The following is a 115,343-nucleotide window of genomic DNA, read 5'->3' as shown; positions in this document are numbered from 1 at the left end:
TTGGAAAAATACAGGCGTTAAAGACGTTGCAGATTGTAATGAAACAAGGGGAATTCACTACACTTTTAGGACCTTCGGGGTGTGGGAAAACGACTTTACTTAGAATGATAGCAGGGCTTGAAGAACCAGATAAGGGAGAAATATATTTTGGAGACCAGTGCATGTATTCTGCTGCAAAAAAGATAAAGACATCTCCTCATGAACGGAATATCGGTATGGTATTTCAAGATTTTGCTTTATGGCCGCACATGACTGTTTTTGAAAATGTTGCATTTGGTTTAAGAGCTACAAAGCAAACGAATCAATTGCGAGAAAAAGTAGAAGATGCGATAAAGCGAGTTCGCCTGCAAGGTATGGAGAAAAGGTATCCACACGAACTTTCTGGTGGACAGCAACAACGTGTCGCATTCGCTAGAGCAATTGTAACAAAACCTCATTTTATTTTGTTTGATGAACCGCTAAGTGCACTCGATGCAATTTTGCGAGAAGAAATGAGAATAGAGCTTATGGATATCGTTCATTCCATTGGTTTAACTGCACTGTATGTCACTCATGACCAAACAGAAGCAATGTCAATGTCAGACCAAATTATTGTCATGAAACAAGGAGAAGTATTACAAAAAGGAACACCGGAAGATATTTATGTGAAACCGTCTCATGAATTTGTTGCCAAATTTGTTGGTAAGGCGAATTGGCTTGTAGAGGGTAAAAAAATGGTTCGTCCAGAGCATGTGAGCTGGACGAAAAATGAAGTGTGCGAAATGTATACAGGTGAAATTAAGCACGTTACATATGTAGGAGAACGTTATGAAGTGAAAGTAAATATGGGGACTTTAGGCATCTGGACAGCCTATCACAATAGTAAGCTAGGCATCGGTAAACCAGTATCGTTATATGTGCCAAAAAAATGTATTCATCATATAGGGGGAGAATCGTATGAAGAAATTCAGTTCGCTTAAGTCTTTATTTGTATGTACTTTATTATTTTCGGCTGTAGTAACAGGGTGTAGTTCAAAGACAGGCAATGCAGATGCGAAAAGTAAAAATACGACTGAAAAGAAAATTGTTGTATATAGTGCAGGGCCAAAAGGGTTAGCAGAAAAAATTCAAAAAGACTTTGAAAAGAAAACTGGTATAAAGGTGGAAATGTTTCAAGGGACAACTGGTAAAATTTTAGCGAGAATGGAAGCTGAAAAGAAAAATCCAGTCGTTGATGTAGTCGTACTTGCATCATTACCAGCGATGGAAGGATTAAAGAAAGAGGGTCAAACGTTAGCTTATAAAGAAGCGAAACAAGCTGATAAGCTGCGTTCTGAATGGTCAGATGATAAAGGACATTATTTCGGGTATAGTGCTTCAGCATTAGGGATTGTGTACAATACAAAAAATGTGAAGACAGCGCCTGAAGATTGGAGCGATATAACGAAAGGAGAATGGAAAGGGAAAGTGAATCTTCCAGATCCAGCACTTTCAGGTTCAGCTTTAGACTTTGTAACAGGATACGTGAAAAAGAATGGACAAGATGGATGGAATTTATTTGAGCAGCTTAAGAAAAATGAAGTTACAGTAGCAGGAGCAAATCAGGAAGCGTTAGACCCAGTTGTAACAGGTGCGAAAGATATGGTCATTGCGGGTGTTGATTATATGACGTATAGCGCAAAAGCAAAGGGTGAACCTGTTGATATCGTATATCCAAAAAGCGGAACAGTTATTAGCCCACGTGCAGCTGGGATTATGAAGGATAGTAAAAATGTTGAAGGTGCAAAAGAGTTTATTGATTATTTATTATCCGATGATGTACAAAAACAAGTTTCTAAAGCGTATTTATTGCCTGGTAGAACAGATATAAAAGCTGAAAATAGACCAAATGTAGAAGAGATTCCAGTATTAAATATTGATTGGAAAACAGTTGAGAAAGAGCAAGATGAAATAGGAAAACAATTTAAGAAAGTATTTCAATAAGATGGTGATTCCATGGTAAATCGATTCGTATCAGTAAGACAAGTTGGAATGACGGTAGCATTATTACTTGTGGCGATGTTAATCGTCATTCCACTTTTTCTTATTTTATTTTCTAGTGTATATGAAAATAGCAGTTGGAATTTTTTAAAGCCTTTTGAAGTGATACAGAGTGGTGGATTAGCTGGGATTTTTCTAAATTCGATGCTTCTAGGTGTACTCGTTGTAATAGGAGCTACAATATTTGCATTTCCATTGGCATTTATTATGAGCAAAACAGATGTAGGAAAGTATAGTAAGTTAGATATTGTTTTTATGATTCCATTTATGACACCGCCGTATATTGGATCGATGGGCTGGATTTTGTTCATGCAACCTAACGGCTATTTTGAACAATTTTTTCCGATGCTAAAGACAGTTTCATCATCGTTTTTTAGTTTAGGAGGTATGGTCTTAATTATGAGTCTGCATTTATTCCCATTTCTTTATTTCATGCTGAAAAACACGTTACTTCAGATTGGGAGTAGTAAAGAAGAAGCTGCAGCAGTTCATGGCGGAAGTTTTTTCTATCGTTTAAGAAAAATAATATTGCCGTTATTAGTATCAAGTTATGTAATGGGTGCTTTACTCATTTTCGTAAAGACGATTGCTGAATTTGGAACACCGGCTACATTCGGACGTAGAATAGGATTCCACGTGTTAACATCAGAAATCCATAAATTTATTTCGAGTTGGCCAATTGATTTTAGTAGTGCAACAGCATTATCTTCTTTATTACTTAGTGCTTGTATGCTTATTTGGTATATGCAAAATGTATTGAATCGAAAGTATTCATATGCAATGGTTAGTGGAAAAGGTGTGAAATCTAAAAGATATACTTTGTCTATATTTACGCGCGTTGTAGCATGGATGTATGTAATTGGTTTATTAATCGTATCAATTGGAATTCCATACTTTTCTATACTTATTGCTTCTTTGTCAAAATTAAGAGGCGGCGGTTTACATGTAAATAACTTTACAACAAGCCATTATGAGGCATTGTTTACAATAGGATCTCCGGGATTAGAGGCTTTATGGAATAGTTTTCTTTTTTCACTCGTAACAGCAATTATCGCGGTAATGATTGGAGTCTTTTTGGCACTTATGATTCGAAAGGGGAAAAAAACCTCTGAAAAATGGCTTGATATGTGCGGTATGTTACCGAATATGGTACCAGGAATCGTTATGGTTGTAGGTCTTATTCTATTTTGGAATTCACCATATATGCCTATGTCAATTTACAATACACCAATCATGGTTATCGTAACGTATGTTGTTCTGTTTTTACCTTACACGGTGCAATATGTAAAATCATCACTCGGACAAATTGATGATTCTCTCATGCAGGCAGGAAGTGTTTTTTCTGGAAATTATATTTATATTTTTAGAAAAATAATAATGCCTCTTATTATCCCAGGCATTATTGCTGGATGGGCGATGACATTTACAATTTCGATAAGAGAGTTAGTAGCATCGCTTCTCGTATTACCTCCATCAGTAGAAACGTCAGCAACGTTTATTTTTGCCCAATTTGAACAGGGTGAAGTATCTATAGGCATGGCGATGGCTGTCGTTTCTGTTGGACTTACAACAATGTGCTTATTATTGCTGCAACATATGGAGCAAAAGCGAAAAGGGGTAGCATGATGAGGGTAGAAGTATGGGGAGGAGCAGGAGAGTACGGTCGCTCCTGCTATTTTGTAAAAAATAAAGAGACGAAAATAGTATTTGATTGTGGTATTAATCGATCTTATGAGGATGGTTATCCAAAAATAGAGAGAGAAGCTGCTCCATTTTTAGATGCGATATTTTTATCACATATTCATGAAGATCATACGATGGGTTTACCTTTATTAGCGAAGTATGGATATAAGAAAAAAATTTGGACGACTCGTTATACGAAGGAGAAACTGCCGTTATATTATGAAAAATGGAGAAACTATAATGTGATGCAAGGGTGGAATTTACCTTATAGCGACCAACACATAAAAGATTTAAATTATGTATGTATTGATGAGATTAGCAATCCAAATGAATGGGTACAAATTACTCCTACATTGCGGTTTCAATGGGGATATAGTGGGCATGTATTAGGAGCTGTTTGGTTTTTAGTTGATATGTGTAATACATACGTATTTTATTCAGGCGACTATTCAGCAGAGTCTAATATACTACGAGCTAATTTACCTGAGAAATTGGGCCACAATATAAAAGTTGCAATTGTAGATGCCGCTTATCACACAGAGGATGTTTCGCAAAATGAAAGATTAGACAATCTATGTGCAGAAATTGAACGAGTTATGCAAAATAAAGGAATAGCATTATTACCGCTGCCACAACTTGGTAGGGCACAAGATATAGTATTGTATTTATATGAACGATATAAAGAATTTCCGCTTATAGTAGATAAAGAAATTTTGGCTGGATTCCAAGAGATGTTCGTATATAAAGATTGGATAAAAAATAATGAAGAATTTAAATGGGTTATGGAGAGTTTAAAAAGAAACATAATAGTGATGGATAATGACATTAGTATGCAAAATAGTTACGGAATAGTTGTAATGAGTGATGCGAATATGCAAACGAAACGAGCGCAGTTATATTATGAACAACTTCGGAATGAAAAGCGAAATGCCGTTATTTTTACTGGGCATATTGCGAAAGGGAGTTTTGCAGAAAAAGTTATGAAAGAGCATGTAGGTAAAGAATGTAGGGTGAAGCGAGTTCCATATAAAGTTCACCAAAGTATAAGAGACGTTAAAGAGATGTTAAATACATTATTACCAGAACATACGGTGCTAGTGCACGCTTTGAAAGAGGATACGGATCGATTACAACAAAAGCTAAGTTCAGCAGGATATGAAAATGTATATTCACTTGCAATGGAACGTATAGAAGTCATTTGAAATGTAAAGGGGATAGGTATATGAAAAAAGTATTTGTATTCGTCAGCATTTTCTTTTGTTGTTTCCTTTATAACGTTAAGGAAGGGTTTGCAGCTAGTCCAATGAAACCTAGTTTTGAAGTGAAGTTATTATTAAAGCCAGAACAAGTATTAGGTTATAACAAAGAGATGAAGCAAGAGGTGCTAGAACATTTCCAGGCTGGTACAAAATATGAAAGAATACAAGTGCAATTTTTAGATACTGCAAATAAAAGTTTAAGTGATGAAGGTTGGTTTGCTAGAATTCGAAAGAAAGAATTTAGTAAAGATTTTGAACTAACATATAAAAAAAGATATCCTATTCAAAATGGTGTAATTCAAGATGCACTAGAAGTAGCTAAAAAAGAAGGATTCGATAGTAATACGGATAGTTATGAGGCGGAAATAGATTGGGGATTTGAGAAGAAAACATTAAGCATTTCAAATAAGAAAAGTTACAGCGCTAAAGGATATGGAATACTTGATTTACCAAATAAACAAGCTGCTCAAAACATGTTAATAGAAAAATTACCAGGGAAAATGAACAAATGGTTGTATACAAATTGGGGAGAAGAGATGTTAAAGAATTCCCGTATTTACGGTCCTGTATTAATGAAGCGATATACAGGAGAGTTTGAAAACATAAAAGCAAATATTGAAATTTGGCCATTAAGTAATACTGGGAAATTAGAAGATGACTTCGTAATAGAAGTGTCATTTAAAACAAATGAAGAAAGTATTGCGACAAAACAAAGGGAATTATTAATGGCGAGTTTAGAGAAAAAAGGCTGGTTGTTACCGAAAGATAGTTTGAAGACAGAGCTTATTTTTCAGTAAATAGTAAAAAGGAATCCATATGCCATGGATCCCTTTTTATATATGAGTATTAAGCTAAATCAGCTGACACGAACATATCACTGTTTTGAAGATTTTTAGAGCGTAAACTATAAGCAACTACCTTCTTTTTATATTGTTTTACAACATCAACATGCTCTTCATGACTGTAAATATAAAATGTGAAATCTTTTTTACCACGTTTTGCATTGATAATTAAAGGAGTGCCTTCATTATGGGGTGGTGCATAATAGCGATCTAAAAATAAACCTTCGTTAAAATCATGAATAATTTTTGATTTCTTTTCGCCTTCTACGTTATTTCCGTGAATTGTAATAGTCACATTCTCTTCGTCAAGTTGTGGATGTGTTTCGTACTTGCTAATAATGGATTCAATAACAGTGTTAGGAAGGCTAGAAACGATAATTTTAAATGCTCCAAATACAACTAACATCACAATAAACCAAGTCGTCATAGTATATCATCCCCTTTATTCTATTTAATAATATAACTCATATGGTAATAGTACATATGGTGAAGTTTTGTATAATTTGTGAAAAATATGCCATTTTTACGAACAAAATGTTAGAAAAATCAATTTTGTTACAAAAAGTTGAAATCGAAGTATTTTAAAAGAAAAAGGTTTATAATAAAAATATAACTAATAACCACATTACTAATTATAAGGAAGTGTAACTATGAGTACTGTAGCAATCGTATATGGTATTATTCTTTCCACAATTATTGTTTTGTTTTTCGTTGGGGTTTCACGTTATATTCATAAATGGAAAGAAGGCGTTGCGAAATTAAATCACATTGAAGAAGAACTTAGTGATTTAATGTTACATCATGGTAAGTAAACATTTATTTTTTAACTAAACAATGTGAAGGATATCACAAAACATGCTTTCCTAATGAAGGCATGTTTTTTTGTTGTTTAAGAAAAGAAGTATTTTTGTATAAATAATCTAATTATTACTTAAAAAGGGAAATTTATTTAGTATAATATATAATATGTTTATTTTAGGGGGAGTATCATGAGAGGATTAAAAGTTGTTGGAATTATAGCTGGAATTACTATAGTAGGCTGTATAGCTTTCTTTTCAGTGAAGGAATATGTCAATTCCAAAGAAGACTCTAATTATGTGCTAAATTACATAAAAGAACATAAGGATGATAAAACAACTTCTTTAATTGTTAAAAGAAATGGTGAAACATTGACATCAATAAATGAAAAAGAAAAACTACCGCTAGCAAGTATGTCGAAAATCGTTATAGCAATTGAATATGCTAAGCAAGTAGCTGAAGGGAAAATAAGAAAAGACGAGCAAATTTCATTGAAAGAATTAGAAAAATACTATGTGAAAAATACTGATGGTGGTGCACACCCTGCATGGCTAGATGATGTAAAAGTTAAAGAGTTAGTGAAGGGTGGTCAAACTTCTTTAGAAGAAGTAGTGAAAGGAATGATCCATTATAGTTCGAATGCGAATGCATCATATTTATTAGACAAGCTTGGAGCAGCGCGGATAAATGAAAGTTTGAAAGAGTTAGGCTTAAATAGTCACGATGAATTTTATCCAACGTATACAGGGGCATTATATATGAGGGGCTATGTTGAAAAAGAACTGCATATTCCTCAAAATAAAGCATTGGACAAGCTGCGTAATATGTCTAATGATGAATATGTTAAGCATGTATGGCAAATACATGAATGGATGAAAGACGAGAAAGAATGGACAAAACGCGAGATATCTTTAAAAGCCGATATGGACTTTCAGCGTATTTGGTCAGATCGGTTTATAGGTGCAAATGCGAAGGATTACATGAGTTTACTGGAAAAGATAAATAGCAGAAATTATTTTACACCACAAATGCAAGGTGAGATTGAGAATATATTTAAAGGAACCGTAGGAGAGGGTATGTTCGAATTTGCTGGACAGAAAGGTGGTTCTACTGCATTTGTATTAACAAATAGTTTCTATGGTACTGATAAAAAAGGGAATAAGATTGAGATTGTCTTTATGATGAACAATTTGAGTGAAAAAGCATTTGAAAAGCTTCTAAGTAATATGGATTACTTTATTCGAGATATTGTCATAAGTGAGGAATTCAGAAATAAATTATAATGAAATAATTTTATTATGTAAACAAAGGGGCACTTAGGAAAAGTGCTCTTTTGTAATACAGGATTTTCCAATCTTATTATTGAATATAAATTGAAAATAAGAAAGGAGGTTGAAAAATGACAACAATCTATTTCGTTCGCCATGCCCATTCTACATATACAAAAGAAGAACGGGAACGACCTTTATCTGAAAAAGGGCACTGTGATGCAGAGAATGTAACACATTTATTAAAAGATAAACATATTGATGTTGTTATTTCTAGTCCGTACAAAAGAGCAATCCAAACTGTACAAGGAATTGCGAATACATATAAATTATCAATACAAACAGAAGAAGATTTGCGTGAAAGATTATTGAGCACAGAGCCGGTATCAAATTTTAATGATGCTATGCAGAATGTGTGGGAAGATTGGAGTTTTGCATACGAAGGCGGAGAATCGAATGATATCGCACAAAGGCGCGCTGTAATATGTATGCAAAATATATTAAAACAATATGAAGGTAAGAATATTGTAATAGGTACGCATGGAAATATTATGGTATTACTCATGAATTATTTTAATTCGAAATATGATTTTGAGTTTTGGAAAACACTTCATATGCCTGATGTGTATAAATTAAATTTTGATAAAAATCGTTTCATTTCTGCTGAAAGAATAGAGAAAACAGGTCATCGGTTAAATATTTTGTAAAAGTTTATCAAAAAAAGAGGAAAGAGAGAAGTTATTGTAGAAGTATGACTTTGTAACATAAAAAATATATGTTAAAGGAGGCTGTTTACATGTTTGAGAAAGAGAAAGAAGGGCTTATTGAAGTTCAAAACGTATATGAAATTGCACCAGAAGATGGAACAATCATTGGTATGGCAACGGAAGAAGAAATGGAAATTGCTGCTGAACTAGAGTTACAGTACTATGCCCATTCTCGTTTGTTAGAAGCAAATATTCAGTTAGACGGTTCCTCCTACAAAGAGTTACTTCAGGAGTTCCAGGAGTACGAAAGAAAATCAATGAGCTTTTGGCGAGCAATACATAAACGTTTAGCTGTGCCATGGGCGTGGGTACTACGTATTGATGTTGCGAATGGCCCTATATATGTAAGTAATGGGAGTTCATATTACGAAGAAATCGATGATGAAGAAGATTATGAATAGATAAGTAAGGAAGCAGCTTTAGTTGCTTCCTTTTTTGATATGTAAGAAATGAATCGCTTCAATAATAATATCTGGTCGATCATTTTCTATACCGTGACTAGCATGTTCGGCAAGAATATATTGGTTATTAGTTGAGAGGTGTAATTGTTCGTGAATTAGTTCTTGCCACATTGCTTCAAGTTGTGTTGCCTGCTCTTTTGGCATGCCGCCATTAGTCAATTGAGTAATAGAATATTGAGGATCTCTACCGATAACGATTAATGGTATTTCTAATGTTTTACATAGCTCTTTTAGTGAGAGAGCACAGTTTTTCCACTCCGATAGTTCAGAAGCTGCCGCTTTATATAATGAAGGCGAGGTAGAGAATTCAATTTGCTGTTTTGATTGATCGTTGAGCATAGGTTTTAGTTCATTATAAAGTGTGTCTACATCCATTTTGGAATACATATTATATTTTTGAAACCAAACATCATCAGAATCAGTTTGATCAGAAATTGGTAAATGAAGTTCATCTAAACGGTGTAAGTTCATCGAAGTAGAATCAACTAAAATAAGTGCTTGCAGCTTATCTTCATGTAACATCGCAAAATGTTGTGCACATAATCCCCCATACGAATGACCGATTAGAATGAATGGCTCTTGAATAGCTAGTTTGTTTAGTAACATATGTAGCTCTTTTGTAACTTGCCTTATTGTACGCGGCTGATTGCCTAAATCACTTTTTCCGTAACCTGGGCGATGGTATGAAACAACTGTAAAGTGCTCTGAAAGCTTTTCTATAATAGGAAACCAATCATAAAATGAGCAACTCATTCCGGTTTGAATGACTACAGTTTGTTTACCACTTCCTTTTATATGTACTTCTATATTTTGCCCCATTATTTCTACATATTTATGAATGGTAATTCCTCCTAAGCTTGAAATAATTTTTGACAAGCAAAAACGATACACCAAACACCTATACCAAGTAGGACAGATGTACTAAGTGTAAATGAATTTTTTAAACCAATATAGACAATAAATAATAGTAGTGCTGATGCGGGGAATCCATATAATACCCCTAAAGCAAATTGACTTAATTCTTGTTTATTTCCGCCTTCGAATGAAATCCAAAATAAACTAAGTAAACTCACGAGAGGAAGGGCAGCAATAAAGCCACCTATCGTACTGTAATGTTTAGCGACTTCAGTGATAACGCCGATAATAAGTGCCGAAACGATTATTTTAACGAGGAAATGCATATTTTGCCTCCTTCGCTAATAAGGAAAATGCTTTTTCAATTAATTGTTGTTCTTCTGTTGATAACTGTGATTCTAATATTTTTATCTTTTCTTTATCTAGTAAAGTATGTTTTTCTAATACTTCAATTCCTTCAATTGTTAATGTAAGGTTTACCACTCTTTCATCTTTTTTATTTCTCTCTTTAACGATGAAACCCTTTTGAATAAGGCGTTTTATATGTTCAGATGCTGTGTTATGGGAAAGACTAAGCTCAGTAGCGACTTTTCCAATTGTTATATCTTTCTCACGAGAAACGATTTGTAAAATACGAATTGCTTGGTGGGAAAGGTTGTCCTCGTATTCGTATCGTAAGTGATAATAAATGCTCTCCCAATGTTGATTAATGTTGTTCATAATAATAAATCTCCTTTTTATATCGTATAATAAGATATATTCGTTGTTTTAGAAATAAAACCCTTTTATTTGGATAAAAAATGTTGAAAAAGTTTATTTTTATTGAAATATAAGGTAATCTATGTGTAAAGGTATACATTTAGCAAGAGAGAGGATGATAGCTGTGAATACATTCAAATGGATGAGTCATGAACAGATGTATGTAGATGAAATACATGTTGAAAAATGTGGTCCTCTTTCAGTCGGCGTATATGGGGGAAATCAAGAGAGTGATGCATATGAACGAGGAGATGCAGTGCTTGCTTGGTGGGATCCTGAATTACAATTTGAATTTGTTATGATTTTTGATACACACCACAAAACAAAAAATATTGATTATATAATAGAAGCGATTTCGGAAAGAAAAGAAAAACTAAAAGAGTTATTCTCATATCCAATACATTTAGCTTTCCATCATACACATATGTACTTATTAGCGTTATTTACAGATGAGTTATTTATTAAACAGTGTGATCAAGATGATGAGGAACTCGCTTGCTTAATTTGTTTACGAAAAGGCGAATTTTTATATTGGTTATCAGTTGGTGATTGTTTCGCGTATTTATTCCATTCTGAGAAAACGAAAAATGGAAAAGGACGATTAAATAAACGGAAAAATTACGAATATATTGGCAGGAAAAATGTTTTTGCAGCAAATACACCTTGCTTTACGTCAGGTGTAAGAGGATTAGAAAAAGGAATGAATCACATTGTAATGGCAACGGACGGTATTTTAGAGTGTGATAAACAAAGGTTTGATGATGATCAATCTTTAGTAGAAATATTACATGACGGGAATAGCTTGCAGATTGAGCCAGTATTAACAAATGTACTGCAGTGGAAAGGTAGAGATTGTGCCACGATTATTGGGTGGTCTATTGATACTGATAATAAACAATGTGCTAATTAATATAAAAGGAGTTCAAGGCTTTTATCCTTGAACTCCTTTTTGTTAAGCAATATGAATATGATATGTTTTTAACCATTCATTTACTTGTAGCATATACTCCATGGCACTTCTTGCCTCAAAATTGTTAATCTCTTTATTACTTTGATCAGCAATTGAAAGTAAGATGGAATGGTTAATAAGTGAGAAAATAGGATTGTTTTTATTGCTACACATATCAAGTGTTAAATTACGGATTGTTTGTAAGTAGTGTGGATCTTGTGAAGTTGGATAAGCGCTTTTTCTTCTATTACGTACATCGTCAGGTAAAGCTGGTTGTAGTGCTCTACGTAAAATGCCTTTTTCAATATTATCAATACTTTTTATGTTGAAAGGAACATTCCATAAATATTCAACTAATCTATAATCGCAAAACGGTACACGAACTTCAAATCCAACAGCCATACTCATACGATCTTTACGGTCAAGTAAGAAAGGAAGGAATCTTGTTAAAAATAAATAAAACATTTGGCGTTGTTTCGCGGATTTTTTACTTTCCCCTTCAAGAGTAGGTACTTCAAGTATCGCTTCTTGGAATCGTGTATCAATATAGTTTTCTAGATTACATTGGTTACTTACTTCATTTAGTAGAAGAGGAGATGTATTTTTCCAATTTGTTAGCCAAGGAAACTTATCTACATATAGTAATTCTTCTTGATGAAACCAAGGGTATCCACCGAATACTTCATCAGCCGATTCACCGGATAAAGCTACGGTCGCATCTTTTTTCATTTCGCAAAATAGTAAATATAGTGAAGTTTCCATTTCACCAGCACTCGGTAAATCTTTCGCATGAAGGGGAACGAATAAGTGATTTGCTAATTCTTCAGCATTCACAATAATATCATGATGCGCTGTCCCGACATGTTCAGAAACGCGTTTTACCCAAGGAGCGTCTAAACCAGTGCGAGCAAATGTTAGCTCGAAATCTTTTGCGCTATTTACAAAATCAACGGAATACGTATGAAGTGTTTTATTTTCAGCAGCAAATTCTTTACCCGCAAGTGCAGTAATACCGCTAGAGTCTAATCCGCCTGATAACATACAGACGAGAGGGACATCGGCAATTAATTGTCTTTTTACTGTATCTTGTAAAATAGATAAAATATGCGAAGATGTATCTTCTATAGAGTCTGTATGGAACTTACTTTCTAAATTCCAATACTTCGTAACTACTTTTTTATGACGTGTAAACGTTATACAATGTCCAGCACGCACTTCTTGAATATGTTTAAAGACGCCACATCCAGGAGTTCGAAATAAGCCTAATCCAAATATTTCATTTATGCCATCCGCATCAATTTCAGCAGGAACAGATGGATGCGCTAATAATGCTTTTATTTCAGATCCGAAAATAATGCTGTCATTTCTTTCTGTGTAAAAGAGTGGCTTTACGCCTAAATGATCACGCGCTAAAAATAATTGTTGCTTCTGATCATCCCATAAGGCAAAAGCGAAAATTCCATTCAAATGTTGTACGCAATCTTCTTTCCATTCTAAATAAGCATGTAGTAACACTTCTGTATCTGAATGCGTTTCAAATGCATGACCACATTTTCGAAGTTGTTCTCTCAGTTCACGGAAATTATAAATTTCTCCATTATAAGTAAGAGCATACGTATAATCACCAGTACGAAATGTCTTCGGCTGCGTCCCGCCTTCTGGATCAATAACAATTAAACGCCGGTGTGCAAAGGCCGCACGAGGTGAAAACCAGAATCCTTCAGCATCAGGACCACGATGCTGAATACTATTTGCCATCTTTTTTAAAATAACATGTTGATTTGAAAGGTCTTCCTTCCAATCTACCCAACCTGTAATTCCACACATACACATCTCATCTCCTAAATTAAAATAGTAGATTAACGAAATAAAATGTACACCAAGTTAAAAAATGACTATATAAATAGTGTACTACATGAATTAAATTACAGACTTGAGAAAATTTTCTTTGAACGCATAGTTATATGAGACAATGGCTAAGGGAAAGTATTCCAAAAAATAAAAAAGATGAGAGAAAAAATTTTCTCAGACGTTATATAGGATGTAAAAGCTTTTACAAAACAATAAGGGGAATCGCTACATGAAATCAAATGAGAAAAATTTTATAAAAAGATTACAGCGGCAAAAAGAAGACGCGTTAGAATTTGTTGTCGATACATACTTACCACTCATAAAGGGAATCACGCATAAAGTTCTACTCCCAATTCAAAATGATGGACTCATAGAGGAATGTATAAACGATATATTTCTTTCCATTTGGAATAACGCAAATAAATTTCATGGAGAGCCGAGTGATTTTAAAAAGTGGATTGCAGCGATTGCGAAGTTTAAAGCAATTGATTATTACCGGAAATCGACTAAAACAGTAGAAATCATTTCAGATGAGTTTCATATCAGTACAGAAAAATCAGCAGAAGACGAATTAATCGTTATGGAAGATAGGGAAGAATTATTAAAGCTCATTAATCAATTAGAACCGCTAGATCAAAAGGTGTTCATTATGAAATATTTACTTGGTATGAAGACAGAGGAAATAGGTGGCAAGTTAGGATTAACTCGGGCAGCAATTGATAATCGAGTGTACCGGGGGAAAAAGAAACTACAACAAAATGCTACGAATATTAGTTTTGGAGGTAGTGCAATATGAAAGACATTTATGAACTATTAAATGATATTGATATAGACGAAAAAGAACTAGAAGAAATTGAGGCTTCTGAAATTGAAAAGGAAAAAGTAAAACGAAATGTAAAACAATCGATACGTACGAAGAAAAAGATGAAAAGTTGGAAAAAAGGTGTCGCTGCTGCATCTATTTTAGTAGGATTATCAGTTGCAACTCTTGGTATCGGTTTTCCTACATATGCCGGGGGATTGCCAATTGTAGGGGACATATTCCGATTTTTAGATAATGGTAGAACAGGGTTATATGAAAATTATAAAGAGTTTTCGACTGAATTGAATATGACGAGAGAGAGTAATGGGGTTAAGGTTACCATTAATGATGTAATTTCTGATGGCAGAACATTATCTATAACGTATTCACTGGAAAGTGAGCAGGACTTAGGGGAGGATCCTATCATATTAGGTGGATTGGATATAATGGACGCTCATGGTAGTTCAGGCAGTGGTAAAATGACTAAAGTTACTGAAAAAAAGTATGTAGGTATGGTAACAACGACGCATCATGATAGCAATAAAAAGGACAAAGTAAACTTTAGATGGAATATAGAGAGAATAGAGATGCCAGATAGGAAAAAATCAATACAAGGTAATTGGAATTTCGCGTTAACTGTAAAATCAGTGGATAGTAAAGAGAGAACAATTGGTGGGAATTCGGAAAAAGAAGGTATAAAAGCAAATATGGAAAAGGTCGCAATATCGCCAGTTTCATTTATTCTTTATTACAATCAAGAGGTTTCTAAGGGCGCGAGGAAAGAATGGGATAGTGTAGATGTTGAATTGACGGTTAAGGATGATTTAGGGAATATTTATTCGGGTGAAGGAAATGGGGGAAGTGGCAACGATCCTTACAATATCCATTGGAGTGCTACATTCCAAAAACTAAACGAAAATGCAACAAAGCTTATCGTTACACCTCGTGTACACTTGCGAGTTCATACACCTGAAAATCATGGTGGAGTGGAGTATGTGAATGGAAAAGAGAAGAAAATAGAAGTGCCGAAAAAAGAAGCGAAGAGTAAAGATATTGTATTAGATGATATTGTCATTGATTTAAAGAAATAAAAGAGAGACTGCCTAAAATCATTTAGGCAGTCTTTTTTCGTTAAGAACTAGTAACGAGCAATGCATGCGGATGCTGCGTTTTATATTCATCTTTCCACGAAATATTTAGTTGTTCCCACGATTCGCCGCTATCATTGGATTGAAAGACGCCATTGTTATTTAACGTGTAGAACGTATGTGGTTCGGCTTCGTTTGTCGCAAACATCGAAATGACTGTACCGATTGCAGATGGTAATCCTTGTTGTACTTGCTGGAACGGAGTATCTTTCGTTTTTCGATAAATATAAGATTCATAAGGGATACGATGATGAGCGAGATCAGCACTTGGCGCAGCAGAAACGAGAATCGTATCACAATCAGCTGGATCGATAGCCATGCTGTATAAATAATGATGTTCAAGTCCTGCACTACATGAGATCCAACTGTTTCCATTGTTATAACTCTCAAGATAAGCACGATCAGGTCCGCCCATAAATCCGTCACCACATGATGCATAAAGGCGATTTGGTGCTTCAGGGTGCATAAGTAATTGATGAGCATCGATAGGAGCACCGAACTTTTTATCAATCCATGTATGCCCTTTATCGTTACTTTGAATAACAGCACCAGCTTCGATTGAAACGTGTATTGTATTAGGGTTATTTGGGTCAACTGTAATCCAGCGTACGTGATGGGTAAAAGGTCTAGGCGGAAATGCCCACGTATAAGAAGATAATAATGATTTCATATTTTTAAGTTCAGTCCACGTTTCACCACCATTTTCAGAGCGAAATAAAGCGCTCGGTTCTGTGCCGACATAAACGACACCATATCCGTTAACTTGTTCATTTGAGCTTATTGTTATGGAAGTGATAGAGGAGTGCAAAATACCATCTTCTTTAGGGAAATCAAAGTAACGATAGGAATCCCCAATTGGTCTCCAAGAATCCCCACTATCGTCACTTAACCAGAGACCTCGTCCAAATGTTCCACAATATACACGATTCTTTTGAAATGGATCAACAGCGATACAGGTAGGTTGCATATTTTGTAAGTGATAAGTCGTTTCATAGTTATCATTGTGTTCTTTCACTACAACAAGTTCACGTTCCATACAGAGAAATAAACGTTTCATTTAAGTAACCTCCTTCAAAATTCTTTCATTAGTAAACAATATGAAAATAAAAAAGAAGTAGTCTTGTTTTATTTGAGAAAAAGGGATTGTTTAAAAAATAGCGAAGTGTGTATACAGAGGAAGCGGGCGTTTACAATCAGTCAATTCGGGATAAAGATGGGGAGTTTGTTTCATACTAACATACAGATATTGTACTTAAAGGAGTATAAGTATGGGACATTCGCATGATCATGGTCATTCAAAAAATAAAAAGGCGTTACTAATTGCCTTCCTACTAACAACAAGTTTTATGATTGCAGAAGTTGTTGGGGGATTTGTAACAAATAGCTTAGCACTACTATCTGACGCGGGGCATATGCTAAGTGATGCAGTATCTTTAGTTTTAAGTTTACTTGCGTTTAAACTCGGAGAAAAAACAGCAACAACTGCGAAAACATACGGGTATAAGCGAGTCGAAATGTTAGCAGCATTATGTAACGGTGTCGTTCTTATTGTCATTTCGGTATACATTTTTATTGAAGCAATCCGTCGTTTTAAAGAACCAGTTGAGATTGCTAGTAATGGGATGCTCATTATTGCAGTCCTTGGTCTGCTTATTAATATTTTATCAGCTTGGATATTAATGAGAGGCGGAGATGTGAAAGGTAATTTGAATTTAAGAAGTGCTTTCCTGCACGTACTAGGCGATCTATTGGGTTCCGTTGGAGCGATTATTGCTGCGTTACTTATTAAATTTTTCGGATGGACTGCTGCAGATGCGATTGCTAGTATTCTTGTGTCTATTTTAGTCATTATTAGTGGATGGCGTGTAACACGTGATACGGTTCATATATTAATGGAAGGGGCACCACAGCACATAAATGTTGAAGAGGTAAAAAGTACGTTATTAAATATTCCGATTGTCAAAGAAGTTCATGATTTGCACATATGGTCTGTCACATCAGATTTTCAAGTATTAACATGTCATCTTATTATTAAAGGGAATGAAACGCAAAGTGTATTAAAAGAGGCTACGTATGTATTAAAGGAGAAATTTCATGTAGAACATGTCACCATTCAAGTAGAAATAGATGGTGAATTTCATCACGATGAGACAACTTGCAAAGTATGAAAGAAAAAGGATAAGAAAAAGTGTCATAACATTTTTCGCACGGCATACATATATATAATGTGGCCACAAATACTTTGCAAGGTAAATATTTCATGAAATTACTTTACTTATAAAGAGTCATCTTTTATAATCAAAAGTGGTAATTGATAAAGATTATCATTTTCAATGATTGTAGAAAGGAGTTTTTTAAAAGATGAGTAGTCAACTCCGTTTTGCTGTTGAAAATCGTAAGAGGCATTTAATTGATGAGTTAATTGGGGCAGGTGTGTTTAAGATTCGCGACCGACAATTATACGAGCTGTCTTTAGAGGAATTGGAAAAAGAGTACGAAGATATGGAAGATTATGCAAATGTTCAGGCATAGCTATATAGATTAGTCAAAGGAGAGCTGGTTACGATTTTGTGTAACCAGCTCTCCTTTTATTTCGTAGAAATTATTTTTTGTATTTCTTTCATGGGACGGAGCCAGTTTTGGGTCATTATTTGTTCCATTTGTTTTTCGTCCTGCTTCTGTAATGCTTGAATGATAGAGTGATGTTCTTCAATAGATTGACTTGCTGGAACAAAGTTTTGGAAAAACAAATATTCAAGACGTAAAACGTGAAGTTGCATATTTTCTAAAAAGGGTTCAATATATTGGTTTTTAGCAATAGAAGAAATTGTATTGTGGAATTGTATATCTAATTCTAAAGCTTGTTTTGCGTTTTTTTTCTCTATAGAGTGCTGAAAATGATCATTTATTTCAGAAAGTAGTTGAATATCAGCGTCTGTAATGTTTTGAAGAGCTTGCTTTCCTATAATAGAGTGAAGACCAGCCATCGTTTCATAAATGATAGATACGTCGTCTAACTTAATAGGAGCAATTTTTGTTTTTTGCCCTGGTACCATTTCCACTAATCCAGAAAGCTCTAATATTTGAAGTGCTTCTCTTACAGGTGTTCTGCTTACTCCTAGTGCCTCAGCCAATTCCCCATCATTAATTTTTTCATTGGGCTTCAGTACACCTTCAATAATCCAATTTTGTAGTTGATTTAAAACGAGTGATTTTGCTGAAATTCTTCCTGGTTTTTTATAATTTTGAGGGACAGGCATAGTGAATTCAATCCTTTCATTGTATATTTTCCTTTTTTGCATGAACAAGCTTTAATTTTTGTTTCCCTTCATCCGGCTTTTGGCTTAAGATGAGCACCATTACAATGACACAAAAAGCGCCTAATAACTGAAAAGATTGAAATGGCACGTGCAATATAAGTACAGAAGAAATAATAGCTGCGAGTGGTTCTGTGCAACCAAATAATGTTGTTTCTTTCGGAGTCAGGTATCGTATGCTGTCTAAGTATAAATAAAAGGCAATAAGTGTCCCGAAAATGACGACAAATGTGATGAGCGGTAGGGTACTTAGTTTTACATATTTCATAGTTGATAATAAAATGAATTCGTTTGTAGAAATAAAGTGTACAATCGTTACACCAATACCCCCAATAATCATGCCCCATCCAACGATAACGGAGGAAGACCATTTTTCTAACAATTCCTTTGAATATAAACTATAAAAAGCGAGAGATAATCCAGATAAAATACCCCAAATAATAGCTGGTGTAGAAACAGCCAAGTTATGAACAGACCCGTTTGTTAGTAAGAGAAAAGTGCCTACTAATGAAAGGGTAATTGAAATGAAATCAATTTTTGATGGACGAACGTTCCATTTGAAAAGTAAGTATACAGTGATGAATATAGGAGCTAAATATTGTAATAATGTTGCGACGGCAGCATTTCCTTCTTTAATTGAAGCGAAATACGTATACTGTACAGCAAGCATACCGAATAGACCAAACAAAATCATTTTAATAGCATCAGATTTTTGTTTCCAAATGCCAAATATCTCTTTTTTTCTCGTTCCGAATGAGGAAATAATGAGCAAAATAATTCCAGATATAAGTAAACGGATCGTAACTAACCATTCGGTTGAAACATTGTCATATTGAAAAAGTTGTTGTGCAGCTGTACCAGACAAGCCCCATAAACAAGCACCGATTATGACCATTATAATTCCTTTTAATCGATTTGAATCCATATGATCTAAAATTCTCCTTTCTAAAAATACAAATTGAATACAATATGCAATATATCACAGAATGACTCGTTAATAAACTGAAATTTCTAATTTTATTTTTTTATGTATAGTAAAATATTGTAGAGGAGGGGGAGGATATGTTAGCTGGATTTTTAGTTTGTTTATTTGTTGGGTTACTTATCATTTTTTTAGGGTATCAAATACATGTGAAAAAGAGGTTGTTTTTGTTAGCAGGATATCAAGAAGAAACGTTTGTTGGAGATAAAAATAAATTAGCGAAGCTTTCAGGAGCATTTTCTTATATAGTTGGAGTTGCTACTATAATATTACCGCTTGGCTTAGAAAAAATAGGGGGGGGTAGTTGGTATCGTATATGCTATATTAATTGTTTTAGGTACAATTGTATTTATAATTAAAGCAAACCTATTAAATAAGAGTGCTATAAAGTAAAAAGGCTTCATTCTACTGAAGCCTTTTATTAATTATTATGAAGTATAAGTAAAAGCCGGGATAGGATCAATAAATGTATTCCAGTTTTGTTTCATTTCTTTCTCTGTTAATAGACAACTATCTAATGATTGTTCAATTAAAGAACGGTTCATATCAATTCCGATAAATACGAGTTCGGTTATTCGATCTCCATATTGTTTATCCCAGTTTTTCAATACTTCTGGTTCTTCTGTAATCATTTGATTTCTTTCAGTTTCAGGTAATGCCGCTATCCACTCACCGGCTCCTTGAATTGTAATAGAGGAACCTGCTTGAGATAGAAGCCCTATCATATTATTACGAGATGCCAGCCAGAAGAATCCTTTCGCTCTTACAACATCTAAAGGCCATTTTTCTAGCCAATTCATAAGGCGCTTGGGATGGAAAGGATATTTGCGGCGGTAAACAAAGGAATTGATACCGTATTCTTCCGTTTCCGGTGTATGATGGTCACTATTTAATTCTTGTATCCAGCCGGCCGATTGACTGGCTTCTTCATAATTAAATAGATTTGTGTTTAAAATTTCTTGTAATGGTACTTTGCTAAACGAAGATTCAAGAACTTTTGCATTAGGATTTAATTTTTTTAGTAAATGATGAAGCTCTATCACATCTTCTTTTTCTAGCAAATCTATCTTATTAAGAATAATTACGTTTGCAAACTCAATTTGATCTATTAATAAATCAATAACTTCCCGGGTATCATTCTCATCGATTGCTTGTTTTCGGTCTAATAAACTTTCTCCATCTGCAAAATCATCCCAAAATCTATTTGCATCTACAACTGTAACCATCGTATCGAGGCGACAATTTTTCGTTAAATCAATGTTAAGAACTTCGTCTGTATAAGTAAACGTTTGAGCAACTGGAATAGGCTCACTTATACCAGAAGATTCAATAATAATATAGTCAATATCACCATTTTCCACAAGACGATTCACTTCTATCATTAAATCTTCTCGTAGTGTACAACAAATACAGCCATTTTGAATTTCTACTAGTTTTTCCTCCGTACGTGAAAAACCACCCTTTTTTATAAGAGATGCATCAATGTTTACTTCGCTCATATCATTAACGATAACAGCTACTTTTAAGTTATTCTTATTAGTCAAAATGTGATGTAGTAAGGTAGTTTTTCCAGATCCTAAAAAACCACTTAATACAGTGATAGGTACTTTTTTCATGAAATGATCTCTCCTTTAAATCGTAATGATTACGTTTTATATTAAACGATGGGAAAAGAAAAATCAATAATAAATCATAATGATTACGATTTAAGAATAGAAATAGACTATAAAATTTGTGCTGTAGTATGAAGCATTTGGACAAGCACATGTTTACATATAAATAAAATGGAGGCGAGAAGCTTGGTCTTTAATAGAGTTTCAAAAGAAGTAGTAGGCATAGCTCTTATCGCTATGTTTCTCTTTTTATTATTTTTTGTAGATTTTACAAGTCTAGTAAATTTGCATAAAAATATGCCGCAGGAATGGTTGAATGTGAATACGGTATTTTTAAGTATCATTTTTGAAGCAATACCTTTTATTTTATTAGGGGTCATTGTTTCTTCATGTATTCAAGTGTTTGTGACGGAAGATATGATTCAAAAAGTAATGCCGAAATCTCCAATTGTTGCAATGATTCCAGCAGTATTTGTGGGAGTTCTTTTTCCAATGTGTGAATGTGTCATTATACCAATTGTAAGAAGGCTCATTCAAAAGGGGTTACCACTTCATGTAGGCATTGTTATTTTAATGAGTGCACCCATTATGAATCCAGTCGTTCTTTTATCTACTGTATATGCGTTTCCAAAAAATGATTACGTTGTATATGCACGCTTTGGGATAACAATTCTAGTTGCTCTATTCATAGGTCTAATTGTGTATTATTGCTATCGCGAAAGAAATGTTTTAAAAGACGTAGAGGTTTCAGTTCAAACAAGCAAAAAAAAGAGTTGGAAAGATGTTATGAATCACACTGTAGATGAGTTTTTTGATACTGGTAAGTATTTATTGATAGGTGCTTTTTTAGCAAGTGTATTTCAAACGTTTTTTGATCGGAATGTACTGGATGTAGTAGCACATAACGAAGTAATTGCTCCCGTTATTATGATGGGATTTGGTTATGTTTTATCAATTTGTTCTGCAGCCGATGCTTTTATAGCCGCATCTTTTGGACATGTTTTCTCGGTAAAGGCACTTCTCGCATTTCTTGTGTTTGGGCCTATGCTTGATATGAAAAATACGTTAATGCTATTTGCGTATTTTCAAAAGAGATTTGTATTCTTTTTGATAGGAATTGTCATTGTATCTGTGTATACCATTCTGCAAATCATAATGTTATAGGAGGTGAGAAAGAATGGAGAAAGAGGAGCAGAAGGCGTATCATCGCTATATACGTGGCATTATTTTAATTGGTTTAGCAATGCTCTTATTTAAACTACTTGTAACAGGGAATATTTATAATTTTATCGCTCCAAAAATGATTAAATTTACGTATATAGCTTTTGTAGTAATTTTAATTTTTGGTATTGTACAAGTTTGGGGAGATGGAAGAGAAAAACAGCATGATTGTAATTGTTGTAAACATCATACAACATCAAAATCAGGGATAAAAAGTTTCTTTGTATATGTTTTATTTGTTGTTCCGATAGTTAGTGCTTTTCTCTTTGGAAGTGTAACAATTGATGGAAGTTTAGCAGGAAAAAGGGGTATGAATCAAAGTGTACAGTCGAGAAGTCTGGAAAGGAATGAAAAAGAGGGGGAACAGGTTAATTTTGATGGGCGAGAAGTATCCGTTGATCCAGAAGAAACATCAAATTTATCAACGACTTATAAAACGGAAGAGCAAGTAGTAAAAAGTATGTTAGGACAGCGTAAACTACAAGTAAAGGATAAGGACTATGTTCAAACAATGAATGTAATTGGTCAAAATGTTAATTGGTTTAAAGGGAAAGAAATTACATTCTTAGGGTTTATATATAAGGATAAAGATGTGACGGGTAATAAAGTAGTAGTGGCTCGATATGGCATAACTTGTTGTATTGCGGATGCATCAGTCTGGGGGATGATTGTTACCGGGAAAAATATTGAAAAAATTCCAGAAGAAACATGGGTGAAAATAACAGGATTATTAGATGAAACGATATATAAAGGAACAGTCTTTCCACTTGTAAAAGTAAACAAAATCGAGAAAATTAATAAGCCAACTGATCCATATGTATATGATGCTTTACCTCAATAGAAAAGAATAAATTCTTCATATTTTCATGAAATAGAATCATAATCATGGCGATAAAAAAATAAAGATAAGAGTAATTTGGTTTGTTAAAAATATGTGCAGAAGGAGTTATGCGATGAACTGGGTTACTCATAAACCATCATTTGAATTTGAAACATTTAGTCCTATTATTCGGTCACAATCTGCTTGGAGTGGACATTTAGATTTTGCATATGACTTAGTACGATTTGAAAAACCAGAAACTTTAGTTGAGTTAGGTACACATTTAGGAGCCTCCTTTTTTAGTTTTTGCCAGGGAGTAAAAGATGGAGGGTTATCGACTAAATGCTTTGCAGTAGATACTTGGGCTGGAGATGGGCATACAGGTCCATATGGAGAAGGGGTTTTTCAAATAGTAGAGAAAGTAGTGAGCGATAACTACCTTAATATAGGAAATTTAATTCGATCTACTTTTGATGATGCTGTAGACCGGTTTCAAGATGAAACGATAAATCTTTTGCATATTGATGGCTATCATACGTATGAAGCTGTTTCTCACGATTATAATACATGGATACCGAAAGTCGCGAAAAACGGTATTGTATTATTTCATGATATTGAAGTTAGAAGTAGTGATTTCGGCGTGTATAAGTTTTGGGATGAGGTAAAAGCGAAGTACCCTCATTTTCAATTTGCGCATTCATATGGACTGGGAGTGTTATTTCCGAAGGGTTGTAGTGATAAGTTTGAGGAAATACTTAAAAATAAAGAAGAAATACAAAATATGTATAAATAAAGGTAGGGCATGCATCATTTTAATGATGTGTGCCCTATTTTTGTGTGGGAAATTATGGTGTTAATTAAAAAGTTAAGATAGTTGTAAAAAGTTTTGTTGCAGCAAATATTAAAAAAGTTAGTATGGGATTGTTCTTTGTAAATAAAGTGAAGCTTTAATACGTTCATGTCAATCCGGGATTTTACAGTAGTTAATTTCTTAACTAATTGCTTTGCACTTACTGAATTTTAAGGCGTAGGTCTTATTGGCCGGAAATATCGGGATAAATAAAAATACAACATTTTTTATATTTTTCATTGCGAAAAACGTAATCTACTTTTACAATAGAAAGGGTTGTGAATATATTATACTGGAAAAATAAATCGAAATAATATGAAAATTTTGTTTTGTCTTCGCTAATTGTATATTACATACATGTAAGACGACATACGTCATGTTATCGACTTGTAAGGAGAGAAAAAAATGAAAAGTGTAAGATTACCATCGATGCTAGAAATCATAGTTCTTTTATTACTATTTCTTGCTGTTGTCTTTTCCTTCCAAACGATTTTTGATCTCCCAATTCAATTAGCGCTATTTATTTCATGGTTTTTAGTAATTGCGCTTGGATTAAGATTAGGATTTCGTTATCAAGAATTGCAAGATGCAATTACGAAAGGGATTTCTAACGGATTAGAAGCAATACTGATTTTAGTTGCAGTAGGTGCTTTAATTGGAACATGGATTGCTGGTGGGGTAGTACCAACATTAATCTATTATGGATTAGAATTTATTCACCCTAGCATATTCCTATTAGCAACATTAATTATTTGTTCTATAACTTCTATCGCAACAGGAACGTCTTGGGGAACAGTGGGAACAGCAGGTATTGCTATGATGGCGATTGGTGAAGGACTTGGTTTACCACTTCCGCTTGTTGCTGGTGCAGTTCTTTCAGGAGCTTATTTCGGCGACAAATTATCACCACTTTCTGATAGCACAGTTCTTGCAGCTTCTATGGCGAAAGTAGATGTTATTGCTCACGTTCGAGCTATGCTCGTATTAGATGTTCCGGCTTATATTATTACTAGTATTATGTTTACTGTAGCTGGTTGGATGTATGGCGGCGATAATGTAGATTTGAATCGAGTGGAATTTTTAAAAGAAGCTTTATTAAAGCAATTTGATATTAAAATATGGATGCTTGTTCCGGCGGTCATTGTTATCGTTCTATTAGCGATGAAGAAACCGTCTATGCCAACAATTGCAATGGGAGCTTTAATTGGTGCAATTTGGGCAACTCTTTTCCAAGGGATGAACTTTGGAGAGGCGATTGGAACAGCTTATAACGGATTCTCAATTCAATCTGGTGTTGAGTTTGTTGACAAGTTATTAAACCGTGGTGGAATTAACGGCATGCTTGGCTCAGTAGCCGTTATTATTTTCGGTTTAGGATTTGGTGGATTACTTGAAAAATTAGGTGTTTTAAAAGTAATCGTATCAAAATTCGAGAAGAAATTAAATTCTGCAGGTAATGTAACATTGTCTACCTTAATCGTGGCATTCTTAGCTAATATATTTGGTTGTGCGATGTATGTATCACTAATTTTAACACCAAAAATTATGGAAGATAGCTATGATAAATTAAAAATAGACCGTCGTGTATTAGCGCGTAACTCAGAAGTAGGTGGAACGTTAACTTCAGGTATGGTTCCATGGTCTGATAATGGTATTTTTATGGCTGGTATTTTAGGTGTAGCAACGTTCTCATACGTTCCGTTTATGTGGTTAAGCTTCGTATCGTTAATTTTAGCAGTTATTTACGGATATACAGGCAAATTCATCTGGTATGTAGATGATGCAGATAAAGGAAAGCAAGCATCATAAAATAAAAATCACCTTCTACAATATGTAGAAGGTGATTTTTTTATTTTTTAATAGCATTTGCTAAAGTAATTTCATTCTCATATTTAGCAATTTTTTGTTGTATCTTTTTTAAGTTTTTTTCAGTGTCTTGCATGAGCTGTAAGACATTGGTCTCCTGTTGTTTCATTAATTCTAACCTTTGAAGGATGGTAGATTCTCCTTCCATAGACCAGTCGATAAATTGTTTTATTTTTTGAATTGGCATACTGGTGTTTTTTAAACACAAAATCATTTCTAAATATTTCAGTGCTTCTTCATCAAAAACTCGATCTCCTTTTTCGTTTCTTTGCAGAAAAGGAAACAGTCCTTGTTTATCGTAATAACGTATTTGAGAAATAGTTAAATGTTGCATTTTGGCGACTTGCCCAATTGTATAATACATATCATTCATCCTTTTATTACCAAGGTATAATGCCATCTTTGTTAAGTATTTTACCATTATAGTTTGTTTCACTTAATGCATATTTAATAATAATTTTAGCACTTTCAGTGGTTGTATGGCCACCGGGGGAATTTCCATTAAGATCCGTAGTTGTAAAACCAGGAGTTACCCCAAATACTTCTGGACCGTTAGTGGCAAATTCTTTACTAAAAGCTAATGTTAAAGCATTAATAGCTGTTTTGGAAGAATTATATCCTAGTGTATTAATTGGATGTGTTTCACCATTAGCAAACATTGTTAGTGAGGCCATGTCAGTTGTTACATTTAGTATTTTACTGTTGCTCGAATTCTTTAATAATGGTAAAAAGGCTTGCATCATTTGGAAAGTTCCAAAAAAATTAACTTCAAATCCTTGGCGTAAAGTTTCAATATTTAATTCACTAGGTAGTATATTGAAGTCTAGCGCTATGCCTGCGTTATTAATTAATAAATATAAGTGGTCAGTCGTTTCGTAAATTTTCTTTGTTGCTTCTTGAATGGATTGTGAATTTGAAATATCTACTTGAATATAGGAAACGTTTGAAACATTTAAAGATTCTACGGCTTGTTGTCCAAGTTGTTCATTGCGAGCACCTAAAAATACGTGATAATCTTTTTCTGCTAATTGACGAACAAGTTCATATCCAATTCCTTTATTTGCACCTGTTATAAAAGCATATTTTTTCATATTGAATTCCTCCAGTAGTGTTATAGTAGGTTACAATGGAAAGGATACAGCCTAAACTTAAGTTTAGGTCAAGAGGAATTTTTTAAAATAAATATAGAATATCTATATATAAGAGTGAGAATTCTTATCATTTAAGAGAAAGTCTGTTATTATAAGAGATGTAGGTATTATATTTTCAAGGGGATGAAAACATGGAGTACAGAATTGAAAGAGATACATTAGGAGAAATAAAAGTTCCAGCTGATAAATTATGGGCAGCACAAACACAACGTAGTAAAGAAAACTTTCCAATTGGAACAGAGCAAATGCCGCTTGAAATTGTAAAAGCATTTGCAATTTTAAAGAAGAGTGCAGCACTTACCAATCAAAAATTAGGAAAGCTATCAGAAGAAAAAGCAGAAGCAATTGTTGCAGCAGCTGACGAAGTCATTGCAGGGAAATGGAATGAACATTTTCCGCTTGTCGTATGGCAAACAGGTAGTGGTACACAGTCAAACATGAATGTGAATGAAGTAATTGCAAATCGTGGGAATCAAATTTTGAAAGAGAAGGGATCTGAGGTACATATTCATCCGAATGATGATGTGAACATGTCACAAAGTTCAAATGATACATTTCCAACGGCGCTTCATGTAGCTTGTGTAATCGCAGTAGAAAATCACGTATTACCAGCAATTACGAAATTAAAAGAAACTTTAGCAGAAAAAGTAACTGCATTTGAACATATTATAAAAATTGGTCGTACACATTTACAAGATGCAACGCCGTTAACTTTAGGGCAAGAAATTAGCGGATGGCACCGTATGCTTGAAAAAACAGAGCGTATGATTGCAGAGAGTAATACATATATGAAAGAGTTAGCAATTGGTGGAACTGCGGTTGGAACAGGTATCAATGCTCATCCTAAATTTGGTGAGATGGTATCAGAGGAAATTAGTCAATTTACAGGTAAACAATTCGTTTCTGCACCAAATAAGTTCCATGCATTAACGAGCCATGATGAAGTTGTATATACTCACGGTGCATTAAAAGCATTAGCTGCAGATTTAATGAAGATCGCTAACGATGTACGTTGGCTTGCAAGTGGTCCACGTAGTGGTCTTGGAGAAATTATTATTCCAGCAAATGAACCGGGAAGCTCTATTATGCCAGGGAAAGTAAATCCAACGCAAAGTGAAGCATTAACGATGGTTGTAGCGCAAGTGATGGGGAATGATGCAACAATCGGATTTGCTGCGAGCCAAGGTAACTTTGAGTTAAATGTATTTAAACCTGTTATTGCCTATAACTTCTTACAATCAGCTCACTTATTAGCGGATGCAATTGTTTCGTTTAATGACAATTGTGCAGTTGGTATTGAAGCAGATGAAGAAGTAATTAATGAAAATGTGAATCGTTCACTAATGCTTGTAACAGCGCTAAACCCACATATCGGATATGAAAATGCAGCGAAAATTGCGAAGCATGCTCATAAAGAAGGGTTAACTTTAAAAGAAGCAGCATTGCAATCTGGGCTACTAACAGAAGAGCAATTTGATGAAATTGTAGATCCAAAGAAAATGATTGCTCCAAAAGAGTAATAGAGAAAGCCAAGGTTCTTAGTATAGAATCTTGGCTTTTTTGATGTTCATTTTTATGTTTCATCTACTTGCAATACTACAAGCTTCAAAATATATTATTTGTTAGCAGGCGTATTCATTACTTTCATCTGTGGGCAGTTCTCTTTTAAGAGTGAAATGAATTTTTCTTCTTCTAGTGGTACGAAAGTGGTCACTGAGTCAAATAAATTGTAATGGATTTCTAATTGTTGTCTAGTCCATTTTTTTGAATGAAGTTTTTTACCAGAGTATTTAACGTGACGAATATCTTCAAATGGAATTTCAGTATGAAAAATGAAACCGTGTTTTACAACAAGAGATGATTCCGTTATGTTGTAGTGAGAGAAATAGAATGAAGAAAGATTCACGATGTTTAATAGCATCATGAGGGTGAAAAAAATAGAATTTTCATTTTGGAAGAATAGCGAAATGAAAAAAATAATTATAAATAATGTAATGAAAATGACGTGGAATGGATTTTTTTTCGCTTTAAACTTCAAGTTAGTCACCTCAGTATACTTGTCCTTTAACTAAATTAAATCATAACATTGTGATAAAACGTATGAATATGCAGAATTGCATATTCATACGTTTTATTATTCATGTAAAATTTCTTGATGGGATAAATTCAAAAGAAGTTTTGTAATAGTGGAGTGGCATAAAGTGACTTACAAGAATAGAAAGATAGCGTTAGTCATAATTAGTTGTATGATCATTATGAGTAGTTGTGCTAATAAATTTGTTGAAGATAGAAATCGAAAGCATACATTTGTACAAGCAAGTAAGGTTTTAGTAGAAACTGTAAATAAAATATATAAAAAGTAAAGGATGTTTTCTTATACGAAAACATCTTTTTTGTAGTTAAAATTGAATACTGAAGTTTTGGAATGAGTGAATACCGGTTTCATATTCACTAATCGCATATGTATTCTGTGCAATTTACTTAACGGTAAACCATAGGTCTTGAAGAATATTCATGTTCTATTTTACATCCTATAAAATGAATTTGTATAAACATATTCGCTTTTCGTTGTATTAAATCCTTTCGATAGATGTTTTTATAAAAGTTTATAAAATGGGCAAACGAAACGTTGAAATGTTTGTTTGTGTTGTGATAAGATGATGAAGTGATAATAAACGATATAGTGATTTGTTTGGTTTTTAAATAAACATTTTGAAGGAGTGTTTAGTATGAGCGATATTTCAGAGAAGTTTTGGGATGCGTCAATAGAGGAATTAAAGAAAGGGTATGTGTTTGATGAAGAAAAAGAGGGGTACATTTGCTTAGCTTGTGGTGAAACATTTATTAAAGGTGTTATTTATCAAGATAATCAAGTTTTGTATGAAGCAGAGAAGTTCGTCCAATTGCATATTCAAAATGAGCATACGTCTATGTTTGATTATTTGTTAAATATGGATAAGAAATTTACTGGTTTAACGGATTTACAAAAGAAAATGGTTCAGTTTTTCCATATGGGACTGAATGATAAAGAAATTGTAAAAGAGATGGATGGCGGAAGTACATCAACAATTCGTAATCATCGATTTACACTGCGAGAGAAAATGAAGCAAGCAAAAGTATTTTTAGCGCTAATGGAATTATCAGAAGAAAAATCAAAAGTACAAACGAAATTTGTGCCAATTCATAGAACAGCAACGATGGTGGATGATCGATACAATATTACGGAAGAAGAAAATGATGAAGTATTAAAAGCTCATTTTACAGAAGGATTAGATGGACCTCTCTCTAAATTTCCGAAGAAACAAAAGCGTAAATTAATTATATTGCGCCATTTAGTGAAGAAGTTTGATAGTAATAAAAAGTATACTGAAAAAGAAGTAAATACAGTGATAGAAAATGTATACCCTGATTTTGTAACTTTAAGAAGATATTTAATCGAATATGGATTTTTAGATCGAACAGCCGATGGAAGTCAATATTGGGTGAAGTTATAATCATACGAAAAGAAAATGAATAGAAGCACAGTATTATAACAACTATACAAAGAGATAGAGATTGAAAATAGATGTTTAATAAAAGGAGAAATGAAATTTGAAACCACCTGCAGATAACAATAAAGAAGGTGCGGAGTCACATAAGTTGGAAAGTGAGAGTAAACCGATTTGGAAATCGATGTCGATGTTTTTAGTACCGTTATTATTAAGTAATGTACTACAATCAGTTGGACAATTATTTGGTATGGTAGTAGTAGGAAGATGGCTTGGAGTTAATGATTTAGCGGCTATATCAGCATTCTTCCCATTATTTTTCTTGCTCGTTTCATTTGTAATTGGTATCGGTTCAGGAAGCTCTATTTTAATTGGTCAGGCGTTTGGTGCTAAAAACGAAGATCGTTTAAAAGCTATCGTTGGTACGACGTTGACGTTTACCTTTATTATTGGAGTTGTGTTGGCGATAATAGGCAGTATTTTTGCGATGGATATTATGCGTCTAATGGGAACGCCAGAAAATATTATTGAAATAAGTGTACATTATGCACGGATTTTATTTATATCGATGCCAGTATTATTTTTATATTTCGCATATACAACATTTATGAGAGGTACAGGAGATTCTAAAACGCCATTTTACTTTTTAATTGTAAGTACAGCGCTAAATATGATCTTATTACCGATTCTTATTTTTGGATGGTTAGGAGCTCCGAAATTAGATGTGTATGGAGCGGCCTATGCATCTGTTATATCTACAGTTATTACGTTTATTGTCATGCTTGTGTATTTAAAGAAGAAAAATCACCCATTACAACTAGATGGAACGGTTAGAAAATACCTTCGAATGGATGGGGAGTTATTAAAGCTATTACTAAGGCTCGGTATTCCAGCGAGTATTAATATGATATTAGTTTCATTATCTGAAATTGCCGTAATCGCATTTGTAAATCGTTACGGTTCGGATGCAACAGCTGCTTACGGCGTTGTGAATCAAGTTGCAAGTTATGTACAAATGCCAGCAGTTAGCCTTGGTATTACAGTTTCCATTTTTGCGGCACAATCGATTGGTGCGAATCAATTTGATCGATTACAGAAAGTTGTGAAGGCCGGAATTATTATGAACTACGTCATCGGTGGTGTGTTAATATCTCTTATTTACGTATTCTCAAGAGACATTTTATCACTATTTTTAACGAGTCAAACTACAATTGAAATTGCTCATAGCTTAGTTATGATTACATTATGGAGTTATTTAATTTTCGGTCATGCACAAATTATTAGTGCGACAATGCGAGCGAGCGGTACAGTACTTTGGCCAACTGTTATTGGAGTTGTTTCAATTTGGCTTGTAGAAGTACCCGTAGCATATTATCTTTCTTACCATACAAGTCTTGGAATAGAAGGCATTTGGATCGGGTATCCAGCAGCATTTATTGTCAGCTTAATATTACAGTATGCATATTATAAGCTTTCATGGCAAAAGAAACGAATTACACGATTAGTTAGTTAAATAGAAAAATGTCCCTAAGTTATTAGACTTAGGGACATTTTTTCGTAAGTTCAGGTTTATAAATAGCTTTTTAAAGTTATATCAAAATGTTGTCTAATGAGTGTTTTATCACTCATATAAAACTCCCATGCTTTTTCCGATTCACCGATAATCTCAAAGGATTCCTCTGTAATATATAAAGCGCAATTATCCTCCAGTGCAATTCCTTCTATATTCCCTTGATGATTTTGTAAAAAGGAATGGAAGGCGTTCATTCTGTTTAATTGATTATAATGTGGACAGAATCTTTTATTAACAATTCCCCAACCGTTACTCTCTATATAACCAGAACCCTCATAATCTGATCGGATACTAGACGTGAACCAACACATAGCACCAGCGCTATAACCAGCAATAAGTGTTCCTTGTTGCAGAGCCAATAATAATTTTTCATCGAGTCTATGTTCTTTCCATTGCGTAAGCATGTGAATATAGTTCCCGCCACCTAGATAAATTAAATCGGCTGAATGAATCATCTCGTCTATTTCATACTTAGAAGGTGAATCTGTTGTAATGCGTAAAATTTGTACTTCACAATGTAATTGTTTTTCAAACGTGTCTAAAAATAATTTTATATAGCTTTCATCATCATGACTAGCCGTTGGAATAAACAATATTTTTGGGTACTGTTTATTTGTTAATTCTATAAGGCGTTCATTAATAGGCAAGTGATTTGAATCTTGTAAATCACCGCCACCAATGACAGCTAATTTCATAGTAAAGCACCACCTAATTATTTTTGTTATATAAAAATTCGATAGAAGAGAGTTACATTCCTTCCGTAATGTAATCAATAATTAGAAAATGTAGCTTAAGTATATCGGAATAGTAAAGAAACTACTGACTATATATACCAATGCATTAGAAACCATACATTGATATATAATATTTCATACTAATGTTTCAAAATATGGGAAAAATATGTTTAAATAGATATAATGACGCATTGATTCATATTGAATTTATACTTATATTTTAAAAGGGTATCGGAAATAATAGCGATTTTTTAAAACAGTTTTTACTTTTAATAGGAAGTTGTATTACAATATGTTAAAATTATTTCAATATATTTATTTAATATGAAATACAAAGAAGGAGCGTGAAAAAAGTGGATTTTCGATTTGAATTTACAACGAAGCTGAAAGAATACTTAGACGATGAGAAGGATGAAAAAATAATAAAAGATGGACACAGAGATGTAATTTTTCACTATTTATATGCGTTAGAGACTGAAATTGGCGTTGTTAAAAATCCTAATTTTACTTTTTTTGCATCAGGAAGACGTTCACATATAGTGTTAGAAAACGTTGAATTTAAAACAGAAGTAAATGTAAAAAGTAATATAATTGAAATTACAAAAATAGTGGATAATGTAGCTATTCCGTTAGATACTATCGTAGCGAAAGATCGGGAATTATTTGCACTTGGACGTAATGAGAAGTTTAGTGTACAAATATTAGAGCAGTATCTTTTTGATACATTTGGAGAAAAATTAGGTTTAAAATGAATGGAATAGCCTATGTATTTATGGGTAGTTAATTTTCATATATATCATTTACGTTTGACCTTTCATTTAATTTATACTACAATTCGTAGTGTGAAAGGAGTTGTACAATGTTTACTCAAAACTATAAGTTAAATGAGCGCGGGTTAAATCATTTCTTTGGACCGCTTGAAGCGAAAATTATGGAGATTGTTTGGTCTAGCGATGGTATTACTATTAAAGAAGTGCAGCAGAAATTAAGTGAAGAATCACCTGTGAATTTTAACACTGTTATGACAGTTATGAACAGGTTAGTAGAGAAATTACACTTAGAAAAACAGACTGTGAAAAGAAGTGGTATATATCGTGCTGTACAAACAAAAGAAGAATTCTTATCCAATCAAACGAAGAAAATGACACAGGAATTGATGGGGGAATTTGGAGATTTAGTTGTAAATCATATGTTAGATGAGTTAGAGCAGGCTGATCCGACTTTAATAAAAAAGTTAGAAGACAAATTGAGTCAGTTAAAAAGAGAGGATTAATGAAATGAAATGGCAAATGCGTAAAATCGTATTGTTAGCAGTAATTGTTAGTACCCTCTTTTTCAGTATGTTAGTGTATTACGTTACATATCCATTTCTGTTTCAAAATAAGATGTTCCTTCTTTCAAATTTTTGCTTGTTCCAGTTAGAAAAACATATGAAAGAATTATCGCTGATTCGTATTATAATCGCTGGATTATTATTACTTACTGTATTAATCGTGTGCAAAAGAATTTGGCGACAATTTTTCTATAGTAAAAAATTACAAAAAGTACTTATCCCTTTTAATCGAAAAGGAAAGCAAATATATATATTGCCGACCGAGGAAGTTGCGGCATTTACAATTGGGTTATTTCGTCCGAAAGTTGTCATGTCAGAAGGGATGCTGCAAACATTCTCAGATGAAGAAATGGATGCGATTATTTTTCATGAAGAATATCATCAAACGAATAGAGATCCATTAAAATTATTTTGTTTTACATTATTAGCAGAGGGAATGATATACATCCCGATATTAAAAGGGCTATTGCAGCGTTATCATGTGTATCAGGAGTTAGCTGCCGATAAGTATGCAATGCGAAAAATGGAATCTAAATTCGAGTTAGGCAGTGCATTATTAAAATTAATTAAAATAAAGACGATGGAAAATCGATGTGTTACAGCTTCATTTGCAAAAACAGCAATAAATTTACGAATCGAGCAAGTGTTACATGAAAAAGTTGTTAAGCTTACGATTCCGTTACATACGAATTCGGTATATGTAACAGTAGGTTTATTCTGTATGTCGGTTGTACTTATTGTCGGAGAGTGCATATAGCCTCTTTTTTTAAGAATAAACACTACTCATTGTAGTGTTTTAGGGGGAATAAAATGAATGCAGCAGATTTAACAATTTGGCTTGTGGCTGGGGCGGGAGTATTGTCATTTATATCACCGTGCTCTTTACCGCTATATCCATCTTATTTATCTTATATTACAGGTGTGTCTATTCAAGATTTAAAAGAAAATCGTGGGATTATGCAAAAATCAGCGATTATACATACAGTATTTTTTATGATCGGATTTTCGGTTATATTTTACGCGTTAGGTTTATCGGTAAGTTGGATTGGAATAACATTTTCATCTAACCAAAAATTGATTCAACAAATTGGTGGGATTTTTATTGTTTTAATGGGGCTATTTATGACGGGCTTGTTTCAGCCTAAGTGGCTTATGGCAGAGAAAAAGGTGCAGTATAGAAGTAAATCGACTGGATATATTCGCTCGATTTTAGTCGGTATGACATATGCAGCCGGTTGGACGCCATGTGTTGGACCGATATTTTCAGCTGTACTCATGCTTGGCGCGACGAATCCTGAAGGGGCGCTTCTTTATATTACAGCGTATACTCTTGGGTTTGCGGTTCCATTTTTCGTGATGGCATTCTTTATTGGGAAGGTAAAATGGATTGTTACATATGCCAATGTCATGATGAAAATTGGCGGTGGAATGATGATTGTAACAGGTATTTTATTGTATACAAATCAAATGACGAAAATTACAGCATTCTTTATTCGTCTATTCGGTGGATTTACAGGTTTTTAAAAATGAGGAGGAAGAAAAGTGAAGAAACTAATTGCTATTATATTAGTAGGTGCTCTCGTTTGGGCGGGGGTTAACTTTTATAATTCAAAGAAAGAAGAAAAGGAAAGAAAAGCAAAGCAAGCAGAGTTACAGGAGAAAGAAGTATTACCACAAGTCGGTTTTAAAGCACCTAGCATCACATTAAAAGGATTAGACGGAAAGTTGCAGTCGTTAAATGATGCTAAGGGAAAACCATATATTATTAATTTTTGGGCATCATGGTGTGGGCCGTGTGAAATGGAGGCACCTGATTTAGTTCATATGTATGATAAATATAAAAAGGATGTTGAAATTTTTGCGGTGAATGCAACTGTTAGTGACCCAGTACAAGAAGCAAGCGCATTTGCTAATCGCTATGGGTTTGAGTTTCCTGTTCTATTAGATATGGACGGAGTAGCTGGACTAGATTATAAAGTATTCTCTTTACCGACGACATTTTTTGTTAATAAAGATGGAATTATAGTAGATCATGTACGAGGTGTATTACCACCAGATCAATTAGAAAAGAAATTTAAGAAATTGATTGAGAATTAAAAGGAGATTTCGTGACGATGGAGTGGATCGTGAGGTTACAACCCATATCTCTTATAATTGGAAGTCTATTTGGATTTGTGTTGATGAAACGAAAGATGAGGCATCAAAATGTATCATATGAAAAAATGATGGATGCCGTAACAAATGCTTTTCTTATCATCGTATTTGTATGGAAGTTTGCACCATCAATTTTAAATCCTGTATGGGCCTTTGGGGCGCCAGTGCAAGCAATATTAGCTGTTGGAAGTATGCAATATATTGTAGTAGGATGCGTAATTGCAAGTGTATACATTGTTTGGAAAAGTAAAAAGGAACAATTTTCGCTTCGTATTTTACTTGATGTACTCCCTTTTGGATTGTGTGTGTGCATTATCTCTTATTTTCTATTTCATCATGAAGTAGGTGCACAAACGACACTAGCATGGGGAATGAAAATATATGAATCTAAACTATTATATCACCCTATTTTCGTATACGAGATCATCCTTGCTCTTTGTATAATGGGCTTGTTATGGATGAAAAATGAAAGGCTCGGAAATGGAAAGAATATAAGTGTTTTTCTAATTGTTGAGGGGTTTGCTCAAATTATTATTTCGCTTGTTAGTGAACAAAATTCGGTTCAGTTTGGTCTATCAGCACAGCAAATAATGAGCTTTTGTATTATTAGTTTAGGGATTTTGTTGGTGCCGAAAAAATAAATGATAGCCATGTACAGAGAGTATCTGTGTATGGCTATCATTTATAAGCGTATTTCTTCATCATATGCTAAATCATTATATTGTAGAAATCTAAAAACCCCTTTATTAGGGGTTTTTAGGTTTCTATAGGTCTGCATGTGTTTCTTGTTTATCTGTATCCCATTTTGGAAGTTGTTTTGCTTGTTGATTTTCAGTGAAATTATTAAAGCCAAAAGCAAGTATGCATGTAAAGGTTAAAATAGCTAAACTAATCTTTTTCATTATCTTAGTGCCTCCTTAGTTAATAATTTTTGTTTTGCTTCGTAAGTTTTGAAAAAATATTTTTGAGATTTCTCTATTTTATTCACTTTATGAAATTCTACTGCTAATAATTCGTAATATTCTTGTGCATAATCGTATAATTCTTTACTGTTAAAATATGTAGTGCCTGCAATGATTGCGTTTTCTAAGTCGTCTAGAATACCAGTGTGTTGTGTTTTTAAGATAGTGAAATGGTGTTTATATTCTTGATTATTTAATTCATTACAAATTTCTAAGCCTTTTTGAACCCAATCGTTTGCAAGTTCTTTTTCATTTAAACTAAAATGTTCTTTGGCTTGTAGAAAATTGGCTTTTAGGTGTTTAGGTAATTTGTTTGTAACTATTGTAAGATGTCTAATAGCAAGGGTTGATAGATTTTGAGAAGAGTAGAGCCAACCTAAGTTATTTCGAACTTTTAAGATTAGTGTATCGTCTTTCAGCTTTTGTAAAATATTGATTGCTGAATTATAGTTCTCTTCGGCTTGTTCGAATTGTTTTAAATAAACAGAACATGACCCTAAAATGTTTTCGCATAGAGCTATTTTAATTTCATAACGTGGATATTTTGAGAAAATCTCTTTCGCTTGATTTGCATAATTGATTGCTGTAAGTGGTTTGTTTGTATGGTGATTAAATATAGCAAATTTATATTTATATTCAGCTTCTTCTAGTTCGCCTGGTACATGTTTTAAAAGGGATTCAGCTTTTTCGTATTCTTTTTTTGCTTCATCATAATTCCCAATAATGGTAGCATGTTCAGCTTTAAAAAAGTGATAATAATAAGTAATAAAGTCTTCAGTTATTGGATTGTCTAAACGAACAATTTGACTAAAAGTATCATACTTAATGTTTGTCCAATCGGTTAGGACCTTATATTTAAAGTTTAGTAGGGAGTAGTAAAGCGATAGATTTTGATCAGCTTCAATTTTATTAATCTGTTTCTCTATTTTTTCTTTTAATTGTTTCGCTTCAATTAATTGCTCCGCTACCATTACTTGATATAAAATGTTTAATTCGTTGACAATCTGTTCATGCCCTTTTAATAACACACTCATTATATATTCCCCCATCCGATAAAAGTATTCTAATTTAATTATTTCTATAATAGCAAAATAGAAGAAGTATAAGAGTAATTTTACCATATTTTTCAACAAAATTCTGAAAAAACAATTAACTTTTACGTATTTCTTATTTTTATGTGAATATTACAAGTGCCTCTGGTTGTGGTGGGATGAATCTGACTCATGATACGTTAGCATCAATGGGAGGGATAGTTTCACTTGTAAATATGTTATTAGGAGGATTGTTCGGATTGGGTCCAACTGTTAAGTTTTTAACAAAAATTTCACTTTCTTATTTAACAAAAACAGGATAATCCTCATGAATCATCCTGTTTTTATTGATATATTAAAAAATCGGCGGAGTAACAGAAAATAAGACAATCGCGTTTTTTTCAAAATGATTCACCCATTTATGCTTTAAATAAGCAGGTATTTTTACACTGTCGCCAGTTTCTAATACGTATTCTTCCTCATTTAAATATAATGTGATTTTCCCATCTAAGACAAATGCTAATTCTTCTCCTTTATGTTCTAGCACATTTTCTGATGAAGCTGTATTAGGCGGGACGGTCATAATTGCTGTTGCTAAATTTCCAGTGAAATCAGGTGAAAGCATTTCATATGATAAATTATCAATAATCATTTTCTTTCGTTTATGGGAACGTACAATTAAATCGTCTGTATTTGTATCTTCAAGTAAAAAGCTAAATGTTGGCACATCAAGAGCTTTAGCAAGCACTTTTAATGTTTGAATAGAAGGGTTAGCGGACCCACGTTCAATTTGACTTAACATAGATGGTGTAATATTGGCCATCTTTGCTAGTTCTTTACTAGTTAAACTTTTTTCTTTTCTTTGTTTTTCAATTTTTTTACCAATATCTATATTTTCCATAATGAAAATCTCCTTAAGGATTATTAAATTATATTTAAATAAATTAAATTAAAATTAACTAAAGTGAACGATTTGTGTTAAACTATATTAAAATTAATTTAATTATAATTTATTGTATGGTGAGCTACAAGGATATAAGGAGGAAACAAAATGAAAGAAATAGGGGCATTACAAGCAGAATACCCATTAGTAAATAAACTTATTGCAACAGAAGAAGTGTTTTGGATAAACCCAAACATAGAAAAGTATGAAACAGCAATAAAAGATACACCATTGAATGAAGAGAATGTAAAAGATGCAGAAGAGAGATTAAAGCGTTTTGCACCATATATTGCGAAAGTTTTTCCTGAAACGAAAGGGGCGAACGGCATAATCGAATCACCTTTAGTGAAAATACCTTCTATGAAAGAAGCTTTAGAGACAAATTATAAGCAACCTATTTTAGGAGAATTATTATTAAAATGTGATAGTCATCTTCCAATATCAGGATCAATTAAAGCTAGGGGCGGCATTTATGAAGTGTTGAAACATGCTGAACAACTAGCTTTGCAGCACGGTATGTTAACAGGAGAAGATAATTATTCCGTTTTAGATAGTGATACATGTAGAGAGTTTTTTGCCAAATATTCAATTGCGGTCGGTTCAACAGGAAATTTAGGGCTAAGCATTGGGATTATGAGTGCGAATCTAGGTTTTAATGTAACTGTTCATATGTCAGCAGACGCAAAAGAATGGAAGAAAGATTTATTAAGAAGTAAAGGTGTAAACGTTATTGAATATGAAGATGATTATAGCAAAGCAGTAGAAGAAGGAAGAAGACAAGCGGATGCGGATTCTAGCTGTTATTTTGTAGACGATGAAAACTCACATGATTTATTTTTAGGATACGCAGTAGCCGCATCACGATTACAAAAGCAATTAGAAGAGTTAGAGGTTGTAGTAGATGAAGATCATCCTTTATTTGTTTACCTTCCGTGCGGAGTAGGAGGAGGACCGGGCGGCGTAGCATTCGGTTTAAAGTTATTGTATAAAGATAATGTTCATTGTTTCTTTGCAGAGCCAACACATTCTCCTTGTATGTTACTCGGCTTAATGACAGGCCTTCATGACAAAATTGCTGTTCAAGATATCGGGATTGATAATGTAACAGACGCGGACGGACTAGCGGTAGGAAGACCGTCTGGATTTGTCGGTAAAACGATGGAACCATTTTTGAGTGGAAATTACACAGTAAGTGATGAAGAGTTATATAGATTGTTAAAAAAACTAGCTGATACGGAGAATATTTATTTAGAGCCTTCTGCACTAGCAGGTATGATAGGGCCAGTGAAAGTATGTAAAGAAGATGAGTATTTACAAAAGCAACAGTTAACAGAGAAGGTGAAAAAAGGTACTCATATTGTGTGGGGAACCGGTGGAAGTATGGTTCCAAAAGATGTAATGAATGAATATTATAGGAAAGGTTTGGAGTTAACGGTATAAGAAAAATGAGGCTAATTGTAGCCTCATTTTTTCATGTACATAAAAATCTTTGTTATTTTCACAATAGTTCTTTATAGTATATATAAAGGATAACTAATATGGAATAAATACAACAAAAAAGCTTTATTTTACATAATAAGAGGATGTGTATACGATGTCATTACAGACTAAATATATAGCGGGTATTTCGCTTGGGGTTATGGGTGTAGGCTTTGCGGCTTCTATCCCTTTTCAAGGAACGATAGCTGGAGAGATTATACAAGGGGGATTTGAAGCTGGGTTAGTTGGCGGGCTTGCAGATTGGTTCGCAGTTACAGCATTATTCCGTCACCCGATGGGAATTCCAATTCCGCATACAGCTTTGTTACCTAAAAACCGTAAACGAGTAACGAAAGGGCTCATCAATACGTTAGAAAATGAGTGGCTAACGAAAGAAAGTATTACGAATAAAGTAAAAGAAATGCAGCTAGCACAAATGGTGCTACAAATTGCTGAGAGAGAAATGCAGTCTGATGCTGTGAAAAAAGGCATTGTAACGATTGCTGAGAAGGCGATTGTTTCAATCGATACAGAAAAATTAGCGGTTATTATTGAAAAAGAATTAAAGACGTATTTACATACAATTAATACAAGTAACATTTTACAAGTGCTTGTTGATCAATTGGTAGTGCAAGAATATGATGAGAAGACACTTGATTACATATTAGTAAAAGTGAAAGAATGGACAGCGCAAGATGAAGCTCGATACCAGCTCGGAAGCTTAGGTATGAAGGCGATGGAAAATATAAAAGTAGATGGATTCTTGCAGTTTACTTTGAAATCATTTATGAATATTGTAGATGAAGATAAAATTGGCGGCATTTTGCAGAAATTTATTATTAGCAATATTAACAGCTTACAAGATGCAGATAATAGTACGAGACAACTTATTTTATCGAAAATTCGTCAAGAAATTATAAATGTAAAAGAAAATGAAGCGTTACTACAAGAATTAGAAAATTGGAAAGAAAAATGGATTGCCAATTGGGATGCTACTGACAAAATAAAAGAGATGCTGGAGCAAGTACAACAAAGAGCAGTTGCTTTTGTAAATAATGAAGAATTTGCTGATAAATATGTTATTCCATTTTTACAAAAACAAATGAATAAAATAAAAGAAGATGAACAAACTGTTCAAAAAATAGAGGAGTGGTTACAAAAGCAAGTTGTTACACTTGTGGAAAAAAACCATTCGAAAATCGGTAAGCTTGTACAAGAAAACCTTGATAAGTTAGATGATAAAACGTTAATCGAAATGATTGAAAATAATGTCGGTAAAGATTTGCAGTGGATCCGAGTGAACGGGGCGGTTTGCGGATTTATGATTGGATTAGTGTTAGAAGGAATTAAAGCGATTATATGAGAAAAACCTTCCGCAATTGCGGAAGGTTTTTTATTTTTCGATAACGCTCATATTCAAATTATAAGTTTTCTCAATATTTAACTTGTACGTCCCATTTCCAGTTTTAATCGAATTTTTATACCAATGTTCTTGCTCGTTTAATTCTGGATGTTCTTCTGAAGAATTATTTTCTTTTTTCGTTAAATCTTCTACTTGCTCCCAAGGTGTGTTTCCGTGTATTTCTTTTTGATTCGTTACTGCTGTTAAAGATACATCACTTTCTTTTGCAAGGTGGACAGACACTCTTGAGCTTTCCTGTACAAACCAATTATTTTGCAATTGACCTGGATAAAGAGATAGTTCGTTATTTGAAGCACGGATTTCCACATTTTTATTTTGCGGAAGAACAAGCGTTGGTTTCACCTGTGGTGCTGAATTAAATAACGTATGCTGAACAGGTAATGATTTTAAAGTGATATACATCGTTTCTCCAGCCGTTTGAACTGAAAGGAAATCATCTCGTTTTAAATTGAGTTTTTCATTTGCTTTCGTTGTCATTTCATAAGTTCCCAAAAGATGAATTTGATTTGTATTATTTCCCTCTATCGTTAGAGGTTGATGTCCTGCATCTACTACGATTTTTTTGATAGATTCAGGTATATCAAATTGTCCGTCTGGAATATTACTCGTTTGCCTCGTTGTGTTAATAGAGTGACGAACTTCTTCTAGTAATCCAGTTGATAATAAACAGTAAAAAGCAATTCCGACGCTTCCTAAAACGCCGATAAAGAAAATACTAAAAATATCATATTTAATAAATGATTGTTCCTTCTTAGAAAATAGAAGGTATAGTAAAACTTCGGCTCCAAGTATGATGAGTAAAACTGGCCACCATGCAGTTAGTGTATCTAATACTTGAATTCCTTTTACGACTGAAAATAGTAAAAAGCATCCTAACGATATAATAGAAAGCCCCATTGAGAATGTTCCAACACGCCAAGTCCTCATTCGCTTGTCCCACCTTTGTTTTCTTTATTTCCAAGTAACAATTTAAAGCCGCCGCCAATTAAAAGGAGCGCAACGATAGATGTTTGGAAATAGCGATAATATAGTTCACTAAGATGAATATTAAATATAGTTACAAAATAATCATTCAAAATAGGAAGGACTGTTTGATTTAATAAATAATAACCACCGAGTGTAATTAATCCGATACCGATCCATCTTTGATGATTTATAAAATAATCGATAATGGGTTCGTCTTGAACTCGTTCTTTTCCGTATTTTGCTGTTTGCTGTAACGCATCAAAAAAGCTATAGAACCAAATGATTGGTACTAAAAATAAAAACGCAGAAAGTCTTAATAAGTCGAGTAAATAAATAGATAGTAAGAAGGCTGCCATAAGCTGAAGACCACGGCGTTGTAAGCCTAAATACATATGACCTGCTCCAGGGAACATCGCTAAAATAGAAGCAAATGTTTTACTTTTCTTTCCCTGCTCTCGATGTTCTTCAAAATCTTCGAAAATAGTACGGTCAATTAATTGCTCGCCACGTTCTTTTTTCTGTAGTTGCTGAACAACGTCAAAGAAATTATAAATCCATAAAACAGGTAACGTAATAAGGAAGATAAGAAAACTTTCTTGCGATGTTAAAAGTGCAACGAAAATGATCATACTCCCGATTCCTGTGCAAGCTACTAAAAATGTAAGTCCGCGTTGCATAAGTCCTAATTGGAAATGGCCAAGCCCAGGGATGATGGATAAGAGAATGATATAAAATCGTTCGCTCTCTTTAGAGGAATTTATCACTTCTCCAGCTTCTTGCTTTTTCGTTTGGTTTATAATGGTGATAACTAAATCTAGTAAGTTAATTACCCATAGAACAGCTAGTAAAAATAGAGAAAGAAAAGCAATATCACGTTCTCTTACTACTATGGTACAAAATACTGCAAAGGAGAATAGAAATAGTGATCCTCCGCTATATAAAATAAACCGTCCTAGCTTTTTTAAGTATAAATGTCCAAGCCCAGGAATTAGCCCTAATACAAGTGCTAAAAAGGGATTTTTATTCATGCTTTGAACCTCCGTCCTTTTTCGATGTGTCTACCGATTTGTTTACAATTTGTTGTGAAATAGAAGACTCGTTATGTTTTGAAGATTTCTCTAAATTTGATGTCGCTGTAAAAATATACTGAAATAAACCACTTACCATAAAAATAATTGTAGCCGCAGTCGCAATTATGTAATGAATGATCGTGCGCTTTAGTGAGGTTGTTTTTATATTTTCATTAGACTGTAGTGTTTCAAAATTAATTTGCGTCATAACTTCGTTCGTAAATGAATCATCATTTATCATTGGAAGGTTTTCATGTTGTTCATCAATACTTTCCATATAAAGTGCTAAACAATGATCACATTCATAAAGATGTTCTTCCATAGAGTCACGTTCATTGCTTTCTATAAAATCTAATGTATAATTGCGCCAATCTTCTTTTGAATAATGCATCATAGAAACTCTTCCTCCTTCCAATGTTTTTTAATCCATTTTCGTGCTCGATACAGTTTCATTTCGACTGTTTTTACTTCGATGTTTTCCTGTAAAGCAATTTCTTGATAGCTCTTTTCTTCTAAGTAATGTGCGAGAACAACGTCACGGTAATTTTCGGGAAGTTCTCGCAGTTTTTGAGCAATGAGTAATTTTTGCTCTTTCGTCAATAATAAATCCTCAATATTATGAGAGGACTGTATATTTTCCTCAGCTTCTTTACATAAGGAGAGTTCTTCACTTTCTCCAGCTTTCTTTCTCTTATAATCAATAGCGTGATTGGTGGCAATACGTGCCATCCACGTTTTTAATCCGCGAAATTGATAATTTGGGAGAGAGGTGTGAATTTTTACGAATACTTCTTGTGTAACATCTTTCGAATCTTCTTCATGTCTTAAAATAGAAAAGATAACTTGAAAAATATAATGACGATATGTTTGTACAAGGATACGAAAAGCATGCTCGCTTCCTTGCTGTGCTTTTTCAATTAATTGTTTTTCCTCAATCGGTCTCTCCCTCCTTTTTGACGCATTCTATTATATAGACGTAAAGAATGATAAGTCACCCTACACATTTTGTAAAAAAAGAATAATATATTTTTTGCGGGAGAGCTAGATGAAAAAAGGTGTGAAAAAATGGTAAAGAGAAGTATATAATGAGCAAGTAGGAAATGTTACACGGAGAAAGGATGTGAATGTTAGTAGGGAAAGGTCCGTACTAACAAACATGAAAATTAAAATATTAATAGCAGATGATAACTCTTTTATTAGAGAAGGCATGAAAATTATTTTAAATACATACGAAGAGTTTGAAGTAGTAGATACTGTAAATGATGGGGAAGAAGCTGTAGCATATTGTAAAAAGCATGAAGTTGATATTGCTCTTTTAGATGTTCGTATGCCAAATATGAACGGTGTAGAGGCGACGAAGTTCATTTGTGAAGAGACGAAAACAAAACCGCTTATTTTAACGACGTTTGATGATGATGAATATATTTTGGATGCAGTAAAAAACGGAGCGAAAGGTTATTTATTAAAAAATAACGATCCGGAGCGTATTCGTGATGCGATAAAAGGAGTATATAACGGTCAAACTGTTATGCAAGATGTTGTCCTCGATAAAATTAAGTCTAATTTAATGGAAAGTAAAGAGGAAGAATGTAAAATTGATAAGAGCCTTTTCACAGAAAGGGAGCTTAGTATTATCGCATTAATTGCAAAAGGTTTCTCAAATAAAGAAATTTCGAAACAGCTTTTTATATCTGAGGGAACAATTGCAAATTATATTACGTCAGTTTTAGGGAAAACTGGACTTGAACATCGCACACAAATTGCGATTTATTACTTAACAGGGAAAGTAGATTAATGATATGGAATTTTGGTTAACTGTAAGTAAATTAATTGTCTTTTTATATATTGTGTTCAGTTATATTTACGCAAATGTAGCAAATTTACCGTGGGTTATATTTACTTTACTTATTTACCTTTCTGTAAACGTAATGATTTCTATATTTAAAAAAGATACGTATAAAAAAATATTAATCTGTATATCCATTGGCGTAGTTATGTTATTTACATGGAGGGTTCATCCATTTTTTATTTTGTTTTTACCTTTGAACTTATACGAAATTACATTCTATTACATAGAAAAGAATTGGCCACGCTTTGTCGTTATGATGCTCCCAATTACGATTGCAGATGAAAGTATTCGAATGACTTATGGATTAATTGTTGCATTTTCTTTTCTCGTTTTAACTATTGCAGATCGATATATATCGCGTGTAGTAAAGCTTGAATCGCAAAATGATAAGATGCGAAAAGATATGCAACGACTTACGAAAAGCTTACATGAAAATAAAGAGTACATAAGACAATCTGAATACACATTTAAGCTAGAAGAGAGAAATCGGTTATCGCAAGAAATTCATGATAAAATTGGTCACTCGATGACGGGTGCGCTTATTCAAATGGAAGCAGCAAAAAGGTTAATGGAAATAGATAAAGAAAAATCTGCGGAGTTATTACAAAATGCAATTCACATTTCAAAAGATGGAATTGAAAGTATTCGCATTACATTAAAAAATATGAAGCCACCAACTGAGCAAATTGGTATTCATCGTATGAAATTATTCATAGAGGAATTTGCTGGTAAGAATGATGTGAATATTCCTTTTGTATATAAAGGGAACTTAGATATGATTTCTCCCATTCAGTGGAAAATTATCGGTGAGAATGTTACAGAAGCACTAACAAATGCAATGAAATATGCTGATGCGACAGTTATTTCTATAGATATTCATGTGCTTAACAAGATGGTTAAGGTGCAAGTGAAGGATAACGGAAAAGGGGCAGCTCTTGTTAAAAAAGGTCTCGGTATTATGGGGATGGAGGAGCGAACAGCTTCAGTAAACGGAAAAATTATTGTAGATGGAACAAGTGGCTTTTCAGTGACGATGTTGTTGCCGATATAAGAGAATGGGACGAAGATGAACCATCTCATATGAAAAAAGTGAATATTCTCATGTGAAAAGAATGAACTTCTGCACTGAGCAGGTTCATTCTTTTTGTTTATACTAAAAGCAGAGAAACCGAAATAGGGGTGAAAATGATGAATACATTAGAAATTAAAAATTTAACGAAAAAATTTGGTGATTTCATCGCAGTTGATAATATGTCTTTATCTATTAAAGAAGGAGAAATATTTGGCTTTTTAGGATCAAATGGTGCTGGTAAGAGTACAACGATAAATATGATTGCTGGTTTGTTAAGAAGTAATGAAGGTGAAATTAGCATACTAGGAAAAAATATAAAGAAACATAACCGATTTGCAAAGATGAATATTGGTATTGTTCCGCAAGATATTGCGATTTATGAAGAGTTAACTGCCTATGAAAATGTGAAATTCTTTGCTGGGTTGTACGGATTACGAGGAGCCGAATTAAAAGCTAGGGTAGAGGAAGCTCTTCAATTTGTAGGACTTAGCGATAAACATAAAAGTTATCCGAAAAACTTTTCTGGCGGGATGAAACGAAGACTGAATATCGCTTGTGCGATTGCTCATAGACCGAAGTTAATTATTATGGATGAGCCGACAGTTGGAATTGATCCACAGTCAAGAAACTACATTTTGCAGTCAGTACGTAAATTAAATGAAATGGGAAGTACGATTATTTACACGAGCCACTACATGGAAGAAGTAGAAGAGATTTGTACGAAAATCGCAATTGTCGACCACGGTAAAGTGATTGCAGAAGGTACGAAAGAACAGTTAAAAGCGATTATTACAGATACGAAAGATATTTGGATTGAAGTGAAGTCGGTGGAAAATTTAGACGTGGAAAAATTAAAAGAGATAAACGGTGTGAAAGCTGTTCAAATTGAAGAGAACGTAATCAAGGTAAACTCGGATGCAGGATTAAATAATTTAAATCAAATTATTCAGCATTGCATTAATCATGACATTGAAATTCGTTCATTAGAGGAGCAGGCTCCAAACTTAGAAACAGTATTTCTTACGTTAACCGGAAGAAACTTACGAGATAAATAAAAGGTAAATGAAGAAAAGGTAAAGGGAGGTTCATCAATTGAACATCTTCAATATTGCAATTATGCATATTAAAAGAGATTTCAGAGACGTAAGAACTTTAGTTTTTATGTTAGCATTTCCGATTGTGCTTATGCTTGTGTTAGGAACAGCGTTAACCAACGCATTTAATAGTGATAGTCATTCGATTAAAGATATACAAGTGCTATATAAAGATGAAGCGAGTAGCACGTTTTCTCAATCATTTGAAGCATTTACGAAAGAAGTGGATAAATCAGGTATTCATTTTAAAAAAGCTTCCGGCAGTATAGATGGGAAAGAAGAAGTGAAGAAAAATAAATATGCTGCTTATGTAGAGTTAAATAAAGATGGTGCAAAATTTTATGGGAGTGACAAAAGTAGTATTGAGGGAAGTATTGTGGAGGGAATGCTTACAACATTTGTTGATAAGTACAATGTAGCGGTCGAAGTTGCAAAAGTAGATCCTACTAAGGTTAGTACGGTTATTTCAAACGGAAATCATAATGATTATATAAAAGAAACATCTTTACAAGCTGCGAAAAAACCAGGTTCTATGGATTACTATGCGGTTGTAATGACAACGATGATTGCACTATATGCTGCGATGGGAGCGAGTTCTTTAATTCGAGGAGAACGAATACGTAAAACAGGAGATCGTCTCATTGCTGCACCTATAAGTAAAGCTGAAATATTCATTGGAAAAGTACTTGGTAGCCTAGTAGCAAATGCCCTGTGCATATTACTCGTCATGTTATTTAGTAAATTTGTTTTTCAAGCGAATTGGGGCGACCATCTTGGAATCATATTTCTTATTTTATTAACACAAGTCTTTCTAGCAATTAGCTTCGGTTTAGGAATCGGATATATCACGAAAACAGCTGAAGCGTCTAGGGCAATTATTATGGTTGTTGTGCAATTAGCTTCTATTTTTGGAGGTGCATATTTCGTAGTAGAAGAAAATTTCGTTACGAATTTATCGCCATTAACTTGGGCAAATACAGCTGTTATGAAAATTATTTATGCAAATGATGTAGGGGCAGCACTACCAGTCATTTCTTTAAACATTGGAATTTCAGCACTCTTTTTATTAATTGCAATTATTGCATTACGTAGACGGGAGGGACTATAGCATGAAGGATATTTTATGGCTCATACAAAAAACGTTATCTGTGCTTTTGAAAAATAAAAAAAGTTTACTCATTATAATTAGCTTGCCGATAATAGGGACGCTCATTTCCTTCTCGATATACGGAAATGCAGGGCAAGGAACGTTAAATATCGGGATTGTAAATAAAGAAAATGAGCCAATAGCAAATGATACGATAAAGTTTTTAGAAGGATTAAATCATGTGAATGTGAGTAAGGTTAAGGAGTCTGAAGTAGAAGATAAACTCACTTCGAAAAAACTTGATGGAGTTATTACATTAGCTTCTGATTTTTCAAAAAGTGTTCGAGAAGGAAAACCAGAGCATATTGAAATTTCATCGATTAAAGGTGATCAAGTAACAGGATTTATAAAATCATATTTATATAATTATATTGATAATATAGCAGCTATTAGTAAAGTAGCAGGAACAGATCAAAGTACATTCGACAATATGTACGCAGGGTATCAAAAAAGTTCATTTAAAATGAAAACTGAGACGCTAGAAGATACTTCGAAAAATAAAGATATGACAAATCAAACGATGGGTTACCTTATTATGTTTATGCTGTTTTCAGCAGCGAACTTATCAGGTCATATTTTAAAAGAAAAAGAGAATAGAACGTACTTTAGACTATTATCAACGCCGATAGATGGGAAGAAGTTCATATTATCTAATGTCGGGGTAAATATGATAATACTAACAGTACAAATTTTGATTACAATCCTATTCCTAACGAATGTTTTTCATACGAATATCAATATGCCTTTCATAGTGATGATGGGCGTACTAATGCTATTTGCATTAATCGCAATTGGAATATCATTAGTCCTTGTAGCTTTTTCGAAAAACTCAGCATCGGCAAATGCGATGCAAAACATGGTCATTGTACCAACATGCTTACTAGCGGGTTGTTATTTCCCATATGACATTATGCCAAGTGCAGTACAAAAAGTAGCTAATTTTCTTCCACAGCGCTGGTTGTTAGATACGATATCAAAACTTCAGCAGGGAATACCATTCTCGGAGTTGTATTTAAACATTTTAATTTTATTCGCTTTCGCAATTGCATTCTTCTTAATTGCTATTTATAAGTTTGGAAGAAATAATGATGCGAGAAATTTTGTTTAATGTGAAAAGGTGTGGCTTAATGCCATACCTTTTTTGTTTGAAATTTAGAGTATCTTTTGTAGTATAGGAATGCTTTTGTAGAGCACTTCGTTATGTGAAGCATGCAAAACATATTTATGTCCCTCTAGAAGAAAAACGCTATGTAGAACAGCGTTACCGTCATCATGTTTTGTAAGTAAATCACCGACGACTTTGCCGTCTGGCCATTTCAGTTTGGAATGTGAAGGGACGACTTGTAAATATTGAGTTGTTTCCTCTCCATCTCCGGTAATGAGTGTCGTTTCAATATTTCTTTTTTGTATAATAAATCTATTTTTATTTAATGTATCGAGGAAAGGGTTTTTCGTTTCCATCTTACTATAAGGAAGAAATGTAATAGAAGAGTTGGATTTTATAAATAAATAATTTCCGTAATCTTTACAAGGAATAACATCTTGTAATCCTGGAAAGTAAATGTGTATCGCCTCAACTTTATTCATTTTATGTAAGATGCTTAAGTCACAAATATATTGTTCCATATAAAAATGAACGATATTTATTTTAGAAGAGGCATGGATAGGGAGACTGCCTCCAGTCCAATAACTATAATTTGGTGGAGATCCAGCGTTTGGTGTGCAGAGTATTATAAGTTGATTCACATCATTTTTATATTCGTCACTTTGAACGTAAGAACGTCCAAGAAGGCCGCCCATACTATGACAAATTAAATTTAGTTTATCGCAACCTCTAATCTTTTTAGCATAAGCAATCGTTTGTAATAAATATTTTTGTGTAGAAAAAACAATACGCTGCCGCCAGTCATAAAAACAGATGAACAAGTCTTTATTTCGTTCGTACCCCATACTTTCTAGCATCATGATGAATGGTTCGTAAACAAATGCAGAAAGTCCAAAACTCCAATTACCAGTGCCGGGAATAATAATATTGCTCATTGAACCGAAAAGACCTGGGATAAAAACAATAGGAGTTTTTCCTTTTCTCATATTCGTATCTCCTTTAACTGTTTAGTATCAATAAAAATAAGAAATACATTTCGTATGAAAACATATTTAAATGAAACACTACGAAATAGTAAGGAATATGATTGGAAGGAAACCCAAATGATTAAAAAAATATTAAGAGTTACTTCTATTATTATTGCTATTTTCGTTTTTATTGTAATTTGTATGCATATCGATGTTACCTTAGGTAGGAAAATGGAAGCTGGAAAAAACATGCCGACAGAGTATGCGCCTCATTATAGTGACTTTCAATTATATGTAGAAGGGAAGTCTTTTTATAAACAATTATTTACTGATATAAGAGAAGCCAAAAGCTCCATCTACACTTATTTCTTCATTTTGTCGGATGATAAAAGTAGTCATACTTTTTTAAACTTATTAAAAGAGAAAGCAAAAGAAGGAGTAAACGTCTATTTATCAGTTGATCGCATGAATGATTTATCATTTGAAAGAAAGATGATAAATGAATTGCGGGAAAGTGGTGTGCATTTTACATATAGTAGAAAACCTGCATTGCCATTCGGATTTTATTCACTTCACCATCGTAATCATCGCCGTATTACGACGATTGATGGGGAGATTGGCTATACAGGCGGATTTAATATAGGAGATGAGTACTTAGGGAAAGATAAGCGATTTGGATATTGGCGTGATTATCATGTACGACTTAAAGGAGAAGGAGCAAAAGATTTAGAACAGCAATTCGCTTTAGACTGGAAACGAGATACGAAAGAAGAGATAAAGAGAAGTACGAATAAAGCTAGTAAAGGGAATACATTACATACTATGACTAGTTACAATGGGCATTACGTTGCTGAAAAATATATAGAGCTCATAAAACAAGCTCAGCACTCCATTGTAATTGTAACGCCGTATTTTATAGCAAAAAATAAAGAATCCATGAATGCTTTAATCGCAGCACAAAAGCGTGGTGTTACAGTAAAAATACTTTGGTCATATAAACCGGATCTACCTCTTATAAAAGAAGCGGCGTATCCATACATACGTCAAGCTGTTAATAATGGAATTACTGTATATGGTTATAAAAAAGGAATGTTCCATGGTAAATTAATGCTTATTGATAATGAATTAACCGTTATTGGTACAACAAACTTTACTTCGCGTAGCTTCAATATAAATGATGAAATGAATTTTTATATTTATGGTGGTCCTATTGTAGGACAAGTTAATAAGGCGTTAACAGAGGATTTTCATGATTCGAAAGAAATGACGAAAGAGTTTTTTGAAAAGTTATCTTTTTGGGAGCGTTGTAAGGAGAAAGTGGCGGGATTGGTTGACTTCTATTTGTGATGATGAATTAGGAAAGGGTGCCTATAAAAGGCACCCTTTTTTGGTGGGAAATCATTATTTTTCATGCACCAGCATCGTAACATCATCATTGATCAACGTCCCCACATGTTCGCCTAAACATATTTTCTTCATGACACCAGGCTCATCAAAGTTAAAGACGTGTGCTGGTAAATTGTAGTCCCGGGCAAGCAGTAATGCCGCTTGATCCATGACTTGTATATTTTGTCTAACGACATCATTATAGTTTAGTTTGCTGTACATTTTTGCTGATTTATTATGCTTTGGATCACTTGTAAAGACGCCATCTACCCCTTGTTTTGCGACTAATATGGCATCACTATTCATCTCGATGGCTCTTTGTACACTTGGATAATCTGTTGTCACGAACGGTTGGCCGTTTCCGCCTCCAAAGATAACGATATAGCCGTTATCTAAATGGTGGACTGCACGCAAGCGAATGTATGGTTCAGCTACTGCATTAAATGGAATGGAAGTCATAACGCGTACTTCTCTATTTGTTTTACTTGTTAAAACACCGCGAAGCATTAAGCTGTTAATGATTGTACCTAACGTACCGATATTATCAGCTTCCACGCGATCGATTCCCCATTCTTCAGCTAGATGCCCCCTAAAAATGTTACCGCCACCGATGACGATGGATACTTCGATACCTAAATCAACAATAGATAAAATTTCGTTTGCGATATGTTCTAATCGTTTGGAGTTAAAGCTATTTCCAGTTTGATCGGCAAGTGCACCGCCGCTTAATTTAATTAAGACACGTTTATATGGTCTCATAACAATTCCCCCTATATAGATCGCAATAAAAAAGGAACAAAGGCGAATGCCTTTGTTCCTTTTTAAGAAAATGAAAAAGAAAAGAAGAAGATAGGACGAATTGCTTTGTATAGTTTTTCATAACATCCACTCCTTTTCATTTTGATTTGTTTTAAGTATATATCTTTTTGATTATACGAAACAATCTGATTACTTATCAAGTTTATTTTATCGTTTTTTAACAAAATGGTGTCAATGAAAAAAAGAAGAAAAATATTTGAATTTTTTGTGACGAACTTGTAGGTTTTTGTATGATTTTGTAGGTTCGCTTATAAGATGTGTGAGTAGCTTTTATAAATTCAAATTGAAAGCGTTCGCATGAAGGGGATGAACATAAATGAAAAAATTCGGATTGGCAACACAAATTTTTGTCGCGCTTGTTTTAGGGATTGTAGTAGGGGCAGTCTTTTATGGCAATAAAACGGCGATTTCTTATATCACACCAATTGGGGATATATTTATTCACTTAATTAAGATGATTGTAGTACCAATTGTTATTTCAGCATTAATTGTTGCGGTAGCTGGTGTAGGAGATATGAAAAAGCTTGGGAAACTGGGCGGTAAGACAATTCTTTATTTCGAAATTATTACGACGATTGCTATTTTAATGGGATTACTTGCAGCGAATATATTCCAACCAGGTACTGGTGTTGATATGAGTAATTTACAGCAAAGTGATATTTCTTCTTATAAACAAACAGCAGATGCAACGGAGAAGAAAGGTTTTGCTGAGACAATTGTTCACATTGTACCGAAAAACGTATTTGAATCGATTGCACAAGGTGACCTATTACCGATTATATTCTTCTCAGTATTATTCGGCTTAGGAGTTGCGGCAATTGGGGAAAAAGGAAAGCCTGTTTTTAACTTCTTTGAAGGCGTACTCGAAGCAATGTTTTGGGTTACAAATCAAGTTATGAAATTTGCACCATTTGGTGTATTCGCATTAATTGCCGTTACAGTTGCAAAATTTGGTGTAGCAACATTACTTCCGCTAGGAAAACTAGTGCTAGCTGTATACGTAACTGTTATACTATTCGTTGTGATTGTATTAGGTATTAATGCACGAATGGTTGGAGTAAACATTTTTACATTAATAAAAATTTTAAAAGAAGAACTGATTCTTTCGTTTACGACAGCAAGTTCAGAAGCTGTTTTACCTAATATAATGAGAAAAATGGAAGAGTTCGGTTGTCCAAAGGCAGTTGCCTCTTTCGTAATTCCGACAGGTTATACATTTAACTTGACTGGATCAGCTATTTATCAAGCGTTAGCGGCATTGTTTGTTGCACAAATGTACGGTGTGCACATGTCACTAACGGAGCAAATAACGTTATTATTCGTTCTCATGTTAACATCCAAAGGTATGGCGGGAGTTCCAGGTGCATCGTTCGTTGTTGTATTAGCAACGTTAGGTTCAATGGGGTTACCACTAGAAGGTATCGCATTAATTGCGGGAATTGACCGCATTTTAGATATGATTCGCTCATCTGTCAATGTATTAGGAAATGCATTAGCGGCCATTGTTATGTCGAAGTGGGAAGGCGAATTCGATAATGAGAAAGCAAAACAATATGTAGAAACAGTCAAAGAAACAAAAGCAGCATAAGAAATCGTTAAGGAGTGAATAATCATGGCAACATTAACTGAAGTTAAAAATGGTGTTCGAATTGAAAAAGATTTTTTAGGTGAAAAAGAAGTACCAAACTATGCATACTACGGCGTACAAACAATGCGTGCAGTTGAAAACTTCCCAATTACAGGATACAAAATCCATGAAGGTTTAATTAAAGCGTTCGCAGTTGTAAAAAAAGCTGCAGCGCTTGCGAATACAGATGTAGGAAGATTGGAATTAAACAAGGGCGGTGCGATCGCAGAAGCTGCTCAAGAAATTCTTGATGGAAAATGGCATGATCATTTCATCGTAGATCCAATCCAAGGCGGAGCGGGTACTTCAATGAACATGAATGCAAATGAAGTCATTGCCAATCGTGCTCTTGAATTATTAGGAATGGAAAAGGGAGACTATCATTATATTAGTCCAAATAGTCATGTAAATATGGCCCAATCAACAAATGATGCATTCCCAACGGCGATTCATATCGCAACGTTAAATGCATTAGAAGGCTTATTACAAACGATGGGTTATATGCATGATGTATTTGAATTAAAAGCCGAACAGTTCGATCATGTGATTAAAATGGGACGTACACATTTACAAGACGCTGTGCCAATTCGTCTTGGACAAGAGTTTAAAGCATACTCACGTGTACTTGAACGTGATATGAAACGCATTCAGCAATCACGTCAACATTTATATGAAGTAAATATGGGAGCAACTGCAGTTGGTACAGGCTTAAATGCAGATCCAGAATATATTGAAGCAGTTGTAAAACATTTAGCTGCAATTAGTGAACTACCGCTTATTGGTGCAGAAGATTTAGTAGATGCGACGCAAAATACGGATGCTTATACTGAAGTATCTGCAGCGCTTAAAGTATGTATGATGAATATGTCTAAAATTGCGAATGACCTTCGCTTAATGGCATCAGGTCCGCGTGTTGGTTTAGCGGAAATTATGTTACCAGCTCGTCAACCAGGTTCTTCTATTATGCCAGGGAAAGTAAACCCTGTTATGCCAGAAGTTATTAACCAAATTGCGTTCCAAGTAATTGGTAATGACCATACAATTTGCCTTGCTTCAGAAGCAGGACAATTAGAATTAAACGTTATGGAACCAGTACTTGTTTTCAACTTACTGCAATCAATTAGCATTATGAATAACGGTTTCCGTGCCTTTACAGATAATTGCTTAAAAGGAATTGAAGCGAATGAAGATCGCTTAAAAGAGTATGTTGAGAAGAGTGTAGGAATTATTACAGCCGTGAACCCTCATATCGGTTATGAAGCAGCAGCTCGCGTTGCGAAAGAAGCAATTGCAACAGGCCAATCCGTTCGAGAACTTTGTGTGAAAAATGGTGTATTGTCACAAGAAGACTTAGAGTTAATTCTAGATCCATTCGAAATGACACACCCAGGGATTGCAGGAGCAACTCTTTTAAAGAAAAATTAAAAGAAGAGGGGGACAATCCCCTCTTTTTTGTTTACAATATAGAAATGCTATATATGAATAGAGGTAGGGATGTTATGAGCAAGTTTACAGTAGCTTCTAATGGTGCATTAGAAACAACATTAAGAGGAGCAGAAGTATTATCAACACCACTTTTAAATAAAGGGGTAGCTTTCACACAAAATGAAAGAGAAGAGTTAGGTTTAAAAGGGTTATTACCGCCAGCGGTTTTAACGTTAGAAGAACAGGCACGCCGAGCATACGAACAATTTAGTTCTCAGCCGGATGATTTATTAAAGAATGTATACTTAACTGCGTTACATGATCGAAATGAAGTATTATTTTATCGTATATTAACAGATCATTTACGTGAAATGTTACCAATTGTATATACACCAACTGTCGGTGTAGCAATTCAAAGATATAGTCATGAATATCGTAAACCACGTGGTGTTTATTTATCAATTAACGATCCATCAGGTATCGAAGAAGCATTTGCCAATATCGGTGCAACAGCTGAGAACATTGATTTAGTCGTTGTAACAGATGGAGAAGGCATATTAGGAATTGGTGACTGGGGCGTTGGTGGTATTAACATCGCAATCGGAAAATTAGCTGTTTACACTGCTGCAGTTGGAATCGATCCTAGTCGTGTATTACCGGTAATTTTAGATGTAGGTACAAACCGTGAGGAGCTATTAAACAATCCATTTTATATTGGAAATCGTCACCCTCGTATAACAGGTGAAGCTTACGATGAATTTATTGATACGTTTGTACAAGCGGTAAACAAACAATTCCCGAAAGCACTTTTACATTGGGAAGACTTTAGCTCTCGTAACGCACGAAAAATTTTAGATAAATATCGTCATGATGTTTGTACGTTTAATGATGATATTCAAGGTACAGGTGCAGTTTCACTTGCGGCAGTATTATCGGCAGTGAAAGCTTCTGGTGTACCGCTAAGTGAACACCGCGTTGTTGTATTTGGTGCTGGTACGGCTGGAATCGGTATCGCAGATCAAGTTAGAGATGCGATGGTCCGCGTAGGCGTATCTGAAGAAGAATCATATAAGCGTTTCTGGTGTATTGATCGTAACGGGTTAGTTACAGATAATATGGAAGATCTTCTTGATTTCCAAATTCCGTACGCAAGAAAAGAAGCAGAAGTAAGTGAGTGGAAAGAAAATGATGTGATCGGACTTGCTGAAGTTGTGAAACATGTAAAACCGACAATTTTAATTGGTACATCTACTGTTGCAGGTGCATTTAAAGAAGAGATTATTAAAGAAATGGCTTCTCACGTAGAAAGACCAATCATTTTACCAATGTCGAATCCGACGCCACTTGCTGAAGCAAAACCAGCAGATTTAATCGAGTGGACAGAAGGAAGAGCGTTAGTTGCAACAGGAAGTCCATTTGAACCAGTTACATATAACGGTGTAACGTATGTGATTGGACAATCAAATAATGCACTTATTTTCCCAGGGCTTGGTCTTGGAACAATTGTAGTACGAGCAAGCGTCATGACGGATGGAATGTTCGCAGCGGCTGCTGAAGCAGTTGCAAGTATGGTAGATACAAGTCAGCCAGGAGCACCTATTTTACCAGAGGTCGAAGAATTACGTAATATCTCAGAAATGGTTGCAATTGAAGTAGCGAAAGTTGCAGTTGCAGAAGGTGTTGCAAGAGTGAACTTAAGTGATAACGATATCAAGATGGCAGTGAAAGAAGCAATGTGGAAGCCAGAGTATCGCCAAATAAAAGCGGTAGAAAAGGTTAGAATATAGAAAAAAGCCCGTTTATAACAATAAGCGGGCTTTCGCTTTTACTACTGAAAAAAAGTATAGGAAGTGTCACCTTTGAATTGGAATCAATTATGGAAGAAAGATATGTCCCTTTTAATTATATTAATGGTCGTTGTTCCGATTGCTGGGGAGCTGAACTTTCATCCCTTTAATGATACGTTTCGAGTTAGCTTCGGTACACCGCTATTCTTCTTTTTATTATTATTTTTAAGAAGAGTACCAGCAGGAGTTGCAGGTATTCTTGTTGGTATATCTGTAGTCTTATTCCGAGTATGTCTTGACTGGATCATGCAAGGTTCATTTCATATGACAGAATCATTTTATTTGCGTTATCCTGTGTTCTTCTATTATTTTATTTATGGCAGTTTTTTTTCGCTTTGTAGGGTAAATAAGTTCCATCAGAAACCAATCATTATTGGATGCCTTGGAATTTCAATTGAAATTGTTGCAAGTATGTCAGAACTTGCGTTTTATCACATGTTAGTACTAGGTACAACAATAACGATTTCTGAAGTGAATAAACTTATTATTATTGCTATTTTTCGTAGTTTCTTTGCACTTGGTTTTTTAAATATGATGAATTTATATGAAACGAAATTAAAAGAATCGCAAGTTCGAAAAGAAAATGAAAATATGTTAATGCATCTTTCTAATTTATATGTGGAATCTGTTCATTTGAAAAAGACGTTACAAAATGCGGAGTTAATTACACAAGAAGCATATCAACTATATCGAAATTTACAAGTAAGCGCTGATTCAAGTAGTAAAACAGCATTGAAAATAGCGGGGGAAGTGCATGAAATAAAAAAGGATAATCAAAGGATATTTGCAGGATTATCTAAACTGTTATTAGATAAAAATGTGGCTGAATATGTAGAAGGACATGAGTTAGCAGAGATGATTGTTAGAATAAACGAGAAGTATGCTGAAATGCTAGAAAAGGATATACGTTTTTCTAAACATATAGAAGGTGAGCATGCTGCATACCACGTGTATACAGTGCTATCAATTTTTAATAACTTAGTTGCAAATGCAGTTGAAGCAATTGAAGATAAAGGTTTCGTTATTATTAAGCTATATAAAAGAAATCAGCATATATTTTTTGAAGTAATTGACGATGGGCCTGGTATTACACAAAAGTATAAGAAATTAGTATTTAAGCCAGGATTTACTTCCAAGTATGATCAAACGGGAACACCGTCAACTGGTATTGGGCTTTCTTACATAAATGAAATGGTAACAGAGCTAGGCGGAGAAGTGAAATTAGAAGACCGAGAAAATAAAAGAGGATGTAAGTTTATCGTTTGTTTACCAGAGGATAGTTTAAAGCAGGAAGGGGAATAGATTTGTTTTATTATATCGTAGACGATGATGAAGTTTTCCGTTCGATGCTTTCGCAAATTATTGAAGATGGAGATCTTGGAGAAGTAATTGGTGAGGCGGATGACGGAGCTTTTATTGAAGCGGATCAACTAAATTTTAAAAAAGTAGATATTTTATTTATTGATTTGTTGATGCCGATGAGGGACGGAATTGAAACAGTTCGTCACATTGCGTCAACTTTCACGGGGAAAATCATTATGATTTCTCAAGTGGAATCGAAGCAGCTTATAGGTGAGGCATATACACTTGGTGTAGAATATTATATTACAAAACCATTAAACAAAATCGAAGTTGTATCTGTTGTACGCAAAGTGATGGAGCGTATTAGATTGGAGCGTTCTATACATGATATTCAAAAATCATTGAATAACGTGTTTCAGTGGGAAAAGCCGCAATTGCGTACTGAACCAGTGCAAGAAGGAAAAAAGATAGGGGATTTAGGGCGCTTTTTACTATCAGAACTCGGTATTGCCGGAGAGAATGGAAGTAAAGATTTACTTAGTATGCTGGAATATTTATATGGTCAAGAAAAGGCACAGACATTTGAGTTTGGCTTTCCTGCGTTAAAAGAAATTTTTCATCATATTACGATAAGGAAATTAGGGGATCTAGCTTTAGAGGCGGATATTGATAAAGAGAAAAAAGCGTCTGAACAAAGAGTACGTCGAGCTATTTATCAGTCGTTAAATCATTTGGCTTCTTTAGGATTAACAGACTTTTCAAATCCAAAATTTGAAAGCTATGCTCCAAAATTTTTCGATTTTACCGTAGTTAGAAAACGGATGACAGAAATGACGAAAGATGAACTCGCATCTTCTGGTCATACGCGAATTAATACGAAGAAGTTTATTCAAGTGTTGTATTTTGAGGCGAAGAGGTTGATGGAGATAGAGTGAAGAAGATGCTTATAAATAAGCATCTTCTTTTGTTAAATCAACATTTTATATTTTCTCGTGGAGCATGTAAAATGTTAAGTAAGAGAAAATGGTTTTATATTAAGGAAGTGTCAAAGCGATGAGTTTCACATTGAATAAATTGATTATTAAAGAGGTGTGCGGAGAGACCTCATATAAAAGAGGTGAAGCCTATTATAAATCAAATAAAGTGATAATAGATCATTACGATGAAAATAAAGAAATTTGTGAGGCGACAGTAAAAGGGAACGAGGATTTCCATGTTACAGTAGCAAAAGCCAAAAAGGGTGATGTTGTTGCAAAATGTAGTTGTCCTTCATTAGCGTCTTTTCAAACGTACTGTCAACATGTTGCAGCAGTATTAATACAAATAAACTATAATCAACAAACAGGTGGAATGAGCTCCACTAGTAGCAGAAATGATCAATTGACAAGTGGTATGTTTCAGCTGTTTGCAGACAAACCACTGAGGCCAAAAAGTAAACAACACCGTTTTGATACACGTGAAATATTAGATATTGAGTTTATATGTACACCAGTTGCTACGAGAAGTGGTGGGGCTCTTCTTGGGATTCAATTGAAACTTGCCAAAGTGTATTTCATAAATCATATTAGAGAATTTCTTTCTAAGGTGGAGAAAAGAGAGTCTTTTCATTGTTCAAATGAATTTACATATACACCAGATGTACATAGTTTTAAACAAGAAACGGATGCAATTATTCAGCAGCTCATTAAAATGTATCATAACGAAAAAATGTATGAAGATACGCTAGAAGTACATGCGAAACAAGATGAAAGTATGATATTTATACCACCAGCTTCATGGAAAGATATGCTCTTTTCACTTTCTAAAGCTGAATATGTACAGCTGAAACAAAATGAACAACTGTTTCAGGGATTACAAGTTTCAAAAGGTTTGTTGCCGTTACACTTTGAATTTACGAAGGGAAATAATGGCGGATTTACACTTCATATAGATGGTTTAAATCGTGTACAAGTTATGGATATGTATAACAATGCACTTTACGATGGGAAATTATATCACTTACACATTGAAGATTGTATGCGACTTATTGAATTACAAAAGATGATGAGTCGCTCAAATAGTAATCAGTTTTATATTCCAGAAAGTAAGATGGAACATTTCGTCGCGAAAGTTGTACCAGGATTAATGAAGCTCGGAACTGTACACATTGATGAAGTAATATCGGATCGTGTTGAAACACCTTCGCTAAAAGCGAAATTGTATTTAGACCGCGTGAAAAATCGCTTATTAGCAGGTCTTGAATTTCACTATGGGAACGTCATGATTAATCCGCTAGAAGAGGATGGACAGCCGTCTGTTTTTAATCGTGATGAGAAAAAGGAAAAAGAGATTTTAGACATTATGAGTGAAAGTGCTTTTGCAAAAACAGAAGGCGGTTACTTTATGCATAATGAAGAAGCTGAGTATAACTTTTTATATCACGTTGTGCCAACATTAAAAGGTTTAGTTGATATTTATGCGACAACAGCAATCAAATTGCGAATTAGTAAAGGGGATGCAGTTCCTCTTATTAGAGTGAGAAGAAAAGAAAGAATTGATTGGTTGTCATTTCGTTTTGATATAAAAGGAATACCAGAAGCAGAAATTAAAGGTGTATTAGCGGCCCTTGAAGAGAAACGTAAATATTATCGATTGGCGAATGGTTCGTTTTTATCGCTAGAGAGTAAAGAGTTTAATGAAATTAATCAGTTTATAAAAGAATCAGGTATTCGGAAAGAATTTTTACATGGAGAAGAGGTAAATGTTCCGCTTATTCGGAGTGTAAAATGGATGAACGGACTTCATGAAGGCAATGTTTTAAGTTTGGATGATTCTGTTCAAGAGTTAGTAGAAAACATTCAAAACCCGAAAAAATTAAAGTTTGCTGTGCCAAATACTTTAAATGCAGAAATGAGAAAGTATCAAGTATATGGGTTCGAATGGATGAAAACACTTGCTCATTACCGTTTTGGCGGTATTTTAGCAGACGATATGGGACTTGGAAAAACGTTGCAAAGCATTGCTTTTATAGATTCTGTTTTGACTGAGATTCGAGAAAAGAAACTGCCAATATTAGTCGTTTCACCATCATCTCTTGTTTATAATTGGTTTAGTGAATTGAAAAAATTCGCCCCGCATATTAGAGCAGTTATTGCAGATGGAATTCAAGCAGAGCGCCGGAAAATTTTGAAAGATATAACGGAATTTGATGTTGTAATTACGTCATATCCATTACTGAGAAGAGATATAAGATTGTATGCAAGACCATTTCATACACTATTCCTTGATGAAGCGCAGGCGTTTAAAAACCCTACAACGCAAACGGCAAGAGCTGTGAAAACAATTCAAGCTGAATACCGTTTTGGGCTAACGGGTACACCTGTAGAAAATTCATTAGAAGAGCTATGGTCTATCTTCCATGTCGTCTTCCCAGAATTATTACCAGGAAGAAAAGAGTTCGGTGATTTAAGGCGTGAAGATATAGCGAAGCGAGTGAAACCATTCGTATTAAGACGATTAAAAGGGGACGTATTAAATGAGTTGCCAGAGAAAATAGAGCACTTACAATCATCGGAGTTATTACCCGATCAAAAGAGTCTTTATGCTGCTTATTTAGCGAAGCTAAGGGAAGAAACGTTAAAGCATTTAGACAAAGATACGTTACGTAAAAATAAAATTAGAATTTTAGCTGGTTTAACGAGATTGCGACAAATTTGTTGCCATCCTGCTTTATTTGTTGATGATTACAAAGGAAGTTCAGCTAAATTTGAACAACTGTTAGAGATTTTAGAGGAATGTAGAAGTACAGGGAAGAGAATATTAATTTTTTCTCAATTTACGAAGATGCTTTCCATTATTGGTCGTGAGTTAAATCGACAAGCAATTCCATACTTTTATTTAGACGGGAGTACACCAGCGCAGGATCGTGTAGAGCTGTGCGATCGGTTTAACGAAGGAGAAGGAGATCTATTTCTCATTTCTTTAAAAGCTGGTGGTACCGGACTTAATTTAACTGGTGCAGATACAGTAATATTATATGATTTATGGTGGAATCCAGCTGTTGAACAACAAGCGGCCGATAGGGCGTATCGAATGGGACAAAAAAATACAGTGCAAGTTATAAAGCTAGTAGCTCAGGGAACAATTGAGGAGAAAATGCATGAACTGCAAGAAAGTAAGAAAAATTTAATCGCTGAAGTGATTGAGCCGGGAGAAGAGAAATTGTCCTCAATCACAGAGGAAGAAATTCGAGATATTTTAATGATTTAATATAAAAAAGCTATGCCTTCAAATTTATGAGGGCATAGCTTTTTTGTTGTAATAATTATATTTTGTTTTGTACAAAGTAAAGAAATCAAATGTTATTTAAATTACTTCTTTGTACCTTTACTTTTGTAGGGTTTGGCAGCTGCCTTTTTCTTTGCACTTGATTGCCAACGGTTCCATCCTTTACTTCCTGTACCTTGTCCTACACCTTTTTTCGGTTTTGCTTTCGTTTTACTCATATGATCACTCCGTTATATAAAAAATCTTATTTAATAATAGCCAATGTTTTAGAAAAATATTCTGGATAAATGACTATGTTTGTTTTAAGTAAAAACAAACTGCTTGAATGCTATAGTATATCATGAAATTGCAAGTAAACTGAAAGGAATTATAAAGAAAATGAAAATAATAAGAAATACTGCGGATTCTATATTCCGAACGATCACATTAATTGTTGTGTATACGTTAGTTTCGGTCAGTGAAACATTTTTTGGATTGACGAGGCAGAAAAAGTAAAGATGTTAAATTAACAACAATCAATAAAGCCGTAAAATAAAGAATTGAAAAATATTTTAAAACTTTTTGTTGACTTTCTTTATTTTTTGTATAGAATAATCATTAATAAAATGTTTCAGAGATGTGACAACAAAACGACTATGAAAGGACGAGTAGTAGTAGGACGTAGTTTAAGCGAGTCAGGGGTGGTGTGAGCCTGATACGAAGCCTATTATGAAGAACCTCCTGGAGTTGCTAACCGAAATCCTTTATAGGAAAGTAGACTTAGCCGGGAACTTCGCCGTTACAAGAAGAACAGTATCGAGATATTTCATCTCCGTATTGTATAAGTGAGCAACCTCTGTTGCTAATTTGGGTGGTACCGCGGAACCAAAGCCTTTCGTCCCAGTTTTTTGGGAAAGAAGGGCTTTTTTTGTTGGCTTCTTTTCACAACATCCAAACATTTTAGGAGGAAACCACCATGTATCAATCATTAATGACAGTAAGAGAGACTCAAATCGCAATTAAGGAAGTTAAAACATTTTTCGAGGATCAATTAGCAAAACGCCTTGAACTATTCCGCGTATCTGCACCATTATTCGTAACGAAAAAATCAGGATTAAACGATCACCTAAACGGTGTAGAACGTCCAATTGAATTTGATATGTTACATTCAGGAGAAGAATTAGAAATTGTTCATTCACTAGCGAAATGGAAACGATTTGCATTACATGAATACGGATATGAAGCTGGTGAAGGTTTATATACAAACATGAACGCGATTCGTCGTGATGAAGAACTTGATGCAACGCATTCCATTTATGTTGACCAATGGGATTGGGAAAAAATCGTTCAAAAAGAATGGCGTACTGTTGAATACTTACAAAAAACAGTACAAACAATTTATGGAATATTCAAAGATTTAGAAGATCACTTATTTGAAAAATATCCGTTCCTTGGAAAGTATTTACCGGAAGAAATTGTTTTCGTTACTTCTCAAGAATTAGAAGATAAATATCCAGAATTAACACCGAAAGATCGTGAACATGCAATTGCAAAAGAACACGGTGCAGTCTTCATTATCGGAATTGGTGATGCACTTCGTTCAGGTGAAAAGCATGACGGACGCGCAGCTGATTATGACGATTGGAAATTAAACGGTGACATTTTATTCTGGCACCCAGTACTACAATCTTCATTTGAGTTATCATCAATGGGAATTCGTGTTGATAGTAAATCACTTGATGAGCAGTTAACGAAAACTGGTGAAGACTTCAAACGTGAGTATGATTTCCATAAAGGTATACTAGAAGACGTACTACCATTAACAATCGGCGGTGGCATTGGACAATCAAGAATGTGCATGTACTTCTTACGTAAAGCACATATCGGTGAAGTTCAATCTTCTGTATGGCCTGACGATTTACGTGAAGCTTGCAAGAAAGAAAACATTCATCTGTTTTAATAGAAGTAAGAGAGGGTAGCTCAAAGAGTTATCCTCTCTTTTTATTGTGTAAACGAATGGTTTACAGTGAATTTTACTAATGGTTTCTTTCTTTTACATCTCTTTTTATGTAATAATTTGTTAAAGGAGGGGACGTTATGAACTTAGGAGAACAGTTAAAAAAACTACGAGAGTCAAAGGGATTTTCACAAGAGGATGTTGCTAAAAAGATTGGTGTAACGAGGCAAGCAGTATACAAATGGGAAAATGATAAAAGTTATCCTGATATTGATAATTTAATTTTGCTGAGCGAAATGTATAATGTTACGCTAGATGAGTTGATAAAAGGGAATCAAGATTTCAAAAAGAAAATACATAGTGATGCAGAAGATGAGGATTTTGAGAAAGAGAATGATTTTGGTTTTTATATTGGGTTTGGATTGCTAATTATGAGTGCATTCATTGATTATGAAGGAATACAAGTATTTGTATTAGGAGTTGCACTATTCATGATGGTTTTTTATTCGAATGTGAAGAAAGTTATTTTGAATGAATATAGATCGTTTTTTCAAGAGAAAGAGCGAAAAGATATATGTGATAAAAAGTGAGAAGAGTTAGTTATATTTCCTAGGAAAGGGTATAACGAATATTTTTATTGTATTATAATGATTTTGGGATATCGGTAATATGAAAGCTATTTGGGTAGATCCTTGAAATCTATATGTAAAATGATAATAAAGTTATTTAATTTTAAAAGCTCAAACAAGCATAACCCCGTTCTAAAGCTAGGACGGGGTTCAAAATATAATAATAAAATCGCTTAAGAGTCTACGTTTTATTCAATGATAGTGCCTTTTTATAAAACGTCACTTGCTTATTTATTACCGAGTTCTTCCGCTAAACCGATTAAAATTCCTTCGACTCCACGAATGTAGCAGAGACGATACGAGTTCTCGTACTGAACTACTTCACCAACGAGCTCTGCACCATGCTTAGTGAGTCTCGATACCATTTCGTCAATATCCTCGACGGTGAACATGACGCGTAGATAACCGAGGGCGTTTACAGGAGCTGTTCGGTGATCTGCTATAGTAGGAGGGGTGAGAAATCGCGAAAGTTCAATTCGGCTGTGGCCATCTGGAGTGACCATCATAGCGATCTCTACGCACTGAGAACCGAGTCCAGTTACGCGACCAGCCCATTCACCTTCGACATTGGCTCGACCTTCGAGATTCAAGCCAATCTCCTCAAAGAAAGAGATTGCGTTATCAAGGGATTCTACAACGATGCTGACATTGTCCATTCGTAGTAATTTGTTTTTTGCCATAGTCTTATCTCCTTATGTATAAAAGTTCATTATTTAATCATCCTCATAATTATACTACTAAGTAGTTACAAATTCCTTTCAGTCAAAAACACCTTGTCACAGTATAGGAAAAATTGACAAGGTGCTTTTAATATGTCATATAGCATCTTGTTAACGAATAGCTTTTTATTTAATAGGAAGGAAGTAGATTAATATGATTTTTTTATAAGCGTTACTAAACATATCAAATTAGCTCATTTGCACGAAAGGCTCAATTTTCGCCATAAATGATTGATGCAGCGCCTCAACGCCTGTTACTAAATGAAGGCGGTCAATAACGACAGACACTTTAATTTCTGATGTACTTACCATTTTAATATGAATATCTTCTTCTTTTAAAGTAGTGAACATATTTGCAGCGACACCTGGGTTAGATACCATGCCAGATCCTACGATTGATACTTTTGCTAAGTGGTTTTCATGTTCTACAGATTCATAGTGAAGAGTTTCTTGATTTTGTTCCAAAACTTTTAAAGTTTCTCTTAAATCATTCGAGTGAATGGAGAAGGAGAGATGTACAGTTCCTTCATTTGTAATACTTTGAATGATGATATCTACATTAATGTGTGCTGCTGCTAATGTAGAGAAAACTGTTGAAAGCGAGCCTTGTTCTAGTCCTTTAATTGTGACACGTGTAATATTATCCTCAAATGCAATACCTTTAACGATTGATTGTTGTTCCATGTTACATTCTCCTTTTACAATTGTTCCGTTTTCTTGTTCCATACTTGAGCGAACTTCTAAAACTACGTTATGATTTTTAGCAAACTCAACGGCGCGCGGGTGTAATACGCCAGCACCGAGATTAGCAAGCTCTAACATTTCGTCATAAGAAATTTCGTCTAATTTGTAAGCATCTTTTACAACTCGTGGGTCCGTCGTATATACGCCGGTCACATCCGTATAAATATCACATTTTTTTGCTTTAAGTGCAGCGGCTAATGCGACAGCAGTTGTATCAGAACCGCCTCGTCCAAGCGTTGTAATTTCAAAATCTTCACTGACTCCTTGGAAACCAGCTACAATAACAATCGTACCTTCAGCAAGATAAGATTGAATACGATCTGTATGAATGTCAGTAATCCGTGCACTACTATGTACAGATTCTGTCGTAATACCTGCTTGCCACCCTGTTAATGAAATTGCATGATAGCCTTTTGCTTGCAGTGCTATTGTTAATAATGAAATAGTTACTTGTTCTCCTGTAGATAGAAGCATATCCATTTCACGTTTACTTGGATTTTCTGTGATAGCGTTAGCGAGTGCGACAAGTTCATCTGTGCTTTTTCCCATTGCTGAAACGACAGAGACAATGCTATGACCTCGTTCATATTCTTCAATAATTAAATTTGCTACATGTTGAATGCGTTCGACGCTTCCGACAGAAGTGCCACCAAATTTTTGAACAATTGTTTCCATTACAAATTCCTTCTTTCGTCTATTTTTAAGAATAGATTAGGAAATATATCAATCCCAATACTCCTGTAGTTACCAGAAAGACAAACAAAAAACACCATCTCAAATAAGTGAGGATGGTGCTGTTACAGGAAAAGGGAAACAGAAAACGGAGCTAATAAAAAAACCGCCAAAAAAGGAATATCATAAAAAATGATATCTCTTTTTTGTAGATAGCTCTTCATACGTACACGTCTGTACATATGACAGTTCTGTTTCTATTCGAAAACAGCCCCAATTGATAAATGCAGAGAAATTTATCAATTTCGGCAATACTTCCTTTCATCTAAGTTCATAGACATCTCTGTGTCTCCATTAGAATACTCATAAGTATCGCAACCTCTATCTCACGTTTTAGGCGAGAGTGTTTGATTTATGAAGTTGTTGGTAACATTTGTTTTATAATAATTTAAATTTTTCGTGGAATCAAGTGTTTTATATATATTTTAAAAATTCTTTCTTTTTTCTGAGGAAGTTTGTGAAAAATGTAGCAAAATAAATTCATTGCATGTACATTAAACTTATAGTGCATAGGAGGTGGGGAGAATGAAAAGGAAACAGCCTATTTATGTTGCGACAAAAATGAACACGACGATGGAAAAATTATGGGAATATACGCAAGAACCACATATACATACAGAGTGGGATGCTCGCTTTACTGAAATTTCGTATTTAGAGAAAAAAGAAGGAGAACCACAGAAGTTTTTGTATAAAACAAAGATTGGATTTGGGCTTGAAATAGCTGGAGAAGGGGAATCAATAGGTGAAATAAGAAAAGAAACTGGTGAAAGAATTTCTTCTTTAAAATTTTGGACGGATAATACATTATCTCTTATTCAAATAGGACGTGGTTATTGGAAGTATACGCCAAATAAAGAATACATCCATTTTGAGACACAATATGATTATGATACAAGATTTGGTCGTGTAGGGAATGTAATAGATTGCTATATGTTTCGGCCGTTATTAGGTTGGGCGACTGCTTGGAGTTTTGATGCCTTAAAATTATGGTTAGAAAAGGGGCTTCATCCTAGGTTACTAATTAGAAGAACAATGACGTATTGGCTCGTATGTTTTTTATTTGCTTTTGTATGGATATATCAAGGGATAGTGCCAAAACTACTGTTTACTCATTTAGAAGAAGTAAAGATGCTTTCTGTATTAATCGGTTCAAATGAAAGTAGTATATGTATACTTAAAATAATTGGGATGTTAGAAATAATTTTTGGTGTCGTATGGCTGTTGCCAATAATAAAACGAAAATTATTTATACTGCATATTATTGTATTACTAGTTTTAACGTTAGCAGCAGGATTTACGAATATTGCAAGCTTTACAGGGCCGTTTAATCCGATTACATTAAATGTTCTTCTAATGGGGTTATCAATTGTCGGTTATATAAATAGTTTTGATTTACCAAGCGCGAAAAATTGCAAGAGGGCGAGAAAGGGATAAGTGTATGGCTAATATGTATGAACGATTATTAGGGGATACCTATAAAAATCTTCATCCTGAATTGCAGAAGCGTTATGCGATTACAGAAGAGAATAGTTTTACAGGGGAAGGAAAGATGGATGAAATTTACGGTGGCTCTTTTTTCGTGAAATTTATATTGAAAATTACATCGAAGTTTCGAATGTTTTTCTCGGAACGAGGAGAGGAAATTCCATTTACGATACAAAACATAGCTGAGCGAGATGAATATGGACGAGAATTAGTAAGGTGGAACCGTACTTTTTATTTCCATAATAAGAAAAGATATTTTAATGCAGTTATGCAATTGGATGAAAACGAAAATGAAATTGTAGATTATTTTGGTGAACCACATTTACTCGTTTCTACACTGCATTTTCATATCGATGAGTTAGGGGCAATGCATATTTCTTCAAAGAAACAATGGTTTTATATGTTTGGAAGAAAAATGCCGTTACCAAAATTTTTGTATGGTGAGGCAAAAATTGTTGAAAGTTATGATGAAACACTTCAGTGTTTTCGAATTCATGTACAAGTACGAAACCCGTTAATTGGTTCACTTTTTTCATACAAGGGAACATTTGTGGAAAGGGAATAAATGATATGAAAAATATAATATTTGGGCTTGCTTGTTATGTTGTTTTTCTATTACATGAATGGTCGAATATAAATCCTGTTGAAGCAATTATATTATTATCTGTTTTATTATTTATACCAATATCATTTTGTATTATTGATAAAAGAAAAAGAGATGGATCGCATTTATTATTTTATAAATTCGTATCGTTTTTATATCCAATCGCAGCAATTTGCGCAATGCTAGCTTTCGTCACAAATCACTATTTATTTGCGCTAGTTTGGTTTGTATATACAGGAATTGTTGCGTTATTTGGTGTAAGTAGATTGCTAGAAAGAGGATGGAAGCCGTTAGAAGAAATCGCCATAGATAGTGCGTTTATTTATTTGTTTTTAGGTGGTTTTTGGTTTTTTGCTTCAGTAGCAAAACTTTCAATTATGCATTTTAGCTCTGACATTGTTTTACTCACAGCAGCGCATTTTCATTATTCGGCGTTTCTATTGCCATTATCAGCTGGTTTAATAGGGAGAAAAAGAGAAAAGAGAAGTAAAGTATATGATGCTATTATGTTTATCATCATGATTTCACCTATGACAGTTGCAATAGGAATTACATACTCGAGAATATTTGAATTTTTTGCAGTGCTCCTATATTTATATGCCATTTATGGATATGGATTTTACGTTTGGAGAGCAAAATTTAATGCTATCAGTGCAAAGATTCTTTTAATCGTTTCGTCTAGTACACTCATGGTTACAATTATGTTCTCACTTATATATTCATACGGAAATTTGAAGCATGTAATGACGATTACAATTGCTCAAATGGTTTGGATTCACGGTGTTGTCAACGGAATTGGAGTAGCGTTACCGGCATTTGTCGGCTGGATGATCGAAAAGAGTGTTCCGAATTATAAATACTATGGGAAACCAATGAGTAAGTTAAGAGGAAATGTGGCAATTGGTGAGGCTTTTTTATATAGCGGCAATTTAGTAGGCAGTAAGGAATACAACGGTTTAGTTGATCAAATAACTGATTTTCATAGTGAGTCATTTGACGTGACGAAGGTTCCTTTAAGTATGATTCATTTTTATGAAAATACAGCAGAGTATGAATTGCAATCGAATATTAAATGGACTCGTTGGTTCCGTCCGTTCGCACTTTGCTATGAGAAAATGAGTAAGCGTGTAGAACAAATACATTTAGGTATGGGCGGCAATTGGGAAACGATGCATGGCTCTATCATTAGTGTAATAGATGAGAAAGACGGAAGAGAGAATGTAAGGGCTTGGATAAGGGAAAATGAAGCAGGTGAATCTATTTTTGTAGCTCTTTATTCAAAGCATACAAATAAGAATGAGACATATATGAATATCGCCTTACCTTTACCTTATTCGAATATGACTGGTATTTTGAAACTATATAATGATAATCATGATTTAATCATTACTAGTAAGTTAAGAGAAAATGGCCAGGGAGATGAGGGGATTTATTTACATACTCGGTTCTTAACAATCCGTTTACCGTTAGCAGAGACTTTCATCATTACAGAGGGTAAGGATAAAATGTTAACAGCTCATCATAGCATGTGGCTATTTGGACTTGAATTTTTACATATTCATTATAAGATTGAAAAAATTGCACAGAAGTAAGAAAGGCTTGGATGGGTTTCCAAGCTTTTTTATGTATGGGTAATTGTCATAGAAATTTGTTTATTTAGCTCATTATCCCAAACACGTTGAATTTCAAAAGTGCCTGTTTCAAAAAATAATGGGAATCTTTCTTTAAACCAAGTTTGCATAGGTAGCTTTAGTGCTGTATTGATTGGTATCCATAATAATTCACCCTCAGGAGGATTCAAAAGAAGTTCACCTTCAAATGAGTCTGTCCAATAGTTAAATACCATATATCGAACATTACCTTTCGGATTGACATATTCATCTAATCCTTTAAAAGTTAAATTGGAAACAAGTAATCCAGTTTCTTCTTTTACTTCTCTTATAGCGGCTTGAACGATACTTTCGGGGAAATCTACTTTGCCGCCAGGAGCGATGTAGCCAGGGAAACCTCGATGGCTGGGGCGTTTTATGAGTAAAATTTCATTGTTACGTTGGATCATACACATTGTATAGATCTGATGTTCGATGTTATGTGAATTTGGAGGCATAATGATGTATTCTCCTTTATATTTTTTTGATAATTTTACCATAACATAATTGTTTCTTATATAATTAGAAATGGAATGTTATAAATTTTCAGTTATATATTATAAATTCTATAGTCATTCGAAAAGAGGGGAGAGACATGCAAGGAGAAATACAAAAGGAGAAAAGTTTAGGTTATATTGGAAAATTATTATTACCAGTTAAAGTATCAACGCACTTTAAGTTTTTATGGATTGGACAATTACTCTCGGCCTTAGGTAGTTCGATAACTATGGTCATACTTCCAGTTGTTGTGTATTCATTAACTGGTTCAACAGTTGTAATGGGGATGACGATGGCAATGTACATGCTACCTAATATTCTTGCTTTACCGTTTGCGGGTTTAATTGTAGACCGAATTGATCGGGTTAGGTTAATGTTATTTACGGATATAATCCGCTGTATATTAATGCTATTACTTGCATCGCTTATATTTATGGATTTATTAACAATTACGATTTTATATATTCTCGTTGCCATATACGGACTTATGGAAGGGATATTCCAACCAGCATATTCTGCTGTAAGGGCGAAAGTATTCGTCCCTGAAATTCGTAATGCAGCTAACGCACTCACTCAAATGAGTAATCAAGGTATACGATTAATTGGGCCAGCACTTGGTGGGTTAATCGTATCGGTTGCATCTGCAGGGATAGGTTTCGGACTAGATGCAGCAACGTACTTATTATCATTTTTATGTTTATTATTTTTAAAAGAAATTAAGTTTAAAAAAGTAAAACCCATTGAAAAGAGTAAGCTTAATTACAAACAAGAGTTTATGGAAGGTGTTTTAGTTTTAAAAAGTCATCCGTGGCTGTGGATTACAATTTTAGTTTTTTCTTTTATAAATATTTGTTATGCCGGCATTATCGTCGTATTAATTCCATGGTTATTTAATGTTCATCATCATTTTGAAGCTTACGTGTATGGACTTGGCATGGCCTTTTCTGGTGGTGGGGCTGTAATTGCCGCATTAATATTTGGTGGGAAAGAGCTGTGGCATAAGAGAGGATTACTGGCTTATGGAGGTGTTTTAATGAGTGGCATTGCTTTATTAATTATGCCATTCATTTCTTGGGCACCCGCTTTAATATTCTTAATGGCAATTGAAGGGTTTGGCATGATGATATTTGGACTCATTTGGGAAACGAGTTTACAGGAGCTTGTACCAGAAGAAGCATTCGGAAGAGTGGCAAGTCTTGATATGTTGGGTTCTTTTGCTTTATTGCCATTAGGATACGTAGTTGTAGGCTGGTTAGCTACTGTCATAGGTGGCGAGATAACTATTATAACACTAGCTAGTTTAGTAATTTTAACAATTGGAATAGCATTGTCTGTACCGAGTATTCGTCGATTTAATTGATTATATGGGAAAATAGGGCTAGACCTATATAGAAAATAACTTAGCATATAATCAACTAGTATTAATAAAACATCTTTGTAATGAAAAGCCTTCCATACACATTTGGCACAAAAAAATTAGTATGGAAGCAACAAAATTAGAAATCACAAAAGAAGTGACGGAAGCGATACAAGCAGGTTTCAAAAAAGAAGACTAAGCCCTAAAGAAATTAGGAATTAGTCTTCATTAAATACAAATGTTTGTTTCATTTTTTTACCTTCATTTACCGGATGGCCGTTATAAGAGAAATTCTTTTCTTCCCAAGTGATTACAACTTTAAAATTATGACTATTAAAGTCTAATGGGAATACCATGTAGTCAAAGCTTGTATGACTTTTAGAAATATTTTCATTAGGTGTAGTAGGTTTAAAGGTAGCCTTAGAGGTAGGATTGTTATCAAGTATTTCCACAGATACGTTTGATACATCATGACCGATGTTTTTTACGAGTAAACTATACGTATCAAATACACCTTGTTTCGGCTGGATTGCTTGCTTGTTTGAGTTATGAGATTTATCAATTTCGACATACCATTGTTTAGACTTTGACGCAATCGGTAGTGACTGAAATGTGTAAGCACTAGCTTGCATTGGTAGTGCTAAACATATAAGCGTAAAGAGAGTTAATATTTTTCGTTTCATTTTTTAGAGCTCCCATTCTTTAATGGATTTACTTGTTATTATCTTCTTTTTACGAGTAAATATACCATATAATGTAAGGCGGTTGTTGTGAGTGGTGAATCAATATCTTATTCACTACTCTTATAGCTGGCATCATTACGTATGTAGTAAGAAAGAATAAATTTATTTTTTCTTTCTATACTTAGATTGCCGCTCTTTTTAAAAGGGCTATTTTTACGTTTTAATAAAAAGAATTTCCTAAGAGTTCCGTATAAATTATTTATTTTAATGTAGTTAAATGTGCTTGTATATGTGAAATTAGAGAAGGAAGCTGTGTAGAGATGTTTCTACACAGCTTTTTAGGATATGAAAAAATTGCCAAAAATATGTTAAAATAACATTGTCATACAACAAGGGGGATTTGTTTTATGGAAAATGGACATCTTGCTAAAGTAGACTTAACGAAAAAAATTGAATCAAAATCTAAGTACAACAAGAAACTCGAAAAATATCAAAGGCGCTTATTAGCATTACAGCAAATTTTGAAAGAAGAAAAAATCGCGGTTATGCTTGTTATGGAAGGATGGGATGCGGCTGGTAAAGGTGGGGCAATTAAGCGGGTGACGGAACATCTTGACCCGCGTGGGTTCCAAGTAAATCCAATTGGAGCGCCTGCACCTCATGAAAAACGTTACCATTATTTGCAACGTTTCTGGCGCAAAATTCCACAGTACGGGCAAATCACCATTTTTGATCGCTCATGGTACGGTCGTGTGTTAGTTGAGCGTGTTGAAGGATTTGCTACAAAGGAAGAGTGGATGAGAGCATATGATGAGATTAATGATTTTGAAAAACTACTAACAGATGACCATTACATAATAGGGAAGTTCTTCTACCATATAAGTAAAGAGGAACAGTTAAAGAGATTTAAAGATAGAGAGAAAAATCCTTTAAAAAGGTGGAAAATTACAGACGAAGATTGGCGTAATCGTGAAAAATGGGATGAATATGTTGAAGCAATGGAAGACATGTTTGAAAAAACAAGTAAGCCAAATGCGAAGTGGCATATTATTGAAAGTAACGATAAATTGTATGCCCGTGTGAAAACGTTAAAAATCATTATTTCATTCATTGAGGATTATTTCTTAGAACATGGTATAGAATTGCCTTCTTATTATTATGAAATGAAAGAGGATATTGAAGTTTTGCAAGATGTAGGTGTTAAAGAGTAAAAAAGAAAATGGTCCTGTGAATTGGTGAAACCAAATTATGGGGCTTTTTTATTTAGAAACATTTTACAATTAATAGAATAAGGTATATAATCAATAATCATATTAACAATGTTAATATGATTATTGATTATATACTATGTGGGGGTTTTAATTTGAAGGGAAGAGATGTTGTTTTAGGTTTATTAATGGAAAAGGAATTGTCTGGTTACGATATTAAAATTGTGTTTGAAGACGTATTTACTCATTTTTTTGATGGAAGTTTTGGAATGATTTATCCAACGTTACGACAATTGGAGAATGAAGGGAAAATAAAAAAAGAGGTTGTCATGCAAGAGGGGAAACCGAATAAGAAAATGTACTTTATTACAGATGAAGGACGTGAAGAGTTTTATCAATACATGCAGACGCCTGTAGAGAAGGATGTTTTACGTTCGGATTTTTTAATGAGAATGTATTTTGGCAACTATAGTGACGATGTGACAATAAAAAAATGGATTAAAGATGAAATTGAAAGAAAAGAAGCGTACATTGCAGATCTTCGATTGAAATATGAAAAGTGGAGAGTAGGTATTACTTTCGTCGAAGAAATTTCACTAGATGTAGGTATTGCATCGTATAGTGCACAAGTGGAGACTTTGAAGAGAAAATTAGAAGAGTTAGAGGCGAAAGAAAACAATAAAACAGAAGAATGAAAAACGCATTCACAATAAATAAAGGGGTATATAAAGATGGAGCAATCAAAGGGTATTAAGATTGTCTTTTTAATGTGTCTAGGTATCTTTCTTTGTATGATTGATACGACAATTATGAATATAGCTTTACCGGCAATACAATCGAGTGTAAATACTTCATTAGAAAAGATGTCTTGGGTATTAAATGTTTATACAATGACGATTGCAGTACTTGCCATTCCGTTAGGGCGGATAGCTGATATTTTTGGAAAAGCAAAGATGTATATTCTTGGTCTGGTGATTTTTGGTGGTGGATCGGTACTTTGCGCTTTTGCTAATACAGGTGATTTTCTTATTTTTTCTCGTTTTATACAAAGTATTGGGGCAGCGATTTTATTTCCAACAAGTATGGTAATTGGTGTATCAGCTATGCCATTAGCTAAGAGGCATGTTGCGCTTGCGATTTTAGGAGTAACACAAGGATTGTCAGCTGCTATGGGACCAGTAATAGGTGGAATTATTACGCAAAATTTAGGATGGAGATGGGTGTTCTTCGTTAATGTTCCGGTTTGTATAATAGGAATCGTGTTATGTTGCATCATGCTACAAATAAAAAATGAAGAACGTATTATCTCAAAAATAGATTGGATAGGACTACTATTAAGTAGCACAGCAATTTTTTCATTTACTCTCATATTAGTAAAAGGTAATACATGGGGATGGCAAAGTAATATTGCTTTGTCTTGTTATGCAATTAGCACTATTTCTCTTATTCTATTTGTTTTAGTAGAACGAAAGATTCATAATCCAATGGTGAATTTAAAGTTATTTCAAGATCGAATGTTTGTCGGAGCGTCTATCGTTGTTATATTAAGTAATTTATTTTTAATTGGAGTTACTGTATTGCTTCCAACGTTCTTGACGAAACTACAAGGTCGAACGGAAATTGAAGCGGCTTTTTTAGTGACACCTATTTCAGCAATGATATTTTTTGTCTCACCAGTTGCAGCAACTTTAATTAAAAAACTCGGAAAAGTAACTATTATTTTGTCAGGATTTCTTATTATGGGGCTTTCCTACTATTGGTTGCAGATGATTGATGTTCATTCAACAAATATAGAAATTATTATTCCATGTATGATATTAGGTGTTGGATATGGTTTAGTAGTGGGGCCAATTACAGTTTTAAGTGCGTCTTCGTTTGAAGGAGAATTGTTAACTGCTTCTCAAAGTGTTGTATCAATGTTACGACAAGTCGGAATTGTATTGGCAGTCGCAATATTTGTCTCTAACTTAACTCACAATTTAACTGTAAATAAAGAAAAAGTATATCGTTATGCAGAAGAAAAGGTGCGTACTATTCATGTGAATAGTACTGAGCAAACTGAAATTTTACAAATGACTAAAGAGAAAATAGAGAATCAAAGTTTAGAGTCGAATATAAATAAGAAACAAAATGCAATGACAATGGGGCTAAGTAAAGAGAAAAAGGAAGAATTGATTCGCGACAAGACGGATGAAAGATTAAGAGAAGTTCCAGTAGAATATAGAGATGTAAAAAGAGAAGAAGTTATGAGGCAAGTGACAAAAGAAGTTGAAAAACAAGAGGAAAGTATAAAGAAAGAGATACTCACATTTTCAAATGATGTGAATCATTATGCCAAGAATCAGATGGCTATGAGTTTTACAGATTTATATAAAGCAAGTGTGCCAATTATATTAATTTGTGCTTTCGTAAGTTTGTTGTTTTGGGAAGGAAGAGCTTTGAGTAAAAAGAGAAGGGGAAGGATAGTAGAAGAAGTGTAAAGGGAAACAGGCTATAGCAGCCTGTTTTTTTTCATTGTTTCCTCCTTGCCTATTGTGAATAGTAGTATTTTTAATATAGCATGGGATAAGTCGAGTATGATTAGAAAGTTTTTTAGAATGAAAGGGATGAATGGAAAATGCCATTGAATATGTAACGTTATACATAGTACATTAACAAGAGGGATTAATTTTAAAAGGAGGATGGGGAATTGCTAGATAAGGCAGGGGCTTTAATAGATAATCATGTGTACACAGAAGAAGAGCAACAAAAACTATACAAACGAACGTTAATAATCGTCAGCATTTCACAAATGTTTGGCGGTGCAGGACTAGCTGCTGGTATTACAGTGGGAGCACTTCTTGCGCAGCAAATGCTTGGAACAGATGCATTTGCAGGATTACCAACTGCTATGTTTACATTAGGATCGGCATTAGCAGCTTTCATAGTAGGGAAGCTTTCGCAACGATATGGACGCCGGATAGGTCTTGCAACAGGGTTTATAGTGGGTGGATTTGGAGCGATTGGTGTTGTAATGGCAGCTTTAACGAACAGCATTATTCTTTTACTTATTTCTTTACTCATATATGGTGCCGGTACAGCCACGAATCTACAAGCTCGTTATGCAGGTACAGATTTAGCAGATAAGAAGCAGAGAGCAACGGCTGTTAGTATTACGATGGTAATGACGACTTTCGGTGCAGTTGCAGGACCAAATTTAGTAGGGGTAATGGGAAGTTTTGCTCATTCAATTGGAGTTCCTAAACTTGCAGGTCCGTTCATACTATCGGCAGCAGCATTTATACTGGCGGGTCTAGTTCTTTTTGTTATGCTTCGTCCAGATCCGTTAATTATTGCTAACATAATAGAAAGATATAAACAGGAACATACATATAAAGGGCAACCAATAACAGAAGAAGCGAAAGAAAATAAACGAGGTATTACAGTTGGAGCAATCGTAATGATACTTACGCAAATCGTGATGGTTGCGATTATGACGATGACGCCAGTTCATATGGGACACCACGGTCACGGTTTAAGTGCAGTAGGACTTGTGATAGGTTTTCATGTAGGTGCAATGTATCTTCCATCTCTCGTTACAGGAATGTTAATTGATAAAATTGGCCGAATTACAATGAGCATAGCTGGTGGAGTGATTTTACTTGCAGCGGGTGTCATAGCTGCGATAGCGCCAAGTGATTCTTTATTATTATTAATCGTTGCTCTTTCTTTACTTGGGCTAGGATGGAACCTCGGATTGATAAGTGGTACAGCACAAATCGTTGATTCCACAACACCGTCTACACGTGCTAAAACACAAGGGAAAATAGATGTTTTTATTGCGCTAGCTGGAGCTTCTGGTGGAGCGATGTCAGGTATGGTAGTAGCGAATTCAAGTTATGCGGCATTGTCATTGGCTGGAGGCGTGTTAGCGTTGTTACTTATTCCTGTTGTGATATGGTCTCGAAAAGGGGTAAGAAATTAAATGAAGAAGAGGTTCTAGTTACTCACTAGAGCCTCTTTTTATACACTTAAATTAAATTCCATTCTACAATAAGTCCTAAATGCGTAAGTCCGCCACCGAATCCGTATAGTAAAAGTGTGTCTCCATTATTTAACTTTCCTTCTTTTATAGCTAAATCTAGAGCGAGTGGAATGGTGACTGAAGAGGTATTCCCCATATATTCCACGCTCGTTAATGTTTTTTGTATTGGAATTTGAGATTTTTCACAAATAGATTCGATCATTCGTAAGTTAGCGCTGTGGGGTATGAACCAGTCTATATCATCTACTTGCATATTTGCGGTATGTATTAAATCTTTTATGCCTTTTGGCACTGTACGTGTTGCCCATTTATATACTTCTCTTCCATTTTGAACGATTTTTTCATTTGTTTGCAGTGGTGTGCCATTCATAGTAGTAGATAAGTTTGTTCTATATAGATGAATGCCGCCATCACCGTTTGTTCCCATGTGAGCAGCGATAAAGCTTGGGGTGTCTTCATCTCTTTCTAATAAAATAGCTCCAGCACCATCACCGAATAAAATACAGGTCGTTCTATCGGTATAATCAGTAACTTTAGATAATGTCTCTGTCGCTACGACAAGTACTTTTTCATGTGATCCAGAAGTGATTAAGCTATTACCGACGTGTAGTCCATATGTAAAACCAGCACAAGTTGCATTTAAATCAAAAGCTAGTGTATGAGGTATGTTGAAGTATTGTTGTATTTGGCAAGCAACACTAGGGAAAACGTAATCAGCAGTAGTAGTAGCGACAATGATACAGTCGACATCTTCTAAGTTTTTCTTATATGTTGTACATAAATTTTTAATTGCTTTAATGGCTAAGTTTGAGGAGTATTCTTCTTCGCTAGCGATTCTTCTTTCCCTCATTCCTGTTCTTTGTACAATCCATTCATCATTCGTATGGACCATCTTTTCTAAATCGTTATTAAACAATATTTGATCTGGAACATAAGTACCAATTGCAGTAATACGAGATTTAGAATGCATAGAAACATCTCCTAATTTTTATTTTTATAACCTGATACTAATATCAGGTTATAAAAATGTCAATAAAGATTTTTGTTGTATTAAAACGATAATACTTAACTTACTATGAAGGAATTTGGCGAGTGCTGTAAAAATAATATACGAGAAGTTTCTAAAATTGATAATTGTTTTTGTTATTTTTATTGTGAGAAAAACTCGCAAAAAATGACGATTAAAGTAAAAATATAAAGATTTTCTTTTGTGTGATATAGGTTGTTAAACCTTGTGAAAGCGAATTACTTATGCTACACTTTATGTAACTTAAAATGAACGGAGGGGCTTCCTTTGATCTTAATCAGATTACGTCTCAATACTTTGTGCCAATAATTGAATAGCGCTCAAAGGCTCTGTCTGTGTACAGAGTGAACGGGATTGGTCTGCCTATTTTAAAGGAACCCTTTATTAAGCTTATATGTGAAAAGAGGGAGGGACGAATACGCCCTCTTTTTGTTTTGCCTTTATAAATAGAATGGGATTGTATAGGTGAACGCTTATTGTGGATACGTATACAATCTTGGGACTTTTTGACTATAAAATAGGATGAAAGCATAGCTTTCTTCTATTTCTTTGGTGAACCCTTATCCGTTTACGACAACACAGGCAGCAACCTGTGTTTTTTATTTTTCGTAATCGAAATGGAGGAATAAATATATGGAAGAAGTATTACAAAGAGCAGTTTTAGTTGGAGTAAATGTAGGTAATGAAGATGATTTTGCCTATTCAATGGAGGAGTTAAAAAATCTTGCGGAAGCTTGTGATGTAGAGGTAATTGGGCAAGTAACGCAAAATTTACAACGAGTGAATCCGTCGCATTATATCGGAAAAGGAAAGATTGAAGAAGTAGCAGCGTATGTACGCGAAATAGATGCGAATATGGTCATCTTTAATGATGAATTATCTCCTTCACAGATTCGAAATTTAGAAGAGGATTTAGATTGTAAGGTAATTGATCGTACCATTTTAATTTTAGATATTTTTGCGCAACGTGCGAAAACGAAAGAAGCACAGCTACAAGTAGAAGTAGCACATCTTCAGTACATGATGCCTCGTTTAATCGGTCTTCGTGAATCGTTAGGAAGACAGAGCGGCGGCGTTGGTACGAAAAATAAAGGTGTCGGTGAGAAAAAGTTAGAGTTAGATCGTCGTAAAATTGAAGAACAAATTTCAGTTTTAAATAAAGATTTAGAAGCGCTCGTTGCCCAGCGTCAAACACAGCGAAAGCAACGTAAGAAAAATGAAATACCTGTTGTAGCATTAGTAGGTTATACGAATGCAGGAAAGTCAACGACGATGAATGCAATGCTTGAAATTTATAATGGTACAGAAGAAAAGCAAGTATTTGAAAAAGATATGTTATTCGCGACGTTAGAAACATCTGTACGAAATATTGATTTACCAGATAATAAATCATTCTTATTAACAGATACAGTTGGATTTGTAAGTAAATTACCACATCATCTTGTGAAAGCGTTCCGTTCAACATTAGAAGAAGTAGCGGAAGCAGATTTACTTATTCACGTCGTAGATTACGCAAATCCAAATTATGAACAATTAATTGATATTACAAATGAAACGTTAAAGAAAATTGGAGTAGAAAATATTCCAACGATCTATGCTTACAACAAATCAGATATGGTAGATGTTGAAATTCCGAAAGTACAAGAAGACCGTGTGTATTTATCTGCGAAGAAACATGTTGGAATTGAAGAGCTTGTAGAAATGATTCGCTCACACATCTATAAAGAGTATACGAAGTGTGAAATGTTAATTCCGTATGATCAAGGACAGGTAGTTTCGTATTTCAATAATCATGCACACGTTTTATCTACGAGTTACGAAAACGAAGGTACGAAATTAGAGGTAGAATGTAAGATGAGCGATTACGAGAAGTATAAGCGTTTTGCAATTTAATGTAAGAGGCAACCCAGTATGTGATTGGGTTGCCTTTTTCTATAATGTTTTACTGCTGAAAGTTACAAGGATGCAAGTCAATGATGGGAGTTAAGTTATATTTCTGGAAAAAGAAATGAAAGCAGTATAGAATAGAAATGTTTCAAAAGTCAGAATTTATTACACCTACTGTAATAAATATATTTTTTGTACAGAAAGGAGCGATTCACATATGCAGGCAGTTTCGCAAAAAAACACAGTAGAAACACCGACAATATATCGAATATTATTTGCGATTAGCTTTGGACATTTTTTAAATGATTCGATGCAAGCAGTTGTGCCGGCGTTGTTTCCTATTTTGGAAAAAACGATGAATTTATCCTATATGCAAGTAGGGTGGATTGCGTTTGCGTTAAATATGACGTCATCGATTATGCAACCGGTGTTTGGTATGTATTCAGATAAGAAGCCGTCACCATTTTTATTACCACTCGGCATGTTTTCAAGTATGCTTGGAATGATTGGACTCGCGTTTGCACCAAACTTTATTATTGTTATTATTTCTGTTTTATTTATCGGTTTAGGTTCCGCAGTCTTTCATCCAGAAGGCGCTCGTGTTGCGTATATGGCGGCAGGTGCAAAACGAGGGTTAGCGCAAGCGATTTATCAAGTTGGGGGAAACACGGGGAATTCTTTAGCTCCTATTTTTACAGCGCTAATTTTCGTTCCACTCGGTCAAATTGGTTCATTAGGTTTTACAGCATTTGCAGCAGTAGGAATTGCATTATTAATTTTCGTATCGAATTGGTACAAAAATGAATTAGCAACCGGTGCTGTAAGAAGGAAGAAGAGGGCTGCACTTGAGGCGGAAAATGCAATTGTAAGTACACACATTAAATTCGTTATTATACTTCTTGTTTTTCTTACTTTTGTACGCTCTTGGTACGGTGCTGGTATCGGGAATTTCTATCAATTTTATTTAATAGAGCATTACGGTTTATCTATAAAAAATGCCCAGTATTTCGTATTCGCATTTATGATTGCTGGTGTGTTAGGCACTTTTTTCGGAGGACCGTTAGCAGATCGATTTGGTAAGAAAAATATCATCGTATTTTCAATGTTAGGTTCAGCGCCACTTGCACTGTTATTACCACATGTCTCACTTGTGTGGGTCGTACCGTTATTTTTATGTATCGGTTTTATTAGTTCAAGTAGTTTTAGTGTAATTGTTGTATATGCACAAGAGCTTGTGCCTGGAAAAGTGGGAATGGTGTCAGGATTAATCGTAGGTCTTGCATTTGGACTTGGAGCATTAGGTGCTGTAGTTCTTGGGAAATTAGCAGATATATATAGCCTGCAATTTATTATGCTATTATGTAGTTGTCTACCATTAATTGGACTCACTTCATGGTTACTGCCAAGTGATAAGAAAACGATAGAATAGGGGATGCGCTATGAAATTGTGTGAAAACGTTACGGAATTAATAGGAGATACACCTGTCGTCCGATTATCTAAATTTATTCCGGAAGACGCAGCAGATGTGTATGTGAAACTAGAAATGTTTAATCCATCGCGCAGTGTGAAAGACCGTGCGGCTTATAATTTACTTCACGTTGCAGAAGAAAATGGTCTCATCAAACCCGGAGATACAATTATTGAACCGACAAGCGGGAATACAGGGATTGGTTTAGCGATGAATGCAGCAGCTAAAGGGTATAAAGCGATTTTAATTATGCCAGATAATATGTCAAAAGAGCGTATTAATTTATTGAAAGCATACGGAGCAGAAGTAGTTTTAACACCAGCAGAACAAAGAATGCCAGGAGCAATTGCGAAGGCGTTAGAACTGCAAAAACAAATACCGAATAGTTTTATCCCGCAACAATTTGAAAATCCAGCTAATCCGAATATTCACCGTTATACGACTGCACTTGAAATTTACGAACAAATGGATGGAGAGCTTGATGCTTTTGTTGCAACGGCAGGAACAGGCGGAACGATTACAGGGACTGGTGAAACGTTAAAAGAGAAATTGCCAAACTTATATATTGCAGTAGTGGAACCGAAAGGATCTCCCGTTTTATCCGGTGGTGTACCAGGTCCTCATAAACTAGTAGGAACAAGCCCAGGATTTATTCCGAAAAACTTAAATACAGAAGTGTATAACGAAATTATTCAAATTGCAGATGAAGAGGCTTTAACGACAATGAGAAACTTAGCTAGACAAGAAGGATTATTAGTTGGGCCATCTTCTGGAGCATCTGTTTACGCTGCAATCATGATAGCGAAACGTCTAGGCGTTGGTAAAAAAGTTTTATGTATTGCGCCTGATACAGGTGAACGTTATTTAAGCATGGGATTATTTGAATAAAAAGGATAGAAACACCTTAATAGTGAATAGCTGCTATTAAGGTGTTTGTTTTATGGAATGAAGAGGGGGAGAAGAACAATGAAACTATTAAAACCAATCCATGAATATAGTGAGCATATTACGGCGTATAGACGAGCGTTTTTACACTCAGGGGAACAACCACATGGAAGTAGTTCTTTACAAAACTTTGATTCTCTTGATGAATGGTTTGAAAAAGTGAGTAAACAAGAACTAGGAGAAAACTTACTAGCTAATCGAGTGTCATCTAGTCAGTTTTTAAGTTTTGAAAAAGGGGAACTTATAGGTTTTGTGAATATTAGACATAGATTAAATCCAGAATTATTACGGGAAAGTGGTCATATTGGATATAGTGTCCATCCGAATAAACGTCGCCACGGTTACGCTACGAAACAACTACAACTTGCATTAGCTGAAGCGCAAAAATTAGGATTGCAGAAAGTATTAATAACTTGCGATAAATCCAATATCGGTTCTGCTAAAACGATTCAAAAGGTTGGAGGTGTGTTAGAAAATGAAGTAGTTTCTTCTCGTACTGGTGAAGTTATTCAGCGCTATTGGATAGAAATATGATTAAGTAGGAATTTGAAAAGGTAATGCAAGCTGTAATATCGAAATAGATAAATGAAATATAGGGGATTACTGCAATTTTAGGGGGAAATGAAATGGGATTAAAAGAGAAAGCGATAGAGATGTCAGAGATTTATAGGAAAAATCCGAAAGTAGAAGCTATTATTTTAGCGGGTTCAGTAGCTAGAAGGCTTGAAGATGAACATTCAGATATAGAATTACATATTTTATGGTCAACACCGCCGGAAGATGAGGATCGTAGGGCCCCTATTTATCATATTGATGGGAAAATATTATCGTATCATCCGTATGAGGAAGAAGAATGGTCGGAAACGTATTTAACGAAAGAGGGAATTAAATTAGAGATTAGTAACTTTTTAACAGAGACAGTAGAGAAAGTGATTTCGGATGTGGTGGATCAATATGATATAAGTTATGAAAAACAATGTATTGTATCATCCATTCATGATGGTGTTAGTTTGTATGGAGAAGGGAAAGTGAATGAATTAAAAGAAAAAGTAGCGGCATATCCAGATGAACTAGCAAAACGGATGATTTCAGAAAATCTATGGTTAAGTAATCGTTGGCACAATCGAAAGGCGCTTTTAAAACGGAAAGATTGGCTTATGCTTTATGACGTTATTTGCGAAGTACAAAGGAACATATTCGGTGTTTTATTTGGTTTGAATAAAATGTACGTACATCATCCAGCGTTTAAATGGATGCCTAATAATGTGGAACGAATGACTATTAAACCTGAAAAATTATATGAACGTATGGCGGACACATTAATAGGGAATCCAGAAAAAAGTGTGCAGGAGTTAGAGTTGCTAATAGAAGAAGTGTTGCAACAAGTTCATACATACGCGCCAGGAGTAAATGTGGATGAGCAAGAAAAATCTATTTTTTATTTTGTGAAATAGAAAATAGTAATAAGGGGGAAGTTATGGGGTTTTTTAATAGGTTTTTTAAAAAAGTTGAAAAAGTAAATGAGCAAGAAGCTACTCTTCATGAATTAAGTGAAGAATTGTATGTTGAATCACCGGTAGAGGAAGCGACTAGTTACTGGGTATCAATGGCACAAAATATAATTGTTAATGCTGTAAAAGCGGCTGACAATGATGTGGAACGTGCCTTCGTGTTATTGAATTTGAAGAAAGGTGAGGCTTCATTTGATATTTTTTATCAAATAAATGGGCAATTGTATTTCTGGGATCAGCTAGAAAATGAGACGATAAGAAATAGAATTCAGAACGAGTTGTTACCGCAAGCTCCAGAAGTTTCAAATGCAGTAAATGAGCAATTTCGTGGAGCTGATCACCCTATAATTTCGTTCGCACAATTGCAGTTTGAATGGGAAACGAAAGCCTGGTTCTCACATATAATTTGGGAAGATAGCCTTGCTGCTCAATTGCCCAAAACTCAAATTCTAAATGAATGGTTTCGTGTAATTAAAGAAGAAACGAAAAATAGACCACTGGATAGTGATGCGAAATTTTCTTGGTATCCATCAAACTCTTAAAAAATGAATACAGAGAGACAGGTTATGTTTCTAGATGATTTGTATTATTGAATAAGTATCAATAATACGTAATTCTTTTTCTATTGCCTGTTAGAATTCGTTATGTACTAATCCACTTGTTTTCTAAACTAAAAACTTATATTTCGAATTTTGAAATAGATTGTAATACATAAAAATTCGAAATATAAGTTGACACTATTTTTAATGTGTGATAAAAATGATAGTAATCAATTCGGAAAATAATATTTGGGCAATGAAAGGGTATAGTAGTGAATATCTCCCTATTTCAGAGAGCTGATGGTTGGTGTGAATCAGTATATAGATTATTCATGAAGTTCGTCCTGGAGCATCTTTCATAAATCTCGCATTATGAGGAAATGAAAGACGGTAGTTTATACCGTTATCAAATAAAGTGGTGAAGATTTTTTCACAACTAGGGTGGTACCGCGATATTTATCGTCCCTACGTATTTACGTAGGGACGTTTTTTATTTAGGTCCTAACTTTGGTGTGGCTTCATAACTAGGGTGGTACCGCGATATTTTATCGTCCCTACGTTTTTGCGTAGGGGCGTTTTTATTTAGGTGGTTTCTTAGTGTTCTTCACAACTAGGGTGGTACCGCGATATTTTTGTCGTCCCTACGTATTTACGTAGGGACGTTTTTTTATTAGGGAGGAAGTGAACGTATTAGAAAAGAGTATTGATAGAACAATATAAATACCGAATTGTAACAAAGAAAAAGAGATAGAGAGGAGATTAACAAATGAATTCACAGCAATGGACATCGAAATTAGGTTTCGTATTAGCTGCAGCAGGTTCGGCAATTGGTCTTGGAGCGATTTGGAAATTCCCATATATGGCCGGCATTGGAGGAGGCGGAGCGTTCTTCCTAATTTTCATCGGTTTCACATTATTAATTGGTTTACCGCTATTATTAGCTGAATTTGTTATTGGAAGAAGTACACAAAAAGAGGCTGTCGATGCATATAGAGAGATTGCTCCTAAAACGTTATGGCCTTGGTTAGGTAAATTAGGAATTGTAACATGTTTCATATTACTTTCTTTCTACAGTGTTGTAGGAGGCTGGATTTTATTATATTTATGGAATGCAATTACAGGTAGACTATGGGAAGGAAATGGAGCATACGAAGCTACGTTTGGTGAAATCATTTCCAATCCATATTTAGCAGTTGGATCACAGCTATTATTCATCCTTATTACTATTTTCATCGTAAGTAAAGGTGTACAAAATGGTGTTGAAAAAGTAAATAAATATTTCATGCCAGCATTATTCGTTTTATTCTTTGTATTAATCGTTCGTGCACTTACATTAGATGGTGCTGGAGAAGGCGTTCGTTTCTTCTTACAACCTGATTTCTCACATGTAACATCAGAAGTTATATTATACGCAATGGGGCAATCGTTCTTCTCATTATCTGTCGGGGTAGCCGTTATGGTAACGTATAGCTCATACTTACCGAAAGAAGAAAGCTTACCACGTTCAGCATTTTCTATCGTAGCCTTAACTCTTGTTATTACATTACTTGCAGGACTTGCAATTTTCCCAGTTGTGTTCGCATTTGGAATGGAACCATCTCAAGGGCCGGGACTATTATTTATCGTGTTGCCAGCTATTTTCAGTAAAATGGCGTTCGGAAAATTATTCTTCATCGTTTTCTTATTACTATTCTTCTTCGCTACGATTACATCAGCAATTTCGATGTTAGAAATTAGTGTTGCATCGTTAACATCAAAAGGTAAAGGGAAACGTGAAAAAATGGCCTTAATCGTAGGGTTATTAATCTTCGTTGTTGGGGTACCATCAGCATTATCATTCGGTATATTAAGTGATCTGAAGATTTTCGGGAAGACAGTCTTTGATTTAGCGGACTATGCAGTAAGTAACGTATTAATGCCACTTGGTGTATTATTAGTTTCTATCTTTGTTCCTTTAAAAATGAAGAAAGATGTATTAATGAAAGAGCTAGGTGTAAGTAAAAATAAAGGTTATAAACTATTCGTATTATGGTTATTCTTACTTCGTTATATCGCACCAATTGCGATTATTATCGTATTCTTAAATGTACTTGGCATTATATAAAAAGAAAGGTAGCGTATCATACAAAGATACGCTACCTTTTTATTTTGCTCTTTTTTGCAATTCATTTACTGTTACGAACTGATAGCCATTCTTAGATAAAGAATCTAAAATACCTTCAATCGTTTGTAAATTTTCATTAGACTCATCATACATAGAGTGCAGTAAAATGATAGAACCTGGTTTTACATTTTTATTAACGTATTTAATTTTATCAGCCGCAGATTTATAAAAAGTATCGGGCTCAAGATCCCATGTGATTGTTTCGATATTGTTTTTATTTAAATAATATGGCAGCCCTATTAACTTCTTACCGTTAGGGGGCCTAAAATCAATTTCGCCTGTAAATCCTGTTTGGCGGATTAATGAATTCGTTTTTTCTATTTCACCTTTAATAAAAGAAGGTGTTTTGAAAACCATTCTATTATGAGAATATGTATGGTTTCCAAGTTGGTGCCCAGATTGCGCGATAGCTTCTCCTAACGATAGATTTTTCTCTAATTCATTTCCAATTAAAAAGAAAGTAGCTTTAGCGTTGTATTTATCTAGTAGCGGTAATATTTGTTTTACATTGTTAGTAGGGCCATCATCAAAAGTTAAAGCGATCACTTTTTCATTTGTTTCTACACGTTGTGTTAAATATCCAAATAATTGAAAGCTTCTTGCGTTCATCAATTTGTATGTTCCGAATAATGCCGTGATAATAAAGAATAGTGTAACGATTGTAATGATAATTTTTTTCTTCATAATGTAACCTCACAATGATTTTTGATTCAATTAAAAAGTATTATATCAAACTAAGTAATTTCGTGCTTTAAGAAGGGTGTGGATGCAAGGAGAAGGAATTTATCATATAATAAAATACAAAAGGTATATTAGGAGGTGTTTATATGGCGATTATAATTCAATTGCCAGACACTGCAACGTCTCATGCGAAGCCAAGTATGGAAATGGCGATACTTTGCGTGAGGTAGACAAGTAATATACAATCGCCTATATGAGCTCGTATCATTTTTTATATTTGGCTTTGCACCTTATTGAAATGAACCATAAAAAATAAGGGGCGAGCAGAAATGAAATACGTAAAAGCTAATGCTGTTTTACCGGAGAGTTTAATTACTGAAATTCAAAAGTATATACAAGGTGAAACAATTTACATTCCGAAACAAGAAACGAAACATTATAAATGGGGTACACGATCTGGCGGAAGAAAACAACTAGATGAAAGAAATAAAGCAATTAAAGAAGCTTTTAAAAGTGGGATTGCTATTCATCAACTTGCAGAAGAATATTTTCTTTCTGGGGAAACGATTAAAAAGATTGTGTATTCTAAATAAGAGGAAAAGAGTCTGATTCATATATTACTTTGAATCAGACTCTTTTTGTTTTATATGTATTGGATATATGAGGTGTGAACGGGCATGATAATAGAAAAAATGTGCCGTTTTTTTATTAAATGGTATACAGAGCATTTGAAAAGTAGAAAGGTGAGCATATATGAATCATATTGGACAAATAACGATAGAGCTTTTAGTTGGTTTTTTTGTTCTATTAATTGCTACAAAAATATTAGGGAAAACACAAATATCTCAGCTAACGCCATTTGATTTTATTTCTGCAATCGTCCTAGGTGAGCTCGTTGGAAATTCAATATATGATCCTAAAATTAAAGTATGGTCTATTTTATATTCAGTATTTGTTTGGGTAATTTTAATTTATACTATAGAAGTGATAACACAAAAAGTAAGAGGAACAAGAAGGTTTTTTGAAGGATATCCTTCAATTATTATTCGTAATGGAAAGATTGATCGTGAACAATTAAGCGTAAATCATTTGGATATAAACCAATTACAACAAATGCTTAGGCAACAAAAAGATATATTTTCAATCCGAGAGGTTGAATATATGATATTGGAACCTAACGGAAACATAAGCGTTCTGAAAAAAAGTAAATACGAATCTCCTACTATAAATGATTTAAGTTTAAAACATAAGCCTGTATACTTACCAATTTCATTAATTAGTGATGGAAAAGTTGTTAAGGATAATTTGAGGGAAGCGGGATTTGATGAAGGGTGGCTTTATAAACAAATAAAGCAAAAAGGAATTACTAAATTTGAAGATGTATTATATGCGGAATGGAAAACAGATGATGGCTTCTTTTGTCAGGAAATGTAGCGGTAGAGAATAAGCGATATATGTAATGTTTGTTTCTAAGTTATCTTTTACATATCAAAAAACGTAATCATTGTATACAATAAAACTAGATCAACAATTTGTATGGAGTGATAAAGATGGAAGCGTTTATTAGAAGTGATCAATATAATTTTATAAAATCACAAGCTTATATTTTAGCAAACGGGCATGCAACGGCAAATGATAGAGGTGTAATTCAAGCGTTAAAATCGCTTGCGATTGAAAAGATAATACATGTATTTGAGAATTTAACGGATGAACAGAAAGAGTTAATTGATACGGTACTAACAGTTCAAAATAGAGAAGATGCAGAATCATTTTTAATGAAAATAAATCCGTATGTCATTCCGTTTCAAGAAGTTACAGCACAAACATTAAAAAAATTATTTCCTAAAGCGAAAAAGTTAAAACTTCCTGATATGGAAGAAATAGATATGAAAGAAATATCTTATTTAAGCTGGATTGATAAGGGATCAAGCAGGAAATTTATTATAGCGAAAAATGATAAAAATAAATTTGTTGGTCTACAAGGAACGTTCCAAAGTTTAAATAAAAAAAGCATTTGTTCGTTATGTCATGGACATGAAGAAGTAGGAATGTTTTTAGTTGAAATTAAAGGCGATGTACCAGGAACTTTCGTTAAAAAGGGAAACTACATTTGCAAAGATGGTGTAGCTTGCAATCAGAATATGAAGTCACTTGATAAATTACATGATTTTATTGAGCGATTGAAGAAATAAAATGGAAGACCTCTAGTGCTTGAACTGGAGGTCTTTTATTTTAAAAATGGTAATAGATTTCCTTTTTGGAAGATATAATTTATAAATAAAACATAAGAGAGGTGAAGTATTGTTTGAAAATTTTTTGATTTTGTTACCGGATGTTTTACTTGTATGTATCGTTCTCTATATAACGTACAAAAATTCTTTTAGTTTTGGACAGATGTTAGTAATTTCAATTGCAATCGGAATTATTGGTGGTCTTGCTATTAGAATTTGTAAGGATGTATTCACGTATATAAGGTGGACAATTAAACAAAGAAAAACTTGAATATCTTTAATAGTTATTAGGAGGGAATGAAATGACTAAGAAAAAGAATAGAGTGAAAAACGAGATAGTACTTTGGTCACTAACAGCAATTGTTCTATTAATTGTATGGTACTTTTATCAAAAATAAAAACGCATCGTACTAAAAAAGCACGATGCGTTTTTATTATTTTTTTTGCCAATTTTCTTTTATAAAGTCTTCACGCCCAGATTCTTTTTGCTCAGTAGCATATTTATCTGGATTCTTTTTATAGAAATGTTGGTGGTATTCCTCTGCTTCGTAAAAAGGTGCAGCAGGACGAATTTCAGTCACGATTGGATCTTTAAACATAGCGCTTTCTGCAAGAGCTTGTTTTGATTTTTCAGCAAGCCCTTTTTGTGTTTCGTTATGGTAAAAAATAGCGGTACGATAAGATGGACCACGGTCAAAAAATTGTCCGCCATCGTCAGTTGGATCGATTTGTGGCCAATATAAGTCTAGTAATTTCTGATAAGGAAAAATAGAAGGATCGAATGTAATTTGAACAACTTCTAAATGTCCAGATGTTCCAGCTTTTACTTGTTCATATGTTGGATTTTCTACATGACCTCCTGCATAGCCAGAAAGTACTTTATGAATACCAGGAAGTTCATCAAATGGTTTTACCATGCACCAAAAGCAACCGCCTGCGAAGGTTGCGAGTTCGTATGTTTTTTCGGACATTGCTGTAATCCTCCTAAATGTATATGTTTTATATAGTATTATATAAATTGTTTTATTGCGCAATAAAAAAGATTTGAAAATATATGTTTTTTATAAACAAGATCCTCCGCTCACATCAATTAATTGTCCAGTAACCCAGCGGCTGTCTGGAGAAGCAAGAAATGCAGCAGTATCGGCAATGTCCTCTACTTTACCTAAGCGATTGAAAGCGGAAATAGTAGTAGCGTACTGCTTCATCATTGGGTCGCTCAAGAGTTCTGCATTCATATCTGTTTTAATAAATCCTGGAAGTATTGCATTCACCGTTATTCCTCGTGCTCCAAGCTGTTTTGCTAGCGTAAAAGTCATTGTATTAATAGCGCCTTTCGTCATACTATATGCAACAAAATCAGGTAAAGAAATGCGGGTGGCAGCGGATGAAATATTAATAATTCGGCTATTGTCACGTAAACGTGGTAGTGCTAGTTGAATGATAAAGAATGGAGCTTTTGCATTTACTGAAACCATTCTATCAAAAAACTGTTCAGTCGTTTCTTCAATAAAAGCACCAGGACCAATGCCAGCATTGTTTATTAAAATATCAAATTGTGTTTCACCAGTGCGCTTTTGTAATTCAGTATCTAAAGCGTTATAAAGGTTTTCTACACCGTGTAAGGATTCTAGATTTGCGCCGATAGAAAAAGCTTGGCCACCATCTGATCGAATTTCATGAACAGTTTCTTCAGCGTCATCTTTTCGACTACCGTAATGAACAGCAACCAATGCACCGTCATTTGCTAAACGTTTAGCGATCGCTCGTCCAATTCCTCGGCTTGCTCCTGTAACTAACGCTACTTTCCCTTTTAACATAGTTTCCTCATCTCCTCATAAACTTTATAAGCTTTTCTTTATGTAGTAATGCAAACATACTTAAGTAATATATGAGTGTATGTAAGTAATGCATTCCAATTTTGATTTGAGAAAAAATAAATAGAATGAATTTTGATTTTTTTGAAAAAACATATTGACAATGAAAAGAACAACGTCCTATAATACGTGTAACAAATAAAAGTTAATTAAGAATTTTCTAACTTTATATGTTGTATATGCAAAGAAGAGGAAAGTAGATGATTATGATCGTTTCAGAGAGCTACTCCAAGGCTGTGAGGGTAGTAACAATCGAATCATTGAAGATCACCTCGGAGCATCGCTTGCGAAAGGGAAACTGAGTAGAGGGCGGCGGCATCGTCTCCGGTAAAAGGACGGAGGTCTGATTGGACCTACAAAGCTTATATTTCGTGAGAAGTATAAGGAAGCTGAGTGGTAACGCGAAACTCTCGCCTCAGCAATCAAAGCTACTAAATTGTAGTAGTTGATTGCTGAGGCGAGAGTTTTTATTTTTAAAAATAGAAGAAGAGAATGCGTAGAAGAGGAGAGTAAATGATAAAGATTGTTTCAGAGAGCTGCCCCGAGGCTGTGAGGGTGGTAACAATTCACTCATTGAAAATCACCTTGGAGCACTACTTTTGAAAACTAGTAAAAAGTAGCGGGGTTGTTCCCGATAGAAAAACAAAAGTCTAATTGGACTTGCAGAGCTTATATTTCGTGAGAAGTATAAGGAAGCTGAGTGGTACCACGATTCCCTCGTCTCAGCAATGGATTGCTACAAGTATGTAAGTAATCGATTGTTGAGACGAGTATATTTTTAAGGTTTATATACTGAATATTCTGTTAAAAATACTCATCTCAGCAATCGATGTAGAAATAGATTGCAAAAAATAGAGAAAAAAAGAGGAGCGATGTGAGATGGGAAACCAGTACATTTACATGAATGGGGAATTTGTAGAAAAAGAAAAGGCAGTTGTTTCAGTGTATGATCATGGTTTTTTATACGGAGACGGTGTATTTGAAGGGATTCGTAGTTACGGAGGAAATGTATTTTGTTTAAAAGAACATGTGAAACGATTATATGAATCAGCGAAATCTATTTTACTAACAATTCCAATGACGGTAGAAGAAATGGAAGAAGCAGTTTTACATACACTCCAAAAAAATGAATACGCTGATGCTTACATTCGCTTAATTGTCTCAAGAGGAAAAGGTGACTTAGGGCTCGATCCGAGAAGTTGTGTGAAGCCGAGCGTAATTATCATTGCAGAACAATTAAAGTTATTCCCACAAGAATTTTATGATAATGGGCTAAGCGTTGTATCTGTTGCATCAAGACGTAATACGCCAGACGCGTTAGATCCACGTATTAAGTCAATGAATTATTTAAATAACGTACTTGTAAAAATTGAAGCAGCACAAGCAGGAGTGTTAGAGGCTCTTATGTTAAATCAACAAGGATATGTTTGTGAAGGTTCTGGCGATAATGTTTTCGTTGTGAAAGATGGAAAAGTGCTAACCCCGCCATCCTATTTAGGAGCATTAGAAGGTATTACGAGAAATAGTGTTATCGAGCTATGTGAACGACTGAATATTCCGTGTGAGGAAAGACCATTCACTCGCCATGATGTATATGTAGCGGATGAAGTATTTTTAACAGGAACAGCAGCGGAGTTAATTCCAGTTGTAAAAGTTGATTCGAGAGAAATTGGAGATGGGAAACCAGGAAGTGTAACGAAACAATTGACCGAAGAATTTAAAAAATTAACGAGAGAAAGAGGAGTACGTGTTCCTGGGCTGACGGAAAGCTTAGCATAAATAAGGAGAGGAGTTAATGGAAATGAAGCAGCAGTATACAGCGTATGAGAAGTTACAGTATGAAGAAATGACAGGCGCTGGGCACGTGATTCAATGTTTGAAGAAATTGGGTGTAACGACCGTTTTCGGCTATCCAGGCGGAGCGATTTTACCAGTATACGATGCGTTATACGAAAGTGGTTTGAAACATGTTTTAACTCGTCATGAGCAAGCTGCCATTCATGCGGCTGAAGGATATGCGAGAGCTTCTGGAAAGGTCGGGGTAGTCTTTGCTACCTCTGGCCCAGGGGCGACAAATTTAGTTACGGGCTTAGCAGACGCTTATATGGATTCGATTCCTTTAGTTGTCATTACCGGTCAAGTTGCGACGCCTTTAATTGGTAAAGATGGATTTCAAGAAGCGGATGTTGTCGGAATTACAGTACCTGTTACGAAGCATAATTACCAAGTTCGTGATGTAAATCATGTATCACAAGTTGTGCAAGAAGCTTTTTACATCGCCAAAAGCGGACGACCGGGACCAGTATTAATCGATATTCCAAAAGATGTTCAAAATGCAAAAGTCACCAGTTTCTTTAATGAAGAAGTTGATATTCCGGGGTACAAACCAGAACTTGTACCAGACAGCATGAAACTTAGAGAGGTGGCTAAAGCAATTTCAAAATCAAAGCGTCCACTTCTTTATATTGGAGGAGGTGTCATTCATTCAGGTGGATCCGATGAACTCTTCGAATTCGCAAGGGAGAACCGTATTCCAGTCGTTTCAACTTTAATGGGACTTGGTGCATATCCACCGGGAGATCCATTGTTTCTAGGGATGCTTGGTATGCATGGGACATACGCTGCTAATATGGCGGTAACAGAATGTGATTTATTACTTGCATTAGGTGTTCGCTTCGATGATCGTGTAACAGGAAAATTAGAACTTTTTTCTCCGCACTCGAAAAAAGTACATATTGATATTGATCCTTCTGAGTTTCATAAAAATATAACTGTAGAGCATCCGATTGTTGGTGATGTGAAAAAAGCGTTACACATGTTGTTACATATGTCTATTTATACCCAAACAGACGAATGGCTTCAGAAAGTAAAGGCATGGAAAGAAGAATATCCACTTTCTTATAAGCAAAAAAAATCTGAGTTAAAACCACAGCATGTGATCAACTTAGTAAGTGAATTAACGAATGGTGAAGCGATTGTCACAACAGAAGTAGGACAGCATCAAATGTGGGCTGCTCACTTCTATAAAGCAAGAAAACCTCGGACGTTCCTTACTTCTGGAGGATTAGGAACGATGGGGTTTGGTTTTCCAGCAGCAATCGGTGCTCAGCTAGCTAAAAAAGAAGAACTTGTTATTTGTATTGCAGGTGATGCTTCTTTTCAAATGAACATTCAAGAACTACAAACAATTGCTGAAAATAATATCTCTGTAAAAGTATTTATCATAAATAATAAATTTTTAGGGATGGTAAGGCAATGGCAAGAAATGTTTTATGAAAATCGTTTATCAGAGTCAAAAATTGGATCACCAGATTTTGTGAAAGTAGCAGAAGCTTATGGAGTAAAGGGATTAAGAGCAACAAATTCAACCGAGGCGAAACAAGTGATGTTAGAAGCATTTGCTCACGAAGGTCCTGTCGTAGTTGATTTTTGTGTAGAAGAAGGTGAAAACGTATTTCCGATGGTTCCGCCAAACAAAGGAAATAACGAAATGATTATGAAGAGGTGGGAAGAATGAGTCATACTTTTTCACTCGTTATTCATAACGAGCCAAGTGTCTTATTACGTATAAGTGGGATTTTTGCTCGGCGTGGTTATTATATTTCTTCTTTACATTTAAACGAAAGAGATACTAGTGGTGTTTCTGAAATGAAACTCACAGCAGTTTGTACTGAAAATGAAGCGACATTACTTGTTAGTCAGTTGAAAAAATTAATTGATGTTCTGCAAGTAAATAAATTATAAGGAGTGTATGGAATATGAAAACATATTATGAAAAAGATGCAAATGTAGAGTTATTACAAGGGAAAACTGTTGCAGTAGTTGGTTATGGATCACAAGGGCATGCGCAAGCACAAAATTTACGTGATTCTGGTGTAGAAGTAGTAGTTGGTGTTCGTCCTGGTAAGTCGTATGAAGTAGCGAAAGCGGATGGGTTTGAAGTAATGTCTGTTTCAGAAGCGGTTCGAACCGCACAAGTTGTACAAATGTTATTGCCAGATGAACAGCAAGCACATGTATATAAATCAGAAGTAGAAGAGAATCTCCGTGAAGGACAAATGTTACTTTTCTCACATGGATTTAACATTCACTTCGGCCAAATTAATCCGCCAAGTTACGTAGATGTAGCAATGGTTGCGCCAAAAAGTCCAGGTCATCTCGTTCGCCGTGTATATCAAGAAGGAAATGGTGTTCCGGCATTAGTCGCAGTGCATCAAGATGCGACGGGAACAGCGCTACATGTAGCATTAGCGTATGCAAAAGGTCTAGGTTGTACACGGGTGGGTGTAATTGAAACGACATTCCAAGAAGAAACCGAAACGGATTTATTCGGTGAGCAAGCTGTACTTTGCGGCGGGGTGACTGCACTTGTGAAGGCCGGGTTCGAAACGTTAACGGAAGGTGGATATCGCCCTGAAATTGCATACTTTGAATGTTTGCATGAATTAAAGCTAATTGTTGACTTAATGTACGAAGGTGGATTAACGAATATGCGCCATTCTATTTCAGATACGGCAGAGTTTGGAGATTATGTAACAGGATCGAGAATTGTTACAGATGAAACGAAGAAGGAAATGAAGCGTGTTTTGACAGAAATTCAGCAAGGTGAATTTGCGAAGAAATGGATTTTAGAAAATCAAGCAGGGTGTCCGACGTATAACGCAATGAAGAAAGCAGAGCAAAATCATCAATTAGAAAAAGTGGGAGCAGAGCTTCGTGAAATGATGAGTTGGATTCATGCACCGAAAGAATTAGTAAAGAAATAGAGTAAGAGAGTATAAATGAAAAATATGTAAGAGGGGATTTGACAAGATGAGAAGTGACATGATTAAAAAAGGTTTTGATAAAGCGCCGCACCGTAGTTTATTAAAAGCAACTGGTTTGAAAGATGAAGATTTTGATAAACCTTTTATAGCGATTTGTAATTCTTTTATTGAAATTATTCCAGGGCATAAACACTTGAACGAGTTTGGGAAACTTGTAAAAGAGGCAGTTCGTGCGGCAGGTATGGTACCATTCGAATTCAATACAATTGGAGTTGACGATGGTATTGCGATGGGACATATTGGTATGCGTTATTCTCTTCCGAGTCGTGAAATAATTGCAGATTCAGTAGAAACGGTTGTAAATGCACACTGGTTTGACGGCATGATTTGTATCCCAAACTGTGACAAAATTACACCAGGTATGATGATGGCTGCGCTACGTATTAATATTCCGACTGTGTTTGTTTCAGGCGGCCCGATGGCAGCAGGAAAAACATCTAAAGGAGAAGTTGTTGATCTGAGTTCCGTTTTTGAAGGAGTAGGAGCTTATCAATCTGGGAAAATTTCAGAAGAAGAATTAAAAGATATTGAAGATCATGGCTGTCCATCTTGTGGATCTTGTTCGGGTATGTTTACCGCGAACTCTATGAATTGTTTATGTGAAGTGTTAGGTTTAGCTCTTCCTGGTAACGGGAGTATTTTAGCAATTGATCCAAGACGTGAAGAGTTAATTAAACAAGTAGCAGAGAAATTGAAAATTTTAATTGAAAGAGATATTAAACCAAGAGACATTGTAACGGAAGAAGCAATTGATGATGCGTTTGCGCTTGATATGGCGATGGGCGGTTCAACAAATACAGTGTTGCATACGCTAGCACTCGCACAAGAGGCAGGACTAGATTATGATATGAACCGTATTGATGCCGTTTCAAGACGTGTACCTCATTTATGTAAAGTAAGTCCAGCCTCAAATTGGCATATGGAAGATATTGATCGTGCGGGCGGGATTAGTGCAATTTTGAAAGAGATGAGCCGGAAAGAAGGAGTACTTCATCTTGATCGAATAACTGCTACGGGGCAAACATTAAGAGAAAATATTGCTGAGGCAGAGATTAAAGATAAGGAAGTTATTCACTCTCTTGAAAACCCTCATAGTGAGGAAGGAGGATTGCGTATATTAAAAGGCAACCTTGCGAAAGATGGAGCGGTTATTAAAAGCGGTGCAACAGAGGTAAAGCGTTTTGAAGGACCTTGCGTTATTTTTAATTCACAAGATGAGGCACTTGCTGGCATTATGCTTGGGAAAGTGAAAAAAGGAGATGTAGTTGTCATTCGTTATGAAGGACCAAGAGGTGGCCCTGGTATGCCAGAAATGTTAGCACCAACATCAGCAATTGCTGGAATGGGATTAGGTGCTGAGGTTGCATTATTAACGGATGGACGTTTCTCTGGAGCTTCACGTGGAATTTCAGTAGGACATATTTCACCAGAAGCAGCAGCTGGTGGAACGATCGCACTTCTTGAACAAGGGGATATTGTATGTATTGATGTTGAAGAACGCTTGCTAGAAGTAAGTGTGAGTGATGAGGAATTAGAAAAGCGTAAAAAAGAATGGAAACGACCAGAACCGAAAGTGAAAACTGGCTGGCTTGGACGTTATGCACAAATGGTAACATCGGCGAATACAGGGGCTGTTCTGAAAATCCCGAATTTTGATTGAGCCAATTTAAAAGAGATAAGGATGATATATAATGGTGCAAAAGGTAAAGGAGAGAGTGAAAATTGAAGATATCTTAATGGCTCATAATTGCATGAAAGATATTGTTATTAAAACACCGTTACAACGTGATACAGTTTTATCTGAGAAATATGATTGTGACGTTTATGTAAAACGAGAAGACTTACAATTAATTCGCTCTTTCAAAATTCGTGGTGCATACAATTTGATTCAAAGTTTACCGAAAGAAAAGTTACAAAACGGTGTTGTTTGTGCAAGTGCTGGTAATCATGCGCAAGGAGTTGCTTATACATGTAATTTATTGAAGATTCCGTCGAAAATATTTATGCCCACAACAACACCGAAACAAAAAGTATCACAAGTACAATTTTTCGGTGGTGATTTCGCAGAGATTGTATTAGTTGGTGATACATTCGATAGCTCTTTCCAAGAAGCACAGTGTTATTGTGAAGAAAATAGAATGACATTTGTTCATCCGTTTGATGATCCGTATGTAGTTGCTGGTCAAGGGACAGTGGCAGTTGAAATTATGCATGATATGGAGAAACCGGTTGATTATATCTTTGCGGCAATCGGCGGTGGTGGATTAGCATCAGGTGTTGGTACATATGTAAAAGGTGTTAGTCCTACTACAAAGGTTATTGGTGTAGAACCGATGGGAGCTGCATCTATGAAAGAGGCTTTTCTTCAAAATGATAATGTCGCATTAGAGAAAATAGATAGTTTTGTTGATGGGGCAGCGGTTAAAAAGGTAGGAAAGTTAACTTTTGAAACTTGTAAAGATGTAATTGATGACATCGTTTTAGTACCAGAGGGGAAAGTTTGTACGACGATTTTAGAACTGTATAAGAAAAATGCGATTGTAGCTGAACCGGCTGGTGCACTCTCTATTGCAGCACTTGATTTATACAGAGATGAAATTAAAGATAAAACAGTTGTATGCACATTAAGTGGTGGAAATAATGACATTGATAGAATGCAAGAAATGAAAGAACGATCTCTCATTTACGAAGGGTTAAAGCATTATTTCATCATTGAATTCCCGCAGCGTTCAGGCGCGTTAAGAGAATTTCTTGATAAAGGATTAGGGCCAGAAGATGATATTACTCGTTTTGAGTATATTAAGAAACATAATAAGGAAAATGGTCCAGCATTAGTCGGAGTAGAATTAAAACATAAAGAAGATTATGAGCAATTAATTACTCGCTTTAAAGAAAATAATATTCAATTTATGGAGCTTAATAAAAACCCTGTTTTGTTTGATTTGCTTATTTAATAGAAGGGAAGAATAAGCATCTAAATAAAAAAGATAGATACAAGCGAGGAAATATAGTGCTTGTTCTATCTTTTTTATAGTTAAACTAGATACTCATTAAATTCAAGAAGAATAAAGCTAGTTAACCAAAAAAATATCGCAATGCGAATAATTACATACATAGTAAATTCAAAGGTAGTAAGTTTTCGTTCACGTTTTATTTTTTTAGAAATCTAACAGAAAAAACTGAACATAAAAGTAGAACGGCTATAGACATTTTATAAATATTTTCTAACAAACTTACATTTTCTAATAAGTTTTTCAGCATGTTTATCACCTATTCTGTAAAGTAGATTACAGAGAAATAGATCTTGAGCTGTCTAGTTTCGTTTATTTTTTATTTTCCCTGTATCATCAATTTCTACATCAGTTGAAATTGTTTGTAAATATTGAAGAGCTTTTTTCTTTTCTTCCTCATTTACAGGGGAAACTTGGTTGTTGCGAATGATATAAGGATTGAATGACATTTGGACATCCTTTCCTTTAAAAGTTAAAGTTAATACGCCAGTTTCGGCGCTTTTTCCATTCACATAACTTGGGAATAAAAAGTTACCTAATGAGTAAGCGATAGGAACTTTATTATAATACTCAAACCCTTGTAACCAATGTGGATGGCTTCCGACAATCGCGTTAGCTCCTGCTTCAACCATTTTAGGTACATATTGCTTTTGGTATTCTACCGGACGGTTTGATTTTTCAACGCCCCAATGCATATAGACGATTAAATAGTCTGCATCTTGTTTTTGTTCTTTAATTGTTTTTGTTACAAGATTTAAATCATAGCCATTCGCAACGCCAGGTTTATTCTCACCAGCTACCCAATTAGAATCAGGCATAAATCGAACGAAGGAAAGAAATTTAAACTTTTTCCCTTTTACGGTCATTTCTCGTGCTGTATATGCATCTTTCGCATTTTTTCCGGCTCCAATGTAAGGGAACTTTAATTTTTCTACGTGAGAAATCGTATCTAATAATCCATCTTGCCCATAATCAAGTGTGTGGTTATTCCCAATATTTACGATGTCATATCCAGTGTTTTTAATAGCTTGTAGTGTAGATGGATCACTTTTAATCCAAAACAGTTGCCCAGGTGCTTTCTTTTCTTTCGTTGTAAATGCCGACTCTAAATTCACAAAAGAAATATCAGCTTTTTTTATTTCTTCTTTTACATGTTGGAATGGGTAATCAGCCCCATTCTTTTCGATTATAGGACGTAATTGCCAATCAAACATTGTATCACCAGAGAAGGTGAGTGTGATTTCTTGGTCTTCTATTTTCTTTTCGCTTTTTGAAGCGGTTTTACTAGATTTGTTTTGCAAATCGGGTTTGTCTTTTGCTTTTGAAATAAAAGAGTAATTGATTAATAAAACAATCGGTGTAATGAAAAAGGCTATTAACAAAAATCGTTTTAGTAAAGTTTTCATATATACCTTCCCTTTTAATATTATCCCGCAATTAAATTAACACTGAATCTATTAAAGGTAATTAAAGTTACAAAAAAACAGCGGGTTATGTTGTGGAAAACATTTGTTAATATTCTCAATATTAAGTTAACATATAGATAACCTGTAAATCAATGAATAAACCAAAATATAGAAATAAAGAATTCGAAGGGTGAAGAATGAGAAATGGTTATATTAGGAGCAGTTGTAAATGGGATTTGTATTATATTTGGTACTTTACTTGGTAAATTATTTAGTAGAATTCCAGAAAGTATGAAGGGAACCATAATGCATGCAATCGGTTTAGCGGTTACTGTACTTGGACTTCAAATGGCATTGAAAAGTGAAAATTTTCTTGTTGTCATACTAAGTTTAGTGATTGGTACCGTCATCGGGGAATGGCTACAATTAGAGGGAAAGTTAAAACAGTTAGGAGATTGGCTAGAAAATAAAGTTGGATCGAAAGGGAAAGGGAGTATATCAGAAGGGTTTGTAACAGCTACTTTAATTTTTGCAATTGGCGCGATGGGGATACTTGGTGCACTTGACAGTGGGATTCGCGGAAATCATGATATTTTATTTACAAAGGCGATTATCGATGGATTTATTTCTATTATATTAACGACAACTCTAGGAATTGGAGTAGTATTTTCGGCGATTCCAGTTGTTTTATATGAAGGTGGTATTGCAGTTTTTGCAACACAAATTAATAGTTTTGTCCCGAAAGAATTAATGAACCAATTTATAGTGGAGATGACGGCTACGGGCGGCATTATGATATCTGCTATCGGATTAAACTTACTCGGATTTATTAAAATTAAAGTGGCAAATTTACTTCCAGGTATATTAGTAGTGGGTGTAATTGTTTCAATTATTTATGGTTACGGTTTAATAGTAAAGTAGTAGGGGGATGGAAACACATATGGAGGAATTTCAATTTACAAAACGTGTGCATAAAATATTGGAGATTGCAGCAGAAGAGAGTGAGTATAACATAATTCACCCAGTCCATCTGTTTATAGGTATGTGTAAAGAAGGTACAGGAGTTTGCGCTGAGTTATTTATGTATTTGTTTCATAAAGTCGGTCCAGATTTTTTAGAAAAACTTTCGTTACGAAAACAATTCGATTTACATCATCAAGAGTATAAAAAAATAGGGCAATATAAACTATCTTATAAGGCGATAGAAATTTTACAAATAGCGAAGAAACGTATGGAACGCTTTCAGCAAGTAGTAGTAAATGAAGGACATGTTATGTATGCATTATTTCGTGTAGATACAAATATTGGCGAATTTATACATATACAAATGCAAGAAGATATATTACGTATTACAGCTGCACCGAGAGACTTAGCGATTGATTTAAATAGTTTTAAATCTATTTATCATACATTATTTTGTCATGTAAGAAGAGCTAGTTCTTCTGATTTTGATAAGTTATCACGATTTGTGGCGGATGAATTTGGTGAACGGTGGTTACAGTCGGTTGATTACGGATTTCGGACATATAACGAAAAGTTACCTATCTATATTGCACAGCAGGAGGAAGTGATAATTGGTTTCGCCTGTTACGATGTAGTGAGAGGAAAGAAAGGATTGTTTGGTCCGATGGGCATAGCGAAACAAAATCGTGTGAAAGGTGTAGGAAAAGAATTATTGCATCATTGTTTATATAATATGAAGCAAGATGGATATGAATATGCGATTATTGGACAAGCAGGTCCCATTGAGTTTTACGAGAGAAATTGTAATGCTCGTTTAATACCGATAGATAATAATTAACCAACTTCATTTAGGGGAGTTGGTTTTATTATGAAAACGATGTAGAGATGTAGTGGTTTTTACTAGAAAATAGCGGGTTTTGTAGTAAATCTTGCATATAAAGCAGATTACTAAACTTTTTACAAGAAAGGGTGTAGAATGGGTATCTAAAGAAAGAAGGTGTGAAAATGGCCAGCTGGAAACGAAATTTAATGATTTGTTGGCTAGGTTGTTTTACCACTGCAGCCGGTATGAGTTTAGTAATTCCTTTCTTATCTTTTTATATTGAGGAATTAGGAGTAACTGGCACTTCAAGTATTGCACAGTGGTCGGGACTTGCATTTGGTGTAACATTTTTAATGGGTGCGATTGTATCGCCAATATGGGGAAAGCTTGGTGATATACATGGACGGAAATTGATGCTTATTCGTGCTAGCCTCGGTATGGCGATTATTATGACGCTTATGGGGTTTGTAACGGATGTGTATCAACTAGTCGCACTAAGATTTTTAATGGGAGCAGTATCTGGTTTCCTTTCAACAGCGATGACATTTATTGCAGCAGAAACTCCGAAAGAACATTCAGGTTGGGCGATTTCCACAATTTCAACTGGTGGTGTGAGCGGTTCGTTACTTGGCCCATTACTTGGAGGTTATTTGTCTGAGTTAATTGGAATGCGTCATGTCTTTCTTGTTACAGGAGCTTTTTTATTCCTTTCCTTTCTCATCGTTTTTTTCTTCCTGCATGAAGAAAATCACTCTGCTCAAGCAAAAAAAACACAGCCGAAAAAAGTATGGACGATGGTCCCAGCGAAGCATTTAATTATTAGTTTATTTGTAACGACATTTATTATTCAACTTGCTAATATGTCAGTTCAACCAATTGTTACATTGTACGTGAAAAATTTAGTAGGTCCTCATACTGCACATATTGAAACAATTGCGGGAGCAGTTATGTCAGCGACAGGATTAGCCGTTATTTTGGCAGCACCAAGACTAGGAAGATTATCAGATCATATCGGTCCTCAAAAAACGTTAGTTGTAGCGTTGTTCGCTGCAGGAATTATTTTTATTCCGCAAGCATTTGTAACCTCAGCTTGGCAACTATTAATTCTTCGATTTTTATTAGGTATCGCACAAGCAGGATTATTACCTTCCGTACAAACTCTACTAAAACAACATACACCAACCCATGTTACGGGACGAATATTTGGATATAATCAATCATTTCAGTTTTTAGGAAATATGATTGGTCCAGTGCTCGGGGGACAAATTGCAGCGCATGCAGGTTTCCAATATGTTTTCCTCTCTACATCATCACTATTATTTATTGCGTGTATTTGGGTTTATTTTCATAATAAGAACGAAGAGGTATCAGAGAAACGACATTTGGAAGTTAGTTAACTAAGTGAATGAAAAAGAAAAAGGATGAAGCAGCATGTGCTTCATCCTTTTTCTTTAAAATCGAAGACAAAGATAACTTAATGTACCAAGCTCGTAACTACGGTGAATGACTTCACCGCTATTTTCACCACTTCCCATAGCGATAAATAAAGGAACAAAATGTTCTGCTCTTGGTACTGCTAATTGTGCATGAGGAGCATTTTTCTCCCAATTAAACAATGCATCTTTATCGTTATTCTGCATATGTTTAATAATCCAATCATCAAATTCAATTGCCCATTTTTCAGGTGTAGTTTGATTCCATTTCAGTGCTCGTAAGTTATGGACGGTAACACCACTCCCGATTACTAAAATATCTTCTTGTCCGAGTCCTTTAAGTGCTTCTCCAATTTTAAATTGTTCTTTTGCAGAAAGGAATGGATTGACTGATATTTGCACGACAGGAATATTTGCTTCTGGATACATGCGGTGCAGGAGTGTCCATGAACCATGATCTAAACCTCTCGTCATATTATGATGGACTGAAATACCTTTGTTCTTAAATTTTGTTTCTAAAATAGATGCAATATGAGAAGAGCCTTTCGCACGATATTTAATTTCATATAACTCAGGGGGAAAACCTCCAAAATCATAAATTGTTTCATACTCGTTATCTGATGAGGAAATCGTTAATACTCCACTTTCCCAGTGAGCAGTGAAAATAACAATTGCTTTCGGTTTATATGTTTCTCCAAGTGTTTTTAAAAATCGTGTATAGTCTGTATCTTGAATAGCGAGCATAGGCGAACCATGTGCTAAAAATAATGATGGCATCATAATAGTAGAAACCTCCTAAAAATTTTATAGTTACTTTATGTAAGTAACTATAAAATTTTATTTCAGGTTCGTCAAGAGATCAGTTTGAAAGCAAGTCTGAAAAATACATCATTTGTCATAATGAAAGCAATTACATATAATATAAAATAAGAAAAGTGAATGGATATTCATTTCTCTTAAAGGTATACATAATAGAGTTGGGAGCTGACGAAATGAATGTACAGGAAAGTTTCGTTACGGCATTGGATGGATCGGAAATTTATTTGCGTAAGTGGTTACCAGAAGGAGATCCGAGAGGAATTATTCAAATTGCACATGGCATGACAGAGCATGCAGGGGTGTATACAGAATTTGTGGATGCTTTATTGGAAGCAGGGTATGGTGTTTATGCACATGATCATAAAGGTCATGGGAAAACAGTGAAAAGAGAAGAAGATTATGGTCATTTTAAACCAAATGTAGGTTGGAATGAGGCTGTGTCTGATGTTATTTTTGTATCAGAAACGGTAAGAAAAGAGCAGACATGCCCGTTATTTTTACTTGGACATAGTATGGGTTCTTTTTTATCAAGACGTGCTGTACAACTTAAAGGTGGATTATATGATGGATTCCTTATTTCAGGAACTGGTGGGAACCCGGGATTGTTAGGAGTCATTGGTCATAAAGTAGCGACAATCGAGATGAAACTACGCGGGAAAAAAACGAAAAGTCCGATGCTAAACTTTTTATCTTTCGGAAATTTCAACTCACACTTTAAGCCAAATCGTACGAAATTTGATTGGTTATCTTCAGATAATAATCAAGTTGATAAATATATTGCGGATCCGTTATGTGGATTTATTTGTACAACAAGCTTTTATCGCGAATTGTTTTCCGGTGTATTAGAAGTAAATAAACTAGAAGAGTTTAAGAAAACACCGAAAAATCTTCCAATACATATATTCTCTGGTGATCGTGATCCTGTTGGGGATATGGGGAAAGGTGTAAAAGAAGTATATGAAAATTATAAAAAATGTGGTGTGAAAGATGTGACACTACGTTTATATGAAAATGGTAGACATGAAATGTTTCATGAAGTAAATAAGGATGAAGTATTTAAAGATTTAATTTCGTGGTTAGATGCGCATAATAAATGAGAAAGATAATCCCAAACTGTTTGTAGTTTGGGATTATTTATTTTACAGAAATACGGGCAATAAATTCTTAAATTTACTTTACTTAATAAAAAATAAATCTTATTCTAGAGTCGTTAAAAAAATAAAGAAATATTGTATGAGAGGAAACCTCACTTTTCTGAAGTGAGGTTTTTTGTAGTAACGAAGTAATAGTGAATAAAACTAATTTTAAAAGTAACTTAAAACCAAACTTTTTATAAAGCAACAGATGCTCGTTCATAATAGTAGTATAATAGTGAATGAGGTGTTAATAGAATGGAAGATAGAACGTTAGGTTTATTATTAGATGTTGTTGGGGAATTATTTTCAGATGAAATATCAATCGCTGTTTCGAACACGAAAGAATATATTTACTATCGGCCAAGTAAACGAATTGATTTAAAGATTAGCGCCGGGAATCCCATTAAGGAAGGAACGATTGCTCATAAAGCAATGGTAACGAAGCAAAAAGCCTCTGAGTTTATTAACCGAGATGTTTTCGGTATTCCTTATCATGGAATGGCTGTACCATTTTCAAATAATGGAAAGATTGAAGGTTGCGTGACGGCAATTTATCCCGCTTTAACGGATGGTAAGTCAGTCGTTACTTTAAAAACAACAGACGGATGGATTCCAGTTCCTTTTTCAAAGGTTATGTATTTAGAGGCTAAAGATAAAAAGACGTATGTGAATTCAGAAGAGTTATCAGGAACACATAAATACTCTCTGCAAGAATTCGAATACTTGCTTCCTAAAGATTCATTTATTAGATGTCACCGTTCGTTTATTGTAAATGTTAATCATATTAAAGCGATTTATCCTGATACCCATTCTACTTTTGTACTTTCGATGGATAATGGTGAGAGAGTACCAGTTAGTCAATCATACGCCAGCTATTTTCGTAAGCTTCTAGGATTCTAAAATTTTCTGCTTTAGAACCTAGATTCGCTGTTTTATCTGAATTTTCGGCATTGTGTAAGAAAATCCCTATTTTGATGGTGTTAATGTGTAAAATAATTATGAATATTCATTGGGAGAGGGATTACATATGGAGAATAATTTAGATAGAATTAGGGATCAACGATTAAAAGATCGAGTAGTTACACCTGAAGAAGCAGCTTCATGGATTGAAAGTGGAATGACTTTAGGATTAAGTGGATTTACACGTGCTGGTGATGTAAAAGCAGTCCCATTTGCACTTGTAAACCGAGTTAAGAATGATAAATCTTTTAAAGTAAATGTTTATACAGGGGCTTCTTTAGGCTCGGATGTAGATAAATTATTTGCTGAGGCAGGAATTTTAGGGAAAAGATTGCCTTTCCAAGCTGACGCGACGATGCGAAAAGGAATTAATAACGGGGACTTTTTATTTGTGGATCAGCACTTATCTCATACAGCAGAGTTACTTCGTGCTGACGTTATGGATATAGATTTCGCTATCTTGGAAGCGGTTGCGATTACTGAAGATGGAATGATTATTCCAACCACTTCAATAGGAAATTCCTTAGCATTTTCCTTAAATGCTAAGTCCATTATTATTGAAATGAATATGGCCCAATCTGCGCAACTAGAGGGGCTGCATGATTTATATGAACCAGGTAAACAAGGGGAAAGGCTCCCAATTCCGCTCGTAAAAACGAATGATCGAATTGGAACAATTGGAATCCCGATTGATGCTGAAAAAGTGAAGGGGATTGTGTTTACGAATCAATTGGATTCACCATCGACAATTGTTCCTCCAGATGAAGAAACTGTTATTATGGCACAGCATTTAATAGAGTTCCTTCGAAAAGAAGTCGAAGTAGGCCGATTAACAAATCGTTTAGCGCCGTTACAATCAGGAATTGGTTCAGTGGCTAACGCCGTATTGCATGGAATGTTAGATTCAGAATTTGAAGATTTAGAAGTATATTCCGAGGTTTTACAAGATGCAGTTTTTGATCTTATGGATGCTGGAAAAGTCAATTTTGCTTCTTGTTGTTCTATCACGCTTTCTGAAGAGAAAATGCAACAAGTATTTTCTAACTTTGAAAAATATCGTGACAAATTAATGATGCGTCCACAAGAGATTTCCAATCATCCTGAAATTATTCGTCGCCTTGGATTAATCTCAATTAATACTGCATTAGAATTAGATATATACGGAAATGTTAACTCTACTCACGTTTTAGGTACAAAAATGATGAATGGTATTGGTGGGTCTGGCGATTTTGCAAGAAATGCTCGCCTAGCTATCTTTGTTACTAAATCGATTGCGAAAGGTGGTAACATTTCAAGTATCGTTCCTTTCGTTTCTCATGTAGACCATACTGAACATGATGTAGATGTTATCGTCACTGAACAGGGATATGCCGACTTAAGGGGACTTGCGCCAAGAGAAAGAGTGGAACTTATTATTGAGAATTGCGCACATCCAATGTATCGTGAACAGCTACGAGCTTATTACGAAGAAGCAAAAATAAGAGGTGGACAAACTCCTCATATTTTAGAAAAAGCTTTTTCTTGGCATACGAACTATGCTAAAAATGGAACAATGCTTGAAGCGGTAGTAGAAACTGTATAGGTTTGTATCGTACGAAATAGTAAAACGAATGAGTGAGCTTGAAGATTAAATTTTAGAAAAAGAGAACGCCAACTTTTAGGGATGGCGTTCTTTTTCTTTAAAAAAATTGTTGAAAATCGTACTGATTATAATAAAGATTTATAAAATCAATTTCTATTTTATGGAAATTAAAGGTTTTTTTGAAGTGCTTTCCGAATCAATTTAGTAGTGTACATATTGAAAGTGAGGAAAAAGAATCATGAAGATAAGAGAAGCATTATTAAGTGAAGCAAATGAATTAAGTGAACTCGCACTACATTCAAAAGCAACGTGGAATTATAGTGAAGAATTCATACTTGCTTGCTTGTAAGGAAGATTTAACAATTACGGAAGAGTACATAAAAAATAATTTTGTATATGTTTTAGTAAACGATAATGCGAAGATTGGTTTTTTCTCATTTTTACGTAATGATAAAGCTCTCGATTTCTTGTACATTCATCCTCATTACAAAGGAAAAGGTTACGGGAAAATACTTTGGGAGTATGTAATAGAAAAAGCCAATGAACTAGGATTAAAAAGTTTTACAATTGATAGTGATCCGAATGCAAAAGGATATTACTTGAAAATGGGAGCACAGTTAATAGGAGAGACACCATCAACTATCTTTAAGGGGCGTGTACTGCCTCTTTTGAAATATGATGTGTAAAACTATTAATAGTAGGGGAAGATTAGAATGGATGATGTAAAGGAAAAAAGAATATATGAAGCACTAATAAAATCGTGGTCGATTGAAACGAGTTCAAAGTGGACAATTGAAAATCCAGCAAAGGGACAGTGTGGTGTAACGGCTTTAGTCGTTCAAGATATATGCGGAGGTGAAATCAAAAAGACAAAAATAGGGGAGGTGTGGCATTTTTATAACTGTATAGGTGGGGAGAGGTTTGATTTTACAGAGGATCAATTCAATGAAAAACCGAATTATTTGGATGTGGAATCAAATCGGGAAGAAGCATTTGCAGATACAAATGAAAAACAATATAGCATTTTGAAGGGAAAAATAACGAAAGAATTAAAATTATCTTTTGACTCTTAATCTTTAATAAGTTACTATAATGGTGGTAACTTATTAAAGGGAACTTCATAGAGTTGAAAGGGGAAATACTTTTGAAAACAACTTATGTAAACGCTACAATTGTAACGATGAATGAACAAAACGAAGTGATAGAAAATGGATATATCATTGTAGAAAATGATCAAATTATAGATGTAAAGAGCGGAGAATTCGCTAATGATTTTGAAGTAGATGAAGTAATTGACATGAAAGGAAAGTGGGTTTTACCAGGGCTTGTAAATACACATACACACGTTGTAATGAGTCTCTTAAGAGGTATTGGCGATGATATGTTATTACAGCCGTGGCTTGAGACGAGAATTTGGCCACTGGAAAGTCAATTTACTCCCCAAATTGCAGTCGCTAGTACGGAATTAGGATTACTTGAGATGGTGAAAAGTGGTACAACATCATTCTCTGACATGTTTAATCCAATTGGAGTAGATCAAGACGCAATTATGGAAACGGTATCAAGGAGCGGGATGCGAGCTGCTGTTTCAAGGACTTTATTTAGCTTCGGAACGAAAGACGATGAAAAGAAAGCGATTGAAGAAGCTGAGAAATATGTGAAGCGTTACTATAACGAAAGTGGCATGTTAACTACGATGGTTGCACCACATAGTCCATATACATGTAGTACAGAATTGTTAGAAGAGTGCGCACGGATTGCAGTAGAGAATCAAACGATGGTTCATATCCACCTTTCTGAAACAGAGCGTGAAGTACGTGATATTGAAGCACAATATGGAAAACGTCCAGTAGAATATGCAGCGAGCTGCGGATTGTTTAAACGCCCAACAGTTATTGCACACGGTGTAGTATTAAATGACGATGAGCGTGCATTTTTAGCAGAGCATGATGTTCGAGTAGCTCATAATCCAAATAGTAATTTAAAACTAGGTTCTGGTATAGCGAATGTAAAAGCGATGCTAGAAGCAGGAATAAAAGTAGGAATTGCAACAGATAGTGTTGCATCTAACAACAATTTAGATATGTTTGAAGAAATGCGCATAGCGACTTTACTACAAAAAGGTATTCACCAAGATGCAACAGCTTTACCAGTTGAAACAGCTCTTACACTTGCGACTAAAGGGGCTGCTGAAGTAATCGGGATGAAACAAACAGGATCACTTGAGGTTGGAAAATGTGCTGATTTTATTACGATTGATCCATCTAATAAGCCGCATTTACAACCAGCAGATGAAGTGTTATCACATCTTGTGTATGCTGCTAGTGGAAAAGATATAAGCGATGTAATTATTAACGGAAAACATGTCGTTTGGAATGGCGAATGTAAAACGTTAGATGAAGAGCGTATTATATTTGAAGCAAGTCGTTATAAACGAGGTTTGCAAAGATAACTAATTATGTGGCAGTTGAAAAAGCTATCCTTTTAAAAGGATAGCTTTTTTCTTGAACGAATAAATATTCAAAAGAATGTCGCATCTTTCTGTTCATATTTCTGCTATAATATATAACGCTTTATAATATTTTATACTTAAGGAGAACAACTCATGAAGCGAAAAAAGAGCCATTTAATGGTAATGGCACTTGTTACATCTTTATTATTAACAGCTTGTAATAATAAAGCGAATAAAAGTGATACAGAGGTTAAAAAACAAGTGTTAAATGTAACAGTATCAGAAGAAATTCCTTCTCTGGACACTGCAAAAACGATGGATGGTACATCAGCACACGTTATGCAAAACATATTTGAAGGGTTATATGTATTAAATGATCAAGATCAGCCTACTCCAGCAGTAGCAAAATCGTTTAAAAGAAGTGAAGATGGTAAGAAATATACATTTAACTTGCGTAAAGATGCAAAATGGTCAAATGGGGATAATGTAACAGCAAATGATTTTATATTTGCATGGAAACGTGCAATTAATCCTGAAACGGCATCTCAATATGCATACATGCTCTTTTATGTGAAAAATGCGAAAGAGATTAATAAGGGAACAATGCCTCTTGATGCACTTGGGGTTAAAGCAATAAATAATTATACGTTAGAAGTTGAACTCGAACAGCCGGTTCCGTATTTTTTACAGCTATTAGCATTACCTATATACTTACCACAGCATGAATCATTTTTGAAAGAACAAGGAAACAATTATGCATTGGAACCTAGTAATCTCATATATAACGGTCCATTTGTATTAGAAAAATGGAAGCATGAACAAGAGTTTCAATTAAAGAAGAATGCTACATATTGGGATCAAAAGAAAGTGAAATTAGACGAAATAAACTTTCATATCGTAAAGGATACAATGACAGCTGTAAATTTATATGAAGCCGGAGATTTGGATCGAGTACCTATTAATTCGCAAATTGTAGACAAGTATAGAGG

At 34.6% G+C, this 115,343-nt stretch carries 113 protein-coding genes, 3 pseudogenes, 1 riboswitch and 3 other annotated features (2 of these 120 cut by a window edge); of the genes and pseudogenes, 82 read left to right on the top strand and 34 right to left on the bottom strand.

Annotation, left to right across the window (positions count from 1 at the left end):
• The 5 genes in view from MKY38_RS13520 to MKY38_RS13500 are tightly spaced (at most 20 nt apart) and all read left to right on the top strand, a layout consistent with a single transcriptional unit that may run on beyond the window.
• Window positions 1–959, top strand: partial view of an ABC transporter ATP-binding protein gene (locus MKY38_RS13520; protein WP_065224038.1) — the 3' portion only. It extends 34 nt beyond the left edge of the window; 959 of the gene's 993 nt are visible here — the last part of the coding sequence; its start codon lies off the left edge, out of view; the stop codon is at window positions 957–959.
• Complete coding sequence (locus tag MKY38_RS13515) at window positions 937–1,962, top strand: ABC transporter substrate-binding protein (RefSeq protein ID WP_025709170.1); 1,026 nt, start codon at window positions 937–939, stop codon at window positions 1,960–1,962. The genes MKY38_RS13520 and MKY38_RS13515 overlap by 23 nt, the downstream gene beginning before the upstream one ends.
• A 12-nt stretch (window positions 1,963–1,974) precedes the next feature.
• On the top strand, window positions 1,975–3,645 hold the full coding sequence (locus MKY38_RS13510) for an ABC transporter permease (protein ID WP_048558349.1): 1,671 nt from the start codon (window positions 1,975–1,977) through the stop codon (window positions 3,643–3,645).
• Complete coding sequence (locus tag MKY38_RS13505) at window positions 3,642–4,904, top strand: MBL fold metallo-hydrolase (protein WP_065224039.1); 1,263 nt, start codon at window positions 3,642–3,644, stop codon at window positions 4,902–4,904. Before MKY38_RS13510 ends, MKY38_RS13505 begins: the two co-directional genes overlap by 4 nt.
• A 20-nt stretch (window positions 4,905–4,924) precedes the next feature.
• Window positions 4,925–5,758, top strand: a complete 834-nt coding sequence (locus MKY38_RS13500) for a hypothetical protein (RefSeq protein WP_065224040.1) — start codon at window positions 4,925–4,927, stop codon at window positions 5,756–5,758.
• A 49-nt stretch (window positions 5,759–5,807) separates the two neighbouring features.
• Here MKY38_RS13500 and MKY38_RS13495 read toward each other — a convergent pair whose 3' ends face one another.
• The gene (locus MKY38_RS13495) at window positions 5,808–6,230 is read right to left on the bottom strand and encodes a YfmQ family protein (RefSeq protein ID WP_016082154.1); all 423 of its coding nucleotides are present in this window, start codon (window positions 6,228–6,230) and stop codon (window positions 5,808–5,810) included.
• Window positions 6,231–6,271: 41 nt separating this feature from the next.
• On the opposite strand from MKY38_RS13495, the gene MKY38_RS13490 reads away from it, so the two are divergent.
• The 5 genes from MKY38_RS13490 (at window position 6,272) to MKY38_RS13470 (ending at window position 9,037) form a co-directional block, all read left to right on the top strand.
• Window positions 6,272–6,388 carry a hypothetical protein gene (locus tag MKY38_RS13490; protein ID WP_012593193.1) on the top strand — a complete coding sequence of 39 codons (117 nt, stop codon included), beginning with the start codon at window positions 6,272–6,274 and terminating at the stop codon, window positions 6,386–6,388.
• Window positions 6,389–6,453: 65 nt separating this feature from the next.
• A complete protein-coding gene (locus MKY38_RS13485; protein WP_000108701.1) occupies window positions 6,454–6,615 on the top strand; it encodes a hypothetical protein in 162 nt (53 codons plus the stop codon).
• A gap of 177 nt (window positions 6,616–6,792) precedes the next feature.
• Window positions 6,793–7,884, top strand: coding sequence for a serine hydrolase (locus MKY38_RS13480; RefSeq protein WP_062922227.1), 1,092 nt, complete (start codon window positions 6,793–6,795; stop codon window positions 7,882–7,884).
• A gap of 116 nt (window positions 7,885–8,000) precedes the next feature.
• A complete protein-coding gene (locus MKY38_RS13475) occupies window positions 8,001–8,576 on the top strand; it encodes a histidine phosphatase family protein (RefSeq protein WP_000208265.1) in 576 nt (191 codons plus the stop codon).
• Between the two features lie 89 nt (window positions 8,577–8,665).
• A complete protein-coding gene (locus MKY38_RS13470; RefSeq protein WP_000461779.1) occupies window positions 8,666–9,037 on the top strand; it encodes a hypothetical protein in 372 nt (123 codons plus the stop codon).
• An 18-nt stretch (window positions 9,038–9,055) separates the two neighbouring features.
• Here the strand turns inward: MKY38_RS13470 and MKY38_RS13465 are convergent, their stop codons facing one another.
• From MKY38_RS13465 to MKY38_RS13455, 3 genes are read right to left on the bottom strand one after another with little or no spacing between them, the layout of a single operon-like run.
• A complete protein-coding gene (locus MKY38_RS13465) occupies window positions 9,056–9,988 on the bottom strand; it encodes an alpha/beta fold hydrolase (protein WP_065224041.1) in 933 nt (310 codons plus the stop codon).
• Entirely contained in the window at window positions 9,949–10,278 is a 330-nt protein-coding gene (locus tag MKY38_RS13460) for a DUF3147 family protein (RefSeq protein ID WP_000545608.1), read from the bottom strand. Before MKY38_RS13460 ends, MKY38_RS13465 begins: the two co-directional genes overlap by 40 nt.
• Window positions 10,262–10,672, bottom strand: a complete 411-nt coding sequence (locus MKY38_RS13455; RefSeq protein ID WP_048656963.1) for a MarR family winged helix-turn-helix transcriptional regulator — start codon at window positions 10,670–10,672, stop codon at window positions 10,262–10,264. The genes MKY38_RS13460 and MKY38_RS13455 overlap by 17 nt, the downstream gene beginning before the upstream one ends.
• A gap of 121 nt (window positions 10,673–10,793) precedes the next feature.
• Between MKY38_RS13455 and MKY38_RS13450 the strand changes: the two genes are divergently transcribed.
• Window positions 10,794–11,621 carry a protein phosphatase 2C domain-containing protein gene (locus MKY38_RS13450; RefSeq protein WP_065224042.1) on the top strand — a complete coding sequence of 276 codons (828 nt, stop codon included), beginning with the start codon at window positions 10,794–10,796 and terminating at the stop codon, window positions 11,619–11,621.
• A gap of 42 nt (window positions 11,622–11,663) precedes the next feature.
• Here MKY38_RS13450 and asnB read toward each other — a convergent pair whose 3' ends face one another.
• The gene (gene asnB, locus MKY38_RS13445) at window positions 11,664–13,487 is read right to left on the bottom strand and encodes an asparagine synthase (glutamine-hydrolyzing) (protein ID WP_065224043.1); all 1,824 of its coding nucleotides are present in this window, start codon (window positions 13,485–13,487) and stop codon (window positions 11,664–11,666) included.
• Window positions 13,488–13,740: 253 nt separating this feature from the next.
• Here asnB and MKY38_RS13440 point away from each other — a divergent pair, with 253 nt between their 5' ends.
• Together MKY38_RS13440 and MKY38_RS13435 are read left to right on the top strand one after the other, a co-directional pair.
• Window positions 13,741–14,307 (top strand): sigma-70 family RNA polymerase sigma factor, encoded by a 567-nt coding sequence (locus tag MKY38_RS13440; protein WP_046392557.1) that lies wholly within the window; start codon window positions 13,741–13,743, stop codon window positions 14,305–14,307.
• The gene (locus MKY38_RS13435; RefSeq protein ID WP_098876180.1) at window positions 14,304–15,404 is read left to right on the top strand and encodes a DUF4179 domain-containing protein; all 1,101 of its coding nucleotides are present in this window, start codon (window positions 14,304–14,306) and stop codon (window positions 15,402–15,404) included. The genes MKY38_RS13440 and MKY38_RS13435 overlap by 4 nt, the downstream gene beginning before the upstream one ends.
• A gap of 40 nt (window positions 15,405–15,444) precedes the next feature.
• On the opposite strand, the gene MKY38_RS13430 is transcribed toward MKY38_RS13435, so the two are convergent.
• Window positions 15,445–16,518, bottom strand: coding sequence for a WD40/YVTN/BNR-like repeat-containing protein (locus MKY38_RS13430; RefSeq protein ID WP_000825300.1), 1,074 nt, complete (start codon window positions 16,516–16,518; stop codon window positions 15,445–15,447).
• 211 nt (window positions 16,519–16,729) lie between these two features.
• On the opposite strand from MKY38_RS13430, the gene MKY38_RS13425 reads away from it, so the two are divergent.
• Both MKY38_RS13425 and fbpA read left to right on the top strand, forming a co-directional pair.
• The gene (locus MKY38_RS13425; protein WP_341049131.1) at window positions 16,730–17,629 is read left to right on the top strand and encodes a cation diffusion facilitator family transporter; all 900 of its coding nucleotides are present in this window, start codon (window positions 16,730–16,732) and stop codon (window positions 17,627–17,629) included.
• 193 nt (window positions 17,630–17,822) lie between these two features.
• A complete protein-coding gene (gene fbpA / locus MKY38_RS13420) occupies window positions 17,823–17,993 on the top strand; it encodes a Fur-regulated basic protein FbpA (protein ID WP_000098303.1) in 171 nt (56 codons plus the stop codon).
• A gap of 56 nt (window positions 17,994–18,049) precedes the next feature.
• On the opposite strand, the gene MKY38_RS13415 is transcribed toward fbpA, so the two are convergent.
• Both MKY38_RS13415 and MKY38_RS13410 read right to left on the bottom strand, forming a co-directional pair.
• A complete protein-coding gene (locus MKY38_RS13415; protein ID WP_002023787.1) occupies window positions 18,050–18,721 on the bottom strand; it encodes a GntR family transcriptional regulator in 672 nt (223 codons plus the stop codon).
• Between the two features lie 16 nt (window positions 18,722–18,737).
• Window positions 18,738–19,703, bottom strand: a complete 966-nt coding sequence (locus MKY38_RS13410; RefSeq protein ID WP_000378080.1) for a DMT family transporter — start codon at window positions 19,701–19,703, stop codon at window positions 18,738–18,740.
• Between the two features lie 137 nt (window positions 19,704–19,840).
• Between MKY38_RS13410 and MKY38_RS13405 the strand changes: the two are divergent.
• Window positions 19,841–20,153: pseudogene (locus MKY38_RS13405) on the top strand (DUF3784 domain-containing protein).
• A 35-nt stretch (window positions 20,154–20,188) separates the two neighbouring features.
• Here MKY38_RS13405 and MKY38_RS13400 read toward each other — a convergent pair.
• Window positions 20,189–21,376 carry a GTP-binding protein gene (locus MKY38_RS13400; protein WP_006923257.1) on the bottom strand — a complete coding sequence of 396 codons (1,188 nt, stop codon included), beginning with the start codon at window positions 21,374–21,376 and terminating at the stop codon, window positions 20,189–20,191.
• 168 nt (window positions 21,377–21,544) lie between these two features.
• On the opposite strand from MKY38_RS13400, the gene MKY38_RS13395 reads away from it, so the two are divergent.
• The 4 genes from MKY38_RS13395 (at window position 21,545) to nhaC (ending at window position 26,073) form a co-directional block, all read left to right on the top strand.
• Window positions 21,545–22,537, top strand: coding sequence for a permease (locus tag MKY38_RS13395; protein WP_002023790.1), 993 nt, complete (start codon window positions 21,545–21,547; stop codon window positions 22,535–22,537).
• 13 nt (window positions 22,538–22,550) lie between these two features.
• Window positions 22,551–23,435: a TIGR03943 family putative permease subunit gene (locus MKY38_RS13390; protein ID WP_341049130.1), complete on the top strand. Its 885-nt coding sequence runs from the start codon at window positions 22,551–22,553 to the stop codon at window positions 23,433–23,435.
• 112 nt (window positions 23,436–23,547) lie between these two features.
• Window positions 23,548–24,207, top strand: a complete 660-nt coding sequence (locus MKY38_RS13385; RefSeq protein WP_001104667.1) for a class I SAM-dependent methyltransferase — start codon at window positions 23,548–23,550, stop codon at window positions 24,205–24,207.
• A gap of 462 nt (window positions 24,208–24,669) precedes the next feature.
• On the top strand, window positions 24,670–26,073 hold the full coding sequence (nhaC, locus tag MKY38_RS13380) for a Na+/H+ antiporter NhaC (protein ID WP_000843992.1): 1,404 nt from the start codon (window positions 24,670–24,672) through the stop codon (window positions 26,071–26,073).
• A gap of 40 nt (window positions 26,074–26,113) precedes the next feature.
• Here the strand turns inward: nhaC and MKY38_RS13375 are convergent, their stop codons facing one another.
• Both MKY38_RS13375 and MKY38_RS13370 read right to left on the bottom strand, forming a co-directional pair.
• Window positions 26,114–26,494: a MerR family transcriptional regulator gene (locus tag MKY38_RS13375; RefSeq protein ID WP_016122254.1), complete on the bottom strand. Its 381-nt coding sequence runs from the start codon at window positions 26,492–26,494 to the stop codon at window positions 26,114–26,116.
• A 16-nt stretch (window positions 26,495–26,510) separates the two neighbouring features.
• Window positions 26,511–27,221 (bottom strand): SDR family NAD(P)-dependent oxidoreductase, encoded by a 711-nt coding sequence (locus MKY38_RS13370; protein WP_078385195.1) that lies wholly within the window; start codon window positions 27,219–27,221, stop codon window positions 26,511–26,513.
• Window positions 27,222–27,412: 191 nt separating this feature from the next.
• Between MKY38_RS13370 and fumC the strand changes: the two genes are divergently transcribed.
• The gene (fumC, locus tag MKY38_RS13365) at window positions 27,413–28,801 is read left to right on the top strand and encodes a class II fumarate hydratase (protein ID WP_049108328.1); all 1,389 of its coding nucleotides are present in this window, start codon (window positions 27,413–27,415) and stop codon (window positions 28,799–28,801) included.
• Between the two features lie 95 nt (window positions 28,802–28,896).
• Here fumC and MKY38_RS13360 read toward each other — a convergent pair whose 3' ends face one another.
• Window positions 28,897–29,319, bottom strand: a complete 423-nt coding sequence (locus MKY38_RS13360) for a PH domain-containing protein (RefSeq protein ID WP_000669066.1) — start codon at window positions 29,317–29,319, stop codon at window positions 28,897–28,899.
• Window positions 29,320–29,482: 163 nt separating this feature from the next.
• On the opposite strand from MKY38_RS13360, the gene MKY38_RS13355 reads away from it, so the two are divergent.
• The 3 genes from MKY38_RS13355 to MKY38_RS13345 all read left to right on the top strand — a co-directional run bounded on the left by MKY38_RS13355 (window position 29,483) and on the right by MKY38_RS13345 (window position 32,282).
• Window positions 29,483–29,644 carry a hypothetical protein gene (locus MKY38_RS13355; RefSeq protein WP_070180023.1) on the top strand — a complete coding sequence of 54 codons (162 nt, stop codon included), beginning with the start codon at window positions 29,483–29,485 and terminating at the stop codon, window positions 29,642–29,644.
• Between the two features lie 366 nt (window positions 29,645–30,010).
• Window positions 30,011–30,775 carry a DUF2087 domain-containing protein gene (locus MKY38_RS13350; RefSeq protein ID WP_078385197.1) on the top strand — a complete coding sequence of 255 codons (765 nt, stop codon included), beginning with the start codon at window positions 30,011–30,013 and terminating at the stop codon, window positions 30,773–30,775.
• Between the two features lie 97 nt (window positions 30,776–30,872).
• Window positions 30,873–32,282 (top strand): MATE family efflux transporter, encoded by a 1,410-nt coding sequence (locus MKY38_RS13345; RefSeq protein ID WP_000804124.1) that lies wholly within the window; start codon window positions 30,873–30,875, stop codon window positions 32,280–32,282.
• A gap of 56 nt (window positions 32,283–32,338) precedes the next feature.
• Here MKY38_RS13345 and MKY38_RS13340 read toward each other — a convergent pair whose 3' ends face one another.
• On the bottom strand, window positions 32,339–33,037 hold the full coding sequence (locus MKY38_RS13340; RefSeq protein ID WP_000762111.1) for a peptidase E: 699 nt from the start codon (window positions 33,035–33,037) through the stop codon (window positions 32,339–32,341).
• A 392-nt stretch (window positions 33,038–33,429) separates the two neighbouring features.
• Here MKY38_RS13340 and MKY38_RS13335 point away from each other — a divergent pair, with 392 nt between their 5' ends.
• The 6 genes from MKY38_RS13335 to MKY38_RS13310 all read left to right on the top strand — a co-directional run bounded on the left by MKY38_RS13335 (window position 33,430) and on the right by MKY38_RS13310 (window position 37,204).
• Window positions 33,430–33,828 (top strand): DUF3942 family protein, encoded by a 399-nt coding sequence (locus MKY38_RS13335; RefSeq protein WP_000347525.1) that lies wholly within the window; start codon window positions 33,430–33,432, stop codon window positions 33,826–33,828.
• A gap of 107 nt (window positions 33,829–33,935) precedes the next feature.
• Window positions 33,936–34,349, top strand: coding sequence for a BlaI/MecI/CopY family transcriptional regulator (locus MKY38_RS13330; protein ID WP_065224055.1), 414 nt, complete (start codon window positions 33,936–33,938; stop codon window positions 34,347–34,349).
• Between the two features lie 4 nt (window positions 34,350–34,353).
• The gene (locus tag MKY38_RS13325; protein ID WP_065224056.1) at window positions 34,354–35,166 is read left to right on the top strand and encodes a M56 family metallopeptidase; all 813 of its coding nucleotides are present in this window, start codon (window positions 34,354–34,356) and stop codon (window positions 35,164–35,166) included.
• A 53-nt stretch (window positions 35,167–35,219) separates the two neighbouring features.
• Window positions 35,220–35,933, top strand: a complete 714-nt coding sequence (gene ccdA, locus MKY38_RS13320; protein ID WP_000990443.1) for a cytochrome c-type biogenesis protein CcdA — start codon at window positions 35,220–35,222, stop codon at window positions 35,931–35,933.
• 18 nt (window positions 35,934–35,951) lie between these two features.
• Window positions 35,952–36,506, top strand: a complete 555-nt coding sequence (locus tag MKY38_RS13315) for a TlpA family protein disulfide reductase (protein ID WP_000733187.1) — start codon at window positions 35,952–35,954, stop codon at window positions 36,504–36,506.
• A gap of 17 nt (window positions 36,507–36,523) precedes the next feature.
• Window positions 36,524–37,204 carry a prolipoprotein diacylglyceryl transferase family protein gene (locus MKY38_RS13310; protein WP_065224057.1) on the top strand — a complete coding sequence of 227 codons (681 nt, stop codon included), beginning with the start codon at window positions 36,524–36,526 and terminating at the stop codon, window positions 37,202–37,204.
• Window positions 37,205–37,327: 123 nt separating this feature from the next.
• Here the strand turns inward: MKY38_RS13310 and MKY38_RS13305 are convergent, their stop codons facing one another.
• The gene (locus tag MKY38_RS13305; RefSeq protein WP_000724010.1) at window positions 37,328–37,465 is read right to left on the bottom strand and encodes a hypothetical protein; all 138 of its coding nucleotides are present in this window, start codon (window positions 37,463–37,465) and stop codon (window positions 37,328–37,330) included.
• Window positions 37,465–38,559, bottom strand: coding sequence for a response regulator aspartate phosphatase (locus tag MKY38_RS13300; protein WP_000114846.1), 1,095 nt, complete (start codon window positions 38,557–38,559; stop codon window positions 37,465–37,467). The genes MKY38_RS13305 and MKY38_RS13300 overlap by 1 nt, the downstream gene beginning before the upstream one ends.
• A 143-nt stretch (window positions 38,560–38,702) precedes the next feature.
• On the opposite strand from MKY38_RS13300, the gene MKY38_RS13295 reads away from it, so the two are divergent.
• Window positions 38,703–38,879: an ATPase gene (locus MKY38_RS13295; protein WP_070180025.1), complete on the top strand. Its 177-nt coding sequence runs from the start codon at window positions 38,703–38,705 to the stop codon at window positions 38,877–38,879.
• 32 nt (window positions 38,880–38,911) lie between these two features.
• Here MKY38_RS13295 and MKY38_RS13290 read toward each other — a convergent pair whose 3' ends face one another.
• Window positions 38,912–39,457 carry a helix-turn-helix domain-containing protein gene (locus MKY38_RS13290; RefSeq protein ID WP_070180026.1) on the bottom strand — a complete coding sequence of 182 codons (546 nt, stop codon included), beginning with the start codon at window positions 39,455–39,457 and terminating at the stop codon, window positions 38,912–38,914.
• 150 nt (window positions 39,458–39,607) lie between these two features.
• Between MKY38_RS13290 and MKY38_RS13285 the strand changes: the two genes are divergently transcribed.
• Complete coding sequence (locus MKY38_RS13285; protein WP_078385198.1) at window positions 39,608–40,939, top strand: D-serine ammonia-lyase; 1,332 nt, start codon at window positions 39,608–39,610, stop codon at window positions 40,937–40,939.
• Between the two features lie 154 nt (window positions 40,940–41,093).
• On the top strand, window positions 41,094–42,341 hold the full coding sequence (locus tag MKY38_RS13280; RefSeq protein ID WP_070180028.1) for a DUF445 domain-containing protein: 1,248 nt from the start codon (window positions 41,094–41,096) through the stop codon (window positions 42,339–42,341).
• A gap of 30 nt (window positions 42,342–42,371) precedes the next feature.
• Here the strand turns inward: MKY38_RS13280 and exsE are convergent, their stop codons facing one another.
• Genes exsE through MKY38_RS13260 form a run of 4 tightly spaced genes read right to left on the bottom strand, consistent with a single transcriptional unit; the run spans window position 42,372 to window position 45,316 of the window.
• Window positions 42,372–43,328, bottom strand: a complete 957-nt coding sequence (gene exsE / locus MKY38_RS13275; protein WP_137050256.1) for an exosporium protein ExsE — start codon at window positions 43,326–43,328, stop codon at window positions 42,372–42,374.
• Window positions 43,325–44,395, bottom strand: coding sequence for a hypothetical protein (locus MKY38_RS13270; protein WP_001039124.1), 1,071 nt, complete (start codon window positions 44,393–44,395; stop codon window positions 43,325–43,327). The genes exsE and MKY38_RS13270 overlap by 4 nt, the downstream gene beginning before the upstream one ends.
• The gene (locus MKY38_RS13265) at window positions 44,388–44,831 is read right to left on the bottom strand and encodes a hypothetical protein (RefSeq protein ID WP_078385200.1); all 444 of its coding nucleotides are present in this window, start codon (window positions 44,829–44,831) and stop codon (window positions 44,388–44,390) included. The genes MKY38_RS13270 and MKY38_RS13265 overlap by 8 nt, the downstream gene beginning before the upstream one ends.
• Window positions 44,828–45,316 (bottom strand): RNA polymerase sigma factor, encoded by a 489-nt coding sequence (locus MKY38_RS13260; protein WP_078385201.1) that lies wholly within the window; start codon window positions 45,314–45,316, stop codon window positions 44,828–44,830. Before MKY38_RS13260 ends, MKY38_RS13265 begins: the two co-directional genes overlap by 4 nt.
• 277 nt (window positions 45,317–45,593) lie before the next feature.
• On the opposite strand from MKY38_RS13260, the gene MKY38_RS13255 reads away from it, so the two are divergent.
• The 5 genes from MKY38_RS13255 to MKY38_RS13235 all read left to right on the top strand — a co-directional run bounded on the left by MKY38_RS13255 (window position 45,594) and on the right by MKY38_RS13235 (window position 50,707).
• The gene (locus tag MKY38_RS13255) at window positions 45,594–46,232 is read left to right on the top strand and encodes a response regulator transcription factor (protein WP_000694093.1); all 639 of its coding nucleotides are present in this window, start codon (window positions 45,594–45,596) and stop codon (window positions 46,230–46,232) included.
• Window positions 46,233–46,236: 4 nt separating this feature from the next.
• Window positions 46,237–47,337: a sensor histidine kinase gene (locus tag MKY38_RS13250; protein ID WP_016117554.1), complete on the top strand. Its 1,101-nt coding sequence runs from the start codon at window positions 46,237–46,239 to the stop codon at window positions 47,335–47,337.
• 137 nt (window positions 47,338–47,474) lie between these two features.
• Window positions 47,475–48,413, top strand: coding sequence for an ABC transporter ATP-binding protein (locus MKY38_RS13245; protein ID WP_065224063.1), 939 nt, complete (start codon window positions 47,475–47,477; stop codon window positions 48,411–48,413).
• 37 nt (window positions 48,414–48,450) lie between these two features.
• A complete protein-coding gene (locus MKY38_RS13240; RefSeq protein WP_001020154.1) occupies window positions 48,451–49,560 on the top strand; it encodes an ABC transporter permease in 1,110 nt (369 codons plus the stop codon).
• A 1-nt stretch (window position 49,561) separates the two neighbouring features.
• Window positions 49,562–50,707: an ABC transporter permease gene (locus tag MKY38_RS13235; protein WP_078385203.1), complete on the top strand. Its 1,146-nt coding sequence runs from the start codon at window positions 49,562–49,564 to the stop codon at window positions 50,705–50,707.
• A gap of 44 nt (window positions 50,708–50,751) precedes the next feature.
• On the opposite strand, the gene MKY38_RS13230 is transcribed toward MKY38_RS13235, so the two are convergent.
• Window positions 50,752–51,690 carry an esterase/lipase family protein gene (locus MKY38_RS13230; RefSeq protein WP_341049129.1) on the bottom strand — a complete coding sequence of 313 codons (939 nt, stop codon included), beginning with the start codon at window positions 51,688–51,690 and terminating at the stop codon, window positions 50,752–50,754.
• 117 nt (window positions 51,691–51,807) lie between these two features.
• On the opposite strand from MKY38_RS13230, the gene cls reads away from it, so the two are divergent.
• Window positions 51,808–53,019: a cardiolipin synthase gene (cls, locus tag MKY38_RS13225; protein ID WP_070180031.1), complete on the top strand. Its 1,212-nt coding sequence runs from the start codon at window positions 51,808–51,810 to the stop codon at window positions 53,017–53,019.
• A gap of 54 nt (window positions 53,020–53,073) precedes the next feature.
• Here cls and pyrH read toward each other — a convergent pair whose 3' ends face one another.
• Window positions 53,074–53,817, bottom strand: a complete 744-nt coding sequence (pyrH, locus tag MKY38_RS13220; protein WP_001248059.1) for a UMP kinase — start codon at window positions 53,815–53,817, stop codon at window positions 53,074–53,076.
• Between the two features lie 376 nt (window positions 53,818–54,193).
• Here pyrH and MKY38_RS13215 point away from each other — a divergent pair, with 376 nt between their 5' ends.
• From MKY38_RS13215 to MKY38_RS13190, 6 genes are all read left to right on the top strand, one after another.
• A complete protein-coding gene (locus tag MKY38_RS13215; RefSeq protein WP_000713291.1) occupies window positions 54,194–55,465 on the top strand; it encodes a cation:dicarboxylate symporter family transporter in 1,272 nt (423 codons plus the stop codon).
• A gap of 24 nt (window positions 55,466–55,489) precedes the next feature.
• Window positions 55,490–56,929, top strand: coding sequence for an aspartate ammonia-lyase (aspA, locus tag MKY38_RS13210; protein WP_078385205.1), 1,440 nt, complete (start codon window positions 55,490–55,492; stop codon window positions 56,927–56,929).
• Between the two features lie 74 nt (window positions 56,930–57,003).
• Complete coding sequence (gene malS, locus MKY38_RS13205) at window positions 57,004–58,716, top strand: oxaloacetate-decarboxylating malate dehydrogenase (protein ID WP_070180252.1); 1,713 nt, start codon at window positions 57,004–57,006, stop codon at window positions 58,714–58,716.
• 63 nt (window positions 58,717–58,779) lie between these two features.
• Window positions 58,780–60,078, top strand: a complete 1,299-nt coding sequence (locus MKY38_RS13200; protein ID WP_002023846.1) for a sensor histidine kinase — start codon at window positions 58,780–58,782, stop codon at window positions 60,076–60,078.
• 2 nt (window positions 60,079–60,080) lie between these two features.
• Window positions 60,081–61,013, top strand: a complete 933-nt coding sequence (locus MKY38_RS13195) for a response regulator (RefSeq protein WP_000500302.1) — start codon at window positions 60,081–60,083, stop codon at window positions 61,011–61,013.
• 118 nt (window positions 61,014–61,131) lie between these two features.
• Complete coding sequence (locus MKY38_RS13190) at window positions 61,132–64,326, top strand: DEAD/DEAH box helicase (RefSeq protein ID WP_065223423.1); 3,195 nt, start codon at window positions 61,132–61,134, stop codon at window positions 64,324–64,326.
• A gap of 101 nt (window positions 64,327–64,427) precedes the next feature.
• On the opposite strand, the gene MKY38_RS13185 is transcribed toward MKY38_RS13190, so the two are convergent.
• Window positions 64,428–64,562 carry a DUF3934 domain-containing protein gene (locus MKY38_RS13185; RefSeq protein WP_000047588.1) on the bottom strand — a complete coding sequence of 45 codons (135 nt, stop codon included), beginning with the start codon at window positions 64,560–64,562 and terminating at the stop codon, window positions 64,428–64,430.
• Window positions 64,563–64,970: 408 nt separating this feature from the next.
• Window positions 64,971–65,229: a binding site (T-box leader), on the top strand.
• A gap of 70 nt (window positions 65,230–65,299) precedes the next feature.
• Here MKY38_RS13185 and asnA point away from each other — a divergent pair.
• Together asnA and MKY38_RS13175 are read left to right on the top strand one after the other, a co-directional pair.
• Window positions 65,300–66,283, top strand: a complete 984-nt coding sequence (asnA, locus tag MKY38_RS13180; RefSeq protein ID WP_000284917.1) for an aspartate--ammonia ligase — start codon at window positions 65,300–65,302, stop codon at window positions 66,281–66,283.
• 137 nt (window positions 66,284–66,420) lie between these two features.
• Window positions 66,421–66,870, top strand: a complete 450-nt coding sequence (locus MKY38_RS13175; RefSeq protein ID WP_001048452.1) for a helix-turn-helix domain-containing protein — start codon at window positions 66,421–66,423, stop codon at window positions 66,868–66,870.
• Between the two features lie 266 nt (window positions 66,871–67,136).
• Here the strand turns inward: MKY38_RS13175 and MKY38_RS13170 are convergent, their stop codons facing one another.
• Together MKY38_RS13170 and MKY38_RS13165 are read right to left on the bottom strand one after the other, a co-directional pair.
• Window positions 67,137–67,589 (bottom strand): VOC family protein, encoded by a 453-nt coding sequence (locus tag MKY38_RS13170; protein WP_001107259.1) that lies wholly within the window; start codon window positions 67,587–67,589, stop codon window positions 67,137–67,139.
• Between the two features lie 228 nt (window positions 67,590–67,817).
• Window positions 67,818–69,047, bottom strand: a complete 1,230-nt coding sequence (locus tag MKY38_RS13165) for an aspartate kinase (protein ID WP_000448028.1) — start codon at window positions 69,045–69,047, stop codon at window positions 67,818–67,820.
• 202 nt (window positions 69,048–69,249) lie between these two features.
• A riboswitch (Lysine riboswitch) is annotated at window positions 69,250–69,436 on the bottom strand.
• A gap of 193 nt (window positions 69,437–69,629) precedes the next feature.
• Between MKY38_RS13165 and MKY38_RS13160 the strand changes: the two genes are divergently transcribed.
• Genes MKY38_RS13160 through MKY38_RS13150 form a run of 3 tightly spaced genes read left to right on the top strand, consistent with a single transcriptional unit; the run spans window position 69,630 to window position 72,785 of the window.
• Window positions 69,630–70,538 carry a DoxX-like family protein gene (locus MKY38_RS13160; protein WP_078385208.1) on the top strand — a complete coding sequence of 303 codons (909 nt, stop codon included), beginning with the start codon at window positions 69,630–69,632 and terminating at the stop codon, window positions 70,536–70,538.
• A gap of 4 nt (window positions 70,539–70,542) precedes the next feature.
• Window positions 70,543–71,154, top strand: a complete 612-nt coding sequence (locus MKY38_RS13155) for a DUF4166 domain-containing protein (protein ID WP_000002654.1) — start codon at window positions 70,543–70,545, stop codon at window positions 71,152–71,154.
• Between the two features lie 5 nt (window positions 71,155–71,159).
• A complete protein-coding gene (locus MKY38_RS13150) occupies window positions 71,160–72,785 on the top strand; it encodes a YndJ family transporter (protein ID WP_114555896.1) in 1,626 nt (541 codons plus the stop codon).
• Window positions 72,786–72,814: 29 nt separating this feature from the next.
• Here MKY38_RS13150 and MKY38_RS13145 read toward each other — a convergent pair whose 3' ends face one another.
• Entirely contained in the window at window positions 72,815–73,300 is a 486-nt protein-coding gene (locus MKY38_RS13145) for an 8-oxo-dGTP diphosphatase (protein ID WP_001134945.1), read from the bottom strand.
• Window positions 73,301–73,437: 137 nt separating this feature from the next.
• Between MKY38_RS13145 and MKY38_RS13140 the strand changes: the two genes are divergently transcribed.
• Window positions 73,438–74,700 carry an MFS transporter gene (locus tag MKY38_RS13140; RefSeq protein ID WP_001161164.1) on the top strand — a complete coding sequence of 421 codons (1,263 nt, stop codon included), beginning with the start codon at window positions 73,438–73,440 and terminating at the stop codon, window positions 74,698–74,700.
• Window positions 74,701–74,915: 215 nt separating this feature from the next.
• Here MKY38_RS13140 and MKY38_RS13135 read toward each other — a convergent pair whose 3' ends face one another.
• The gene (locus tag MKY38_RS13135) at window positions 74,916–75,380 is read right to left on the bottom strand and encodes a hypothetical protein (RefSeq protein WP_000823336.1); all 465 of its coding nucleotides are present in this window, start codon (window positions 75,378–75,380) and stop codon (window positions 74,916–74,918) included.
• Window positions 75,381–75,787: 407 nt separating this feature from the next.
• On the opposite strand from MKY38_RS13135, the gene MKY38_RS13130 reads away from it, so the two are divergent.
• From MKY38_RS13130 to MKY38_RS13115, 4 genes are all read left to right on the top strand, one after another.
• A complete protein-coding gene (locus tag MKY38_RS13130; protein ID WP_000427319.1) occupies window positions 75,788–76,591 on the top strand; it encodes a polyphosphate kinase 2 family protein in 804 nt (267 codons plus the stop codon).
• 152 nt (window positions 76,592–76,743) lie between these two features.
• Window positions 76,744–77,283 carry a PadR family transcriptional regulator gene (locus tag MKY38_RS13125; RefSeq protein ID WP_006916931.1) on the top strand — a complete coding sequence of 180 codons (540 nt, stop codon included), beginning with the start codon at window positions 76,744–76,746 and terminating at the stop codon, window positions 77,281–77,283.
• A 36-nt stretch (window positions 77,284–77,319) separates the two neighbouring features.
• Entirely contained in the window at window positions 77,320–79,068 is a 1,749-nt protein-coding gene (locus tag MKY38_RS13120) for an MDR family MFS transporter (protein ID WP_065223426.1), read from the top strand.
• A gap of 209 nt (window positions 79,069–79,277) precedes the next feature.
• The gene (locus MKY38_RS13115) at window positions 79,278–80,552 is read left to right on the top strand and encodes an MFS transporter (RefSeq protein WP_065223427.1); all 1,275 of its coding nucleotides are present in this window, start codon (window positions 79,278–79,280) and stop codon (window positions 80,550–80,552) included.
• 46 nt (window positions 80,553–80,598) lie between these two features.
• Here MKY38_RS13115 and MKY38_RS13110 read toward each other — a convergent pair whose 3' ends face one another.
• Window positions 80,599–81,582, bottom strand: a complete 984-nt coding sequence (locus MKY38_RS13110) for a beta-ketoacyl-ACP synthase 3 (protein ID WP_114555897.1) — start codon at window positions 81,580–81,582, stop codon at window positions 80,599–80,601.
• Window positions 81,583–82,272: 690 nt separating this feature from the next.
• Between MKY38_RS13110 and hflX the strand changes: the two genes are divergently transcribed.
• From hflX to MKY38_RS13075, 7 genes are all read left to right on the top strand, one after another.
• Window positions 82,273–83,532, top strand: a complete 1,260-nt coding sequence (gene hflX / locus MKY38_RS13105) for a GTPase HflX (RefSeq protein WP_065223429.1) — start codon at window positions 82,273–82,275, stop codon at window positions 83,530–83,532.
• 211 nt (window positions 83,533–83,743) lie between these two features.
• Window positions 83,744–84,955, top strand: a complete 1,212-nt coding sequence (locus MKY38_RS13100) for an MFS transporter (protein ID WP_001149412.1) — start codon at window positions 83,744–83,746, stop codon at window positions 84,953–84,955.
• A gap of 10 nt (window positions 84,956–84,965) precedes the next feature.
• Window positions 84,966–85,883, top strand: coding sequence for a cysteine synthase A (gene cysK / locus MKY38_RS13095; RefSeq protein WP_000762273.1), 918 nt, complete (start codon window positions 84,966–84,968; stop codon window positions 85,881–85,883).
• A gap of 78 nt (window positions 85,884–85,961) precedes the next feature.
• Complete coding sequence (locus MKY38_RS13090) at window positions 85,962–86,474, top strand: GNAT family N-acetyltransferase (RefSeq protein ID WP_000771277.1); 513 nt, start codon at window positions 85,962–85,964, stop codon at window positions 86,472–86,474.
• Between the two features lie 92 nt (window positions 86,475–86,566).
• Window positions 86,567–87,394, top strand: a complete 828-nt coding sequence (locus MKY38_RS13085) for a DUF4037 domain-containing protein (RefSeq protein WP_000523181.1) — start codon at window positions 86,567–86,569, stop codon at window positions 87,392–87,394.
• A 23-nt stretch (window positions 87,395–87,417) separates the two neighbouring features.
• Window positions 87,418–87,993 (top strand): hypothetical protein, encoded by a 576-nt coding sequence (locus MKY38_RS13080; protein WP_000505545.1) that lies wholly within the window; start codon window positions 87,418–87,420, stop codon window positions 87,991–87,993.
• Window positions 87,994–88,237: 244 nt separating this feature from the next.
• Window positions 88,238–88,460 (top strand) — a binding site (T-box leader).
• 296 nt (window positions 88,461–88,756) lie between these two features.
• Window positions 88,757–90,094 carry a sodium-dependent transporter gene (locus MKY38_RS13075; protein ID WP_001088187.1) on the top strand — a complete coding sequence of 446 codons (1,338 nt, stop codon included), beginning with the start codon at window positions 88,757–88,759 and terminating at the stop codon, window positions 90,092–90,094.
• A gap of 39 nt (window positions 90,095–90,133) precedes the next feature.
• Here MKY38_RS13075 and MKY38_RS13070 read toward each other — a convergent pair whose 3' ends face one another.
• Entirely contained in the window at window positions 90,134–90,838 is a 705-nt protein-coding gene (locus tag MKY38_RS13070) for a polysaccharide deacetylase family protein (RefSeq protein WP_065223433.1), read from the bottom strand.
• 326 nt (window positions 90,839–91,164) lie between these two features.
• On the opposite strand from MKY38_RS13070, the gene MKY38_RS13065 reads away from it, so the two are divergent.
• The 4 genes from MKY38_RS13065 (at window position 91,165) to MKY38_RS13050 (ending at window position 93,337) form a co-directional block, all read left to right on the top strand.
• Window positions 91,165–91,428 (top strand): CD3324 family protein, encoded by a 264-nt coding sequence (locus tag MKY38_RS13065; protein WP_000878325.1) that lies wholly within the window; start codon window positions 91,165–91,167, stop codon window positions 91,426–91,428.
• Window positions 91,429–91,588: 160 nt separating this feature from the next.
• Window positions 91,589–92,269, top strand: a complete 681-nt coding sequence (locus MKY38_RS13060) for a DUF421 domain-containing protein (RefSeq protein ID WP_065223434.1) — start codon at window positions 91,589–91,591, stop codon at window positions 92,267–92,269.
• Between the two features lie 116 nt (window positions 92,270–92,385).
• Window positions 92,386–93,027, top strand: a complete 642-nt coding sequence (locus MKY38_RS13055) for a FusB/FusC family EF-G-binding protein (RefSeq protein WP_065223435.1) — start codon at window positions 92,386–92,388, stop codon at window positions 93,025–93,027.
• A 109-nt stretch (window positions 93,028–93,136) separates the two neighbouring features.
• Window positions 93,137–93,337, top strand: a complete 201-nt coding sequence (locus MKY38_RS13050) for a hypothetical protein (protein WP_065223436.1) — start codon at window positions 93,137–93,139, stop codon at window positions 93,335–93,337.
• A gap of 163 nt (window positions 93,338–93,500) precedes the next feature.
• Here the strand turns inward: MKY38_RS13050 and msrA are convergent, their stop codons facing one another.
• A complete protein-coding gene (gene msrA / locus MKY38_RS13045; RefSeq protein WP_114555900.1) occupies window positions 93,501–94,037 on the bottom strand; it encodes a peptide-methionine (S)-S-oxide reductase MsrA in 537 nt (178 codons plus the stop codon).
• 90 nt (window positions 94,038–94,127) lie between these two features.
• On the bottom strand, window positions 94,128–94,886 hold the full coding sequence (locus tag MKY38_RS13040; protein WP_114555901.1) for an SDR family oxidoreductase: 759 nt from the start codon (window positions 94,884–94,886) through the stop codon (window positions 94,128–94,130).
• Between the two features lie 545 nt (window positions 94,887–95,431).
• Window positions 95,432–95,671 (top strand) — a binding site (T-box leader).
• A 151-nt stretch (window positions 95,672–95,822) separates the two neighbouring features.
• On the opposite strand from MKY38_RS13040, the gene ilvE reads away from it, so the two are divergent.
• From ilvE to ilvA, 6 genes are read left to right on the top strand one after another with little or no spacing between them, the layout of a single operon-like run.
• Window positions 95,823–96,722, top strand: coding sequence for a branched-chain-amino-acid transaminase (gene ilvE, locus MKY38_RS13035; protein WP_000528154.1), 900 nt, complete (start codon window positions 95,823–95,825; stop codon window positions 96,720–96,722).
• Window positions 96,723–96,744: 22 nt separating this feature from the next.
• A complete protein-coding gene (gene ilvB / locus MKY38_RS13030) occupies window positions 96,745–98,460 on the top strand; it encodes an acetolactate synthase large subunit (RefSeq protein WP_065223747.1) in 1,716 nt (571 codons plus the stop codon).
• Window positions 98,457–98,687, top strand: coding sequence for an ACT domain-containing protein (locus tag MKY38_RS13025; RefSeq protein ID WP_000019916.1), 231 nt, complete (start codon window positions 98,457–98,459; stop codon window positions 98,685–98,687). Before ilvB ends, MKY38_RS13025 begins: the two co-directional genes overlap by 4 nt.
• 14 nt (window positions 98,688–98,701) lie before the next feature.
• Window positions 98,702–99,709 (top strand): ketol-acid reductoisomerase, encoded by a 1,008-nt coding sequence (ilvC, locus tag MKY38_RS13020; RefSeq protein WP_114555902.1) that lies wholly within the window; start codon window positions 98,702–98,704, stop codon window positions 99,707–99,709.
• A gap of 46 nt (window positions 99,710–99,755) precedes the next feature.
• Window positions 99,756–101,429, top strand: a complete 1,674-nt coding sequence (gene ilvD, locus MKY38_RS13015; protein WP_114555903.1) for a dihydroxy-acid dehydratase — start codon at window positions 99,756–99,758, stop codon at window positions 101,427–101,429.
• A 31-nt stretch (window positions 101,430–101,460) separates the two neighbouring features.
• The gene (gene ilvA / locus MKY38_RS13010) at window positions 101,461–102,723 is read left to right on the top strand and encodes a threonine ammonia-lyase IlvA (RefSeq protein ID WP_000250321.1); all 1,263 of its coding nucleotides are present in this window, start codon (window positions 101,461–101,463) and stop codon (window positions 102,721–102,723) included.
• A gap of 80 nt (window positions 102,724–102,803) precedes the next feature.
• On the opposite strand, the pseudogene MKY38_RS13005 reads toward ilvA, so the two are convergent.
• Window positions 102,804–103,030: pseudogene (locus MKY38_RS13005) on the bottom strand (hypothetical protein).
• A 52-nt stretch (window positions 103,031–103,082) separates the two neighbouring features.
• Window positions 103,083–104,186 (bottom strand): CapA family protein, encoded by a 1,104-nt coding sequence (locus MKY38_RS13000; RefSeq protein WP_000854538.1) that lies wholly within the window; start codon window positions 104,184–104,186, stop codon window positions 103,083–103,085.
• Window positions 104,187–104,390: 204 nt separating this feature from the next.
• On the opposite strand from MKY38_RS13000, the gene MKY38_RS12995 reads away from it, so the two are divergent.
• The 3 genes from MKY38_RS12995 to MKY38_RS12985 all read left to right on the top strand — a co-directional run bounded on the left by MKY38_RS12995 (window position 104,391) and on the right by MKY38_RS12985 (window position 107,369).
• Window positions 104,391–105,107 carry a DUF554 domain-containing protein gene (locus tag MKY38_RS12995; RefSeq protein WP_078385468.1) on the top strand — a complete coding sequence of 239 codons (717 nt, stop codon included), beginning with the start codon at window positions 104,391–104,393 and terminating at the stop codon, window positions 105,105–105,107.
• Between the two features lie 19 nt (window positions 105,108–105,126).
• Entirely contained in the window at window positions 105,127–105,987 is an 861-nt protein-coding gene (locus MKY38_RS12990) for a GNAT family N-acetyltransferase (RefSeq protein WP_341049128.1), read from the top strand.
• A gap of 167 nt (window positions 105,988–106,154) precedes the next feature.
• Window positions 106,155–107,369: a multidrug efflux MFS transporter gene (locus MKY38_RS12985; protein WP_000179303.1), complete on the top strand. Its 1,215-nt coding sequence runs from the start codon at window positions 106,155–106,157 to the stop codon at window positions 107,367–107,369.
• A gap of 54 nt (window positions 107,370–107,423) precedes the next feature.
• On the opposite strand, the gene MKY38_RS12980 is transcribed toward MKY38_RS12985, so the two are convergent.
• Window positions 107,424–108,185: a DODA-type extradiol aromatic ring-opening family dioxygenase gene (locus tag MKY38_RS12980; protein WP_065223445.1), complete on the bottom strand. Its 762-nt coding sequence runs from the start codon at window positions 108,183–108,185 to the stop codon at window positions 107,424–107,426.
• A gap of 212 nt (window positions 108,186–108,397) precedes the next feature.
• On the opposite strand from MKY38_RS12980, the gene MKY38_RS12975 reads away from it, so the two are divergent.
• From MKY38_RS12975 to MKY38_RS12945, 7 genes and pseudogenes are all read left to right on the top strand, one after another.
• Window positions 108,398–109,321, top strand: a complete 924-nt coding sequence (locus MKY38_RS12975) for an alpha/beta fold hydrolase (RefSeq protein WP_114555905.1) — start codon at window positions 108,398–108,400, stop codon at window positions 109,319–109,321.
• A gap of 294 nt (window positions 109,322–109,615) precedes the next feature.
• Window positions 109,616–110,260: a LytTR family DNA-binding domain-containing protein gene (locus MKY38_RS12970; protein WP_078385471.1), complete on the top strand. Its 645-nt coding sequence runs from the start codon at window positions 109,616–109,618 to the stop codon at window positions 110,258–110,260.
• A gap of 127 nt (window positions 110,261–110,387) precedes the next feature.
• The gene (locus tag MKY38_RS12965; RefSeq protein ID WP_065223447.1) at window positions 110,388–111,902 is read left to right on the top strand and encodes an acetyl-CoA hydrolase/transferase family protein; all 1,515 of its coding nucleotides are present in this window, start codon (window positions 110,388–110,390) and stop codon (window positions 111,900–111,902) included.
• 238 nt (window positions 111,903–112,140) lie between these two features.
• Window positions 112,141–112,588 (top strand): annotated as a pseudogene (locus MKY38_RS12960) (GNAT family N-acetyltransferase).
• 27 nt (window positions 112,589–112,615) lie between these two features.
• Window positions 112,616–112,975 (top strand): YunG family protein, encoded by a 360-nt coding sequence (locus MKY38_RS12955; RefSeq protein WP_065223448.1) that lies wholly within the window; start codon window positions 112,616–112,618, stop codon window positions 112,973–112,975.
• 53 nt (window positions 112,976–113,028) lie between these two features.
• Complete coding sequence (locus MKY38_RS12950) at window positions 113,029–114,354, top strand: bifunctional S-methyl-5'-thioadenosine deaminase/S-adenosylhomocysteine deaminase (RefSeq protein ID WP_114555906.1); 1,326 nt, start codon at window positions 113,029–113,031, stop codon at window positions 114,352–114,354.
• Window positions 114,355–114,507: 153 nt separating this feature from the next.
• Window positions 114,508–115,343, top strand: partial view of a peptide ABC transporter substrate-binding protein gene (locus MKY38_RS12945; RefSeq protein WP_065223450.1) — the 5' portion only. The gene runs 793 nt beyond the window's last position; only the first 836 of its 1,629 coding nucleotides appear in the window; its start codon is at window positions 114,508–114,510; its stop codon lies off the right edge, out of view.

The organism is Bacillus sp. FSL R5-0585, assembly GCF_038004545.1.
Taxonomy (GTDB): domain Bacteria; phylum Bacillota; class Bacilli; order Bacillales; family Bacillaceae_G; genus Bacillus_A; species Bacillus_A cereus.
This window is presented reverse-complemented; position numbering and strand designations above follow the sequence as displayed.

What these genes read in the sequence shown, in the direction of transcription:
- MKY38_RS13515 (WP_025709170.1), top strand. Translation starts at nt 937, where the DNA reads ATGAAGAAATTCAGTTCGCTTAAGTCTTTATTTGTATGTACTTTATTA.
- MKY38_RS13510 (WP_048558349.1), top strand. Translation starts at nt 1,975, where the DNA reads ATGGTAAATCGATTCGTATCAGTAAGACAAGTTGGAATGACGGTAGCA.
- MKY38_RS13505 (WP_065224039.1), top strand. Translation starts at nt 3,642, where the DNA reads ATGATGAGGGTAGAAGTATGGGGAGGAGCAGGAGAGTACGGTCGCTCC.
- MKY38_RS13500 (WP_065224040.1), top strand. Translation starts at nt 4,925, where the DNA reads ATGAAAAAAGTATTTGTATTCGTCAGCATTTTCTTTTGTTGTTTCCTT.
- MKY38_RS13495 (WP_016082154.1), bottom strand. Translation starts at nt 6,230, where the DNA reads ATGACGACTTGGTTTATTGTGATGTTAGTTGTATTTGGAGCATTTAAA.
- MKY38_RS13490 (WP_012593193.1), top strand. Translation starts at nt 6,272, where the DNA reads ATGGTAATAGTACATATGGTGAAGTTTTGTATAATTTGTGAAAAATAT.
- MKY38_RS13485 (WP_000108701.1), top strand. Translation starts at nt 6,454, where the DNA reads ATGAGTACTGTAGCAATCGTATATGGTATTATTCTTTCCACAATTATT.
- MKY38_RS13480 (WP_062922227.1), top strand. Translation starts at nt 6,793, where the DNA reads ATGAGAGGATTAAAAGTTGTTGGAATTATAGCTGGAATTACTATAGTA.
- MKY38_RS13475 (WP_000208265.1), top strand. Translation starts at nt 8,001, where the DNA reads ATGACAACAATCTATTTCGTTCGCCATGCCCATTCTACATATACAAAA.
- MKY38_RS13470 (WP_000461779.1), top strand. Translation starts at nt 8,666, where the DNA reads ATGTTTGAGAAAGAGAAAGAAGGGCTTATTGAAGTTCAAAACGTATAT.
- MKY38_RS13460 (WP_000545608.1), bottom strand. Translation starts at nt 10,278, where the DNA reads ATGCATTTCCTCGTTAAAATAATCGTTTCGGCACTTATTATCGGCGTT.
- MKY38_RS13455 (WP_048656963.1), bottom strand. Translation starts at nt 10,672, where the DNA reads ATGAACAACATTAATCAACATTGGGAGAGCATTTATTATCACTTACGA.
- MKY38_RS13450 (WP_065224042.1), top strand. Translation starts at nt 10,794, where the DNA reads ATGTGTAAAGGTATACATTTAGCAAGAGAGAGGATGATAGCTGTGAAT.
- asnB (WP_065224043.1), bottom strand. Translation starts at nt 13,487, where the DNA reads ATGTGTGGAATTACAGGTTGGGTAGATTGGAAGGAAGACCTTTCAAAT.
- MKY38_RS13440 (WP_046392557.1), top strand. Translation starts at nt 13,741, where the DNA reads ATGAAATCAAATGAGAAAAATTTTATAAAAAGATTACAGCGGCAAAAA.
- MKY38_RS13435 (WP_098876180.1), top strand. Translation starts at nt 14,304, where the DNA reads ATGAAAGACATTTATGAACTATTAAATGATATTGATATAGACGAAAAA.
- MKY38_RS13430 (WP_000825300.1), bottom strand. Translation starts at nt 16,518, where the DNA reads ATGAAACGTTTATTTCTCTGTATGGAACGTGAACTTGTTGTAGTGAAA.
- MKY38_RS13425 (WP_341049131.1), top strand. Translation starts at nt 16,730, where the DNA reads ATGGGACATTCGCATGATCATGGTCATTCAAAAAATAAAAAGGCGTTA.
- fbpA (WP_000098303.1), top strand. Translation starts at nt 17,823, where the DNA reads ATGAGTAGTCAACTCCGTTTTGCTGTTGAAAATCGTAAGAGGCATTTA.
- MKY38_RS13415 (WP_002023787.1), bottom strand. Translation starts at nt 18,721, where the DNA reads ATGCCTGTCCCTCAAAATTATAAAAAACCAGGAAGAATTTCAGCAAAA.
- MKY38_RS13410 (WP_000378080.1), bottom strand. Translation starts at nt 19,703, where the DNA reads ATGGATTCAAATCGATTAAAAGGAATTATAATGGTCATAATCGGTGCT.
- MKY38_RS13400 (WP_006923257.1), bottom strand. Translation starts at nt 21,376, where the DNA reads ATGAAAAAAGTACCTATCACTGTATTAAGTGGTTTTTTAGGATCTGGA.
- MKY38_RS13395 (WP_002023790.1), top strand. Translation starts at nt 21,545, where the DNA reads ATGGAGGCGAGAAGCTTGGTCTTTAATAGAGTTTCAAAAGAAGTAGTA.
- MKY38_RS13390 (WP_341049130.1), top strand. Translation starts at nt 22,551, where the DNA reads ATGGAGAAAGAGGAGCAGAAGGCGTATCATCGCTATATACGTGGCATT.
- MKY38_RS13385 (WP_001104667.1), top strand. Translation starts at nt 23,548, where the DNA reads ATGAACTGGGTTACTCATAAACCATCATTTGAATTTGAAACATTTAGT.
- nhaC (WP_000843992.1), top strand. Translation starts at nt 24,670, where the DNA reads ATGAAAAGTGTAAGATTACCATCGATGCTAGAAATCATAGTTCTTTTA.
- MKY38_RS13375 (WP_016122254.1), bottom strand. Translation starts at nt 26,494, where the DNA reads ATGTATTATACAATTGGGCAAGTCGCCAAAATGCAACATTTAACTATT.
- MKY38_RS13370 (WP_078385195.1), bottom strand. Translation starts at nt 27,221, where the DNA reads ATGAAAAAATATGCTTTTATAACAGGTGCAAATAAAGGAATTGGATAT.
- fumC (WP_049108328.1), top strand. Translation starts at nt 27,413, where the DNA reads ATGGAGTACAGAATTGAAAGAGATACATTAGGAGAAATAAAAGTTCCA.
- MKY38_RS13350 (WP_078385197.1), top strand. Translation starts at nt 30,011, where the DNA reads ATGAGCGATATTTCAGAGAAGTTTTGGGATGCGTCAATAGAGGAATTA.
- MKY38_RS13340 (WP_000762111.1), bottom strand. Translation starts at nt 33,037, where the DNA reads ATGAAATTAGCTGTCATTGGTGGCGGTGATTTACAAGATTCAAATCAC.
- MKY38_RS13330 (WP_065224055.1), top strand. Translation starts at nt 33,936, where the DNA reads ATGTTTACTCAAAACTATAAGTTAAATGAGCGCGGGTTAAATCATTTC.
- MKY38_RS13325 (WP_065224056.1), top strand. Translation starts at nt 34,354, where the DNA reads ATGAAATGGCAAATGCGTAAAATCGTATTGTTAGCAGTAATTGTTAGT.
- ccdA (WP_000990443.1), top strand. Translation starts at nt 35,220, where the DNA reads ATGAATGCAGCAGATTTAACAATTTGGCTTGTGGCTGGGGCGGGAGTA.
- MKY38_RS13310 (WP_065224057.1), top strand. Translation starts at nt 36,524, where the DNA reads ATGGAGTGGATCGTGAGGTTACAACCCATATCTCTTATAATTGGAAGT.
- MKY38_RS13305 (WP_000724010.1), bottom strand. Translation starts at nt 37,465, where the DNA reads ATGAAAAAGATTAGTTTAGCTATTTTAACCTTTACATGCATACTTGCT.
- MKY38_RS13300 (WP_000114846.1), bottom strand. Translation starts at nt 38,559, where the DNA reads ATGAGTGTGTTATTAAAAGGGCATGAACAGATTGTCAACGAATTAAAC.
- MKY38_RS13290 (WP_070180026.1), bottom strand. Translation starts at nt 39,457, where the DNA reads ATGGAAAATATAGATATTGGTAAAAAAATTGAAAAACAAAGAAAAGAA.
- MKY38_RS13285 (WP_078385198.1), top strand. Translation starts at nt 39,608, where the DNA reads ATGAAAGAAATAGGGGCATTACAAGCAGAATACCCATTAGTAAATAAA.
- MKY38_RS13280 (WP_070180028.1), top strand. Translation starts at nt 41,094, where the DNA reads ATGTCATTACAGACTAAATATATAGCGGGTATTTCGCTTGGGGTTATG.
- exsE (WP_137050256.1), bottom strand. Translation starts at nt 43,328, where the DNA reads ATGAGGACTTGGCGTGTTGGAACATTCTCAATGGGGCTTTCTATTATA.
- MKY38_RS13270 (WP_001039124.1), bottom strand. Translation starts at nt 44,395, where the DNA reads ATGAATAAAAATCCCTTTTTAGCACTTGTATTAGGGCTAATTCCTGGG.
- MKY38_RS13265 (WP_078385200.1), bottom strand. Translation starts at nt 44,831, where the DNA reads ATGATGCATTATTCAAAAGAAGATTGGCGCAATTATACATTAGATTTT.
- MKY38_RS13255 (WP_000694093.1), top strand. Translation starts at nt 45,594, where the DNA reads ATGAAAATTAAAATATTAATAGCAGATGATAACTCTTTTATTAGAGAA.
- MKY38_RS13250 (WP_016117554.1), top strand. Translation starts at nt 46,237, where the DNA reads ATGGAATTTTGGTTAACTGTAAGTAAATTAATTGTCTTTTTATATATT.
- MKY38_RS13245 (WP_065224063.1), top strand. Translation starts at nt 47,475, where the DNA reads ATGAATACATTAGAAATTAAAAATTTAACGAAAAAATTTGGTGATTTC.
- MKY38_RS13235 (WP_078385203.1), top strand. Translation starts at nt 49,562, where the DNA reads ATGAAGGATATTTTATGGCTCATACAAAAAACGTTATCTGTGCTTTTG.
- MKY38_RS13230 (WP_341049129.1), bottom strand. Translation starts at nt 51,690, where the DNA reads ATGAGAAAAGGAAAAACTCCTATTGTTTTTATCCCAGGTCTTTTCGGT.
- cls (WP_070180031.1), top strand. Translation starts at nt 51,808, where the DNA reads ATGATTAAAAAAATATTAAGAGTTACTTCTATTATTATTGCTATTTTC.
- pyrH (WP_001248059.1), bottom strand. Translation starts at nt 53,817, where the DNA reads ATGAGACCATATAAACGTGTCTTAATTAAATTAAGCGGCGGTGCACTT.
- MKY38_RS13215 (WP_000713291.1), top strand. Translation starts at nt 54,194, where the DNA reads ATGAAAAAATTCGGATTGGCAACACAAATTTTTGTCGCGCTTGTTTTA.
- aspA (WP_078385205.1), top strand. Translation starts at nt 55,490, where the DNA reads ATGGCAACATTAACTGAAGTTAAAAATGGTGTTCGAATTGAAAAAGAT.
- malS (WP_070180252.1), top strand. Translation starts at nt 57,004, where the DNA reads ATGAGCAAGTTTACAGTAGCTTCTAATGGTGCATTAGAAACAACATTA.
- MKY38_RS13190 (WP_065223423.1), top strand. Translation starts at nt 61,132, where the DNA reads ATGAGTTTCACATTGAATAAATTGATTATTAAAGAGGTGTGCGGAGAG.
- MKY38_RS13185 (WP_000047588.1), bottom strand. Translation starts at nt 64,562, where the DNA reads ATGAGTAAAACGAAAGCAAAACCGAAAAAAGGTGTAGGACAAGGTACA.
- asnA (WP_000284917.1), top strand. Translation starts at nt 65,300, where the DNA reads ATGTATCAATCATTAATGACAGTAAGAGAGACTCAAATCGCAATTAAG.
- MKY38_RS13175 (WP_001048452.1), top strand. Translation starts at nt 66,421, where the DNA reads ATGAACTTAGGAGAACAGTTAAAAAAACTACGAGAGTCAAAGGGATTT.
- MKY38_RS13170 (WP_001107259.1), bottom strand. Translation starts at nt 67,589, where the DNA reads ATGGCAAAAAACAAATTACTACGAATGGACAATGTCAGCATCGTTGTA.
- MKY38_RS13165 (WP_000448028.1), bottom strand. Translation starts at nt 69,047, where the DNA reads ATGGAAACAATTGTTCAAAAATTTGGTGGCACTTCTGTCGGAAGCGTC.
- MKY38_RS13160 (WP_078385208.1), top strand. Translation starts at nt 69,630, where the DNA reads ATGAAAAGGAAACAGCCTATTTATGTTGCGACAAAAATGAACACGACG.
- MKY38_RS13155 (WP_000002654.1), top strand. Translation starts at nt 70,543, where the DNA reads ATGGCTAATATGTATGAACGATTATTAGGGGATACCTATAAAAATCTT.
- MKY38_RS13150 (WP_114555896.1), top strand. Translation starts at nt 71,160, where the DNA reads ATGAAAAATATAATATTTGGGCTTGCTTGTTATGTTGTTTTTCTATTA.
- MKY38_RS13145 (WP_001134945.1), bottom strand. Translation starts at nt 73,300, where the DNA reads ATGCCTCCAAATTCACATAACATCGAACATCAGATCTATACAATGTGT.
- MKY38_RS13140 (WP_001161164.1), top strand. Translation starts at nt 73,438, where the DNA reads ATGCAAGGAGAAATACAAAAGGAGAAAAGTTTAGGTTATATTGGAAAA.
- MKY38_RS13135 (WP_000823336.1), bottom strand. Translation starts at nt 75,380, where the DNA reads ATGAAACGAAAAATATTAACTCTCTTTACGCTTATATGTTTAGCACTA.
- MKY38_RS13130 (WP_000427319.1), top strand. Translation starts at nt 75,788, where the DNA reads ATGGAAAATGGACATCTTGCTAAAGTAGACTTAACGAAAAAAATTGAA.
- MKY38_RS13120 (WP_065223426.1), top strand. Translation starts at nt 77,320, where the DNA reads ATGGAGCAATCAAAGGGTATTAAGATTGTCTTTTTAATGTGTCTAGGT.
- MKY38_RS13110 (WP_114555897.1), bottom strand. Translation starts at nt 81,582, where the DNA reads ATGCATTCTAAATCTCGTATTACTGCAATTGGTACTTATGTTCCAGAT.
- hflX (WP_065223429.1), top strand. Translation starts at nt 82,273, where the DNA reads ATGGAAGAAGTATTACAAAGAGCAGTTTTAGTTGGAGTAAATGTAGGT.
- MKY38_RS13100 (WP_001149412.1), top strand. Translation starts at nt 83,744, where the DNA reads ATGCAGGCAGTTTCGCAAAAAAACACAGTAGAAACACCGACAATATAT.
- cysK (WP_000762273.1), top strand. Translation starts at nt 84,966, where the DNA reads ATGAAATTGTGTGAAAACGTTACGGAATTAATAGGAGATACACCTGTC.
- MKY38_RS13090 (WP_000771277.1), top strand. Translation starts at nt 85,962, where the DNA reads ATGAAACTATTAAAACCAATCCATGAATATAGTGAGCATATTACGGCG.
- MKY38_RS13085 (WP_000523181.1), top strand. Translation starts at nt 86,567, where the DNA reads ATGGGATTAAAAGAGAAAGCGATAGAGATGTCAGAGATTTATAGGAAA.
- MKY38_RS13080 (WP_000505545.1), top strand. Translation starts at nt 87,418, where the DNA reads ATGGGGTTTTTTAATAGGTTTTTTAAAAAAGTTGAAAAAGTAAATGAG.
- MKY38_RS13075 (WP_001088187.1), top strand. Translation starts at nt 88,757, where the DNA reads ATGAATTCACAGCAATGGACATCGAAATTAGGTTTCGTATTAGCTGCA.
- MKY38_RS13070 (WP_065223433.1), bottom strand. Translation starts at nt 90,838, where the DNA reads ATGAAGAAAAAAATTATCATTACAATCGTTACACTATTCTTTATTATC.
- MKY38_RS13065 (WP_000878325.1), top strand. Translation starts at nt 91,165, where the DNA reads ATGAAATACGTAAAAGCTAATGCTGTTTTACCGGAGAGTTTAATTACT.
- MKY38_RS13060 (WP_065223434.1), top strand. Translation starts at nt 91,589, where the DNA reads ATGAATCATATTGGACAAATAACGATAGAGCTTTTAGTTGGTTTTTTT.
- MKY38_RS13055 (WP_065223435.1), top strand. Translation starts at nt 92,386, where the DNA reads ATGGAAGCGTTTATTAGAAGTGATCAATATAATTTTATAAAATCACAA.
- msrA (WP_114555900.1), bottom strand. Translation starts at nt 94,037, where the DNA reads ATGTCCGAAAAAACATACGAACTCGCAACCTTCGCAGGCGGTTGCTTT.
- MKY38_RS13040 (WP_114555901.1), bottom strand. Translation starts at nt 94,886, where the DNA reads ATGTTAAAAGGGAAAGTAGCGTTAGTTACAGGAGCAAGCCGAGGAATT.
- ilvE (WP_000528154.1), top strand. Translation starts at nt 95,823, where the DNA reads ATGGGAAACCAGTACATTTACATGAATGGGGAATTTGTAGAAAAAGAA.
- ilvB (WP_065223747.1), top strand. Translation starts at nt 96,745, where the DNA reads ATGAAGCAGCAGTATACAGCGTATGAGAAGTTACAGTATGAAGAAATG.
- MKY38_RS13025 (WP_000019916.1), top strand. Translation starts at nt 98,457, where the DNA reads ATGAGTCATACTTTTTCACTCGTTATTCATAACGAGCCAAGTGTCTTA.
- ilvC (WP_114555902.1), top strand. Translation starts at nt 98,702, where the DNA reads ATGAAAACATATTATGAAAAAGATGCAAATGTAGAGTTATTACAAGGG.
- ilvD (WP_114555903.1), top strand. Translation starts at nt 99,756, where the DNA reads ATGAGAAGTGACATGATTAAAAAAGGTTTTGATAAAGCGCCGCACCGT.
- ilvA (WP_000250321.1), top strand. Translation starts at nt 101,461, where the DNA reads ATGGTGCAAAAGGTAAAGGAGAGAGTGAAAATTGAAGATATCTTAATG.
- MKY38_RS13000 (WP_000854538.1), bottom strand. Translation starts at nt 104,186, where the DNA reads ATGAAAACTTTACTAAAACGATTTTTGTTAATAGCCTTTTTCATTACA.
- MKY38_RS12995 (WP_078385468.1), top strand. Translation starts at nt 104,391, where the DNA reads ATGGTTATATTAGGAGCAGTTGTAAATGGGATTTGTATTATATTTGGT.
- MKY38_RS12990 (WP_341049128.1), top strand. Translation starts at nt 105,127, where the DNA reads ATGGAGGAATTTCAATTTACAAAACGTGTGCATAAAATATTGGAGATT.
- MKY38_RS12985 (WP_000179303.1), top strand. Translation starts at nt 106,155, where the DNA reads ATGGCCAGCTGGAAACGAAATTTAATGATTTGTTGGCTAGGTTGTTTT.
- MKY38_RS12980 (WP_065223445.1), bottom strand. Translation starts at nt 108,185, where the DNA reads ATGATGCCATCATTATTTTTAGCACATGGTTCGCCTATGCTCGCTATT.
- MKY38_RS12975 (WP_114555905.1), top strand. Translation starts at nt 108,398, where the DNA reads ATGAATGTACAGGAAAGTTTCGTTACGGCATTGGATGGATCGGAAATT.
- MKY38_RS12970 (WP_078385471.1), top strand. Translation starts at nt 109,616, where the DNA reads ATGGAAGATAGAACGTTAGGTTTATTATTAGATGTTGTTGGGGAATTA.
- MKY38_RS12965 (WP_065223447.1), top strand. Translation starts at nt 110,388, where the DNA reads ATGGAGAATAATTTAGATAGAATTAGGGATCAACGATTAAAAGATCGA.
- MKY38_RS12955 (WP_065223448.1), top strand. Translation starts at nt 112,616, where the DNA reads ATGGATGATGTAAAGGAAAAAAGAATATATGAAGCACTAATAAAATCG.